This is a genomic window from Pseudolactococcus piscium (assembly GCF_002441695.1).
Taxonomy (GTDB): Bacteria; Bacillota; Bacilli; order Lactobacillales; family Streptococcaceae; genus Pseudolactococcus; species Pseudolactococcus piscium.
In genome coordinates this window covers 1-115,343 of sequence record NZ_JXJW01000005.1, presented here as the reverse complement: position 1 = coordinate 115,343, position 115,343 = coordinate 1, and the positions used below count along the sequence as shown (strand labels likewise).

101 protein-coding genes and 1 pseudogene (1 of these 102 running past the window's edge) are annotated in these 115,343 nt (G+C 39.6%); 84 read left to right on the top strand and 18 right to left on the bottom strand.

Going from position 1 to position 115,343, the window contains the following annotated elements:
- Together RU86_RS03835 and RU86_RS03830 are read left to right on the top strand one after the other, a co-directional pair.
- Nucleotides 1–1,040, top strand: partial view of an ABC transporter permease gene (locus tag RU86_RS03835; protein ID WP_245810472.1) — the 3' portion only. It extends 37 nt beyond the left edge of the window; 1,040 of the gene's 1,077 nt are visible here — the last part of the coding sequence; its start codon lies beyond the left edge, outside the window; the stop codon is at nucleotides 1,038–1,040.
- Complete coding sequence (locus tag RU86_RS03830; RefSeq protein WP_096814135.1) at nucleotides 1,037–1,642, top strand: ATP-binding cassette domain-containing protein; 606 nt, start codon at nucleotides 1,037–1,039, stop codon at nucleotides 1,640–1,642. Before RU86_RS03835 ends, RU86_RS03830 begins: the two co-directional genes overlap by 4 nt.
- Nucleotides 1,643–1,777: 135 nt before the next feature.
- Here RU86_RS03830 and RU86_RS03825 read toward each other — a convergent pair whose 3' ends face one another.
- The 5 genes from RU86_RS03825 to RU86_RS03805 form a co-directional block, all read right to left on the bottom strand.
- Nucleotides 1,778–2,665 (bottom strand): ATP-binding cassette domain-containing protein, encoded by an 888-nt coding sequence (locus RU86_RS03825; protein WP_096814134.1) that lies wholly within the window; start codon nucleotides 2,663–2,665, stop codon nucleotides 1,778–1,780.
- Complete coding sequence (locus tag RU86_RS03820) at nucleotides 2,665–3,540, bottom strand: ABC transporter ATP-binding protein (RefSeq protein WP_096814133.1); 876 nt, start codon at nucleotides 3,538–3,540, stop codon at nucleotides 2,665–2,667. The genes RU86_RS03825 and RU86_RS03820 overlap by 1 nt, the downstream gene beginning before the upstream one ends.
- 6 nt (nucleotides 3,541–3,546) lie before the next feature.
- Nucleotides 3,547–4,380: an ABC transporter permease gene (locus RU86_RS03815; RefSeq protein WP_096814132.1), complete on the bottom strand. Its 834-nt coding sequence runs from the start codon at nucleotides 4,378–4,380 to the stop codon at nucleotides 3,547–3,549.
- Nucleotides 4,377–5,339: an ABC transporter permease gene (locus RU86_RS03810; protein WP_096814131.1), complete on the bottom strand. Its 963-nt coding sequence runs from the start codon at nucleotides 5,337–5,339 to the stop codon at nucleotides 4,377–4,379. Before RU86_RS03810 ends, RU86_RS03815 begins: the two co-directional genes overlap by 4 nt.
- A 62-nt stretch (nucleotides 5,340–5,401) precedes the next feature.
- Nucleotides 5,402–6,985, bottom strand: a complete 1,584-nt coding sequence (locus RU86_RS03805; RefSeq protein ID WP_096814130.1) for an ABC transporter substrate-binding protein — start codon at nucleotides 6,983–6,985, stop codon at nucleotides 5,402–5,404.
- Nucleotides 6,986–7,412: 427 nt separating this feature from the next.
- On the opposite strand from RU86_RS03805, the gene RU86_RS03800 reads away from it, so the two are divergent.
- From RU86_RS03800 to RU86_RS03780, 5 genes are all read left to right on the top strand, one after another.
- Complete coding sequence (locus RU86_RS03800) at nucleotides 7,413–9,623, top strand: RelA/SpoT family protein (RefSeq protein WP_096814129.1); 2,211 nt, start codon at nucleotides 7,413–7,415, stop codon at nucleotides 9,621–9,623.
- A gap of 63 nt (nucleotides 9,624–9,686) precedes the next feature.
- Nucleotides 9,687–10,154 (top strand): D-aminoacyl-tRNA deacylase, encoded by a 468-nt coding sequence (dtd, locus tag RU86_RS03795; RefSeq protein ID WP_096814128.1) that lies wholly within the window; start codon nucleotides 9,687–9,689, stop codon nucleotides 10,152–10,154.
- Nucleotides 10,155–10,339: 185 nt separating this feature from the next.
- On the top strand, nucleotides 10,340–11,524 hold the full coding sequence (locus RU86_RS03790) for an ABC transporter substrate-binding protein (protein WP_096814127.1): 1,185 nt from the start codon (nucleotides 10,340–10,342) through the stop codon (nucleotides 11,522–11,524).
- Nucleotides 11,525–11,597: 73 nt separating this feature from the next.
- Nucleotides 11,598–12,770 (top strand): ABC transporter substrate-binding protein, encoded by a 1,173-nt coding sequence (locus RU86_RS03785; RefSeq protein ID WP_096814126.1) that lies wholly within the window; start codon nucleotides 11,598–11,600, stop codon nucleotides 12,768–12,770.
- A 307-nt stretch (nucleotides 12,771–13,077) separates the two neighbouring features.
- Nucleotides 13,078–14,259, top strand: coding sequence for an ABC transporter substrate-binding protein (locus RU86_RS03780; RefSeq protein ID WP_096814125.1), 1,182 nt, complete (start codon nucleotides 13,078–13,080; stop codon nucleotides 14,257–14,259).
- Between the two features lie 122 nt (nucleotides 14,260–14,381).
- On the opposite strand, the gene RU86_RS03775 is transcribed toward RU86_RS03780, so the two are convergent.
- Nucleotides 14,382–15,794 carry a phage tail tip lysozyme gene (locus RU86_RS03775; protein WP_096814124.1) on the bottom strand — a complete coding sequence of 471 codons (1,413 nt, stop codon included), beginning with the start codon at nucleotides 15,792–15,794 and terminating at the stop codon, nucleotides 14,382–14,384.
- A gap of 303 nt (nucleotides 15,795–16,097) precedes the next feature.
- On the opposite strand from RU86_RS03775, the gene RU86_RS03770 reads away from it, so the two are divergent.
- From RU86_RS03770 to RU86_RS03665, 22 genes are all read left to right on the top strand, one after another.
- Entirely contained in the window at nucleotides 16,098–16,979 is an 882-nt protein-coding gene (locus RU86_RS03770) for a branched-chain amino acid ABC transporter permease (protein ID WP_096814123.1), read from the top strand.
- Nucleotides 16,980–16,983: 4 nt separating this feature from the next.
- Nucleotides 16,984–17,943, top strand: a complete 960-nt coding sequence (locus RU86_RS03765) for a branched-chain amino acid ABC transporter permease (RefSeq protein WP_096814122.1) — start codon at nucleotides 16,984–16,986, stop codon at nucleotides 17,941–17,943.
- On the top strand, nucleotides 17,943–18,707 hold the full coding sequence (locus RU86_RS03760; RefSeq protein ID WP_096814121.1) for an ABC transporter ATP-binding protein: 765 nt from the start codon (nucleotides 17,943–17,945) through the stop codon (nucleotides 18,705–18,707). Before RU86_RS03765 ends, RU86_RS03760 begins: the two co-directional genes overlap by 1 nt.
- Complete coding sequence (locus tag RU86_RS03755) at nucleotides 18,707–19,417, top strand: ABC transporter ATP-binding protein (RefSeq protein WP_047914603.1); 711 nt, start codon at nucleotides 18,707–18,709, stop codon at nucleotides 19,415–19,417. Before RU86_RS03760 ends, RU86_RS03755 begins: the two co-directional genes overlap by 1 nt.
- A gap of 94 nt (nucleotides 19,418–19,511) precedes the next feature.
- Entirely contained in the window at nucleotides 19,512–20,171 is a 660-nt protein-coding gene (locus tag RU86_RS03750) for a CBS and ACT domain-containing protein (RefSeq protein WP_096814120.1), read from the top strand.
- Nucleotides 20,172–20,281: 110 nt separating this feature from the next.
- A complete protein-coding gene (locus RU86_RS03745; protein ID WP_096814119.1) occupies nucleotides 20,282–21,019 on the top strand; it encodes a lysophospholipid acyltransferase family protein in 738 nt (245 codons plus the stop codon).
- A gap of 100 nt (nucleotides 21,020–21,119) precedes the next feature.
- The gene (locus tag RU86_RS03740) at nucleotides 21,120–21,476 is read left to right on the top strand and encodes a GntR family transcriptional regulator (RefSeq protein WP_096814118.1); all 357 of its coding nucleotides are present in this window, start codon (nucleotides 21,120–21,122) and stop codon (nucleotides 21,474–21,476) included.
- Nucleotides 21,460–22,287, top strand: coding sequence for an ATP-binding cassette domain-containing protein (locus tag RU86_RS03735; RefSeq protein ID WP_096814117.1), 828 nt, complete (start codon nucleotides 21,460–21,462; stop codon nucleotides 22,285–22,287). Before RU86_RS03740 ends, RU86_RS03735 begins: the two co-directional genes overlap by 17 nt.
- A 5-nt stretch (nucleotides 22,288–22,292) precedes the next feature.
- Nucleotides 22,293–23,528, top strand: coding sequence for a hypothetical protein (locus RU86_RS03730; protein WP_096814116.1), 1,236 nt, complete (start codon nucleotides 22,293–22,295; stop codon nucleotides 23,526–23,528).
- A 110-nt stretch (nucleotides 23,529–23,638) separates the two neighbouring features.
- Nucleotides 23,639–24,778 carry a molecular chaperone DnaJ gene (dnaJ, locus tag RU86_RS03725; RefSeq protein WP_096814115.1) on the top strand — a complete coding sequence of 380 codons (1,140 nt, stop codon included), beginning with the start codon at nucleotides 23,639–23,641 and terminating at the stop codon, nucleotides 24,776–24,778.
- Between the two features lie 190 nt (nucleotides 24,779–24,968).
- Nucleotides 24,969–25,166, top strand: a complete 198-nt coding sequence (locus RU86_RS03720; protein WP_096814114.1) for a CsbD family protein — start codon at nucleotides 24,969–24,971, stop codon at nucleotides 25,164–25,166.
- Nucleotides 25,167–25,312: 146 nt separating this feature from the next.
- Nucleotides 25,313–25,942: an NAD(P)-dependent oxidoreductase gene (locus RU86_RS03715; protein ID WP_096814113.1), complete on the top strand. Its 630-nt coding sequence runs from the start codon at nucleotides 25,313–25,315 to the stop codon at nucleotides 25,940–25,942.
- A gap of 116 nt (nucleotides 25,943–26,058) precedes the next feature.
- Nucleotides 26,059–26,586 (top strand): YqeG family HAD IIIA-type phosphatase, encoded by a 528-nt coding sequence (locus RU86_RS03710; protein WP_079504525.1) that lies wholly within the window; start codon nucleotides 26,059–26,061, stop codon nucleotides 26,584–26,586.
- Entirely contained in the window at nucleotides 26,568–27,698 is a 1,131-nt protein-coding gene (yqeH, locus tag RU86_RS03705; RefSeq protein ID WP_082095379.1) for a ribosome biogenesis GTPase YqeH, read from the top strand. The genes RU86_RS03710 and yqeH overlap by 19 nt, the downstream gene beginning before the upstream one ends.
- 51 nt (nucleotides 27,699–27,749) lie before the next feature.
- Nucleotides 27,750–28,058, top strand: a complete 309-nt coding sequence (gene yhbY, locus RU86_RS03700) for a ribosome assembly RNA-binding protein YhbY (protein WP_047914626.1) — start codon at nucleotides 27,750–27,752, stop codon at nucleotides 28,056–28,058.
- 122 nt (nucleotides 28,059–28,180) lie between these two features.
- Entirely contained in the window at nucleotides 28,181–28,783 is a 603-nt protein-coding gene (locus RU86_RS03695) for a nicotinate-nucleotide adenylyltransferase (RefSeq protein WP_096814112.1), read from the top strand.
- Nucleotides 28,773–29,369 (top strand): bis(5'-nucleosyl)-tetraphosphatase (symmetrical) YqeK, encoded by a 597-nt coding sequence (gene yqeK / locus RU86_RS03690; protein ID WP_096814111.1) that lies wholly within the window; start codon nucleotides 28,773–28,775, stop codon nucleotides 29,367–29,369. The genes RU86_RS03695 and yqeK overlap by 11 nt, the downstream gene beginning before the upstream one ends.
- A 126-nt stretch (nucleotides 29,370–29,495) precedes the next feature.
- On the top strand, nucleotides 29,496–29,852 hold the full coding sequence (gene rsfS / locus RU86_RS03685; protein WP_096814110.1) for a ribosome silencing factor: 357 nt from the start codon (nucleotides 29,496–29,498) through the stop codon (nucleotides 29,850–29,852).
- 17 nt (nucleotides 29,853–29,869) lie between these two features.
- Nucleotides 29,870–30,622: a class I SAM-dependent DNA methyltransferase gene (locus tag RU86_RS03680; RefSeq protein ID WP_096814109.1), complete on the top strand. Its 753-nt coding sequence runs from the start codon at nucleotides 29,870–29,872 to the stop codon at nucleotides 30,620–30,622.
- Nucleotides 30,623–30,723: 101 nt separating this feature from the next.
- The gene (locus tag RU86_RS03675) at nucleotides 30,724–31,356 is read left to right on the top strand and encodes a phosphatase PAP2 family protein (RefSeq protein WP_096814108.1); all 633 of its coding nucleotides are present in this window, start codon (nucleotides 30,724–30,726) and stop codon (nucleotides 31,354–31,356) included.
- Entirely contained in the window at nucleotides 31,338–32,441 is a 1,104-nt protein-coding gene (locus tag RU86_RS03670) for a nucleotidyltransferase (RefSeq protein ID WP_245810471.1), read from the top strand. The genes RU86_RS03675 and RU86_RS03670 overlap by 19 nt, the downstream gene beginning before the upstream one ends.
- A gap of 192 nt (nucleotides 32,442–32,633) precedes the next feature.
- Nucleotides 32,634–33,350: a YebC/PmpR family DNA-binding transcriptional regulator gene (locus RU86_RS03665; protein ID WP_047914632.1), complete on the top strand. Its 717-nt coding sequence runs from the start codon at nucleotides 32,634–32,636 to the stop codon at nucleotides 33,348–33,350.
- 62 nt (nucleotides 33,351–33,412) lie between these two features.
- Here the strand turns inward: RU86_RS03665 and RU86_RS03660 are convergent, their stop codons facing one another.
- Nucleotides 33,413–33,874, bottom strand: a complete 462-nt coding sequence (locus RU86_RS03660; protein WP_096814107.1) for a GNAT family N-acetyltransferase — start codon at nucleotides 33,872–33,874, stop codon at nucleotides 33,413–33,415.
- 254 nt (nucleotides 33,875–34,128) lie between these two features.
- Here RU86_RS03660 and RU86_RS03655 point away from each other — a divergent pair, with 254 nt between their 5' ends.
- From RU86_RS03655 to RU86_RS03610, 10 genes are all read left to right on the top strand, one after another.
- Nucleotides 34,129–35,361 carry a sugar ABC transporter substrate-binding protein gene (locus RU86_RS03655; protein WP_096814106.1) on the top strand — a complete coding sequence of 411 codons (1,233 nt, stop codon included), beginning with the start codon at nucleotides 34,129–34,131 and terminating at the stop codon, nucleotides 35,359–35,361.
- A gap of 119 nt (nucleotides 35,362–35,480) precedes the next feature.
- Entirely contained in the window at nucleotides 35,481–36,365 is an 885-nt protein-coding gene (locus tag RU86_RS03650; RefSeq protein WP_096814105.1) for a carbohydrate ABC transporter permease, read from the top strand.
- Between the two features lie 17 nt (nucleotides 36,366–36,382).
- Nucleotides 36,383–37,213 carry a carbohydrate ABC transporter permease gene (locus RU86_RS03645; RefSeq protein ID WP_079507817.1) on the top strand — a complete coding sequence of 277 codons (831 nt, stop codon included), beginning with the start codon at nucleotides 36,383–36,385 and terminating at the stop codon, nucleotides 37,211–37,213.
- 72 nt (nucleotides 37,214–37,285) lie between these two features.
- Nucleotides 37,286–39,442 (top strand): beta-glucosidase BglX, encoded by a 2,157-nt coding sequence (gene bglX / locus RU86_RS03640; RefSeq protein WP_096814104.1) that lies wholly within the window; start codon nucleotides 37,286–37,288, stop codon nucleotides 39,440–39,442.
- Nucleotides 39,443–39,452: 10 nt separating this feature from the next.
- Nucleotides 39,453–42,755: a GH36-type glycosyl hydrolase domain-containing protein gene (locus RU86_RS03635; protein WP_096814103.1), complete on the top strand. Its 3,303-nt coding sequence runs from the start codon at nucleotides 39,453–39,455 to the stop codon at nucleotides 42,753–42,755.
- A 46-nt stretch (nucleotides 42,756–42,801) separates the two neighbouring features.
- A complete protein-coding gene (locus RU86_RS03630) occupies nucleotides 42,802–43,752 on the top strand; it encodes a LacI family DNA-binding transcriptional regulator (protein ID WP_096814102.1) in 951 nt (316 codons plus the stop codon).
- Between the two features lie 72 nt (nucleotides 43,753–43,824).
- Entirely contained in the window at nucleotides 43,825–44,571 is a 747-nt protein-coding gene (locus tag RU86_RS03625; RefSeq protein ID WP_096814101.1) for an alpha/beta hydrolase, read from the top strand.
- A 370-nt stretch (nucleotides 44,572–44,941) separates the two neighbouring features.
- Entirely contained in the window at nucleotides 44,942–46,642 is a 1,701-nt protein-coding gene (locus RU86_RS03620) for a bacterial Ig-like domain-containing protein (protein WP_096814100.1), read from the top strand.
- A gap of 192 nt (nucleotides 46,643–46,834) precedes the next feature.
- Nucleotides 46,835–47,011 (top strand): 30S ribosomal protein S21, encoded by a 177-nt coding sequence (gene rpsU, locus RU86_RS03615; protein WP_003137442.1) that lies wholly within the window; start codon nucleotides 46,835–46,837, stop codon nucleotides 47,009–47,011.
- 148 nt (nucleotides 47,012–47,159) lie between these two features.
- Nucleotides 47,160–48,356, top strand: a complete 1,197-nt coding sequence (locus tag RU86_RS03610; protein WP_047914649.1) for a phosphoglycerate kinase — start codon at nucleotides 47,160–47,162, stop codon at nucleotides 48,354–48,356.
- A gap of 105 nt (nucleotides 48,357–48,461) precedes the next feature.
- On the opposite strand, the gene RU86_RS03605 is transcribed toward RU86_RS03610, so the two are convergent.
- From RU86_RS03605 to RU86_RS03595, 3 genes are all read right to left on the bottom strand, one after another.
- Entirely contained in the window at nucleotides 48,462–49,022 is a 561-nt protein-coding gene (locus tag RU86_RS03605; RefSeq protein ID WP_096814099.1) for an ECF transporter S component, read from the bottom strand.
- Between the two features lie 4 nt (nucleotides 49,023–49,026).
- Complete coding sequence (locus RU86_RS03600) at nucleotides 49,027–49,500, bottom strand: S-ribosylhomocysteine lyase (RefSeq protein ID WP_096814098.1); 474 nt, start codon at nucleotides 49,498–49,500, stop codon at nucleotides 49,027–49,029.
- Nucleotides 49,501–49,697: 197 nt separating this feature from the next.
- Nucleotides 49,698–49,907, bottom strand: a complete 210-nt coding sequence (locus RU86_RS03595; RefSeq protein ID WP_096814097.1) for a tyrosine-type recombinase/integrase — start codon at nucleotides 49,905–49,907, stop codon at nucleotides 49,698–49,700.
- Nucleotides 49,908–50,061: 154 nt separating this feature from the next.
- On the opposite strand from RU86_RS03595, the gene RU86_RS03590 reads away from it, so the two are divergent.
- Together RU86_RS03590 and RU86_RS03585 are read left to right on the top strand one after the other, a co-directional pair.
- Nucleotides 50,062–50,400, top strand: coding sequence for a helix-turn-helix domain-containing protein (locus RU86_RS03590; protein WP_096814096.1), 339 nt, complete (start codon nucleotides 50,062–50,064; stop codon nucleotides 50,398–50,400).
- Between the two features lie 217 nt (nucleotides 50,401–50,617).
- Complete coding sequence (locus RU86_RS03585) at nucleotides 50,618–50,857, top strand: hypothetical protein (protein WP_096814095.1); 240 nt, start codon at nucleotides 50,618–50,620, stop codon at nucleotides 50,855–50,857.
- Nucleotides 50,858–50,865: 8 nt separating this feature from the next.
- Here the strand turns inward: RU86_RS03585 and RU86_RS12310 are convergent, their stop codons facing one another.
- The 3 genes from RU86_RS12310 to RU86_RS03575 all read right to left on the bottom strand — a co-directional run bounded on the left by RU86_RS12310 (nucleotide 50,866) and on the right by RU86_RS03575 (nucleotide 52,957).
- A complete protein-coding gene (locus RU86_RS12310) occupies nucleotides 50,866–51,867 on the bottom strand; it encodes a DNA/RNA helicase domain-containing protein (RefSeq protein WP_245810470.1) in 1,002 nt (333 codons plus the stop codon).
- Nucleotides 51,868–51,939: 72 nt separating this feature from the next.
- Complete coding sequence (locus RU86_RS12305) at nucleotides 51,940–52,614, bottom strand: GIY-YIG nuclease family protein (RefSeq protein WP_245810469.1); 675 nt, start codon at nucleotides 52,612–52,614, stop codon at nucleotides 51,940–51,942.
- Nucleotides 52,607–52,957 carry a nucleotide pyrophosphohydrolase gene (locus RU86_RS03575; protein WP_096814094.1) on the bottom strand — a complete coding sequence of 117 codons (351 nt, stop codon included), beginning with the start codon at nucleotides 52,955–52,957 and terminating at the stop codon, nucleotides 52,607–52,609. Before RU86_RS03575 ends, RU86_RS12305 begins: the two co-directional genes overlap by 8 nt.
- 382 nt (nucleotides 52,958–53,339) lie before the next feature.
- Here RU86_RS03575 and RU86_RS03570 point away from each other — a divergent pair, with 382 nt between their 5' ends.
- Nucleotides 53,340–55,508, top strand: a complete 2,169-nt coding sequence (locus RU86_RS03570) for a metallophosphoesterase family protein (protein ID WP_179296190.1) — start codon at nucleotides 53,340–53,342, stop codon at nucleotides 55,506–55,508.
- Between the two features lie 206 nt (nucleotides 55,509–55,714).
- Here RU86_RS03570 and RU86_RS03565 read toward each other — a convergent pair.
- Nucleotides 55,715–55,996, bottom strand: a pseudogene (locus RU86_RS03565) (tyrosine-type recombinase/integrase); the annotation flags it as partial.
- A 59-nt stretch (nucleotides 55,997–56,055) separates the two neighbouring features.
- Nucleotides 56,056–57,111 carry an AraC family transcriptional regulator gene (locus tag RU86_RS03560; protein ID WP_096814092.1) on the bottom strand — a complete coding sequence of 352 codons (1,056 nt, stop codon included), beginning with the start codon at nucleotides 57,109–57,111 and terminating at the stop codon, nucleotides 56,056–56,058.
- A 150-nt stretch (nucleotides 57,112–57,261) separates the two neighbouring features.
- On the opposite strand from RU86_RS03560, the gene RU86_RS03555 reads away from it, so the two are divergent.
- From RU86_RS03555 to RU86_RS03455, 21 genes are all read left to right on the top strand, one after another.
- Complete coding sequence (locus RU86_RS03555; protein WP_245810467.1) at nucleotides 57,262–58,635, top strand: MFS transporter; 1,374 nt, start codon at nucleotides 57,262–57,264, stop codon at nucleotides 58,633–58,635.
- Nucleotides 58,632–59,882, top strand: a complete 1,251-nt coding sequence (locus RU86_RS03550; protein WP_096814091.1) for an MFS transporter — start codon at nucleotides 58,632–58,634, stop codon at nucleotides 59,880–59,882. The genes RU86_RS03555 and RU86_RS03550 overlap by 4 nt, the downstream gene beginning before the upstream one ends.
- Before the next feature lie 15 nt (nucleotides 59,883–59,897).
- The gene (locus RU86_RS03545) at nucleotides 59,898–61,475 is read left to right on the top strand and encodes an alpha-L-rhamnosidase-related protein (RefSeq protein WP_096814090.1); all 1,578 of its coding nucleotides are present in this window, start codon (nucleotides 59,898–59,900) and stop codon (nucleotides 61,473–61,475) included.
- Nucleotides 61,476–62,381 carry an ROK family protein gene (locus tag RU86_RS03540; protein ID WP_096814089.1) on the top strand — a complete coding sequence of 302 codons (906 nt, stop codon included), beginning with the start codon at nucleotides 61,476–61,478 and terminating at the stop codon, nucleotides 62,379–62,381.
- Nucleotides 62,382–62,963: 582 nt separating this feature from the next.
- Nucleotides 62,964–64,610, top strand: a complete 1,647-nt coding sequence (locus RU86_RS03535) for a collagen-binding domain-containing protein (protein WP_096814088.1) — start codon at nucleotides 62,964–62,966, stop codon at nucleotides 64,608–64,610.
- A 221-nt stretch (nucleotides 64,611–64,831) separates the two neighbouring features.
- A complete protein-coding gene (locus RU86_RS03530) occupies nucleotides 64,832–65,596 on the top strand; it encodes a WxL domain-containing protein (protein WP_096814087.1) in 765 nt (254 codons plus the stop codon).
- A gap of 20 nt (nucleotides 65,597–65,616) precedes the next feature.
- Nucleotides 65,617–66,690: a WxLIP family cell surface protein gene (locus RU86_RS03525; protein ID WP_096814086.1), complete on the top strand. Its 1,074-nt coding sequence runs from the start codon at nucleotides 65,617–65,619 to the stop codon at nucleotides 66,688–66,690.
- Nucleotides 66,691–66,947: 257 nt separating this feature from the next.
- Nucleotides 66,948–67,802, top strand: a complete 855-nt coding sequence (locus tag RU86_RS03520; protein WP_096814085.1) for an aldo/keto reductase — start codon at nucleotides 66,948–66,950, stop codon at nucleotides 67,800–67,802.
- Nucleotides 67,803–68,105: 303 nt separating this feature from the next.
- Complete coding sequence (locus RU86_RS03515) at nucleotides 68,106–70,769, top strand: cation-translocating P-type ATPase (RefSeq protein WP_179296189.1); 2,664 nt, start codon at nucleotides 68,106–68,108, stop codon at nucleotides 70,767–70,769.
- A gap of 125 nt (nucleotides 70,770–70,894) precedes the next feature.
- Entirely contained in the window at nucleotides 70,895–71,890 is a 996-nt protein-coding gene (locus RU86_RS03510; protein WP_096814083.1) for an anti sigma factor C-terminal domain-containing protein, read from the top strand.
- Between the two features lie 175 nt (nucleotides 71,891–72,065).
- The gene (gene clpB / locus RU86_RS03505; protein WP_096814082.1) at nucleotides 72,066–74,660 is read left to right on the top strand and encodes an ATP-dependent chaperone ClpB; all 2,595 of its coding nucleotides are present in this window, start codon (nucleotides 72,066–72,068) and stop codon (nucleotides 74,658–74,660) included.
- A gap of 156 nt (nucleotides 74,661–74,816) precedes the next feature.
- On the top strand, nucleotides 74,817–75,185 hold the full coding sequence (locus RU86_RS03500) for a GntR family transcriptional regulator (protein WP_096814081.1): 369 nt from the start codon (nucleotides 74,817–74,819) through the stop codon (nucleotides 75,183–75,185).
- Nucleotides 75,182–76,039: an ATP-binding cassette domain-containing protein gene (locus RU86_RS03495; protein WP_096814080.1), complete on the top strand. Its 858-nt coding sequence runs from the start codon at nucleotides 75,182–75,184 to the stop codon at nucleotides 76,037–76,039. The genes RU86_RS03500 and RU86_RS03495 overlap by 4 nt, the downstream gene beginning before the upstream one ends.
- Nucleotides 76,039–76,767: a hypothetical protein gene (locus RU86_RS03490; RefSeq protein ID WP_096814079.1), complete on the top strand. Its 729-nt coding sequence runs from the start codon at nucleotides 76,039–76,041 to the stop codon at nucleotides 76,765–76,767. Before RU86_RS03495 ends, RU86_RS03490 begins: the two co-directional genes overlap by 1 nt.
- 291 nt (nucleotides 76,768–77,058) lie before the next feature.
- A complete protein-coding gene (gene nrdD, locus RU86_RS03485; protein WP_425435892.1) occupies nucleotides 77,059–79,305 on the top strand; it encodes an anaerobic ribonucleoside-triphosphate reductase in 2,247 nt (748 codons plus the stop codon).
- 222 nt (nucleotides 79,306–79,527) lie between these two features.
- On the top strand, nucleotides 79,528–79,818 hold the full coding sequence (locus RU86_RS03480; protein WP_143468084.1) for a hypothetical protein: 291 nt from the start codon (nucleotides 79,528–79,530) through the stop codon (nucleotides 79,816–79,818).
- 154 nt (nucleotides 79,819–79,972) lie between these two features.
- A complete protein-coding gene (locus RU86_RS03475; protein WP_096814148.1) occupies nucleotides 79,973–80,809 on the top strand; it encodes an energy-coupling factor ABC transporter ATP-binding protein in 837 nt (278 codons plus the stop codon).
- Nucleotides 80,785–81,639, top strand: coding sequence for an energy-coupling factor transporter ATPase (locus tag RU86_RS03470; RefSeq protein ID WP_096814077.1), 855 nt, complete (start codon nucleotides 80,785–80,787; stop codon nucleotides 81,637–81,639). The genes RU86_RS03475 and RU86_RS03470 overlap by 25 nt, the downstream gene beginning before the upstream one ends.
- A complete protein-coding gene (locus tag RU86_RS03465) occupies nucleotides 81,632–82,432 on the top strand; it encodes an energy-coupling factor transporter transmembrane component T family protein (protein ID WP_096814076.1) in 801 nt (266 codons plus the stop codon). Before RU86_RS03470 ends, RU86_RS03465 begins: the two co-directional genes overlap by 8 nt.
- 22 nt (nucleotides 82,433–82,454) lie before the next feature.
- Nucleotides 82,455–83,138, top strand: coding sequence for a 2,3,4,5-tetrahydropyridine-2,6-dicarboxylate N-acetyltransferase (gene dapD / locus RU86_RS03460; protein ID WP_179296192.1), 684 nt, complete (start codon nucleotides 82,455–82,457; stop codon nucleotides 83,136–83,138).
- A gap of 124 nt (nucleotides 83,139–83,262) precedes the next feature.
- Nucleotides 83,263–84,393: an N-acetyldiaminopimelate deacetylase gene (locus tag RU86_RS03455; protein WP_096814075.1), complete on the top strand. Its 1,131-nt coding sequence runs from the start codon at nucleotides 83,263–83,265 to the stop codon at nucleotides 84,391–84,393.
- Between the two features lie 17 nt (nucleotides 84,394–84,410).
- On the opposite strand, the gene rpoN is transcribed toward RU86_RS03455, so the two are convergent.
- Nucleotides 84,411–85,760 carry an RNA polymerase factor sigma-54 gene (rpoN, locus tag RU86_RS03450; RefSeq protein WP_096814074.1) on the bottom strand — a complete coding sequence of 450 codons (1,350 nt, stop codon included), beginning with the start codon at nucleotides 85,758–85,760 and terminating at the stop codon, nucleotides 84,411–84,413.
- A gap of 120 nt (nucleotides 85,761–85,880) precedes the next feature.
- Here rpoN and RU86_RS03445 point away from each other — a divergent pair, with 120 nt between their 5' ends.
- The 6 genes from RU86_RS03445 (at nucleotide 85,881) to RU86_RS03420 (ending at nucleotide 93,787) form a co-directional block, all read left to right on the top strand.
- A complete protein-coding gene (locus tag RU86_RS03445; protein ID WP_096814073.1) occupies nucleotides 85,881–88,682 on the top strand; it encodes a sigma-54-dependent transcriptional regulator in 2,802 nt (933 codons plus the stop codon).
- A gap of 186 nt (nucleotides 88,683–88,868) precedes the next feature.
- Complete coding sequence (locus RU86_RS03440) at nucleotides 88,869–89,312, top strand: mannose/fructose/sorbose PTS transporter subunit IIA (protein ID WP_096814072.1); 444 nt, start codon at nucleotides 88,869–88,871, stop codon at nucleotides 89,310–89,312.
- Nucleotides 89,309–89,800 (top strand): PTS sugar transporter subunit IIB, encoded by a 492-nt coding sequence (locus tag RU86_RS03435; RefSeq protein ID WP_096814071.1) that lies wholly within the window; start codon nucleotides 89,309–89,311, stop codon nucleotides 89,798–89,800. Before RU86_RS03440 ends, RU86_RS03435 begins: the two co-directional genes overlap by 4 nt.
- A gap of 45 nt (nucleotides 89,801–89,845) precedes the next feature.
- On the top strand, nucleotides 89,846–90,640 hold the full coding sequence (locus RU86_RS03430; protein ID WP_096814070.1) for a PTS mannose/fructose/sorbose transporter subunit IIC: 795 nt from the start codon (nucleotides 89,846–89,848) through the stop codon (nucleotides 90,638–90,640).
- Between the two features lie 11 nt (nucleotides 90,641–90,651).
- Nucleotides 90,652–91,476, top strand: coding sequence for a mannose/fructose/sorbose PTS transporter subunit IID (locus RU86_RS03425; RefSeq protein WP_047914677.1), 825 nt, complete (start codon nucleotides 90,652–90,654; stop codon nucleotides 91,474–91,476).
- A gap of 148 nt (nucleotides 91,477–91,624) precedes the next feature.
- Complete coding sequence (locus tag RU86_RS03420) at nucleotides 91,625–93,787, top strand: glycoside hydrolase family 32 protein (protein ID WP_179296188.1); 2,163 nt, start codon at nucleotides 91,625–91,627, stop codon at nucleotides 93,785–93,787.
- Between the two features lie 204 nt (nucleotides 93,788–93,991).
- On the opposite strand, the gene RU86_RS03415 is transcribed toward RU86_RS03420, so the two are convergent.
- Together RU86_RS03415 and RU86_RS03410 are read right to left on the bottom strand one after the other, a co-directional pair.
- A complete protein-coding gene (locus RU86_RS03415) occupies nucleotides 93,992–95,344 on the bottom strand; it encodes an MATE family efflux transporter (RefSeq protein ID WP_096814068.1) in 1,353 nt (450 codons plus the stop codon).
- 288 nt (nucleotides 95,345–95,632) lie between these two features.
- Nucleotides 95,633–95,830, bottom strand: a complete 198-nt coding sequence (locus RU86_RS03410; RefSeq protein WP_047914682.1) for a cold-shock protein — start codon at nucleotides 95,828–95,830, stop codon at nucleotides 95,633–95,635.
- A gap of 131 nt (nucleotides 95,831–95,961) precedes the next feature.
- On the opposite strand from RU86_RS03410, the gene RU86_RS03405 reads away from it, so the two are divergent.
- The 15 genes from RU86_RS03405 to RU86_RS03340 form a co-directional block, all read left to right on the top strand.
- Complete coding sequence (locus RU86_RS03405) at nucleotides 95,962–96,477, top strand: 5-formyltetrahydrofolate cyclo-ligase (RefSeq protein WP_096814147.1); 516 nt, start codon at nucleotides 95,962–95,964, stop codon at nucleotides 96,475–96,477.
- Nucleotides 96,478–96,487: 10 nt separating this feature from the next.
- Complete coding sequence (locus tag RU86_RS03400; RefSeq protein WP_096814067.1) at nucleotides 96,488–97,180, top strand: rhomboid family intramembrane serine protease; 693 nt, start codon at nucleotides 96,488–96,490, stop codon at nucleotides 97,178–97,180.
- 288 nt (nucleotides 97,181–97,468) lie between these two features.
- Nucleotides 97,469–97,786, top strand: a complete 318-nt coding sequence (locus RU86_RS03395; protein WP_096814066.1) for a PTS lactose/cellobiose transporter subunit IIA — start codon at nucleotides 97,469–97,471, stop codon at nucleotides 97,784–97,786.
- A gap of 30 nt (nucleotides 97,787–97,816) precedes the next feature.
- Nucleotides 97,817–99,244, top strand: coding sequence for a PTS sugar transporter subunit IIC (locus RU86_RS03390; RefSeq protein WP_096814065.1), 1,428 nt, complete (start codon nucleotides 97,817–97,819; stop codon nucleotides 99,242–99,244).
- Between the two features lie 134 nt (nucleotides 99,245–99,378).
- Nucleotides 99,379–99,552 carry a hypothetical protein gene (locus tag RU86_RS11900; RefSeq protein ID WP_179296187.1) on the top strand — a complete coding sequence of 58 codons (174 nt, stop codon included), beginning with the start codon at nucleotides 99,379–99,381 and terminating at the stop codon, nucleotides 99,550–99,552.
- Nucleotides 99,530–99,952 (top strand): DUF3284 domain-containing protein, encoded by a 423-nt coding sequence (locus RU86_RS03385; protein ID WP_096814064.1) that lies wholly within the window; start codon nucleotides 99,530–99,532, stop codon nucleotides 99,950–99,952. Before RU86_RS11900 ends, RU86_RS03385 begins: the two co-directional genes overlap by 23 nt.
- Before the next feature lie 95 nt (nucleotides 99,953–100,047).
- Nucleotides 100,048–101,403 (top strand): bifunctional metallophosphatase/5'-nucleotidase, encoded by a 1,356-nt coding sequence (locus tag RU86_RS03380; protein ID WP_096814146.1) that lies wholly within the window; start codon nucleotides 100,048–100,050, stop codon nucleotides 101,401–101,403.
- Between the two features lie 58 nt (nucleotides 101,404–101,461).
- Nucleotides 101,462–102,256, top strand: a complete 795-nt coding sequence (locus tag RU86_RS03375) for a YutD-like domain-containing protein (protein WP_096814063.1) — start codon at nucleotides 101,462–101,464, stop codon at nucleotides 102,254–102,256.
- 105 nt (nucleotides 102,257–102,361) lie between these two features.
- Nucleotides 102,362–103,480, top strand: coding sequence for a dual-specificity RNA methyltransferase RlmN (gene rlmN, locus RU86_RS03370; RefSeq protein ID WP_096814062.1), 1,119 nt, complete (start codon nucleotides 102,362–102,364; stop codon nucleotides 103,478–103,480).
- An 81-nt stretch (nucleotides 103,481–103,561) separates the two neighbouring features.
- Nucleotides 103,562–104,068 (top strand): VanZ family protein, encoded by a 507-nt coding sequence (locus RU86_RS03365; protein WP_096814061.1) that lies wholly within the window; start codon nucleotides 103,562–103,564, stop codon nucleotides 104,066–104,068.
- Nucleotides 104,068–104,676: a nitroreductase family protein gene (locus RU86_RS03360; protein ID WP_096814060.1), complete on the top strand. Its 609-nt coding sequence runs from the start codon at nucleotides 104,068–104,070 to the stop codon at nucleotides 104,674–104,676. Before RU86_RS03365 ends, RU86_RS03360 begins: the two co-directional genes overlap by 1 nt.
- Nucleotides 104,677–104,777: 101 nt before the next feature.
- Nucleotides 104,778–105,227 carry a CoA-binding protein gene (locus tag RU86_RS03355; protein WP_096814059.1) on the top strand — a complete coding sequence of 150 codons (450 nt, stop codon included), beginning with the start codon at nucleotides 104,778–104,780 and terminating at the stop codon, nucleotides 105,225–105,227.
- A 187-nt stretch (nucleotides 105,228–105,414) separates the two neighbouring features.
- A complete protein-coding gene (locus tag RU86_RS03350) occupies nucleotides 105,415–106,110 on the top strand; it encodes a class B sortase (RefSeq protein WP_245810465.1) in 696 nt (231 codons plus the stop codon).
- The gene (locus RU86_RS03345; RefSeq protein WP_096814058.1) at nucleotides 106,058–106,711 is read left to right on the top strand and encodes a hypothetical protein; all 654 of its coding nucleotides are present in this window, start codon (nucleotides 106,058–106,060) and stop codon (nucleotides 106,709–106,711) included. Before RU86_RS03350 ends, RU86_RS03345 begins: the two co-directional genes overlap by 53 nt.
- Before the next feature lies 1 nt (nucleotide 106,712).
- The coding region (locus tag RU86_RS03340; RefSeq protein ID WP_143468082.1) for an RHS repeat-associated core domain-containing protein at nucleotides 106,713–115,343 on the top strand (8,631 nt) is incomplete at its 3' end.

Sequence of the window (115,343 nt, the reverse complement as noted above, 5' to 3'; positions counted from 1 at the left end):
GTTTTAACCAGCTGTTGGTTAATCAACAATCTAAAACCAGGACTCTGGCGGCTACAACGACCAATTTACAGCAGTCCCAACATTCGGTCGCTGCTATTAAAACTCTAGTCGCATCAGCTCCTGAAGATACGATGTTAGCCAAGCAGCTCATACTCGCCCAAGCAGATGAAAAAATGTTCTCAGAGCAACTCAAAGCCCTAACTGCAGATGATCTTGATCGATTTGCTACTTTAGCATATAAAGCAGATCTTGCAGCTATTAAATCAGGTGATATTGCCGGCTCAGATGACGATCAATACAGACTGAATAGCAGCAACTACTATCTAGCTGTCAAAGCAGTTGGTGGTAAAATGGGACTGATGGCAAACGATGCAGCAGATGCTAGTTTTAAGACTGGAAGTGCTATCTTACACTGGCTGTCAGCGACGACGCTTTTTGTTCTCATTACTGTCCTTATCTCAGATGTTGTCAGTGCTGATATCGAGAGTTCTCAAATCAGGTTCTACCAATTAATCGGTGGGCGGAAGTTTAGACAGCTGGTCCTAAAACTACTGATTCCGATAGGGGTAGTTGGTGTGGTAACTGTGCTCACATTTGTGGGCATATATCTCATAAGTGGACTTCTGAACGGTTTTGGTACCTGGCGCTATCCCTATTTACTCAGTGATGGGAGTATTTTCCCAATCTGGCAGTTAAGCTTGAAAAGCCTAGGTTTATTTTTAGTCTCTTTGCTATTTATTGGGAGCCTCGGGCAACTTTTGTCTTTAATATTCAAAAAAAGCTTGGTCGTGATTGGTTTGATTGTTGTCTGCTTAACTGGTTTTTTAACTTTGGAGAAAGAGGTTTGGTTTCAACCATTTAAAAAATTTATCCCTTTTGAGTATTTGGGCTATGGTCGTCTGACAAACGATGTCAAGATACTACCGGATCATTTTTTGCTGATAGGCGTTGTTTATTTAGTGGGTCTCAGCCTCATTTTTCTAAGTATTTCAGCTTATCTCTATCATCAGTATTATTATCGGAAAGTGGGTAAACTATGACAGGCTTACGTGTTAAAAATCTGACAACACCTCTATTTGATAACTTGAGTTTTGACTTGCCAGCGACTGGGTTATACGGCATTATCGGTAGAAACGGGATTGGCAAGAGTAGCTTATTTAGTATGATTAGTGGCGAAATCAAAACGGATGGGACTTGTGTGACAAGTGGAAAAGTGTCTTATGTGCCTAGTCTGGCAATATTTGATCAGCATCTCAGTGCTAATGATTATTTGAAGTTATTAGCTCAGGATGAGCGGGCGATTTTTGAAGACAACCTAAGGGTGATGGGTGGAGCTGACTTCTTTAAGCAAAAGATAGGCAAGTATTCACTTGGTATGAAGGAATTGTTTGCCGTTACCTTTGCGGTCTCTATACCTAGTGATGTCTTAATACTAGATGAACTACTGGATGGCCTTGATGAGAAGCGGCGCTTACAAGCCTTGAGGTTGTTACAACAAGTAAGTAAGGAGAAATTAGTTATTTTTACCTCTCATAATTTGACTGAGGTGTTCACCTATAGTGATCGTGTTTATTTACTAGAAAAAGCTAGTTTATCGCAAATGGCTAGCCTAGCAGAAGCCTCACTTAAGATGTCAATTTGATAGGACGTGGTAAGATAGTCTAACGCATAAAAATCGTAGAAATCAAAATAATAAAAAGGCTGTCAGTGTAAAAAACTGATAGCCTTTCTTTTTTCAAATAGCTTGATTGGTATTACCGCTTAAATTTCAGTCGCGCTATTGCTCTCTTCTTACAAAATGATCTTCATCAATCTGGTGCCAGTCAAACTTATCGGACAAGGTGATGACCTCGTCGATCTCCTCATTTTCTAGTGCAAGTCTTGCTAGATGGGGATCGGCAATCGGTGCAGCAGCTAATAATTTTTTTGTGTAGGCGTGTTGGGGGTTATCAAACAACTGCTCGGTAGGTGCAAGCTCGACGAGTTGTCCTTGATACATGACAGCAATTCGATCTGAGATATGTCTGATTACCGATAAATCATGGGATATAAACAGATAGGATAAGGCTAATTCTTCTTGGAGTTTTTGCAGGAGATGGAGAATTTGTGATTGGATTGAGACGTCTAATGCAGAAGTCGGTTCGTCGCAAAGTATGAATTCGGGTTGGTTGACAACTGCTCTAGCGATGCCGATTCTTTGTCTTTGGCCGCCGCTGAAGGCAGCTGGGAATTTATTTACGGCGTCACCTGTTATGCCAACGATTGCTAAAGTGTCGATTGCTTTTTGTCTTGCCAATTTTTTTGGTATACCTAGTAAGGGTTCCATTACTAATTCTACTGCTGTCAATCTAGGATTTAAAGCTGAATAGGGATCTTGAAAGATGATTTGCATCTTCTGATTCATTTTTTTTCGCTCGGCAGCATTTACGGCTGCCATATCTTTACCAGCATAGAAAATCTTGCCAGAACTCGGGGTTTCCAAGTTTAACACCAGTCGGCCTAGCGTTGTTTTGCCGCTGCCAGATTCACCAACCAAGCCTAGAGTCTCCCCTTTATCTAGTGTTAAATTCACTTCAGAAACGGCCTTAATCGTTGATTTACGACCTCGCCAGTCTTTTGTTGTAAATGTTTTAGAAAGTCTTGAGACGCGTATTAATTCTGACATCACTTCACCCCCTTTTCTAGCCAAACGCTATGTGTCGGTGATAACTGATGCAAAATAAGGTCATCAGCTAGGGTTTCTTGGTAGTTGAAAACTGGCAAGGCATCATGTTTATCACCCAGTTTAGCTGAAGATAAGAGTTGCTTTGTATAGGTATGGGCGGGGTTATAAAATATATCCTCAGCAGATCCTGTTTCGACAATACGGCCTTGATACATGACTTGAATAAAATCACACATGCCTGCCACCACGCCAAAGTCATGCGAGACCAAAATAACGGACAGCTTTTCTTTTTGATTTAAAGCGCGGATTAGTTTTAAAATTTGTGCTTGGATGGTGACATCCAATGCAGTTGTCGGCTCGTCAGCAATTAGTAAGTCGGGTTTGGCTAATAGTGCCATGGCAATCAAAACTCTTTGTCGCATCCCGCCTGAGAGTTCATGTGGAAATTGTCTAAACCGTGTTTGTGGCTTTTCAATCCCCACTTTTTCTAGTTCAGCTATTGCGAGCTGCTTAGCCTGTTTACCTCGGATGTTTTGAAAGCGTTGAATAATTTCAACCAAATGAAAGCCAATCGTTCTAACAGGATCAAGTGCGGTCATCGGGTCCTGAAAAATCATCGAAATAGGTAGTTTCGTCTCTTTATCGACTGGCTTACCATCAAAGGTATAGGTTTTAAATTGACTTGCTAGCCCATCAGGTAGGTGATTCATCATGCTCTTCATGACAAGACTTTTACCGCTACCTGATTCGCCAACAATTCCCATGATAGCGCCTTTTGGAACCGTAAAATTAATATGCTTAACAAGAGACGTCGTGGTATGTTGCTTGCGAAAGTCAATCTCTAGCTCACTGATTTCAATTAGATGTTTAGTCACAGGTTATTAGCCCTCCTTTCGTTGTATGATTAACTTGATGAGATCCCCTAGATTATTAAAGGCATAGATAGTTAGGACAACAAATAAGCCTGGCAAAATGGCCATATAAGGTGCGCTTTGTAAACTACTCTGTGCGTTTTGTAGCAGGCTACCCCAGGATGCCATGGGTTGCTGGATGCCCATACCTAAAAAGCTTAAAGCAGCTTCTGTCATGATGGCACCAGAGAGGCTTTGGGATGCAGCAACAATCAAAGTTGGTAGTGCTGAGGGTAAGATATGCTTGGCGATGATTTTAACCCAGTTTTCTCCTAGAAATTTGGAGTAGATGACGTATTCTCTCTCTTTTGCTGAGAGTGTCTCAGCGCGAATTAACCGCGCAATTCGCATCCAAGAAAAGCCACCAATCACGATAATAATCGTCGTCAAGCCAGGTTTTAAGAAGACACTAAGCACAATGACGAGTATCAGCCAGGGAATTGACGACAAGATATCGACAAATCGCATTAAAAGACTATCAACTAGGCCACCAAAATAACCTGAAATCAACCCAACCAGTGTGCCAATCAGCGTTGCCGTCAGCATTGCTAAAATACCAACGAATAAAGAAATGCGGCCACCATACAGGACTCGGATAAAATAATCACGGCCGATTTCGTCAGTCCCAAATAAGTGTTGCCAACTTGGCGACTGGGATATGTGACTGATATCTGGTGCATTTGGATCAATAGGGATTAATGGTGCAAGTAGTGTTAAAGCAAACAGCAGACTTAAAAAGAGGATTGATCCTATAAATATGGGAGAGGCGCCTATCATCTGTTTGATCTGTTTCGTTTTTTTCATGATGCCTTTCCTCCTCTTCTGATTCTCGGATCAACGATAGCGTAGAGGACATCAGATAATAAATTGCCCAAAATAACCAAGGTTGCTGATAGTAGCAGTAAGGTCATGATGACAGGATAATCTAGACTCTTTGTTGCTGACAAGAGATAGGGTCCTACGCCCGGCCAGCTGAAAATAGATTCTGTGATAATCGCACCCGTTACTAACATAGGTAGCGCTAAGCCAATTTGGGTCACGATAGGAATTAGGATATTTCGACTGATATGTCGGCTGAAAATTTCCCATCTCGTGGCTTGAAAAGCTGATTGGACAGTGACATAGTCCTCGGTAATTTGTTCATTAGCTGATGCGCGAATATATCTGGTTAATTCCGGGAAAAAGGCAACTGTTAAGGTGATATAAGGCAGGGTGAAATGGGCTATAAAATCTGCCAACTCATTTTCTTTACCGATGGTGTGCATCCCAATAATCGGAAAAAGGTTTAACCGGTAACCAAACTGATAAATTAAAATCATGGCAAACCAAAATGTTGGCACTGCAATCCCGATAGAGGCAATGCCGTCGACAGCTCGATCTAAAAATTTGCCTTTATTTGCTGATGCAGTTAAGCCCAAGGTGATTGCCAAAAAGAGTGCCGTGATATAAGCCGGTAAGACTAAGCGGATTGTATTTGGTAACCTAACCGCTAGCTCCGATGTAATACTATGTTGATTGATCAGGGAGTAGCCGAAGTCGCCATGAAGCATTTGGCTTAACCATTTGACATATTGGACAATAAACGTATCATTTAATCCGTATTTTTCTCGAAGCAAGGCCACTTGGTCATTAGACATATTTGGTGTCGTAATCGAATCGATGACATCATATGGTGCAAGGTGTATCAGCGAAAATACGATAAATGATATAATCAGTAATAATGGGATTGCTTGTAGAACCCGTTTTAATATGTAACTAGCCACTATTTTTCCTTTCATATCATCAAATAAAGCTGTGACTATGTTTCCTATCACAGCTTTATTTTTTATTTAATGGTCAATTTAGACAGATCTTCAAATGTATAAATTGGGACTAAATTAGCCTTTTTAACATTGGCAATTCGGTTGTTGACTGCGAGAATCTTTTTATTATCCACGATTGGGTAGATTCGTGCGTCGTCTGCAACCTCTTTTTGTAGTTGGTCATAGAGTGCTTTACGTTTGGTCGGATCTGTTTCAACTGCTGCCTTATCAAATAATTGGTCTGTTTTCGCATTATTGGTTTGGAAATAATTTGAACTCCCACCTGTTTTGAATAATGCAGCATATAAATCAGGATCATTGCCCATGATATAGCCACCTAAGAATAGATTGTATTTAGTTGAACCAGGTTTCTTTAATTCTGAATAGATTGCAGTGCCATCGCCACCCTCTAGCGTCACTGTAATACCTGCTTTTTTGAGTTGTTGTTGAATCAGTGTGGCTTGGACTGTTTGCGCAGGATCAGTTGCTGAGAAACCGATATTGAGTTTCAAATCAGAGACCCCAGCTTCTGCAAGTAATGCTTTACTCTTTTGCGTGTTCGTTTTATATGTGTTAACTGACTCAGTTGCAAAAGGGTTGCTTGGCGGTAGGAATGAGTTAGGCGTACTATAATACTTTTTATTCAAATAAGCTGCTTGATTTAATTCAGACTTATCTAAGGCATAGAGCACTGCTTGACGGACCTTAACATTGGTCAAGGCATCAGATTTGGTATTTAAGCCTAAATAGCCCACTCGGGTTTCAGAATAAGGATAGACGGTTATATCATGGCTGTCTAAGTCCGAAATAGCGCTAGGCAATACTACTGCAGCATCTACTTCCCCTTTTTGCAAGGCAACTTTAGCCGTATCATTATTTTCAATAATGCGTAGGGTCACGTTTTTGATTGCCGGTGTACCACCAAAATAAGTTTTATTTGCTTCAAAAGTGAGATACTCACCAGTCTTATATGTTTTTAATTTGTAAGGACCGGTACCTACGGGTGCTACAGGCAGTTCCTTAACGGAAAAGTCGGTAACATCCTTATAGATATGTTTGGGGATGATAAAGGTTTCTGTAGCGATATTATTAACGGCTGCGGCACTTGGCTCGGGTAAAATAAATTTAACAGTATAGTCGTCGACTTTTTGGATGGTAATCGGTTTACCCCCAATCCAGAGTTTGTCGGCGTTGCCATTTTCTTTCTTAGCTTTCTGCGTATAGGTAAAGACGACATCATCTGCAGTTAACTTTTCGCCATCTGACCACTTGATCGTTTGTTTGAGTTTGACAGTTACCGATAAGCCATCCTTAGCCGCTTCAATCGAGTCTGCTAGTATATTTTTTTGCGTCCCATCTGTTTCGATTGCAACAAGTGGTGAATAAATCATGTTAGTGACGGTAAGTCCCCAACGATCACTCGTGTTAATCGGATTAAGTGATGCTGGATTGCCACTGATTGCATAAGTGAAAGATGACGCGTCTTTAGTCGTTTCTGTTTTGCTCGTCGTTGCTTTATTTGGTGAACTAGTTGTCGAGCAAGCAGCTAAAAATAAACCTGCTGTTGCAAATAATAGCGTGACTGCCCCATATTTTAATTTCTTCATCCCGATACTCCTGATTTCCTATTTTTCAGGCCACGTCCCCCCCTCCAGAGAGGATCATATTCAGAGGTGGCCACCTATTTGTGTTTCTCAACTAATCGATTAGACGTTTAGCATAAAGAAGAAACAACGCGATATCCCTATCGTTAATTTATTGCTAGACCTAAATTCTATCATTGGCATACCCTTATTGGGGATAGCATTTTTTTATATGGGCAATAAAAAAATGTTATCGGGTAAATGCTGTATCCCTGTAGTTGGCATAGAATCTGATGTTTAGATGAAAAAAGAAAAATTAGAGAGGCTATTAGGCCGCAAGTCTTTTTCTTGTGCCTAAAAAGTGATAGAATAAGATTAATTATATTCATTTTAGGAAGGAATTGTCTTTTTGCGCTAGGGTAGCTAGTGTAAAGAGACAAACATAAACAACATGGCAAGTGAACCAAATCTCACCGGAGCAGAGGTAGTCGCCCTAGCAGAAACATATATGGGCGAACGTGATCTTATTCTCGTTAAAAAAGCACTGATATACGCGACAAATGCGCACAAAGAACAGTATCGCCAATCAGGTGAACCTTATATTATCCATCCTATCCAGGTAGCCGGTATACTCGCTAATCTTAAACTGGATGCGGTAACTGTAGCGTGTGGGTTTCTTCATGATGTCGTAGAAGACACAGAAAGTACATTGGATGATTTAGAGGAAGCCTTTGGTCTGGAAGTCCGTGTGATTACAGATGGTGTAACCAAACTTGGTAAGGTCGAGTATAAATCTCACGAAGAACAACTAGCCGAAAATCACAGAAAAATGTTGATGGCCATGTCTAAAGATATGCGCGTGATTCTGGTTAAGTTAGCCGACCGCCTGCATAATATGAGAACCTTGAAGCACTTGCGTCCCGACAAACAAAAACGTATTTCTAGTGAAACGATGGCCATCTATTCACCGCTTGCACATCGTCTCGGGATCTCTCGTATCAAGTGGGAGCTAGAAGATCTGTCATTTCGCTATCTGGATGAGATAGAATTTTACCGCATCCGAGGCTTAATGAAGGAAAAACGGGCTGACCGTGAGAAATTAGTCGAAGAAGTTACGACAAAATTAAGGGATTATATTGAAAAAGTGGGTGTGATTGGGGATATTTATGGTCGTCCCAAGCATATCTATAGTATTTATCGCAAAATGCATGATAAGAAGAAGCGGTTTGATGAGCTTTATGATTTGATTGCGGTGCGTTGTATTTTAGATACAACTAGTGATGTCTATACGACATTAGGCTATATTCATGATCTTTGGAAGCCGATGCCAGGTCGATTTAAGGACTATATCGCAAATCCTAAGGAAAATGGCTATCAGTCAGTTCACACGACGGTTTATGGCCCTAAAGGGCCAATGGAATTTCAAATTCGGACTCGGGAAATGCATGAAATCGCCGAGTATGGTGTGGCGGCACATTGGGCCTACAAGTCTGGTCGTCAAGAAAAAGTGTCGGCAAATGAGATTACACAGAATTTGAACTGGATTCATGAATTAGTAGAATTACAAGATGAGTCAAATGATGCGCAAGATTTTGTTAAGGCTGTACAAGAGGACATTTTATCTGAAAAAATTTATGTCTTTACACCAGATGGTGCTGTACAAGAACTCCCATCAGGATCTGGTCCGATTGACTTTGCCTATGCGATTCACACGCAAGTTGGGGATAAGGCAGTCGGTGCTAAAGTTAATGGTCGGATGACACCGCTCACACATGTCTTGAAGACAGGTGATGTGGTCGAAATCGTCACCAACAAAACATCATTTGGTCCGAGTCGTGACTGGATCAAACTCGTTAAAACCAATAAAGCACGCAATAAAATCAAGCAATTTTTCAAGAATCAGGACAAAGAACTGTCCATTAATAAGGGCCGTGAACTGTTGCAAGACTATCTACTGGATAATGGCTTTGTACCGAATCAGTATTTGGATAAGAAACACTTGGAACCTGTTTGCGATCGGCTGAATTTTAGAGATGCGGATGCTTTGTATGCGTCTATCGGATTTGGCGAGACGGGTGTTGTGACCGTTTTTAACAAGCTGACTGAAGATGAACGTCGTGAAATTGAGCGTGAAAAAGCGCGTAAAGAAGCTGAAGAGCTGATGAGTGGCGAGGTTAAAACGACCGGCGAGGTGATGAAGATTCGCCATGATGGCGGTGTTAATGTTGCGGGTATCGATAGCTTGCTCGTTCGCATGAGTAAGTGCTGTAATCCTGTTCCAGGAGATGATATCGTAGGCTATATCACCAAGGGTCGTGGTGTATCAATCCACAGGAGCGACTGCCAAAATGTCAAAAGTCAAGAAGACTATGAAAATCGGTTAATTGCTGTTGAGTGGGAAGAGCAAAGAGGCAGTAAAGATTATATCGCCAATATCGATATTTTTGGCTTCAACCGGACTGGTATTGCCAATGATGTCATGCAAGTCTTATCGAATACGACCAAAAAGTTGATTTCGATTAACGCACAGCCAACTAAAGACCTCAAAATGGCAAATATTCATGTCAAACTGATGATAAAAAATCTATCAGAATTGACAACTGTGGTGGATAAAATCAAGATGGTACCAGATGTCTATAGTGTTAAACGGACAAATGGTTAATTTCCAGGGATAATCGTCAGTTTATCCTATCTCGATTCTTAAAAAAATGGTAAAATATTAGATATGAGACTTGTTATTCAACGTGTTAAATCTGCTAGCTGTATGATTGATGAGGCTATTTTTTCGGAAATCAAGCAAGGTTTGCTAGTTTTTGTTGGGATAGAGGATGCTGATACAGCGCAAGATATTAGCTATGCTGTCAGAAAAATCGTTAATCTACGGATCTTTTCAGATGCTGATGGCAAGATGAATCTATCTGTTAAAGCGATTGCTGATGGTAGTATTTTGTCTATCTCCCAATTTACTTTATTTGCAGCAACCAAAAAAGGGAATCGGCCCAGTTTTACTAAGGCTGGTCACCCAACCCATGCCAAGGCACTTTATGATCAATTTAATCAAGCATTAGCTGCTGAAATTAAAACGGTCACAGGTGTGTTTGGGGCAGATATGCAAATTACTCTCCAGAATGATGGCCCTGTCACACTCATAATAGATACAAGTGAGGTGCGTCAAAGTGACTCTGACAAGTGAACGAGGCAGATTAGCTCTGCTTAAGCTAGCCTATCGTGCTTGAAACTTGTCTGTTTTCTTCTATTTAGTATGCGTTGCTTACTTTAAATAAAATCGTTGACAATTGTCAGATTATTTTGTATACTATTTAAGAACTGAATTTTCAGAATATTATATAGACTTAGAGACAGTAGGAGAAACAAGTTATGAAATTAAAAGCATTAGGCATAATAGCAGCCGCCGGTTTAGCAGCATTTTCATTAGCAGCATGTAGCGCAGCACCTGGTGGTAAAGCATCAGAATCTAAAGGGACACCGATTGGCGATACCTTTAAATTAGGTTACGACTTGGAACTTTCAGGTGCCGTAGCAGCGTATGGTAATGCGGGTAAAAAAGGTGCGGATCTTGCGGTTGATGAAATCAATAAAGCTGGTGGGATTAATGATAAACAAATAAAAGTTGTCTCAAAAGATAATAAGTCTGATAACGTCGAAGCCAATACAGTTGCGTCAAACCTGATTAACAATGATAAAGTGAATGCGATTATCGGTTCGATGACATCAGGAGCTGTTAAATCAATGACACCAAACGTCACTAAGGGTGCAGTACCATTGGTAACACCTGGTGGAACTGATGATACACTAACCATTACAAATGGTAAAGTCAATCAATACGTTTTCCGGTCGACTTTCCAGGATAGCTATCAAGGTAAAGTGCTTGCTAACTATACAGCAGATAAACTAAATGCTAAAAAAGTTGTCTTGTATTATGATAATTCTTCTGACTATGCTAAAGGTATTGCCAAGTCATTTGAAAAGACGTATAAAGGTAAGATTGTTGATAAAGTGACTTTCCAGTCTGGTGATAAAGACTTCCAAGCAACCTTATCTAAGATTAAGTCTGAGGATTTTGATGCAATCGTCATGCCTGGCTACTATAGTGAAGCTGGCTTGATTACAAAACAAGCACGTGAGCTTGGTCTACAACAGCCAATTCTAGGTGGAGATGGCTTTGCCGATCCTACCTTTATCGCACTTGCTGGTGATGCTGCGGCGACTAATGTTTATTATGTTTCGGGCTATTCAGGTAAAACTCCTGCAAATGAGGTAACGAAGCGATTTATTACTAGCTATAAAGCAAAATATCAGACTGAACCGTCTATGTTTGATGCCCTGTCTTATGACGCTGTTTACATGGTCAAACAAGCAGCAGAGGATACAAAAGCAAAATCGTCTGTGGATGTTAAAGATGGGCTTGCTAAACTTAAAGGATTTAAAGGCGCAACTGGAGATATCTCAGTCGATAAAGACCATAACCCTGTCAAAGATGCGGTTGTAGTCAAACTTGAAAATGGTAAAGAAGCGTCAGAAACGATTGTTAAACCTGACTAACCCAACACATATGCTGGGGCGATGTCACAAAGCCAGATAGGCTTTGTGATTTTTGTCCGTATTAGGAGAATGAATGAAGAAGATAGCGATATTAGGCCTTTCAGTACTGGGTCTTGTACTTTTGGTAGCATGTGGTAGTGCACCAGGTACTAGTCAAAGTGGCTCAGATAAGGGTAATACCATTGGCAAAACGGTTAAGATAGGTGTGAATATGGAATTATCTGGCGCTTATGCTGCACCGGGTAATGCTGAAAAAAATGCCATCCAACTAGCTACTGATGAGATCAATGCCAAAGGTGGCATTGGTGGCAAGCAAATCGAGTTAGTTGTTAAAGATAATAAAACTGACAATGGTGAGGTTGCGACGGTTGTGTCAAATTTGACCAACAATGATAAAGTAGCAGCCATCATTGGGCCGATGTCTTCTGGTGGTACACTTGCAGCGACACCAAATGTGACTAAGGCACAAGTGCCTTTGATTACCCCAACTGGTACAAATGATAGCTTAACCTATAAAAATGATAAGGTGCAACCTTATATTTTTCGGACGATTTTCCCTGATGCCTTTCAAGGAAAAGTCATCGCTAATTACACCGAAAAATCGCTAAATGCTAAAAAAGTGCTGGTTTATTATGATAATTCATCAGACTATGCCCGTGGGATTCTTAAAACATTTAAGGCCAACTATAAAGGGACGATTGTTGATACCTTGAGCTATCAAGCTGGAGACAAGGATTTCCAAGCTGCCTTAACTAAGGTTAAGAATAAATCGTTCGATGCGATTGCCTTGATCGGTTATTATGCTGAGGGTGGGTTAATTACAAAGCAAGCGCGTGAAATGGGCATCACCCAACCGATTGTTGGTGGTGACGGTATTTCTGATCCAACTTATACAGCACTAGCAGGGAATGCGGCAACGAACGTCCACTACGTAGCAGGTTTCTCGACTAAAGCACCATTTAATGAGACAACGAAAAAATTTATTGACGCCTATCAAAAGGCTTACAATGAAGAACCGTCAGCCTTTGCGGCCTGCGCCTACGATGCTGTTTACATGATCAAGCAAGCAGCGGAGTCTGTTAAGGCTGAGAATTCTGTTGCCTTAGCCAAGGCTTTAGGTAATGTCAAAGGATTGGTCGGTGCGACAGGGACGATCGATATCGATAAGCATCATAATCCAGTCAAGTCAGCTGTGATGGTAAAACTTGAAGATGGTAAAGAAGTTGCTGCAGAAATCGTCAAATAATCACGTGTTCTACTTAGTATTAGCCTTAAATAGTCTTTTAAAAACAGTTATAGCAAACTGTTTTTTTTTGAAAAAGTTAGGTATTGATAGGCTGAATTACTAGCAGGTAAAAACCGAACGTTTAAGGTTAGATTACACTATTTTCCTTGTTTTTCAGAGAATTACTTGACAACTTTCAGAAAATTGATACAATAATAATTAAAATTGTTACAGATAGATTAAATAGTGCCTTAAACTGCGGAGGCCAAGCAGTAAGGTACAATATGCTGACGCTTTATCTGACTACTCATCTTATTAGGAGAATACCATGAAAAAAATGTCTAAAGTTTTGGTGGGTGTGATAACTGCAGCAGCAGTCATGACACTGGCCTCTTGTGCACCTCCAGGAGCTGCTAGGAGTGCTAATGGCAATGCTATCGGCAAAACATTTAAGATCGGGTATGATATTGAAATGACGGGCGCCCTAGCCGCTTATGGTAAAGGGAGTGAACGTGGTGCGGACATGGCAGTCGCAGAACTAAATGCTTCTGGCGGCATAAATGGTAAAAAAATTGAAGTTAGCAAGAAGGACAATAAATCTGATAATGCCGAATCAGCAACAGTTGCCGCAAATTTGATGTCAAATGATAAGGTCAATGCTGTTATTGGGACGAATGCCTCTTCCCAAACGAAGGCGATGATTCCTAACGCGACTAAATTTGCAGTGCCCATTGTTGCCCCAACGTCAACCAATGATGAGTTGACACACAAGGGAAATCAAGTTGAGAAATATGTGTTTCGTGCCATTTTCCCGGATTCATTCCAAGGGAAAGTGATCTCTGATTTTGTAACAAATAGCTTAAAGGATGAAGCGGTCGCGGTCTATTATGACAACTCATCGGACTATGCAAAGGGTCTCTTTCAAAACTTTAAAGATAAATATAAGGGTAAAATTGTCGAAGTGGCTACCTATCAAGCTGGTGAAAAAGACTTCCAAGCTCAACTATCTAAATTAGCAAATGAAAAATTTGGGACACTTATCGTATTAGGGTACTACCAAGAGGCGGGTATCCTTGTCAAACAAGCACGTGACTTAGGCATGTCAATGCCAATTGTTGGGGGAGATGTGCTAGCAGATCCTACCTTTGCAGCATTAGCAGGAGAAAAAGCTGCTACGAATGTCTATTTTGTATCAGGTTTTTCAAGTTTAAAACCGGCAAACAATAAGACAGAAGCTTTTATCAAAAAATATAAGGCAAAATATGGGACAGCGCCTTCTACCTATGAAGCCTGTGCTTACGATGCGGTCATGATGGTTAAAGCAGCGGCAACAGCTGAAAATGCTAAAACGTCAGTTGATATCGCTAAAGGCCTTGCCAAACTGCAAGATTTTAAGGGTGTGACTGGTACGATTACCATCAACAAGTTTCATGATCCAGTTAAATCTGCCTATCTTGTCAAGCTTGAAAATGGCAAGGAAGTATCTGCTGAAGTGGTTAACCCGCAATAGGTTTGTCAGGTCTAAGCAATTTTACAACATAAAAAAACCTACTCGATCGGAATTTAATCTCGATTGAGTAGGTTTTTCTTAACTTAATGACATTGGTCCTAAGACAGCTTTTTTTATGTGTATTAATAGGTCATATGAATATAAGTTGCGGCTGACTTAGGAATGACTCTTGTATTTGTTTTACCAATTCCTGCTGTACTGTTCATCTCTTTGATCGTTACGCTATCGCCATTTACACCGATAACAACTGCAACGTGGCCATAGGTTGCATCTGCCCCAGCGCTATCAGGTTGAAAGACAGCAATCGTTTGGTTGGCTATTGGGTTATGGTCAACAGGAAGGCCCTCACGTTTTGCTGAAGCTGCCCAGTCTTTGGCATTTCCCCAGTAATCGCCCATGCGTGCCTTGAATATGTCTTTCACATACCAGGTACATTGGCCAGAAGCATAGGTATTTCCAGTGCTGCTATAAGCGCCTTTGGTGACATCAAATGGGACATCAACAGCATCTGCCTCTGTATCGGTTACATGGTCTTTAAGTAGGTCGTACCATTTTTCGGCATTAGCTAATAGTGCTTTCTCTTTTGTTTGTGGGTCACTTAAGGCAACCCCTTCATAATAAACAGTCCAATCTAAACTTGCCTGTTTAGGATCAGTAGCATTACCTACTAAAGTTTTGACGTTTTTAAAATTACTGTTCAGTTCGGTAGAGACAAGTTCTAGCTGAACGGGCATCGACAATGTTTTTTCACTAGCCCGACCCCAACGATTGCCGTTGATGTTATTTGACCAGCCAGACCATTGGAAGATACCAGCTACACCACCGGAGGGATTAATGGCCTCAGGATTAAATCCTGATTCACGTTCAGCAACGGCTAAGGTACCAGCAGCACCTTGCACAGTAAAGCCTTCTTGTCCCATCAAGTGATTGGCGATATCAATCGCATGTTGTGCAGCTGTTTCAGAAAGTCCTGCTTGTTTGGCTAAATCTGATGCTGTGATACTGAGTGCACCGCCTACATAGATTGTGACAGCAGGCTTGATGAGGAGTGTTTGACCAACATAGATCAGGTTAGCATCCTGAAGTTTAGACTGTTTGATGATCTCTGCAACACTGACGCCTTGCTTGCTTGAGATAGAACCAAGTGTATCACCTGTTTTAACGACATAAGTCACTGCTGGTGTTGATGCGCCAACTGATGTCTGAGGGGCATCAGTTGACTTAGAGTTTACAGTAGCTGCTTGCTCTGCTGGTTTAGGTAGTTCAGCCTGTTCTGCTTGACTCGTTTCTATCTTTTGGTTGATACTAATATGATGAATATTTTGAATATTGTTGAGTTTAGAGAGTGCGCTCACAGATGTATCATGCTTTGCCGCAATGCCTGATAGTGTATCTCCGACTTTTACGATGTAAGTGTCTGCGGCTGCTGTGATAGTCGTCAAGGCGAATGCTCCGGCAATTGTCCCAGTACTTAATGCGAGTTTCACTGCATTTTTTTTAGTATAAATTAGCGATGGTTGATCATGTTTTCCCATGTGATTCCCTTTCTTAATCAAAAATTAAGTAATATAGTTAATATTTTACCACAAATTAGATAAAAAAAGACAAATAATCTAAAATAAAGTGACTTTATTAAAATATTATAAATTTACGCTATAATTATTAGCTGATTTCGCAGTAGGAAGCAATGTTTACTTTATAAATCGTCCCGGTTTATCAAGCAATTTAAATGGCCAATCATCTTGAATTTTCTGAAAATTATGGTAAAATAAATAGACTAATTGTCTACATTTGTTAGATAATATTATCTTATTAAGAATATAAATTGGAGAAAAGCAATGCAAATTATTGTAAACGGCTTGATTCTCGGCAGTGTCTATGCGTTGATAGCGCTTGGCTACACTATGGTTTACGGGATTATCAAACTCATCAACTTTGCGCATGGAGACGTCTATATGATGGGCGCTTTTATGGGTTATTATTTTATTAACTTCCTGCACTTAAATTTTTTCATCGCCTTAATTTTGTCAATGATTGGCTGTGCGATATTGGGGATGGTCATCGAATTTTTGGCCTATCGGCCACTACGTAAGTCAAGTAAGGTGGCAGCCTTGATCACTGCAATCGGTGTATCATTCTTGCTTGAAAACGTGATGATTTATTTCGTCGGCTCTGCCTCACGTCAATTTCCAAGTGCGATTAGCGTAGAAAAGTATTCACTAGGTAGCGTGACCATCACAAATGTGCAACTGATGATTCTAGTAACAGCTATTATTTTGATGATTTTATTGCAGCTCATCGTTAAGAAGACAAAAATGGGTAAAGCCATGCGTGCTGTTTCAGTTGAGGCAGATGCGGCACGTCTGATGGGGATAAATGTCGATCGGACGATTAGTTTTACCTTTGCACTTGGTTCAGCACTTGCTGGTGCGGCTGGTGTCTTAATTGGTCTTTATTATGGCTCGATCGATCCACTTATGGGGATGGCACCAGGGCTTAAAGCCTTTGTTGCAGCAGTTCTCGGTGGGATTGGGATCATTCCTGGTGCTGCGCTTGGCGGTATCGTTATCGGTCTGCTTGAGACAGTTGCTCAGTCGCTTCCAGGTAAATTATCATGGGTAGCAGGCTATAAAGATGCAGTGGTTTATGCTGTCTTGATCATCATTCTTTTAATCCGTCCTGCCGGTATCCTAGGCAAAAACGTGAAAGAGAAGGTGTAAGGTAATGAAAAAAAATCTAAAACTATCGATTATCTGGCTCGTTATTATTGCCGTGATTTATGGTATCTTAATCGGCCTTATCAGTGCTGGTGTAATCAATGAATTTGTTGCCCAAATCATCACGCAAATTGGGATCAACCTGATCGTCGCAGTTGGTCTGAATCTGGTCATCGGCTTTACTGGTCAGTTCTCATTTGGTTCTGCTGGTTTTATGGCAATCGGGGCTTATTCATCTGCGATTATCTCAGCTCGTATGGCACCAACTTGGGGCACGATTTTCTTGTCAATGCTGATTGGGGCAATCGTTGCTGGTATCGTCGCGATTATTGTCGGCTATCCGACTTTGCGTCTGAAAGGTGACTATCTAGCTATCGCAACACTTGGTGTATCGGAAATTATTCGTATCCTGATTATGAATGGTGGGGACCTAACAAATGGTGCTGCTGGTTTATCAGGGATTATTCTCTTCACTGACTGGGGAATGACCTTCATCTTCGCTGTTGTCGTGATTGTCTTGATCTTGAATTTTATCAATTCACCATCAGGTCGTGCCACTTTATCAGTTCGTGAAGACGAGATTGCTTCTGAGTCGATGGGTGTAAACGTGACACGTGTTAAAGTCATTGCCTTTACAATCGGTGCCATGGTGACAGCTGTTGCGGGTAGCCTATATGCTGGTTTTATCGGGACTGTGACACCTAAAGATTTCACATGGATGAAATCAGTAGATGCCTTAATCATCGTTGTATTAGGTGGATTAGGCTCGATTACTGGGACAATCATTGCCGCAATTATCTTGGGCTTACTGAATATGTTCCTACAAGATTTTGGGGCGATTCGGATGATCATCTACTCATTGATCTTGATCTTAGTCATGATTTTCCGCCCAGGTGGCTTACTTGGCACATGGGAGTTCAAGCTCTCACGTTTCTTCAATAAAAAAGAAAATAAGGAGTCTAACTAATGGCACTTCTTGAAGTAAAAAATCTTACAAAAAACTTTGGTGGCTTAACAGCTGTTGGAGATGTCAATCTTGAACTGGGTGAGTCTGAGCTTGTTGGGCTTATCGGGCCAAATGGCGCTGGTAAAACAACGCTGTTCAACTTGTTAACTGGTGTCTATGAACCATCTGAAGGGACAGTGACTCTGGCTGGCGATATATTAAATGGCTTGTCGACTTATAAAATCGCTGCTGCTGGTCTATCTCGTACTTTCCAAAATATTCGCCTGTTTAAAAACTTGACTGTTTTGGATAATGTCTTGATTGCCATGGGTACAAGAAAAAAATCCCGTCTTTTGGCATCATTTTTCCGCTTGCCTGCATATTATAAGCAAGAAGCAGAGATGAAAAAAGAAGCTTTAGAGCTACTCGCTATCTTTGATTTAGACGTCAAGCAAGCTAGCTTGGCCAAAAATTTACCTTACGGTGAACAACGCCGTTTAGAGATTGTGCGCGCGCTTGCGACGAAACCAAAGATTTTGTTTTTGGACGAGCCTGCTGCTGGTATGAATCCGCAAGAAACAGCAGAATTAACGGCACTTATCAAGCAAATTCAACAACAGTTTAATATTACGATTCTATTGATTGAACATGATATGAGTCTTGTTATGAATGTAACTGAACGGATCTATGTTTTAGAATATGGTCGTTTGATTGCACATGGTACGCCAGATGAAATCAAAAACAATAAGCGTGTTATCGAAGCTTATTTGGGAGGAGAAGCATAATGGCGATGTTAACTATTAATAATCTTGATGTCCATTATGGTGTCATTCAAGCTGTTCGTGACGTCTCTTTTGAAGTCAATGAAGGTGAAGTTGTCTCGCTTATTGGGGCAAATGGTGCTGGTAAAACATCTATTTTACGCACGATTTCAGGTCTAGTTCGACCTTCAAATGGGACGATTCAATTTGAGGGAAAAGATATCCATAAAACACCTGCTCAAAAGATCGTAGCCAGTGGCTTATCCCAAGTACCAGAAGGTCGTCATGTCTTTCCTGGCTTGACTGTTATGGAAAACTTAGAGATGGGTGCTTTCTTACGTAAAAATCGCGAAGAGAATGCACAAAATTTGAAGAAAATTTTTGCACGTTTTCCGCGTTTAGAAGAGAGAAAAGGTCAAGATGCAGCGACTTTATCTGGTGGTGAACAACAAATGCTTGCCATGGGTCGTGCCTTGATGAGTCAACCTAAACTCTTGTTATTGGATGAACCTTCAATGGGGCTAGCACCAATCTTTATTCAAGAAATCTTTGAGATCATCAAGGATATTCAAAAACAAGGGACGACTGTTCTTTTGATTGAGCAGAATGCCAATATGGCCTTATCTATCGCTGATCGTGGTTATGTCTTAGAAACAGGTAAGGTGATATTATCTGGTACGGGTAAAGAACTACTAGCTTCTGACGATGTCCGAAAAGCTTATCTTGGCGGTTAATCGTTCATATGATTTAGCGATAGTTTCTGACGTGATTTTATGAGGCTATCATGTTAAAATAAGGTGACGTTAACAGAAATCGGGGGAATTGATTATGGCAGTGAAAGATTTTATGACTAAAAAAGTTATCTATGTCTCACCAACGACTAAGATAGCCAAGGCTGCGGATATCATGAAGGAACAAGGTATCCATAGATTACCAGTTATTGCAGATGACAAGTTAGTTGGACTAGTCACTGCTGGAACGATTGAGAAAGCGAGTCCTTCAGTGGCGACTTCTTTATCGGTTTATGAGATGAATTATTTGCTTAACAAGACAACCGTTGGTGAAGTCATGATTCGTGATGTCCTAACAATCTCAAAATATGCGACGCTAGAGGATGCCGTTTATCAAATGCGGCAACATAATGTCGGTGTCTTACCTGTTGTTGATAATGATCAAATCAGCGGTTTGATTACGGATAAAGATGTTTTTGGTGCCTTTCTCAGAGTAGCAGGCTACGGTGAAGCTGGCGTGCATGTGCGGCTTTTGATGCCAGATACAGTAGGCTCACTGGCTAAAGTAGCAGAACTGTTGGCAGAGCACTTGCTCGATGTGAGAAGTATCATCCAGATTAATACTGAGAATCAAAAATCTGCTGTTGAGTTCCAATTGATTGGTAAGCTTAGTACGGCAGAGATTGAAGCTATTTTTAAAACAGCTGGATTTGAAGTGGACGATATTCATGTCACAGAAAATAAGTTGGTCAGATAAGTATAGGGTCAACCTGAACTAAATATGGTAAAATAGACTTACTAGTCTATTTTTTTTATTACAAATTAGACATCGTAACGCCTAGTCAAACTATCATAAAGGAAAAAAATATGTTTTATACCTACCTTAGAAATTTTGTCACTTTTCTGTTATGGATGTTAAATGGGAATGCCCATTATCATAACACAGAAAAAATCTTGGATAAAACTGAGAATTATATTCTAGTTGCCCCCCACAGGACTTGGTGGGATCCCGTTTATTTGGCTTTTGCTACTAAGCCAAAAGAGTTTATTTTTATGGCTAAAAAAGAGTTGTTTAAAAATCCCTTCTTTGGATATTGGATTGAAAAGTGTGGTGCATTTCCGATTGACCGAGAACATCCTGGCCCAAGTACAATCAAGTATCCAACTAAAATTTTGAAAACATCAAATCGCTCGCTCATCATGTTTCCTTCTGGATCACGCCACTCGAAAGATGTAAAGGGTGGTGTTGCGGTAATTGCAAAAATGGCCAAAGTGCGGATTATGCCTGCTGTCTATCAAGGACCGATGACTTTCAAAGGATTAGCTAAACGAGAACGGGTTGATATGAATTTCGGTAACCCGATTGATATCTCAGATATCAAGAAGTTAGACAGTGAGGGTCTTGCTGAGGTTGCACGTCGTATCGAGTCAGAATTTGATAGACTAGATGCCGAAATCGCAGCAATAAAAGGCCCGCAAAAGCCGATGATATTTGGTTATTTGCCTAGACTTATTTTGTTGATTCCTGCGCTTGTTATCACACTCTTAACCTTCTTGTTTACGGTGGTTGCAGCACCTATCCATAAAAAAATGAAAAAATCATGAGCAATCATGGTTTTTTATTTTATCTAATATTAAGAAACACTTGACAAAAATAAGTGTACTAGTTATAATAGTACAATAGATACGGATTGAAAGGAGAGTCATGAATAAACTCGCAATATATGAACAGTTGGCTAATGAAATTAAAAGTGATATCGCAGCTGGTATTTTAAAACCTGGTGATAAATTACCCAGTGTCCGCAATTTCGCCTTGGAAAAGAAGATTAATCCGAATACGGCTGTCAAAGTTTATAAGACTTTAGAAATTGAAGGGGTGCTTACCTCTATACCGAGTAAGGGTAACTTTATCAGCGATGATGCAGCAAAACTACAGGCCTTTCATGTGGCAGAACTAAAGGCAGCCTATTTGACTTTGGTGAGGGAGATGCGAGATCATCATATTGAAGAATCTAGCATTATAGCGTTAGCAAAAGGAGTTTATCATGACATTACAAGTTAAGGATGTAAGGAAAGCGATTGCAGGTAAAACGATCTTAGAGGCTGTGTCTTTTGAGATGACAGCTGGCAGTGTAATCGGGCTAGTTGGTCGGAATGGTGCTGGTAAGACCACGCTAATGCGACTGATTGCAGGTGAAATGTTAGCAGATAATGGGGAAATTTTACTAGGAGACAAAGGTCGAGCCTCTGTTTTCTATGTAGACACCTTATCAAACTGGATGACTGCCTATCATGCGACGACAGTCATAGACGTGCTGACGATGTTCTACCCCGAATTTGACCAGGACCAGTTTATGATGATTTTATCATCACAGAATTTGCCTGCGGATAAAACGATTTCAACTTTCTCAAAAGGTCAAAAAGCCTTGATCTATCTAGCTGCAGGGATAGCAAGTCAGGCGACCTATCTACTCTTTGATGAGCCCTTAGACGGCTTAGATATCTTCGTAAAAGATTATTTCAAAAAGATGTTACTTGAGTTGGTTGATGCAGGTAGAAGTGCCATGATTGCCACGCATAATTTAGCAGAGCTTGATAGTCTAGCGGATCGCCTTTTATTAATTAAGGGGACGCAGGTTACGGAACAAGTTTGTGAGTCAGACATTGTTAAAATTCAATTTGTTTATGAAGGAGACACCCTTGCTTCCAATCTACTTGATGTTGCTACGATTTTAGAAAAGCGTGGCCGCGTCTATGTTGCCTTGATTTCAGAGTCCTTGATACCAGCTATATTTACCGATACGACAACCTATCGGTTTGTCGAGATTTTACAGGTGACAACAGAGGATGTTTTTAGAAAGGAATTGGGGTAAGGCAGATGAAAAATTTAATGAAAGTATACTTCAAACTACGGAAAAGTTGGCTAATTGGCTTATATGCCTTAATCATCGTAGCTGGTTTAACCAGTATGGCTAACGATAGTGTTCAGTGGCATAGGTGGGAAAAAATCGTTGTACAGTCTACAAGTAAAGCAGCCTATCAGAAGACGAGAACTTATCTCAAAACGCATCCCAAAGCAGATATTTATGCACAGGACTTCCCAAATGACTATCAACGGTATCTCGAAACGATTCGTATGATAAAACCCCTGCCTATTAATAATAATGAACCGATTTCGGCTAAAATGATTTATCAGTTTGCGCCATTGACTTATGATGCCTTAAAAACAGATCTACTGAGTTACTATAGTGAGGATAAACGAACTTATAGGAGCGACCCTTATTTTTCAACCGCTGTACTAAGATATATCCCTTCAGTCGGTGAGAATGGCCAGCATACAGAACAGGTTTCGATCAATAAAATCGGGTTAATGGGACTCAATATCTGTCTGGCCTTTGCTGCGCTATATGGCATCTTACTGATCGTGGATCAGCTGACCAAGGTGACCGCCTTTATCAAAGGGCGAACAGGTGAGGTGAATCGCTTGAATCTTGTTCAGTTTATCTATTGGGCTGGTATTCCGTTAGTGATGATTACTTTCCTGTCCGTGATCACCCATCTTACGCGTAGCCTGTTTATACCAAGTCAATATGTTGCCATCCCTTGGGAAGATTTACTAGTACAAGGCGGCAATAGCCTATCTATCTCACTTGGTATGGTCCTATTAATCAGCTTCGTCAATGTCCTAGTCGGGAAACCGATTTATAAACTCTTAACGCTATTTTTAGGGGTACCAGCTTGCCTACTAGCTGGGAGCAATATAGTCTCTCTGTTAAATATGCCATCTCTAAATGCCTTCCTAAAATCGATAGCTTATCCAGTTTATTTCTTGATTTTACTGGTGATACTTTTGCCGATTATCATGATTTTGCATAAGCACTATTCACTTGAACAAGATACTTTTTATATCAAGTTAGATAAGTTACGACTTCCGTTTTACAGTGGTATTTTAGTATTAGTCATCCTGGATTTTGTTTTAACATTTTTCTTACCTAATAGGTTTATTAGTACACCATTAGATATTGGCTTATTAATCGGCTTGATTGTCGGTATACCAATCATTTTTGCCAAGCTAGTTCTGAATAAGGATATCAGGCGATTGGTTATAAAATAGTAAATTAGCACTCTAAAAAAAGAGTGCTAATTTTTTTGTCAAAATTGGTCAAACATGGTAAAATAGACTTACACTAAAAATTTTAAAAAATAAAAGAGGTTTTTTCTCACATGAATAACACAGAATATTATGAGCGTCTAGGGGTTAGTCAGTCAGCTAGCCAAGATGAAATTAAAAAAGCGTACCGTAAGTTGTCAAAACAATATCATCCAGATATTAATAAAGATGCAAGTGCAGAAGATAAGTATAAGGAAGTACAAGAAGCCTATGAAACACTAGGTGATGCACAAAATCGTGCAGCCTACGATCAGTATGGTGCAGCAGGAGCTAACGGTGGTGGCTTTGGTGGCGGTGCTGGTGGCTTTAGCGGCTTCGGTGGTGGCGGCGGTTTTGGTGGCTTTGACGATATCTTCTCATCATTTTTTGGTGGCGGCGGTGGACAAAGCAATCCGACTGCACCACGTCAAGGTGAAGATTTACAATACCGTGTCAACCTTAAATTTGAAGAGGCGATTTTTGGTGTTGAAAAAGAAGTTAGCTACAATCGGGATCAAGCATGTCACACCTGTCATGGCGATGGTGCCAAACCGGGTACAAAATCTGAAACTTGTCATAAGTGTGGCGGTCATGGTCAGGTGCAAGTCGCGCGTGATACGCCTCTGGGCCGTGTGATGACAACAGCTACCTGTGATGTTTGTCACGGTACTGGTAAAGAAATTAAAGAAAAATGTCCAACTTGTCATGGGTCTGGTCATGAAAAACAACTACACAAAATCAAAGTTAAAGTCCCTGCTGGTGTTGAAACTGGTCAACAAATGCGCATGAATGGTGGTGGAGATGCTGGTAAAAATGGGGGCCCTTATGGCGATCTTTATGTGATCTTTAATGTCGCGGCCTCTAAACAGTTTGAACGTGATGGTGCCGAAATTTTCTATGAAATGCCACTAGAATTTGTTCAGGCAGCACTTGGTGATGAAGTTGAAATTCCAACTGTCCATGGCACTGTCAAACTAAAAGTCCCTGCTGGGACACAAACGGGTCAAAATTTCCGTTTACGCGGTAAAGGGGCACCAAAACTTAGAGGGACAGGTAATGGTGATCAACACGTCATCGTCAATATCGTGACACCTAAGAAATTAAATGATGCACAAAGAGACGCATTACAAGCATTCGCTAAAGCAAGTGGTCATACGGTCACGAGTCAAAAACCAGAAGGCTTCTTCGATAAATTAAAAAAAGAATTTAAATAAGCTAGAAAAGCAAGGGATACATCTGTGATGTACACCTTGCTTTTTTTGATAGGTAACATGGTCATGTTAAAGTTCAAGGATGTATTAAGGCTAAAATGAGATGAAAGATGTAAGCGTAACCCTTTTTACTTGATTATGTTAAACAAATGTGATTAAATGAAGATATCAAAAGGAAAAAGGAGCGCTTACTATGGTAGACAATGGACTAACGGACAAACTCAAAGGCAAAGCAAAAGATGTTGCAGGTACTGTTACTGGTAATGACAAGCAAAAAGCTGAAGGTATGCTAGACCAAGCAATCGGTAAAGTTAAAGAAGTTGCTGCGGATGCCAAAGAGAAAGCTGAAGATGTTATTGAAGATGTCAAAGAAAAATTTGAAAAGAAATAACAGATATGAAAACATTAGGCTTGCCTAGTGTTTTTTTTGTCACCAGTTAAAAGTGCCAGTTTTAGGGTATCAATTACGTTTAAGGACTAATTACTTGGCTTTTTATATCATTAGCTATATCCTAGTAGTATGTAGGAGGAGTTAAGATGAAAATTGCAGTTATCGCAGCAAATGGTAAAACAGGTTCTTTGATTACGCAAGAAGCAGTTGACAAAGGGATGTCAGTCACTGCAGTTGTTCGCAACGAGAATAAAACGCTAGCACAAGCTGTCTTGAAAAAAGATATCTTTGAGTTGACTGCATCAGATTTAGCAGGATTTGATGCGGTAGTTGATGCAGTTGGTTTTTGGTATCCTGAGGATTTAGTGAAGCATGAAACATCTCTCAAACACTTGGCTGATGTGCTAAGTGGTACTGAAACAGCTCTATTTGTCGTTGGCGGTGCGGGTAGCTTATATATGGATGAAACACATACCAGACAGCTACAAGACACGCTCGACTTCCCAGAAGCCTATAAGCCATTAGCAACTAGTATGGCAAAAGGGTTAGCAGTATTAAGACAGAGACAGGATGTGAGGTGGGTTTATGTGAGTCCCGCAGCCCTTTTTGATGCTGAGGGTAAGAAAACAGGAGATTATCAAGTTGCAGGTGAACTATTTGAAACCAATCAAGCTGGTGAGAGTTACATTAGCTATGCAGACTATGCGCTAGGGCTTGTAGACCTAATCGCAAAAGGGACCTATGGTCGAGAACGGATTTCTTTATTATCAAAATAAAAAATAAGTTAGGAAATCATAAGGATTGGGTTTGCGAGTTCACCTAATTTCTCATAAATCGCCATTTTATAAAAGCGCGTCAGACGAAGACGCGCTTTTATGTTATAATATAAAGCATGAGCATTGAAAATTATAGACCAGATTTTTTATTGGCGGCTGCTTATCAGCTGACTGCTGAAAGTTTGAAGCGCCATCAAATTCATGCTGTCCTAGTTGATTTGGATAATACCTTAACTGCCTGGAATAATCCAGATGGTACACAGGAGATGCGTGACTGGCTTGCGGAGATGAAAGCAACCAATATCAAGGTTGTGGTTGTGTCAAATAACAACCATGAACGCGTAAAGCACGCTGTTGAGCGATTTGATGTACCTTTCATTAGTCGTGCTATGAAACCATTTGATTATGGTATAAAAAAAGCAATCAAGCTGGTGGATGAACAACCAGAGCATGTCATCATGGTGGGTGATCAGCTGATGACAGATATTAGAGCGGCAAAAAGAGCGGGGATTCGCAGTGTGTTAGTCAAACCACTAGTCGAGTCAGATGCTTGGAATACGAAATTTAATCGGGCACGCGAGCGTCGTGTGTGGCGGAAATTGATAGAAAAACACGGAGAACCTGAGTGGCAGAACACGATTTAGCAACAGCAGAAGCGTTACGTTGTATTGGCTGTGGTGCAGAAATGCAGACTGAAGATAAAGAAGCGATGGGCTATACCCCAAAATCAGCTTTGGATAAAGGACTTGAAACTGGCGAACTATATTGTCAACGTTGTTTTCGTCTGCGTCATTACAATGAGATTGCTGGTGTCAACATCAGTGATGATGAGTTTTTAAGATTACTGACAGAGGTTGGTAATACCGACGCTTTAGTTGTCAACGTGATTGACATCTTTGACTTTAATGGGTCAGTTATTCCTGGTCTTCATCGGTTTGTATCAGGAAATGATGTCTTATTAGTTGGTAACAAACGTGATATTTTACCAAAATCAGTCAAAGCAAGCAAGGTTAAAAATTGGTTGCGAGAGCGGGCACATGAAGAAGGACTACGTCCGGTTGATGTGGTCTTAACAAGCGCCCATCATGAAGATGATGTGTCGGAGTTGATGGCAGAGATTGAAACATATCGTCATGGTCGTGATGTTTATGTTGTTGGTGTGACAAACGTTGGTAAGTCGACCTTAATCAATGCGATCATTAAAAATGCGACGGGTGATGCTGACGTGATTACGACGAGTCGATTCCCAGGGACAACCTTAGATAAAATCGAAATTCCTTTGGATGATGGTAGTTTTATCGTTGATACGCCAGGGATTATCCACCGGCATCAAATGGCACATTTTGTTGGGCCAAATGATTTGAAGTTGGTTAGTCCTAAAAAAGAGATTAAACCAAAGACCTATCAGCTGAACGCTGGTCAAACCTTATTTATGGGTGGTCTAGCTAGACTTGACTACATTCAAGGAGACAAGCAAGGTATGACAGGTTACTTTGATAATCACTTAATGATTCATCGAACTAAGCTCGAGGGTGCAGATGCCTTTTATGCCAAACATGCGGGCGGCTTACTGACACCACCTCATGCAGATGATATGGCTAATTTCCCTAAACTGGTCCGAAAAGAATTCTCAATCAAAGACAAATCAGATATTGTCTTTTCAGGTCTTGGTTGGGTTCGTGTCATGAACCGTGGGGTTGTTGCAGCATGGGTACCTGAGGGTGTTGATGTCTTGATCCGAAAAGCGCTTGTCTAAGACAAGTGTGACACTAATAATTTAGCGCACAGCGCATACAGAAAGAAAAACATGGAATTAACTGGAAAACAAAAACGCTACCTTCGTGCACAAGCACACCATTTGACACCTATTGTCCAAATCGGTAAGGGTGGATTAACAAATGAAATCAAAACGAGTATCCGTAAAGCTTTGGATGCACGTGAATTAATCAAAGTGGCAATTTTACAAAATTCTGATGCTGATATTAATGATGTGGCAGCAGAAATTGAAGAGATGTCATTTGATGTTGTTCAAAAAATCGGTCGTATTTTGGTTGTCTTTAAAGTCGCTGAAAAACGTGAGAACCGTAAGTTATCACTTGAGGTTAAAGCGATTTAATCTGCTAGTCATCAGGTCAAAATATGTTGTCTGCAGATGTGAATTTGGTAGATGGCAGGACTAGGACTATAGCCTGATTTCCCGATACTAGGTTGGTTACGTAACGCAACAAAGGAGTCTTTATGGGAATTGAACTTCTCACACCTTATACTAAAGTTGAACTCGATATGCAAAAGACAGAAAATCGGCGTCAAATTGGCCTTTTTTTAGGTAAATTTGCGCCGATACATGTCGCGCATTTGGTGATCGCAGATCAAGTCCGTCGGGAGTTAAATCTTGAGCGTGTCCTTTTCATGCCTGAGTATGATGATGAGGCTGGCACGATTATTAGCTTACTGTCTCGTGCTTTAAAAGGGAATGCTGGTTTGGGTATTGACACGGCTCGGCTGAATAACACGTCTCAGACGCTTGTTGAAACCTTAGAAACGCTAATCCTAACGCATAAGGATACTGATTTTTATTTTATCGCTGGAAGTGATATGATTGCGAGTTTATCACAGCGTAAAGATGCCTTAGCATTAGCTGACTTAGTACAACTTGTTGGTGTACAACGACCAGGATTTAGAACAGGTACCTCTTTACCTATTTTGTGGGTGGATGTGCCTCAGATGGCGATTTCATCTACTGGCCTAAGAGAGATGATGCATCAGGGAATAGAGCCAAAGTTTTTGATTCCGGATGGTACACTTGAGTTTATCAAAGAACGAGGGCTATATGGTCTTTGATAATAATGCTGGGCTCGGTATCAGCAGAGATGCTTTACTGGCTAAACTAGCGACTACCTTATCTCCAAAGCGATTTGCACATGTAAAACAGGTGGCTGATGCTGCTAAGCAGTTAGCAGTGCACTGGGGATATGCAGCAGTAGAAAAAGCTGAATTAGCTGGTTTGCTACATGACTATGCTAAAGAAGCATCAGATGATGTTTTTATCTCACTGATTTACAAATACAAGCTTGATCCAGATTTACTTAACTGGCATAATAATGTCTGGCATGGCGTTGTTGGTATCTACAAAATTCAGGAAGACTTTGGTATCACTGATCCTGAATTATTACGCGCGATTGAGATCCATACAGTTGGCAGTAGTCAGATGGGCTTGCTTGATAAAATTTTATATGTCGCTGACTATATAGAAGCTGGTAGACGCTTTGAAGGTGTTGAGGCGGCGCGGGCGCTTGCCTATCAAGATTTAGATGCTGCAGTGGCTTATGAAACAGTCCATACGGTTGCTTTTCTTGCGCAGCAGCAGGTCAGAATTTACCCACAAACGATTTTAACGTATAACGCTTTTGTCGATAAATTGCGTTAAACTAAACGAACAGATATGACTAATCATTTAGTGATTGGCAACTCTAATATCAGGCAACTAGCTGCTATCCAAAGTGATACAATAGAAAAATGATGATATTTGCAAAATAGAAAGATAATAAAAAGCATGACAAACGAACTACTACTACAAACAGTTGTAACAGCTGCTGATGATAAAAAAGCCCTTGATATTGTGGCCCTTGATATGCGTGAAGTGAGCGGTGTCATGGATACTTTGGTCGTGATGGAAGGGATGAATTCACGTCAAATCGATGCGATCGTAGATAATATCACAGAAGCAATCAAAAAAGGTGGCGGAGACATTCATGGTGTTGAGGGTGCTGGTGCAGATGGTTGGGTCTTGATTGACTTGATTGATGTGGTGATCAACGTGATGACACATGATGCACGCTTGACTTACCGTCTTGAAAAATTGTGGCATGATGCACCTGAAATCGATGTTACAGCTTGGTTAACTGACTAAGTTAGAAAAAGAGAAAAATGGATAATTATCAAGAATTTGCGCGCGTTTATGATACCATCATGGACGATACGCTATATGATGCCTGGCATCAATTTTCACGCGATCATTTACCATCACATACTCATGATATTTTAGAGCTTGCTTGTGGTACAGGCAAGCTTTCTGTGCAGTTTGCACGTGATGGCTATGCTGTAACGGGTCTTGACTTATCAGAGGAGATGCTGAGTATTGCCTATAATCGTGCTTTAGACGAGTTGGATGAGACGATTGGTATTGGGTTTATCGAAGGGGATATGCGAGATCTCAGCAATGTTGGGACCTATGACGCAGTGACGTGTTACAGTGATAGTATTTGCTATATGCCTGATCGTGAAGCGGTTCAAGAGGTATTTGATGGGGTTTGGAATTGTCTGAATGCTGATGGCACCTTCATCTTTGATGTACACAGTGTTAACCAAATTGATCAGGTTTTCCCTGGGTATAGCTACCATGAAAATGAAGAAGATTTTGCCTTCATGTGGGATTCTTTCCCAGGTGATAAAGCACACAGTATTACACATGAACTGACCTTTTTTGTTAAGGATGCTGACGGAAAATTTGAGCGTCGAGATGAAGTCCATGAAGAACGGACTTACTCGATTGATAATTATCTGACCATGCTGGATAATGCTGGTTTTGTGGATGTCACCGTTTTATCAGACTTTCAAAATGTAGCGCCTTCTGAAAATGATGATAGCGCCCGTTGGTTTTTTATCGCCCAAAAAGGGTAATAAATCAGGTGTTTAAGCTAGTTATCAAGGTTTCGGATAACTCAGTGACTGGCTATACTTACTTAAACAGGGTAAAGTTGAGATGAAGAGAGGGTAAACTAATGATGTATTTAGGATTAATCGTTATAGTTGGCTTTATAGCCTATTTAACACAAGATAAACAGGACAAAAAGTTTCCTCGCTGGCTCAAGCTTATTTTTTGGCTTCTTGTCTTAAGTATACTGTCGAGAGTATCGGATACCCTAGCTGGTGCCGTCTTTATTGGCTTGATTGCTTGGTGGTTTGTTAAAAAACCTAGTCGTAGGAGAAAACAGCAAGTTGCTGAGGATAGGTTTGATACAGCTGATGTGGTGCCGCATTTCAAATCAGAAGAAGACCCAGTCAAACGCTATGCATCGACGCCTAAAAGACAGGCAGCCTTAGCTGAGCTGCTAAGTACACCAAAAGAGCTTGCGACTTATATCGACCAAGAAATTGATACTTTTTTCATGAATGAATGGACCAAGATGGCTGCTATTTATTCAGATCAAACGGGTCAATTCGATGATGATGTCAGGGATAATGCGGGACATCAGATGCGTGAGATTTTAGATGCGATATTTGCCAAGTTTGCCAAGAAAAAACGGGCAGAATTAGTCGAAAAGCAATCCATCAATGAAGAGTTGAAAGATAAACATAAAGCAGAAATTGATATTGCCATGCAAGTCTATGATAAATGGCAGGACAAGGCATGATTTCTGGTGTCATTGCTGAATTCAATCCCTTTCATAATGGCCATAACTACTTACTATCGCAAGCGTCTGGCTTAAAGATTGTGGTCATGAGTGGTAATTGGATGCAACGTGGCGAACCAGCCATTGTTGACAAGTGGACACGTGCGCAAATGGCTTTAGAAAATGGCGCTGACATTATTGTTGAGCTGCCTTTTTTTGCTAGTGTCCAAAGTGCAGATTATTTTGCTGAGTATGCGATCGGTATACTGTCAGATTTGGGTGTTGAGCAGCTGGTATTTGGGACGGATTCTGATCATGTTGACTATGATAGGTTATGCCATATCTATAAAACGCAATCGGACGACATACAAGCTTTCCTTGATGGCTTACCAGATCAGTTATCATATCCTCAAAAAACACAGAAAATGTGGGAAGTATTTACAGGAATCGATTTTGATGGCAACACGCCTAATCATATTTTAGCACTTGCCTATACTAAGGCAATAGCCAAGCTAGAATCTAACATTAGCTTACAAGCAATCCCTCGTATTGGCTCAGGATTTCATGATGACAAGTTATCAGAATTTGCATCGGCAACAGCAATCCGTGCGCATGCGGATTCTGATTTATCAGCTGTCATGCCAAGTTTTCAAGCTTTTGAATCAGCACCTAAAGTAGGCTGGACCAATTATTTTTCTTTACTTAAATATAAAGTGATGTCAACAAGTTTACTAGACTTGACCCACCTTTTTCAAGTGAATGAGGAGCTAGCTGTTAGACTGAAAAAAGCCATTAAAGTGGCTGGTTCTTTTGATGAATTAGTAGATGAGGTAGCAACCAAGCGCTATACTAAAGCGCGTATCAGACGTTTGTTGACCTACATTTTAATCAATGTCAGTAAGTCACAAACGTTTGAAAAAAGCCCTCCCCATATTTTAGGCTTCTCATCAGCTGGTCAAGCCTATCTAAAAGACTATGATGTCGTGACAAAAGTAGGTAAAGGTTATACAGATAGCTTAACCTTACAGGCTGATGCTGTCTATAGGCTGGGACATGCTGACTTGCCAGAACAAAATTATGGTCGGATACCGATTATGCGCACATAAATCAGGGGATTGGGCTGAGTGTATACAGGTGGTTTACGAGAGGGTGACATATTTGTCAAGATAGGTTGTCAGTAGTTTGACACAAAATGCGCACATGGATCAAACAAATTGTATTCAAATGCGAAACAATCAGAGAAATTATGATAAAATAGTATAGAATAAGCATCAAAGGATAAGAAAGAAGGCATTATAATGGGACGTAAGTGGGCGAATATCGTCGCTAAAAAGACAGCAAAAGACGGTGCAAACTCTAAAGTTTATGCTAAATTCGGTGTAGAAATTTATGCTGCAGCTAAACAAGGTGATCCAGATCCTGAGTCAAACTCAAAACTTAGATTCACGATTGAGCGTGCTAAACAAGCACAAGTACCACGTCATATCATCGATAAAGCGATCGATAAGGCAAAAGGTAGTAGTGAAGAAACCTTTACAGAAGGTCGCTATGAAGGATTTGGTCCAAATGGGTCGATGGTGATTGTCGATACCTTGACAACAAATGTCAACCGGACTGCAGCGAATGTGCGTTCTGCCTATAACAAAAATGGTGGTAATTTTGGCGCATCTGGATCTGTTTCCTATTTATTTGATAATACGGGTGTTATCGGATTTATTGGCGATAATGCTGATGAGATTTTCGAATATTTACTTGATAAAGAAATCGATGTTCGTGATGTTGAGCAACAAGATGACCAAGTGATTGTTTATACAGAGCCAGAAGCACTTCATAAGGCACTAGAAGCACTTCGTGAAAATGGTGTTGCTGAGTTTACAGTATCAGAACTTGAGTTGATTCCTCAAAGCGAAGTTGACTTATCTGGTGATGATGTAGAGATATTTGAAAAGCTGATCGATGCACTTGAAGACGATGAAGATGTGCAAAAAGTCTATCATAATGTGGCTGACTTCTGATAAAAAATACCCATCAAAAAAATCGATGCAAAATGCGTCGTTTTTTTTATTTTGAGGAACCATTACAAGGTTTTACGCATGCTCATATCTGTCACGCCAAATCCCATCTTTTTATAAAGGTGAATCGCAGGTGCGTTACTGCCAAAAACATGAAGTGATAAGGCAGAAAATCCGAGCTGTTTTGCTTCTGATTCAACTAAGGATAGGGCTTTTGTACCAAACCCTCTATTTTGAAAGGCTGGGTAGATTTCAAAATCATAGATGAATGCCGTATCTTGATTTTGGTTAGACTTAGCAAACCAGATATAACCAAGATTTTCGGACTGCTCTTGGATCATGTATAAATAATTATCTGCTGTTAACAGCCCATCTGGCAGTAACTGCTGGTAGGAAGCTTCAGCATTTGAATGGGCATCAGCTTTAGGCCAACTACCATTAGCTTCCTTTTCATTTGCATAGGTGGTTATGGCAGTTGCCATATAGTCGTCAAAATTACCTTGCGTCATTTTAGTAAGGGTTAACATCATATCTCCTGTTTAAAAATTATTTCATAGTGTAATCAGTCACCAGATAGTTCATTATAACACGAGTTTCCTTGATTGAAATGAGTGGCATAAAACAGTGTAATAGAAACGTTTCTAGTGTGAATTTATCTGACTTAAGCTAAAAACTTAATATTAGCCAAAAAAAGGATGATTATTTTAAATAAAGCGCTTGCAAAACGAAAAAAAGTATGTTAATATCATTTTATAGAAACGTTTCACTAAGGAGGAAACAGATGAAAAAATTTATTTTAATAGGTGTCACAGCCTTAGCTGCTCTGGGTATTATGTCTGGTTGTTCAAGTAGCAACAAGAAAGAGGCATCCAGTCCATTAACTTTTTGGTACATGGGTGATGGTGATCAAGGTGTTAAACCGATCATCGACAAATTCACTAAAGAAACTGGTGTTGCAGTGAAAATTCAGAGTATTCCATGGAGTGCTTCTCGAGATAAATTATTGACAGCTGTTGCAGCAAAAAATGGACCGGATGTTGCGCAAATTGGGACTTCTTTCATGAGTGAGTTCGTAGATGCGGGTGCGCTAACTGACATTTCTGATGATGTCAAAAAAACTGATGTTCTGAAACCAACTAACTTTTTTGATGGGTCAGTCGCAACGACTAAGTTTGATAACAAGTACTATGCTGTGCCTTGGTACACAGAAACACGTGCCCTGTATTACAGAACAGACTTACTAAATTCTGTAGGCTATCCACAAGCACCAAAAACATGGGAAGAATTAGCTGATGCTGCTAAAAAACTTGCTAATCGTGGCGATAACATGTATGGTATCAATATTGATGGTGCAGAACCAACTTTTGGCTTCATGTTTGCACGCCAAAATGGGTCAACTTTATTTGATAAGCAGAACAAACCATTGTTCAACCAACCTGAAATGGTAAATGCCCTTAAATATCTAGAAGATATCGTTAAATCAGGGGCATCTCCTAAGACGAATCTTGGACTAGATATCAGCCAAAGTTTTGGTGGAAAAGGGATTGTTCCGATGTTCATTAGTGGCCCATGGATGATTTCTGGCATCAATGAAAATGCAACCGATATCAAAGGTAAATGGGCTGTAGCTGAATTGCCTAAAGGCCCTGTTAATGGTGAATCAGTAACTGGTGGTGCCAATTTAGCTGTCTTTAGCAGTAGTAAGAAAAAAGCTGATTCTATGAAACTGATTGAGTATCTTTCTAAAAAAGAAAATCAAACAGCCTTCTTTAAATCTACTAATTCATTACCAACCAATAAAGCTGCATGGCAATCAGAGACATTTACAAAAGATCCAATTATCTCTGTTTTTGGTAAACAATTAGAACACTCTCAACCAATGCCACTACTTAAAAAATGGGATGAAACAACGCAACTCTATATGAAACAATGGGAGCAGGTTATCTCTAAAGGTAAAGATATCAAAAAAGCAATGACTGAGCTTGATGATGATACGATTAAGTTGAACAAATAAGCGCTTAATTTAAATAGAGAAACTATCGTACTGAGAAGGTAAAAAACTTTTTAGTACGATAGTTTGGTTATTGGCTGATATCTTTCATTATCTGTTCATGACATAAGGAGGTACGATTCATGAAAAAACATAAAGCGCCTTACTTTTTTATAGCGCCTGCAGTGACGTTGCTCGTCATCTTCTCAATTATCCCCATCATGCTTGCCTTATTTATCAGTTTTACTGATATGAGTTTAGCGGGCTTGGCTGATTACTCAAGAATTCATTTTGTTGGCTTAGAGAATTACATCAATATTTTCACAGATAAACTATTTGGACAAGCCGTTTTAAATACAGGGTATTATGTTGTCATCGGGGTACCGCTTGTTATTGGTATTTCATTAGCACTAGCCATTATGATCAATGTCGGTGAAAATAGGTTCTTCCATTTCTTACGGCTGGTCTTCTATAGTCCATCTATCACGAATACCGTTGCGATTGCCGTTGTTTGGATGTATCTCTATAACCCAACCATTGGCCTATTAAATCATTTATTAGCCTATATACATGTTGGGCCGATATTATGGTTGACGGATCCTAGCACATCGAAAATTTCCTTAATCATCATTGCTGTTTGGCGAGCAACGGGATTAAATATGTTGATATTTCTAGCAGCGTTACGTGGGATCCCTGTGGCATATTATGAAGCAGCTGAAATAGATGGTGCGACAAAATGGCAACAAGTTTTTAAAATTACGATTCCCTTACTTAAATTTTCAATCTTCTTTGTCACTGTGACAACCTTAATTGGCTGGTTCCAATTCTTTGAAGAACCTTTCATTATGACCAAGGGTGGTCCGCTAGATAGTACAGTATCGGTTGCGCTATTCATTTATCAAAATGGTTTCCAATATAGTAAATTTGGTTATGCAGCAGCCTGCTCATTTATTCTCTTTATTGGCATTATCCTTGTGACGATGATCCAATTAAAGATTCAAAATAGACAAAAACAAAATGGGATGTAGGAAAGGTAGTGACCATGATAAACTCATATAAAAATAAACAAATGGGATTTAAATTACTCATCAGTATCCTATTAGGGGTGCTTGGTATCGTGACCTTCTTTCCATTCTTGTGGATGATCTTTTCTTCATTTAAAACGAATGCTGAAATCAACCAGATCGTACCGAGTCTGCTTCCTAAGGCAGCGTCACTAGATAATTTCAAAGAGCTATTCGTTCGTATGAACTTTGGCTTGTATCTAAAAAACACATTGATTGTGACAATCTGTTCTTTTGCGGGTCTCTTCTTAAATGCAATGGCAGGGTATGGCTTTGCTAAGTATGACTTTAAAGGCAAAAATAAACTCTTTCTATTGGTGCTTGCAACGATGATGATTCCAGGTCAAGTGACGATGATTCCAGTTTACCTCTTGTTGAATTCAGTTGGGTTGACCAATAGTTTAACGGGGATCATTCTACCAGGGCTTGTCGGTGCATTTGGCGTCTTTCTCTTCCGCCAGTTCATGAGTACGATTTCTGATGAAATGATAGAAGCAGCACGTTTAGATGGCGCTAACGAATGGTATATTTTCTTTAAGATTATTTTACCGTTAACCAAGCCGATATTAGCTGTACAGGGTATTCTTACCTTTATTGGTGGATGGAATTCCTTCCTATGGCCTTTGATTATCGCAAATGATGAAAAATATTATACTTTATCGGTTGGCTTGCAGCTGTTACAAGGACAGCATGGTGGCAATTATGCCTTGCAAATGGCCGGTGCAACCTTTATGGTTGTGCCCATCTTGATTGTCTTTCTCATCTTCCAAAAGTATATTTTGGAAGGGTTCAATGTGTCAGGCATGAAGTGATGCATAAGTCTTATTTAGCCATATAGGTTAGTGACTTATTAATAATAGAAAATGAAGGTTATAGGTGAAAAGATGAATAAAACGAACTTGACGAATTTAGTAGATCAAATGACTTTGACAGAAAAAGTCGATCAGTTACTCCAGTTGGCTGCGGCATTTTACTCGGATAAGGCCGAGGAAAAAACGGGTCCGATGTCAGATTTAGGATTAAATGAGGATAACATCAATAATGCCGGCACAACGCTCGGTATCTCAGGTGCTAAGGAAGCAATTCGTGTTCAAAAAACGTACATGGAAAAGAATCGCTTAAATATCCCAACGTTATTAATGGCTGATATCGTGCATGGATTTAGAACGATTTTCCCCATTCCTTTAGCGTTAGGGAGCTCGTGGGATTTGTCGGTTGCTGAAAAAATGGCAGAAATATCTGCCAAAGAGGCAGCTGTTTCAGGCTTGCATGTGACGTTTTCACCCATGGTAGATTTAGTTCGTGACCCACGTTGGGGGCGCGTGATGGAATCAACAGGTGAGGATTCGTTCTTAAATAGTCGCTTTGCGGCAGCCTTTGTAAAAGGTTATCAAGGAGACGATTTAGCCAATGACTTCTCAAGAGTAGCAGCCTGTGTCAAACACTTTGCAGCTTATGGGGCAGCTATTGGTGGACGTGATTACAATACTGTCAACATGTCAGAGCGGCAACTGCGTGAGAGTTATTTACCAGGTTATAAAGCAGCGCTTGATGCGGGGGCAAAACTTGTGATGACATCATTTAATGTTGTCGATGGCATACCTGCTACAGGAAATGAGTGGTTGTTCCGTGATGTGTTAAGAGATGAATTTGGCTTTGACGGTGTTGTGATCTCGGACTGGGGTGCAGTTAAGGAGATTGTGGCACATGGAGTTGTGGCGGATGAAAAAGGTGCTGCAGAATTAGCCATTAAAGCGGGTGTTGATATCGAAATGATGACAACCTGCTACTCACGTTACTTGGCTGAACTGATAGCAGAAGGTCGTGTTGCAGAAAGTCTTTTAGATGAAGCAGTATTGAGAATCTTACAGCTTAAAAATGAATTGGGTCTTTTTGAAAATCCTTATAGAGGTGCTGATGAGTGGTTGGAAGCTGAGCTTATTCTAAGTGATGAACATCGTCAAATTGCAGAAGAAATCGCTGCTAAATCGATTGTCTTATTGAAGAATGAGCAGATATTACCTTTGAAACGCAGTGAGAAAGTCGCAATCATTGGCCCAGCAGCTCAAACACAAGATATCTTAGGGGCTTGGTCTTGGCAAGGTAAGCAATCAGAAGCAATTTCACTTGTGACGGGTGCACGACGTATGTCTGACAATATAGTCGTTGGACAAGAAGTATTTGATTATTTTGAGCCAAGCCAAGCGGCAATTAATGAGGCATTAGCATTAGCTAAGTCAGCCGATAAAGTCGTATTAGCCTTGGGTGAACAGGAGTGGATGAGCGGGGAAGCTGCTAGTCGTAGTGATATCACACTACCAGAGGCCCAACTTGACTTGGTTAACCTGGTACTTGCGCAAAACGAGCAGGTAGTTGTGACCCTATATAATGGTAGACCCTTAGATTTACGTGGTATCGATGGGGCTAAGGCGATTGTAGAAGCTTGGTTCCCGGGTACCGAAGGTGGCTCCGCACTTGCTAAGATTTTATGGGGAGACTACAATCCAAGTGCACGGTTGAGTATGTCATTTCCAGAGTCTGTCGGTCAGGTGCCAGTTTATTATAACTGCGATAATACGGGGAGACCATACGAATCTGACCCAGATGAAAAATATGTATCTAAATACTTAGATGTCTCAAACTATGCCAAATATCCTTTTGGTTTTGGCTTAAGCTATAGTCAGTTTGACTATGAGTCGCTCATTCTAGAGGATCAGGTCATGACTGAGGATCGTAACTTAAGAGGTTCTGTAACAGTGACAAATCAGTCGGATGTAGCTGGTGTTGAGACCGTACAACTCTATATTTGTGATAAAGTTGGTCAAGTGACAAGACCAGTTAAGGAGTTAAAAGGGTTCTATCGTGTGGCACTAGCAGCCAAAGCTTCACAAGTTGTTGCCTTTGAAATCGACGAATCCATGTTACAGTATGTCCACACAAATCAAAAAATGTCGAGTGATTCGGGAGAATTTGAGCTGCTGGTTGGCCCAAATAGTCGCGACTTACTGAAAGTAACGTTTGCTTTAAAAAAGAATAGATAAGGATAAAGGTATGCTAGATAAAAAATTAAGGTTTCAAGAAAATAAGACGACGATATCTTTCCTAAGTTCAGGTGATTTAGATCAGATCACGCATGATGGTATCATGATCAATCAATTGAATGCTAATTTTTTAGATGGAAATTGTAACCAGATTTATCTGCGAATACATACAGACTCTGGTATTGTATCAACACCGATGATAGGCTCAAATAGCGGGTCGCGATTTTTCGTTGCGCAAGATCAACTCACTTGGCAAGGCGTATTTCATGCTGTTAGCTACCAAGTTGCCTTTAAGCTGGCTAAGGATGGCATTTGGTTTTGGCAAGTGATCCTATCTGGTAATGGACAAGCAGTTGATGTGATTTATGGGCAGGATATAGGTAATGCGGCACAGGGTGCTGTTCAAGCCAATGAAGCCTATATGTCACAGTATGTCGATCATCATGTGACACAAGATGAAACGACTATTGTGATCTCATCAAGACAAAATCAGCCTCAAAATGGCAAGTTTCCTTTAGTTGAGCAGGGGAGTCTTTCACCTCTCATCAGCTATGCAACAGACGGTTATCAGTTTTTTGGCACAGGCTACAAAGAGACCAATCAACCTACTGCCTTGACTGAGGAACAATTAGCAAATGAAGTCTATCAATATGAATTTGCCTATATTGCCTTACAGACTGATAAACTTGTCCTTAAGCCACAAAATGAACCGATTGTATTCTATGGTGTCGCCTGTAGTGATCAGCCGACCGCTGTCAGTCAACCAATAGTCGATCGTGGTCAAATCGTGAGCAGTTATCAGGAGTTAGTATTTGCGCTACCAGCAACTGATTCGATCGTTTTTAATAAAACAATCGGGTCTCCTATTGTTGGCGAGACATTAAGTGATGCGGCATTAGCACAGCTATTTAGTAGCCAAAGTCAAGTTGAGAAGGCGGGCGAGACGACGCTATCTTTCTTCACAACCGACTATCACCATGTTGTACTGAAGGCAAAAGAAGTCGATATGGAGAGGGCACATGGTCATATCCTGTTAAGTGGTATGGATTTGGCAGTAGATAAGCCCTTACTCAGTACCACACTTTATATGTATGGCATCTTTAATTCTCAGGTGGTGCTTGGTAATACGTCGATGAATAAATTGATGAGCAATAGCCGAAATTCATTAAATATCATGAAGCAATCTGGCCAACGTATCTATCTTAAAGAAGCGGATACATGGCGGTTATTGACCATGCCATCTGCTTTTGAGATGGGGCTGAATTCCGCAACTTGGTATTATAAACTGCCAAATGATTTGCTCAAAGTGACGACTTTTACAGTTGCTGATGGCCGAGAGATTCAAACGCAGTTTGAAAGTGAGACTGGAAAGGCCTATACATTAGCCATCACTAATCAGCTGCTAATGAGTGATGATGAACATGCTCCAGCCTATAGTATCAATCGGACTGATAATGTGGTGACAGTCAAAGCAAAAGCTGATTCAGGTATCGGCAGTGCTTATCCTGACCTAACTTACCACTTCAGCCTTGACGTGCCTTACGCGCTTACTGATGAACGGCTATTTCAAGTCGCGGAGTCTGACGTGTTGACGGTGTTTCTTGTTGAAAATATGTCGAGCTTTACGATGACGATTCAAGGGAATCTGACAGGTGCTAGTAACCAAACACAGACCACTTCACTAGCAGTTGAAAATGCGCGCTATACAAAGTTTATAGCCGATTTAACCAATCACTTTCATCTGTCTCATCCTTCTGAATCAGTCAATGACATGAATACCTTGATGCAGTGGTACACACACAATATGCTGGTGCATTACTTATCACCGCATGGCCTGGAACAATATGGCGGTGCTGCTTGGGGAACACGGGATGTATCGCAAGGTCCAACTGAATTTTTCTTAGCTGTCAATCGCGCTGATGTGGTCGCATCTATCATCACGCATGTATTTGAAAACCAATTTGAGGATGATGGCAATTGGCCACAATGGTTTATGTTTGACCGATATGAGAAGCAAAAAGCTGATGAAAGTCATGGAGATGTGATTGTGTGGCCGATGAAAATCGTCGCAGATTATTTAGAGAAAACGGCAGATTTAGCCATACTTTCAAAAGCTATTCCCTATACTGATCGGTCAACTTTTGCCAAAACAGGGCAATCACATCCATTATTGTCACACATCAAAAAAGAAATTGCCTACATAGAAGCTAATTTCTTACCTGGTACTTATTTATCATGTTATGGTGATGGCGATTGGGATGATACCTTGCAGCCTTATGATAGCAGATTAAAACAAAATATGGCCAGTAGTTGGACGGTCGCTTTGACTTATCAAGTATTAAACAAGCTTGGTCGGATTTTATTACAGGTTGATGCGGCCTATGGGCATCATTTAATTGATCTAGCTGATCATATCAAACAAGATTTTGACAAGTATATGCTAGGCGACGAGACGATTCCTGGATTTGTCTACATAAATCAGGATGGCTCATCAGAGTTGATGATCCATCCTAAGGATCAAAAAACAGGCATTCAGTATCGCTTATTACCCATGACACGCAGCATGATCGCAGAACTATTGACTCCTGAGCAAGTCTCACATCACTTATCTGTGATTAAAACCCACTTGCAGTTTCCAGATGGTGTCCGTCTGATGAATCGACCAGCAGCCTATCACGGTGGTGTAAGTACTAACTTTAAGCGGGCAGAACAAGCAGCGAACTTTGGCCGAGAAGTCGGCTTACAGTATGTGCATGCACATATTCGGTTTACTGAGGCCATGGCGAAAATTGGTCAGGCTGATGAAACCTGGCGGGCCTTATCTATCATCAATCCAGTACAGATTCAAAAGCGCGTGGCAAATGCCGGACGTCGGCAGTCAAACGCCTATTTTAGTAGTTCTGACGGCGCTTTTAAGACAAGGTACCAATCACAAGCAGAATTTGATACAATGAAGAGTGGTAGTAGGCAAGTTAAGGGTGGTTGGCGCATCTATTCTAGTGGCCCAGGCATCTATATTAATCAGTTGCTAACGAGTGTCTTAGGCATTCGCCAAACGGCAGATCAGATCGTATTTGATCCGATTTTACCGGAGACACTAGATGGGCTAGAGATGCAGTATCGATTACTCGAAAAAGCGGTTATCATCAGGTTTCATTTGCGTACTCAGCAACAAGAACTTGAGATTAACGGTCGTAAAGTAAGCGTATCCATAGCGTCAAATCCCTATCGACAAGGTGGCCTAGTCGCGAGTATTGATGAGATTGACAAGCATTTGACTCAAGAGATTAATAAGATTGACATCTACTGTTAGGTCGTTTTATAGACGAAAAAAGTTGGATGAATGGGGGTAAACGCTTATGACTAGTATCAAAGATATTGCTAAGATTGCTGGCGTATCAATTTCAACGGTCTCTTATGCGTTGAATGGCAGTAATAAGGTGACGGAGGAGACTAGGCAGCGAATTAAGAAAATCGCTGATGACTTAAAATACGTCCCTAATATGGCAGCGCGTACTTTGAAACGGCAACGCACGAATATTATTGGTGTTTACGTGACGGATTATCGTGGGAGTTTTTATGGGGAATTATTAGATGGCATCAAACGGGGTCTAGGCTATTATGATTATGACATGATCGTTTGTAGTGGCAGTCGATCACACTTGTTTATTCCTGAAAAAATGATTGATGGTGCCATTATTTTAGACTCGACTTTTTCGACAGAAGAAATCACACAATTTGCCGATGAAGACTATAATTTAGTGGTGTTAGATAGAGAACTTGACTATTCAAGTGTACCGCAAGTGTTACTCGATAATAAAGGTGGTGCAACACTTGCCATTAATCAACTCGTTGAACTTGGCAGTCAAAAAGTCTTTTTAATCACTGGTCCTAATGGGTCCTATGATAATCGACAACGGCTTGAAGCCAGTGTCAAAGAATTAGAACGCTTTAATATGAGCTATGATGTGATCAATGGTAATTTTACAGAAGCGTCGGGCCATCAAGCAGCTGAGTTTATTTTCTCAAAATCACCACAAGTACCAGTTGATATTTTTGCCTTCAATGACGAAATGGCAATCGGAATTTATCGCTATTTGAAAGATAAGCCTTATGTGATTGGTCGTGATGTGAGAATCGTCGGCTTTGATAATATCGAGATTGGTGAATTTTTAGAGCCTAAGTTGACGACTATTTCTTATTCCAAACATCGATGGGGTATCATTGCTGCTGAAAAAATGATCCGATTGGTTAGTAATGAACAGGCCGAAGATGAGCTGATCTATACAAGCTTAGTTGAGCGGGAGTAAAGTATATTTACCTCAAACTAAATAGCACGTAATAAAACAGATTAAGTGTTAAGACAAAAGGAGAAGACCCGCATGGCAATTAGTCATCTGCATTTTCGTTCTGATGTGTTAGGGAAAGCGACATCGGCGACAGTTTATTTACCCGACAAGCACCTGACAGACTATCCCGTTCTTTATTTGCTCCATGGGTTATCAGATGATTGTAATAGTTGGTTAGATGCAACCTCTTTGGCACGTTATGCAAGTGCATATGAGTTTGTCATTGTCATGCCACAAGTCGATTTGAGTTTCTATACAAATATGGCCTCTGGTGAGGCTTATTGGGATTTTTTAACGCTAGAGTTACCCCGAAAAATGGCCCAATGGTTGCCAATCAGTCAACTGCCCAGTCGTACATTTGTGGCGGGACAGTCGATGGGGGGGTATGGTGCCTTTAAATGGGGCATGCAATATCCTGAGAAATTTAAGGGTGTCATCTCGATGTCTGGTGCTTTAGATCTCGTTTCATTGTGGTCAAGAGATAAAGATAGAGACGGCTTGTTTAATCGGATTTTTGGTGATAAGGCACACTTAGAGGCAAGTGATGATCATCTCATGCGCTTATTCTCATCTGCCCTTAATGAAGAGACGGCACCACATTTTTTACAAATTTGTGGCACAGAAGACTACTTGTATGTAGATAATCAGACCTTTAAGCATCAGGCGGATAAAGCAATCAAACAGTATACCTATGAAGCCTATCCCGGGGATCATTCTTGGGGATTTTGGGACCAGCAAATTCAGCGGGTATTAGCGTTTTGTGATGAATTATGTTCATAGGTTAGAGAATCGCTTACATACTTTAGAAAATGTATAGAAAAACTTGGATATTATGGATATTCAAGTTTTTCTATTGTAATAATCAGCCAATTTAGGACAAATTCTTAGTATTTGTCAAGCACATAATGATTAAGTTAATGCTTACAAATATTGGTTTCGTTTCTGACGCTATCTCTATTCAACTATCTATTAATTTCAATGGTTTACTTGAGTGCAGAGCATATTAGTACATCGTATGACTACTCTCTCAAGTAGTCATCTATAAATCATGTTTCTCTCGTTTATTAATAATTATATATAATTAGTGTTGTGGTAACGCGCGTTATATGTTATAATATATCTATGTTTATTAGAATGATAAGGAGATAATATGAAAAAAAGAAATTTATTATTATTAATGATAATATTGCTAAGTGTTTGCAGCCCAATAATTGCCTTAGCTAACACGGATATAGGTATGGAGAAACTGCAGACTGATGAACTCCCAGTAAGTCTTGAAGAAACTGCGCCTACTGTCATTGATGAAAAAAATGTAGATGATGTCAAGGTTCCTGCAATCAGTGAACAAAAAGCAATAGGTGAAGCAAAAGATGCAGCTGTTGATAGTCAATCAGTAGCAGAGGCGGCACAAATTTCTGATGATAAAGCGATTAAGTTAGCAGATGTATCGTTGCATGATACGACTAAATTAGGGACGACTGCTAAAGAAATTGTGTTTCCAGACCAAGTTGTCGCACAACAAATTCGAAAAGAATTAGGGCTCCCAAGCGATTCTCCCATAACAGAAGAGGACATGAGCCACTTAATAGATATTTACCTCAGTGGCGTAAGTAATATAGAGGGTTTACAATATGCAGTTAATCTAACAGGTATTGGGATTCAAAAATCTGGCACCGTCTCTCTTGAACCACTACGAAATTTGACGAAAATGACGTCGATTGGTTTATATAAGACGGAGATTAGTGACATTAGTCCGCTTGAGAACTTGATTAATTTGAAGACCTTACGTTTATCACGTAACAAAATTAAAGATGTCACGTCTTTAAAAAACTTATCTGCAATCTCTACGAGTTTTTTCGAATTAAATCATAATGAAATTGCAGATTTCAGTCCACTGAAAGTTTTGGTAGATAGGGGTATTATGTTTACCAAACAAAATCAAACGATCAGGTTAGCAGAACAAGTACTTGGTAAAAATGACATAAATAGGATACCTAATCCCTTACGTGATGAGAAAGGAAATTCTGTCAAACCTCCCCTTGCATCTCTTGTAGGTGGATTAGGCTATGATGAGGAAACCAATGAGTTGCTACTTGACGGGAGTCAGTTGGTGGAGGGAAGTGGAGAAGTAAGCTTTGATTTTGTTACTGGAAAATTGAAGACTGATATGAGTGGTACGGTGACAATACCCTACCAGAGAATCACTGCTCAGCCAGTAACTGTGACTTATGTAAACCAAGAAGGGCTAGCAATTCATGATAGTAAAGTAATCACTGGTAATGTCAGTGATACTTATGATACGACCACCGATGTGTACAAGTTAGTGATTCCCGGATATGTTTTAGATGAAAGTGACTTACCAAGTAATGCAATAGGTACGATTAGTGGTATGCCACAGACAGTAACTTATCGTTACAAAGAGAGTCAAGCTCAAATAGATGCTAAAGATTCGACCTTATTTGTTGGTGATAACTGGCGTCCTGCTGATAACTTTATTTCAGCAACTGATAAGCTCGGAAAATCAGTAGATTTTTCGGATATCGTTGTATCCGGTGTCGCAGACATAAGCAAAGTTGGAACTTATGAAATTAGTTATACTATTCCAGGTGCTAGTAAGACGATTACTGTCACAGTAAAGGAAAAGGATACCCCATCTTCAGATACAGTTACACCGGGTTCATCGTCAGATGACAGTGTACAATCAGAAAGCAGTAAAACGCCGGCTGGTAATTCACAAAATAAGCTACCGTCGACTGGGGAATATAATGTGAAAGCATTATCTCTATTAGGTTTAGTATTGCTAGTATCAGTAGCAATTGTTTGTTTCGTTAGAAAAAGAAGACTGGATTAAGTGTACAACCTGTACTTCAGTAGTGACGTGCTGACTATCAAGTTAGCGATATCTGTATTAGATCTATAGGATAAACGATTTAAGAAAATACCTTTATTTTCATTCGAAATGACTTGACATTTATTAAAAACATGGTAGAATAGGTGAGTATGCTTTTGGCATAACTACGAAACGGAAAAGAGGTGAAATCCTATGTCACAAACAATCGTACGCAAAAACGAATCGCTTGACGACGCGCTTCGCCGCTTTAAACGTTCAGTTACAAAAGCTGGAACACTTCAAGAAGCCCGTAAACGCGAGCATTACGAAAAACCTTCTGTTAAACGTAAACGTAAATCAGAAGCAGCACGTAAACGTAAAAAATTCTAGTTACTAGAAGAAAGAGCAACCCAATGGGTTGTTTTTTTATTTTAAACGATCGTAAAACTTTACTAAATTTTGTCACCACTCTTGATTTTGTGATATAATGAACCATGTAGATTTATATAATAAAAATTTAATGGAGGCAACACCCAAAATGGCTAAACTTACAGTAAAAGACGTTGAGTTAACAGGAAAAAAAGTACTCGTACGTGTGGACTTTAATGTTCCTTTGAAAGACGGCGTGATTACAAATGACAACCGTATTTCTGCGGCTCTTCCAACAATTAACTACATCCTTGAACAAGGCGGACGCGCAATTCTTTTCTCTCACCTTGGTCGTGTAAAAGAAGAAGCTGACAAAGCTGGTAAATCACTTGCACCAGTTGCAAAAGCATTGTCTGAAAAACTTGGTAAACCAGTTGTATTTACTGGTACTACACGTGGAGCTGAACTTGAAACTGCAATTGCAGCGCTTAAAGACGGCGAAATTTTACTAGTTGAAAACACACGTTTTGAAGATATCGATGGTAAAAAAGAGTCTAAAAACGATGCTGAGCTTGGTAAATACTGGGCTGGCCTTGGCGATGGTATCTTCGTCAATGACGCGTTTGGTACTGCTCACCGTGCGCATGCTTCTAACGTTGGTATCTCTGCAAACGTTGAAAAAGCAGTTGCTGGTTTCTTACTTGAAAACGAAATTGCTTACATCCAAGAAGCAGTTGAAGCGCCAGTTCGTCCGTTTGTTGCTATCCTTGGTGGATCAAAAGTATCAGATAAAATCGGCGTAATCGAAAATCTTTTGTCAAAAGCTGACAAAGTAATCATCGGCGGCGGTATGACTTACACATTCCTTAAAGCACAAGGCATCGAGATTGGTGATTCACTTGTTGAAGCTGATAAACTTGAAGTGGCTAAAGAATTACTTGCTAAATCAAACGGCAAACTTATCTTACCAGTTGACTCAAAAGAAGCTAACGCTTTTGCTGGTTACACTGAACTTAAAGATACTGAAGGCGATGCAATCGATGCTGGCTTCCTTGGTCTTGACATCGGACCTAAATCAATCAAACAATTTGACGCTGAATTAACAGGCGCTAAAACAGTTGTTTGGAATGGTCCTATGGGCGTATTTGAAAACCCTGACTTCCAAGCTGGTACAGTTGGCGTAATGGATTCAATCGTTAAACAACCAGGCGTTAAATCAATCATCGGTGGTGGTGATTCTGCAGCAGCAGCAATCAACCTTGGCTATGCTGATAAATTCTCATGGATTTCTACTGGTGGCGGTGCCTCTATGGAACTTCTTGAAGGTAAAGTATTACCAGGTTTAGCTTCACTTACTGAAAAATAAGCTAAAACATGAATAAGTAAAAAACTGTCTATGTCCTAATCATTAGGATACAGACAGTTTTTTTATATCTAATAAGTCGTATATAGAAAAAATAGGCCTGTTAGCCTACTTTTTTAGGTCGTCTTTAAAAATATCTAGCGGATAGACTTTGTTGATGGCACGTGCCAAAAATAGGGCAATATTGAAATCAATTAGTGAGTGAACAAAACCGCCAATACTCAAAATCAAGAGAAGTGAGCCTAAATTTCGTCCTGCAAGGTGGCTAAAGCCAACTGTGAGTAACAAGTAGACGATGGCTACCTCAGCTAGTGTGTGAATTAGGGCAATCACGACATTAAAAACCTGAAATTTGACACCGTGCGTGTAGGACTTATGTCGCCAAAGGAAGGTTGACCCAATCAAGGCGAAGATGACATGTGTTGCTGCACGAAACGTGATTTCGATAGGTAGACCAGAAATCAAGAAACCGAGTGCTGATCCTAGTGATACGACAACAGCGGCGAGTGGGGAAATCAACATGGCGATCATGATCGGCACATGGCTTGCGAGCGTAAAACTAGCAGGTGGGATGACGATTTTAGGCATGACTTGTGGGATGAGGATTGCAAGTGCTGTAAGTAGTGCAGTGGTAGTCAGGAGGGTCAGTCGTTTTCTTGTTTTATTCATCTCCTTAAACTACCTTCCTGACAAAAGCATCTGATGAAATACCACGCTCAAGAATTAGTTTAGACCATTCTTTGGCAGTCCATAGAGAGTGATCACGGTAGTTACCACAAGATTCGATGGTCGTCCCTGGTACATCTGCCCATTCGATGACGTTAACAATCGCTTCAAGAGAAGATTTGATGACTTTAGCAATCGCTTCAGGCGTGTGCTCTCCCCACATGATCATATGAAAGCCCGTACGACAGCCAAATGGTGAGAAATCGATTAGACCGTCGACGCGGTCACGGATGAGACTTGCCATCAAGTGCTCGATCGTGTGCAAGCCTGCTGTTGGGATTTCTTGTTCGTTTGGTTGGACCAAACGTACATCAAAGTTTGTGATGATATCGCCCTTTGGTCCGCTCTCTGAGCCGATGAGTCGAACATAGGGTGCAAGCACCTTAGTGTGGTCAAGTTGGAATGATTCTACTTCTGCCATAATTTTTTTCTCCAATTCTTTTTGTTTCATTATACTTCATGAAGCCAATAATATCAAGGGTTTTAAGCGTTTTTTGTCGTTTTTCTGTTTCACTAAAAATCATCATTTTTCACTGGAAAGTTGTGCTTTTCGTTGTGCCTAAAATTTCAGGTCAATGATGTCAAGCATCGCGAAACTATCAATGCGAAAATGCACTTTCATGCAATTCTCGGCAAATCGTTTAGGACTTTTACAGCCTGCTGTCTTTGAGATGATACCAGATGTGTGTAAATTTCACTTGTCGTACGAGGGTTAGCATGTCCTACTCTATCCATAATTACTTTTTGGGATACACCAGCTAGAACAAGCAATGTGATGTGAGAGTGTCTTAACATATGCGTTGAAAAGTATTTAGGGTTCTTGCTCATCCATTTTATAGATCATCCTTTCGAAATACAGTTAAAACTAATATTACATATATGTAATATTATCAAAAAAAGCTAAAAATACCAATATTACACGTACTTTATATAATCAAAACTTGCATTTGTTTTTGATAATCTAAAAATGAGGTGAAAGTATATGACTATTAACTATTTTGGTGAAAAATTAAAAGCGGTTCGTAAATTGAAACGCTTAACACAGTTAGACTTATCAATAAAATTAGGTGTTAGTAAAGGGACAATATCAGCCTATGAACAAAGCTTATCATATCCTTCCCTAGAAACACTGGTGAAAATTTGTGATATCTTAGATACATCATCGGATTATCTATTAGGTATATCTGATGTTTTACCCTTTAAAATGGGTGGCTTGACTGATGAACAGATTAGTAGTGTTCTACAATTTGTCTCTCTTATTGAGCGGGCTAATGAGGTAGTTGATAGAAAAGAATATCAACACAAAGAAACTAGTAGATAACAGTACTGAATTAATCTAGTTGAAAATAGATTAAAAGGAAATTTTAATATTTTTACTGACATTAGTGAAGTATGTATTATTTTAACCAAAAAGGAGAAGTATTTTTATGCCATATGAAAAGGGTGGAAGAGCAGACAAGGATGGGAACAGATTCGAAATAAGATGGGTAGTATATCAACTTTTGCAAGTTTTAGAGTAGAAGGTTGAATATATTTCTTTGGAATGTCTTGGAGACGATGAAAAAGGCATAGATGTATGGATTGGTAGAAGTAATGGTGTTAAGGAAGCTCAACAATGTAAAGGTAGAAATGGCAGCGAAGAGGTTTGGAGTTATGCTAGTATCAATGCTAAAGGTATATTTGAGAACTGGAAGTATCATTTAGATAGAGATGTATCAAATACAGTTTCACTTGTCTCTCCCCTAGCTTTTACTTTTATTGACATCTTTAAATATTGATATACAAACTAAAAGTCAAATGTTTTCTTGAAGTATTCTTTGAAAGCATCATTGTGCCAAAAAGCGATTCGGATACCATCAATTCCTCTGGTTAATAAGACATAGTATATGTTTAATACAAAAATTGTAAACTCTTTTTGAGTATCAGGGAGTAAAAGTTCTGCTTTAGTATGTTTTCCATTAACATTTTTAAAGTTACTTGGTTCCCCATATAGTTTGCCATTCTTGTCAACTAATAGATCGTTCCCAATTAGAACCCCGACTTTATTTAAATCGATTCCTTGTACTGCAAATACTGATCCGATTTGATCTTCCGCGTCATCATCTGTTGAGTTAATCCAGTTTTCTTGTGTTGAATTCCAACGGCGGGAGATCATACTTTCATGAAAATGAGTAATCGATGGATTTTTACCTTCTGCTTGTTTCCATTCCTCAACAAGACCAGATAGTACCCGATTAATATGCTCGGGATGATAATTTTTATCTTCTTCAACCCAGTCTATTAAATTTTCAAGTGGTGCCTCGTTAAAGTATCCAAAATAAGCATCAGGATCAGTATCATGGAAAAGTGAGCGATCAAATTTGAGATCAAAGTTTGTATATTGAAGCAGGTCAGTGTCTTTATACAGCAGGTATTTTATACCGTTCACATAGTCCTCTGAAGAATAGTCTTTTCCTTCAGGAGCTTGAATTCTAAATTGTGTAGTCAAATAGCATTTTTCAAAACCAGTTGTTAATTCCTTAAATTTCTCTCTCGAAATATTGGCTGGTCGAATAGCTTGTAGAATATCATACATTAAAATCACTTGATTGCTAAGTGTAATGAGAGGTTCCAAGTGATTTTCACAATTAGCAAATTCAGTATGCTTATAGATAGTATTAAAGGCGCTGTGCTGTTTAGACCCTCTTCGTGATAAACGATGTGACTCATCAACGATGATTGTATCGTAGTGTTCTTTTTGATTTATCAATTTAATAGCTGTTGAAACTGTAAGATTGCTACTATTCATACCGAAAACTTTAAAGATTTCTTTAGCTGTTTTTTCCCAGTTAGGCTGAACGACTATTGCGATGCGTTTTTGTTAAGTCTCAGATAAGAATCTAGCAACAATATGTGTTAGTAACACAGTTTTTCCTGTTCCAGCATCTCCATTAATCAGGTAATTTTTTGAAGGATTTTCTAGAACTTCTGTAATCAGATTATTTTGTTCTGCTGTTAGTTGCTTTATAGGGCTATATTTCACTAAGGAACGTGTTCTAAGCTCATTTAATGTAGGGGTAGTAACCCATCCCTCAAGAGAGAGCACGTCCTCCCAGAATGGCAAAATAACCTCAGACGCTACTCGTTCTCTATCTCTATAATCATTTACGGAATTACCGCCATTACCATTGATAATTTCATTATTTTCGAAAAAAACTTTTGCTGAGTTTGGTTTAGGGTTATCAGCAATAAAATAGGTAATAAGTTGATTTTCTACATCATCCAAAGCAGAACCATTAAAATATTGAGAAATCAGTATTTTAACTTGATCAAAATTGGCACTATTAAATTTTTCTTCATGACTATTGTAATGCTGCTTATGTCTATCTAAAAAGTGTCTCGTTTGTCCAATATATATTTTTTTATTTTTGGAACTACGATAAATATAGATAACATTTCCATTAAATAATGAATTTGCTTGAACAGGTCTTAGTTTGTCTAAACTCAGTATCTCTCCATTTTTTAAGTTTAGGGTAAATTGTTCAAATTTAGCCATTTTTATCCTCGTTATCCCATTCTGTGTATTTTTTATTTGATCCAAAACTTTTAGAAACTGGATATTTTTTTGCGTTCAAGTCTAATTTCTCTTGAATGATTTTATCAGCATCTAAATTTAAATTGTCAGCTAACATAAGACAATAGATAAACACATCTGCCAATTCTTCTTTAATATCGGGAAGTTTATTTGCAACAGCTTCTTCGGAAGTTTTCCATTGGAAGAGTTCAAGTAGCTCGCTAGCTTCTAATGAGATTGATATCGCTAAATCTTTTTCATTATGGAACTGCCTCCAGTTACGCTCATCACGAAATTGGTTTATTTTTTCTATGGTTGATTTCATCTTGTCCACCTCTCAAATATTATAACATTTTCATGTTGCATTATAATAGTATGGATGATATACAGCTACTTATCCACATTAAAAAATAACCTTCCCTCATCACGTTTGTTTTTCGTTACCTGTTTCGCCAAAAGTTCTGATTTTTAAGATAGAAAATTATGAAAGTAGTAGTACCAAAAGCTGATCGTCATATGAGTCTACTTATGTGATGAGAAATTACTTTAAGAATTCAATCGCTAATTAATTTATTGCCTGATAAATATTCAGGATTTTAAAGAGAACTAGATAATTGTAACTACTATCTAGTTCTCTCGGTAAAGTAACCCAGCTCACGTGGTATAATGTTGATAACAATAATGTTTGGGAAGGAGAATGATGCAAATTGAATGATTTAAGAAAACTTGAAAGACTAGAAGAAGAAATTGATTACTTGGAAAATAGATTAAAAGAAACTAATTCTGAAAAAATTTTGTATGAAATGTCAAAAACTAGGTTACAAGAAGCCAAAAAACAAGTTAAGAAACTTAGAAGTTCTCTTGGTATTTCCCTCGTTCAAAATACAATAACAACTTTTGATGGACTTAATGAATTATTTGAATTATTTCCTGAAAATAGAAGACGTCCAGTTAATAAAATTATTCAGAGAGGAGATTACTTTAATCTTGTTTATAACATTAATGAGCAGAAGATATCAATTCAAAAAAAGGATGAGATAGTGTACTCAACGATTCCTTACGATACTGGAAGAAATTATATCCAAAGAGCTGCCATTTTAACCTTGCTTTATCCAGAATCGACAAAAGAGTATCTTGAAATTCACAATCCTAACTTAATGATTTATATTGAAGAGTCATTGCGACAAGTGGGGAAATCACATACCTTGGCAGAAAAATATTATCAAGAGATTTTTAATCAACCGTTATTTATGATGCAAGTCTTGGGAAGAATGCTACAACATGATGAAAGAGGACCTTTATCTGCAAATCTTCCTGGGAAATTTCTATATGATGTTAATTTAAAAACTGGAATAACGGGATACTTAGTTGAGTTTTTAAAGTTTGTTATAGCAGCTACTAGAGAATTACCAATAGCAACTGATGGTAAAAGAGTTACCTTGATAGAGAATTTCAAAAATAACGAACTTACAAATTCAATATATGGTCAAGTTTATCTTTCGAATTACTCGAATTTAGATTTGAATTTACTGCCAGAAAAAATACAAAATGAAATTAATATGGAGTTGATGACCGTAGACAATTATATGATGGATGTTTCAGCTCCGATGCTACGTTCAGAAGTTGGTTCAGCATTACAAAATGTAAGAAAAAATTATATTGCACATAGTATTGATCCACGATTATTAGAACCAATATTTGAAAATGTACTGCCAACTCATAATAATAATTTGATTAATGTCGTTTCGGATATTCATTCGGTAGATGGGCATTTGCCTTTTCAAAATGACAACTTTAATATTCTTGCAGGTGATATTTCTGATTCGTTTGTTAAAGATAAAAATATTAAAGGTCTGATAGCAATTGGTAATCATGAACTATCAGATGTTGTTACTTTAAGAAATAATGAAAAGTTTTTACAATTTCGAATTGAATTTCGGAGAAAAGTTAAAGATTCTATCATGGGGGGGAAATTAATTGAAGGAGTAGTAAAAAAACTTCTTGATTCTAACAAACATGAAATCAATGAATTTCTTTATAATAAGCAGTTGAATGAGTTTGATGAGTATAGGGAATTATTTTGGTTTAAACTATTGTTTCTTTTACCAGATGCGTCTTGGGCTTATCTTCCAATAGGTAGCAGTTCATTTTATGAAGTAATTAAAAATAAACTTTCTAATCGCTTCCCAAATATGACCGTCCTTAACAACGAAGTCATATATTATCAAGGGATTAGATATATTGGTTTGACAGTACCTGTGGCTTTAGTTAAAAGAAAACTAGAAGCTCAACAGTTTATGTTAGACTACCTTGGAAAACAACTTGATAAAGATTTTCTAACACCCACAGTCATAGTTTCTCATGCACCATTATTTAATGAATTAAGTATGCTCTCTCCCAAGAGCAAATCATACAATCCTGAAAACAATTGTTCTTTGAATGGTTTTTATGAATTATTTGGAAAGCATAATATTATTGGGGTAGTTCATGGTCACCATCACATACCAGCTTCAAAAGGAAGAGAAAAACACGTTGAATTTGCAGGTAAAAGAATTTTTGTAGTGTGTTCTATTTATTCCAAGATTAACACAGGATTAGATTTGAATAATTTGATAAAACACAGTAATAAATCGAATCAAGTTAAGCAACCAAAATTAATTCAAAAATCATCCCCAAAAATCAAAAAGCCAGATATACCATTTTATGATGGCAATACTCCTATTGGTCAAATTCAAAATATGTACAGAGAGAAAAAGGGTAACAAAATAAAATTTACAGTTGAGAAAACTATTCAAGGAAAACGTCATAAAAAAAGATTCGATGAAATTAATGAAGCTATTGATTATCTTAACGAATTGAACAAGTCTTCATCTTAAAAAAATCTATTATTGATGTTAACTTTATCCAAATCAATGGATTTTTATCATCAAGTAAATATGTTTAAATTTTATAAATATTGATATTCATCTAAAATTAAAAAACAATCCCTTCTCATCGGGATTGTTTTTCGTTACCTGTTTCGCCAAAAGTTGTGATTTCACTAAAAATCATGATATTTCACTTAAAAGTTGTGCCTTTTAAGTCACACAAGCAGTGGTAAATCATTTAGGATTTTAACTGCTTGCTGTTTTTGAGATGATACCAGATGTGTGTAAATCTCACTTGTTGTACGCGGGTTAGCATGTCCTACTCTATCCATAATTACTTTTTGGGATACACCAGCTAGAACAAGCAAGGTAATGTGAGAATGTCTTAACATATGCGTTGAGAAATTTTTGGGGTTCTTTTTCATTCCCTCATAGTCTCCTACTTTTTTCATAAATTTATTTAGCAGACCATTTGAAAAAGGTTGTTTATGTGTTGTGGCAAATGCAAGGTTGCATTGTAGGAAGTAAAGAACTCAGAAAAGTTTCTTTCTAAACCTTATTGTTTAATATCAGTAATCTCAATCATTTTATACTCACTTGGCGTTAATTTGAAGCGTTTCTTAAATAATCTATTAAAGTGCTCAATATTGTTAAATCCATTTTCTTCAGCAATTCTGTATATGGGTTTATGACTCGTTCTAATCAAGTTTTTTATTTTCGTAAATTTAATGTTTAGTACCAGATCTGTGAATGATAAATTTGTAGATTTTTTAATCATTCTTGAACAATGTTTAGGAGAAAAATTGAAGTGTTTTGCCAAATCTATTAATGAAATGTTTTTGAAGTTATGCTCAATATATGAAATCATATAAATCATGATTAGATTATTTTCTATTGCTTTATTTGAAAATGAAATATTATTCTCGTAATTTTGAATAATTATAGAAAAAAGGTAGAGTATTTGGGCATTATTAACAATATTATAAAAGTTCTTTTGTTCAAGGAATTGTCCATACATTTCCAACACTAAGTCTTTTATACGATTATCATTCTGGGTATCTATTAACATATAGTTATTGAAATCATCTAAATATAACGCACCATTAAGGAAATTAGAAACGATATTAGTTTGTCGCAATAGGTTATAGAATATATCCTCAAAATTTTTTTTCCAAATAATGATATTAATGATAATTGAATCATCGAAAACGCAAATATTATGCCTTGTTTTTGGAGGTATTAGGCAAAACTGGCCTGCGTTCATTTGAATTTTTTCTCCTTCTATAGTTTGTGTACAAGAACCGGATATACAGTAAGTTAATTCAAAGAAAGAATGTATGTGATCGAATATAGGCGTATACCTATAGTGTTTCAATAAAACAATTTCTTTTCGAACATCCTCTGAGTCTAAAATGCTTTCCGATATTTCTATAGGATTCCAACTTCCGTTGATTTCGGGAACTATCAATTTATCTGAATATAGTTTATCGGGATTAAGACTTGATAAAAATAAAGGGAAAGATTTTTTCTGTTTATTTAAATAATAATTTTTATAGAATATTTCATGCTCTTCATAATACATCAACTTATCTAGCACATCTTGTTTATCCATAATTACTCCTTTTCTATAAGTTATCAAAAATGTCACCAAAAATCAATAAAAAAAGCGCTTACAAATCATATGTTTAAGGACTTGTTTGGTTTAGAATAGAGTTTGTAATTAAATAAGAAAGGGATTTCTGAAAGTGCCATATACGACTGAATGAAATTAAAAAGTATTATGGATACAAGATCTAAATTATTTATTTGGAGGCAACGGATAGGCTATGGTTCGGCAGACTTCGCATGTAATTTAATATGGCAGATGATTTCACTATATCTGCTTTATTACTATATAAGTGTTGCTAAATTGGATGGCATGAAAATCGCATCAATGTTTGTCATATGTAGACTTATTGATGCGATTACTGATTTATTTTTTGGTTATTTAATTGATAAGACTTCAACAAGATGGGGGAAATCGCGACCGTATTTCTTATGGGGATCAGTTCCTTTTGCAGTCTTTGCATTTTTGACTTTTTCAGTTCCAACCACACTGTCTGAAGGTGCAACATTGATCTATTGTTACCTTACTTATACTGGATTGTCTATTATGTATACTATTGTAAATATTCCAATGGCTTCAATACTTCCAGCATTAACAGATGATCCTCAAGAGCGAACAAATTTGGCAACGACTAGGCAATTCTTTGCATTTTTAGGAAGTACATTGATATCTCTATTAGGGTTAAAAATGGTTTCATTTTTTGGCCATGGTAATGATGCGGTAGGATTCAAATATACGATGCTTATATTTGGGATAGTTGGGGCAGGAATATTCATCTTTACTTTTTTTAATGTTCGAGAAATTCCTAACCGTGGAAAAGTTGATCATAAAATAAATTTGAGGAGTGCACTGGTATCTCTTAAGGATAACGGACCGTGGAAAATATTTGCCGTCAATATATTATTTATGTGGGTTGGGTATTTTTTACAAGCAGGCGCATTGATATTTTATTACACTGCTGTAGTTGGGAGCCGAAATCTTTCAGTAGTAGTTGCTACAATTATGTCATTAGTTCCGGTTGTTTCAAATTTAACAGTTCCCTTTTTAGCACGTTTATATACTAAGAAGAATCTGTTCATAACTGCTTCTATGATACAAATCTTAGGGTGCATTGTGATAGGGTTAGCCCATGCTAATTATATTATGATAATTATTGGTGCCATTGTATCTGCCTTGGGATACGGTGTAAAAACATCTATCTATTTTTCAATGCAGGCCGACCCTGTAGATTACGGAATATGGAAAACAGGAGTTGATACAGCAGGGATACAATCTGCAATAAATGGATTCTTAGGAAAAATTTCTCAAGCTGTTGCTGGTGGAATCTCAGGAGTCTTAATTGCTTGGGGAGGATACAAAGGGGAGGGAGTTCAATCGGATAAAGCACTAAATTCAATTACTTTGATGTATTTACTTCTGCCTATTATGCTTAATCTTATTTCAGTAGTTATTATGTTGTTTTACAAGTTAGATAAGATATACCCTCAAATCCAAAAGGATTTAAATGAAAGGAAACATATAATCAAATGATAAATCAAAAAAAGGTCTCAGAATTTAGACCACTATTAATCGGTGCCGGTCTTGGTTCAGTATTAGGCTCAGGCGTTATTGTGGCTTTAGCTACGACTATTTCTATTTGGCAAAACTATTTATCCCTTAGTATGGCACAGGTTGGCATAATTTCAAGTGTATTAACCTTGTCTATTGCAATAGGATCGCTGTCAGCAGGGAAAATAGCCAAACAAATTGGGCTGGTTAGAGCATTCAACCTATTAAACTTATTTTTCGTTGTTGGCGGCTTATTAATAGTTTGCACAATTAATTTTCCAATGCTTGTTATCGGTGCTTTAATCTCGGGATTTGTTACAGGAGCTGATTTACCAATCTCATTGACCGTTATTTCAAAGGATGTTGCGGATGAGAAAATAAGAGCAGAATTGGTTTCGTCTACACAGGTATATTGGACCATTGGTATTTTATTAGCTGCTATCACTTCTTTTGTGACATCAAAGTTACCAGGAGAACTATCAGCAAGACTAGTTATGGGACTAATTGTACTTGTCGGAATACTCACGTTGTTAATCCGCAATAGTAGTAAGAAGCTTCAGTCAATACATAGGAGTGCACCTGATCCTATCAACTCTGAACTTGTAGCGAAAAAGGGTTCTGTACTAAAATTATTATTTGGCAAAGATAAAAAATACTTGAAATTTTTCATTTGCATACTGGTATTTTATTGTGGGTGGAATTTATTGGCAAATACTTTTGGTCAATTTCAAACGTTTATGTTAGTAAAGGCCAATGCAACTCAATCTTTTGCCACAGGGGCAGGGTTGCTATTAACGATCGTAGTTCTCGCAATTGCAGTGATTTTTGCCAAGATTGCCGGAGGTAAAAATAGAAATGTCGTTTTTGTTATAGGTATTGGTATTATAATCTTTGCTTTAGTAGCATTAGCTTTCAGTAGCAATAACCTATTTTTGATTGTTGCATTTCTGGCTCTTCAAAATGTAGGATCAACTTTTGCGGGTGAGGCGATGTATAAAGTATGGACGCAAGAATCATTTCCTATGAGCTACCGGTCAAGCATACAAGGTTTCATAAATGGTTTTTCAAGACTATGCTGTGCAGCATTTGCTCTGATAACACCATTGTTAGTTTTACCAGAAAATATAAAAACAACAATGCTTGGATTTGCAGTACTTCTTTTTGTAGCCGGAGTATTTGGGGTAATCCAAATTAGACTTCAAAAAAAATATAATGTGGGAAGTAATTAGAGAGGAATAAATTTAATGTCATTTCAATTTCAAATAAACCAGGAAGTCAAGTTTAACTACGATAAAGCACTTTTGGATAAGTCTAAAAAATATATACCTGATACGATAAGTCGAGAGATTCATTTTAAAAATTTAGGACAATTAGTAGAAGATCGTACTAAATTAGAAAATATAACAATTGAGCCAATTACTGATCTTCTTGAAGAACAAAAATACCATAAAGATGATACTTTTATTTTAGATTTTGGGAATCATTATGTGGGACATTTTTCAATCGCTATTAATTCTGTCGGTTCACCAATGGATGCTCCGCTTTATATTAGACTAAGATTTGCGGAGGTCGCTGCAGAACTAAGTCATGAGTCGGAAGAATATGATGGCTGGTTATCAAAAGGGTGGATCCAAGAGGAGTTTGTACATCTAGATGAATTGCCAACAATTTTATCGCTGCCACGTCGCTATGCGTTTAGATATGTAGAAATAAAAATTATGGATACATCGCCTAAATGGTATGCAACATTTTCGGATGCAAAATTGAAAACTGCGCTTAGTGTTGATGAGGAAAATGTAAAACTACCTAAAATAGATGATCAAGAGTTAGAAAGAATCTATCAAGTTGCAATTAAAACCCTTGCTGATTGTATGTCTGATGTGTTTGAAGATGGTCCAAAAAGGGATCGCCGCCTATGGTTGGGTGATTTGAGGTTGCAAGCCTTATCTAATTATAAAAGTTTTCAGCAGAACGATTTAGTTAAGAGATGTCTTTATTTGTTTGCTGGAATGACAAGCGTTGATGGTCGGATATCAGCAAATGTTTTTACGAAACCTAAAGCTAATCCAGATGATACCTTTTTGTTTGATTATTCACTATTCTTTATTTCAGTTTTACATGATTTTATTGAAAATGAAAACGAAAGTGAAGTATTAGCAGAGTTATACCCAATAGCTAAAAAACAGATGGATTATAGTTTAAACTTTATTAAGCCGGACGGTCATATCGACTGTCCTGACGACTATCCTGTATTCGTTGATTGGTCGAATGAGTTCTCGAAAGATGTATGCGCACAAGCGGTTATAATTTATACTTTGAAACAATTTATACAGTTAACAAATAGATTGGGTCAAGATACAAGAAAGTATCAACTTATGCTTGATAATCTTGAAACTTATGCTAAAGATGTGCTTTTTAATAGCGATAAAAATATGTTTCAATGTGTAAATGGAGAATTTAATATAGCAAGTCAGGTTTGGATGGTGCTAGCTCAAGTTTTTCCAAAAGAGATTAACAAGTCTATTATGGGGACTGCATATAAGGAGTTTTTCCCAATTAGAGGAATTGCGACACCTTATATGTATCACCATATTACAGAAGCGCTATTCATGTCGGATCATTATGAAAAAGCCGTATCATTAATGAAAAACTATTGGGGAAAGATGATAGATCTAGGTGCGGATACTTTCTGGGAAGCTTTTGATCCAAATCAACCAGATTATTCGCCATATGGTAGCCCAATTATATCAAGTTACTGTCACGCATGGAGTTGTACGCCAATTTATTTAATTCATAAATATGTATTAGAGAGTAATGAATAAATGGATTATTTTAGCATTGATATAGGTGGCACCTTCATAAAATACGGGGTAGTTGATCACTCTGGAGTTTTGCTAAGTTCAAATAAAATTAAAACACCTGCTACATTATCTGAATTTATTGAAGGTGTGTTTCAGCTGATTATGCCTGTAAAAGATAGGATAAAAGGCATAGGTGTTAGTGTACCAGGAAAAGTTGATACGCGTACAGGGGTTATCTATTTTGGTGGTGCTTTAAATTATCTTCATAAATGTCCATTAAAAAAAATAATTGAAGAAAAATTTAATATACGCTGTGAACTTTCTAATGATGGGAAAGCTGCAGCTTTAGCAGAACTATGGCTAGGGAATTTAAAAGGAGTTAAGCATGGCGCTGCAATTGTTTTAGGAACAGGTGTAGGGGGTGGCTTGATAATCAATGGGGAGCTATTTCAAGGAAGTGACTACCAGGCAGGTGAACTGAGTTTTATGATTCCATCCTCAAAGTTTGTTAATGAGAACGATATGCTTGGGATGTCGCATTCAGCTATCAATTTTATAAAAAAGGCAACTGAAATGTTAGGCATTTCTGATGCAACAGATGGCATGTCAGTGTTTAAATATATCAAAAATAAACAAAATACTAAAGTAAATAAATTATTTGATAGTTATTGTGAAAAAATAGCAATTTTAATCATTAATTTACAAGCTGTATTAGACATTTCTACTGTTGTTATTGGTGGTGGAATTAGTCAAGACCCCATTCTAATAGATAATATAATAATTCACTATAAGAATATTAGGAAAAAATCAAAAATAATTGAGCTATCTTTGAAGTTAATGACAATAAAGTCATGTCGATTTTTGAGTGATGCTAATTTATTAGGAGCTGTCTATCAGTTGTTATCAGTAATTGATCAAGAAAATTAATATTGTCCAAAAGGAGGGATTACGACTAAAAAGAATAGGATTATAAAATTTAAAAAACAATTCCAATGTATTGTGCACCCATAAACTGAACAAAACCTCGAATGTATAGATTCGAGGTTTTTGTTGATACATTTAGTATCGTAATAATGAATCTAAGTTATGATTGTTTGTTTAAGCTCATCAAATGACGGATATTCATTTTGCTAGACCTCCTTTTCCTTTTTTACTTATCTTACCAAATGTTGTGAATTGTGTGAGATGAATGTTAAACAAGTATTACTACATAAATGATTGTCACGATAGAATGCTATTTCTATAATGATTATTTTATCTATTCCTCATATTAATAGGGGAAATAGTGTTTGATTTCCTTTCTAATCCTATATATTGAGGATAGATCACTATCTATATTTATGATAAAAAAATGATAAAAATAATACAATTACAGATCGCTTTTACTAATATTTTTTTTACAAGTTGCTCATTTGTAGCTGATAATGCTGAGTTCAAACTGTTTACAATTAAAAAGAAATATAATATAATGTAATTAAATTTACTAAAAATAGATAAAAGAGGATAGGTTTGTTTTGGAAATATAAGCATGTCATGTTAGTCGTGCTGTTTATGATTTTGAGTGTTCAGATTGGTAGCATCATTGCTAGTGCGACAACAAATGATCATCAGACAACTAGTTTAGCAGCTACGGACTCGGATAACAAGAATGGGTCTGAAAGTAAGTCAGCTGCTTCAAAAAATGTGACGCAATCTGATGCAGAGACGTCTCCTCAAAAAGAGACGACATCTAGTCAATCTGATGAAGCAGAATCACATGAGACATTGCCGACAGCTGTTAGAGACACCTTACCAGCTGCGGGGACTTGGCAGAGTGATTTTAAGACGGTTGATAACACGAATGTCTTGGGGATTGCTGGACAGTTTACCATTTTCTCAAGGGAGATTGATGCAAATGCCAATCACCCAATTAAAGGAAATTTTGCGACACAGCTACTGGTGACGAGTGACCAAAATCAAAATGGTAGTGATGGCATATCCTATATACAAAAATTATCTGTGATACCGGGCGTCTATACAAATTTTGGCGGGGATAAACTGATACTTGGACAGGGGCTAACATATACCAAAAATTTTAAAGATGGCAAACCAGGGATTAATCAGATTAAACTAGAAAGTAGTCCTAAAAATGGCTTTCGTCAAGACAAATCAGGCAGTCGTTACATTGATATTGATTCGGAATTCGGTAGATTAACCGGTAATTCAAAAAAAATAGCTGACTATTCGAAAAATAATCGGCCAATAGTCACAAACTATTATGGGTCAATAACGCTAGATACGAGTAAAATTACGGCGACTCAACATGTCAAATATATTGTCTTAAAGCCATCCGATATACATGATAACGAGAGGATTTCCATAACAGGATTAGCATCTGATGAGTCAGTTGTCATCACATTTGATACGTCAGGTATTAGCCGTGTAGCCTTTCAGAATTTGAGTTTTTATAATGGCACAGAGAATAGATCTATTTTATTTAACTATTATAATTTGGCCAATGAAACAGCCTATCAAGGCGATATTGCATGGGGAACACAACAGTCAAGTGGTCCTAAATATGCAATATTGGCACCACAAGCGACAGTCACCTTGGCACAGATATCATTTCAGGGCAATATCATTGCAAAGAAATTTGTTAGCCAATATATGGGTAACCAAAATGGAGATTTCTCGGATATCCCAGTGCCAACGGATAAGCCACCTGTTAAGCCTAAATCTTTATTGTCTGTTCCAAATCTCACATTTGGCAAGGCGATTTTGCACAGTAAAGATGCACCGATGGGGGATTGGGATGGTAGGTTTACCCTTCAGGCAAGCAAGGGTGATAATGTTCGAATCAATGTCGCCCTAGTAGATCCTTTTACTAATGCTGCTGGTGTTAAGGCTGACCAAGTTAGTTGGCAATTACTGCATAGTAATTACCAAAATGGTCAGGTCATAACAACTGCCCAAAACATGACAAATTCGTCAGCTCAGATAAGTTACTGGGTTTGGCAAGATGATGGGCAAGGAAATTTACTACAAGATTGGCAATACAATGAAGGAAATCAAGTCAATGATTTTTATAAGATTAATATTGGCAATTTAGCCAGTGTCACGGATACGGGTGATTATACAGCTAAATTAAGGTGGACGATAGTAGATGGCCCGTCATAGTAGGTTCTCCAGAACAGACATGACTGTAGGCCATGGATTATATATAGTTATAAAGCGCAGGCGATTTGATACTAGGTTTGAGCCATCAGACCTAGTAGCCGCATTGCCGAGAAAAGACGAAAATAGCCAGAAAAATTTAATAGGTTAACAAATAGGCCAATTGATTAGCTGACCTATTAAACTTATCAATGATATTTTGAGTAAAGAAAGGTAACAATAACATGATGAACAAGAAATTAGTGACACTTACAGGAGCAGCAGCTTTAGGCTTATCAATGATCTCCGCTGGTATCGTCTCTGCCGCAGAAAAGAGTTTAGATTCAAATGCCAAAATCACGTTCACGGAAGATAACAGTTCAAAGTCACCATTAGATCCAACGACACCGACAAATAATGATAACACGCAAAATGCGATCAGTCCGATCGATACGGTTACTGGTGATACACCAAATAAAGGGACTACAGGACCATTATCGATTGATTTTGCGTCGTCATTTAATTTCGGCTCACATGAGATGGCCTCAGTTAGTAAGACATATTACGCTTTGCCACAAACGTATTCACAGAAAACGGAAAGTAAAGCCACCGATACAACAGGTCCTAACTTTGTTCAGGTAACTGACGTACGTGGGGGAGATTTCAAAGGGTGGTCGTTGAAAGTCAAACAGAATGGTGACTTAAAGACACAAAGTGGATCCGTACTAAAAGGGGCTACAGTGAGCATCAAAAATGGTAATGTCCTAAATGGTAACGGTGGGTCAAGTACAATTTCCGGCGCCAGCCAAACAATCACTGTAACAACAGCAGATTCAGATGTTATGGGTGCTAAAGCTGGTGAAGGATATGGCTCATGGTTATACCGTATGGGGACGAAAGATACGGCTGGAACAAGTGTATCATTAACTGTTCCAGGCGATACACCTAGAGTAGCAGAAGCCTATACAACGACGCTGACTTGGACTTTATCTGACACAGCTGTTAAATAATCGTGAAAGTATCAGTTTATATGACTTCAAAAAAAATACAAGCACGTTTACTACTTGCAATCCTGTTATGCTTATCTTTTTTTATAGGTATTGGTCAGGTAAGTGCTTCAGCAGCTAACTTTTCGGTTAATACGATTATTCCCGAGAATCAAATTGACAAATCTAAGACCTATTTCAATCTTAAAATGGGGCCAGATCAAAGACAATTTATTACGACAACACTAAAGAATGAAACAGAAAAGGCAGTAACGGTAGAGGTTAGTCTTAACTCCGCTAAGACTAACGCCAATGGTCTGATTGAGTATGGCAACAATACCATCAAAAAAGATGCATCATTAGCCTATCCCTTAGATACCTTAATGACAGGTCCCACAAGTGTGGTGATACCTGCTCATGAATCAAAAGATGCCATATTTCAGATTACCATGCCAAGTCAATCCTTTGACGGGATTATTTTGGGCGGCTTGACCTTCCAGCAAAAATCAAGTGAAGTCACACAAGATGCAAGTAAAGCAGGCACAAGTGTTCAAAATGAATATGCCTATGCTGTTGCGGTCGTCTTACGTGAAACAGACACGCCTGTCTTTCCTAATTTAAACTTGCTGACTGTCAAACCTGGTCAAGAAAATTATCGGAATGTTATCATTACGACGATTCAAAATGATCAGGCAGCCATCTTGTCTGATGTCAAAGTCGATGCGGCAATCTATGCAAAAAATGGTAAAAAACCTGTTTATAGTTCTACCAAGAATGACTTACAGGTGGCGCCTAATTCGTCATGGGTGTATCCGATTTCTTTAGAGAATACTAAGATGGAAGCGGGGACCTACACCTTACGCATGACAGTTTCTGGGACATCTGCTAATAAAAGCAAGACCTGGACCTTTAGTAAGACCTTTAAGATTGCTGAAAAAGAAGCGCGTGAGCTCAACAAATCAGCTGTCGATGTCAAGGCCAATACCAATGCCAAGTCGATCAACTGGCTACTAATCGCTGTTATCTGCTTAATCATTTTGGTTGTGATTTTGATTCTCCTGTTTTTATTAAAAAATAAGCGAGAAAAGCAATCAGTCGACACTAATAGTCACGATTAAAAATGGCTAAGCTTTAGGGAGACCTAATGCTTAGTTTTTTATCGTCTTGTGATAACAGGACTGATTAAAAGTAGGCTAGAAAAGGTTTGACAAGATGCTCTTGAATTCCCATTTTAATTAATTGCCAAAGGTTTATCAGTAGTTTATAATTTAAATGAGAGTTGTTCAGCCTTCATCTGAGTTAATGCTCATACTAAAAAGAAGATGACCTTAGGCTGCTTTTTTAGGTTTTCTTAAGGTCACAAAGGAGAAACAAGATGGCTTTAGCAGATACATATACCTTAAATAATGGTGAAAAAATTCCTGTTGTTGGGTTTGGCACTTGGCAAACACCAGATGGTGAGGTGGCAGAAGCTTCCGTAATCTCAGCGATTGAAGCAGGTTACCGCCATATTGATACAGCGGCTATCTATGGCAATGAAACGTCGATTGGTCATGGCATTGCTAAATCTGGCATCACGCGTGAAGACCTATATGTGACAACTAAATTATGGAATGATAATGTTACCTATGAGGCGGCAGCAGCGGCGATCGATGAAAGTTTGTCAAAACTTGGTCTTGACTATCTGGATCTTTACTTGATTCACTGGCCAAATCCTTCGGCAATTCGTGAAACGATCGGGTTTGAAAAACGTAATGCTGATGTGTGGCGTGCCATGGAAGATGCGGTTCGCGCTGGCAAAATCAAATCAATCGGTATCTCGAATTTCCGTGAGCATCACATCGAAGCCTTGCTTAAAACAGCTGAGATATTACCAGTTGTGAATCAGCTTTATATCAATCCAAGTGATCAACAAGAAGCCGTTGTTGCCTATAACACAGCACATAGTATCTTGACACAAGCCTACTCACCTTTAGGACGAGGTGAACTTTTGGCAGTGCCAGCCTTGGTTGAGATTGCTGAAAAACATGGTAAGTCGACTGCACAAGTGATCCTAAAATGGTCACTACAAAAAGGCTTTCTACCATTGCCTAAATCAGTGACACCATCACGGATTATTGAGAATGGCAATTTGTTTGATTTTGAGCTATCAGACCAAGAAATTACTTTGATAGATGGCCTTCATGGGGCAGGTAGCTTGACAAGTAATCCTGACGAAGTCGGACATTAAGCAGTCTTATGAGCGCAATCACTTGAAAAACTTAAGATATTTGGTATAATAAAGAAGAACTCAAGGGAGTAGCAAGCAGTTTATCTGCGTTTCTATCGTCATTACAGCCATAATTGGCTCGGTAGTTACTTAATTTGCGAGACTTGTAGCTGATGCTACAGGTCTCTTTTTTGATAATGTCATGTCGTTTTGTAGAAAGCACGATGTGGGCTTGTCAAAAATGTCTTGCTACCTATTTGACCGGAGTTGACAACGAATAGGCAGTTAAGCTGTCTATAGCACTTATTACATAAGGAGAGTATTTTGTCGGAGAAAAAAGTCTACATACAGAGCCCAGATGAGGTCTTATCAGATTTGACGACCACTAAAAAAGGGTTGACGTCGAGCGAAGCTGCAGCACGCCTTGCCAAATATGGTAAAAACGAGCTAGATGCTGGTGAGAAAAAGACATTGTTGATGAAGTTCTTGGAGCAATTCAAGGATTTGATGATCATCATTTTGATCGCAGCAGCTGTCTTATCAGTCGTAACCAGTGGTGGTAAGGATATCAGTGATGCCATCATTATCATGGCGGTCGTTATAATTAATGCGATTTTTGGTGTTTACCAAGAAGGTAAAGCAGAAGCTGCTATTGACGCGCTCAAGTCGATGTCAACACCATCAGCACGCGTGCGTCGTGATGGCCATGTCGAAGAGATCTTATCTGATTTACTCGTTCCTGGTGATATTGTCTCACTTGAAGCAGGTGATGTTGTGCCAGCTGACATGCGTTTACTAGAAGTTAACTCGCTTAAAATTGAAGAAGCAGCTTTGACAGGTGAGTCAGTACCAGTCGAGAAAGATTTAGCAGTAGCAGTAGCTGCTGATGCTGGTATCGGTGACCGTGTGAATATGGCCTACCAAAACTCTAACGTGACCTATGGTCGTGGCTTAGCAGTCGTTGTGGCGACAGGTATGTCAACAGAAGTTGGTAAAATCGCCTCTATGCTCCAAAATGCTGAGGAAACGGATACACCACTTAAGCAAAATCTGAATAATTTATCCAAAATTTTGACCTATGCGATTTTACTGATTGCGGCGTTGACATTTGTGATTGGTGTCTTCTTACAAGGGCATCCACCGCTTGAAGAATTAATGACTTCCGTTGCACTTGCTGTTGCAGCGATTCCAGAAGGCTTGCCTGCGATTGTTACCATTGTACTTGCCCTAGGCACACAAGTCTTATCTAAGAAGCATGCGATTGTCCGTAAATTACCAGCTGTTGAAACCTTAGGGTCTACTGAGATTATCGCATCTGATAAGACAGGTACCTTAACGATGAACCAGATGACTGTCGAAAAAATATATACTAACGGCATCTTGCAAGATGCAACAGATGACATCTCTTTTGATGATATGACTTTACGTGTCATGAACTTTGCTAATGATACTAAGCTATCACGTGAAGGTAAACTGATCGGTGATCCTACTGAAACGGCACTTGTTCAATATGGTATTGATCATAATTATGTCTTACGTGATGTCTTAAAAGTCGAACCACGTGTTGCTGAGTTGCCATTTGATAGTGATCGTAAACTCATGAGTACGGTGCACAAGATTACAGATAATGAGTTCTTAGTCGCTGTTAAAGGGGCACCAGATCAGCTCTTAAAACGGATTACTAAAAAAATGGTTGGTGATCAAGTTGTTGAGATGACACAAGCTGACCGGGATGACATTTTAGCACTAAACCAATCTCTTGCTAAACAAGCACTTCGTGTCCTGATGATGGCTTATAAATATGAAAGTCAAGTGCCTGAACTTGAGAGTGAGACACTAGAAAATGACTTAATCTTTGCTGGCTTAATCGGGATGATTGACCCTGAACGTAAAGAAGCTGCTGAAGCGGTTCGGGTTGCCAAAGAAGCGGGTATCCGCCCCATCATGATTACAGGTGACCACCAAGATACAGCTGAAGCGATTGCTAAACGTCTGGGGATTATTGATGAAGGTGATACAGAAGATCATGTCTTTACTGGTGCAGAGCTTAATGAATTGTCTGACGAAGAATTCCAGAAAGTCGTGTCACAATACTCGGTCTATGCCCGTGTTTCACCAGAACATAAAGTCCGTATCGTAAAAGCGTGGCAAAATGAAGGTAAAGTCGTTGCCATGACTGGTGATGGTGTCAATGATGCACCTGCACTTAAAACGGCAGATATCGGTATCGGTATGGGGATCACAGGTACGGAAGTATCTAAGGGTGCCTCTGATATGGTGCTTGCAGATGATAACTTTGCGACGATCATCGTGGCTGTTGAAGAAGGGCGTAAAGTCTTCTCAAATATCCAAAAAACGATCCAATACTTGCTTTCAGCCAACACTGCTGAGGTCTTGACGATTTTCCTAGCAACCTTGTTTGGTTGGGATGTTTTAGAACCAGTTCACTTACTTTGGATTAACTTAGTAACGGATACCTTCCCAGCGATTGCTTTGGGTGTTGAACCTGCTGAACCAGGTGTGATGACGCATAAACCGCGTGGTCGTAAGGCTAGCTTCTTTAGTGGTGGCGTCTTGTTTGCAACAATCTACCAAGGCTTATTACAAGCAGCACTTGTTTTAGGTGTTTATGGTGCAGCCATTACTTGGCCTGTCCATTCTGGAGATGCCATGCATGCGGATGCCTTAACGATGGCCTTTGCAACACTTGGCTTAATCCAACTCTTCCATGCCTTTAATGCCAAGTCGGTCTACCAGTCTATCTTGACTGTCGGTGCCTTCCGAAGCAAGACCTTTAATATCTCGATAGTTGTATCCTTCATTTTACTTGGTGTGACGATCGTCGTGCCAGGATTTAACCAGATTTTCCATGTGACGCATTTAGATAGTTACCAGTGGGCAATGGTGATTGGTGGGTCATTCTCTATGATTATCATTGTAGAAATTATCAAAGCCATCCAACGTGGATTAGGACTAGATAAAAAATAAACCAGCTTTAATGGAGAATCCTTTGTCAGATTGACGAGGATTTTTCGCCATTTTATTGGCAAGAAGCCTTATTTTATTAAAGAAGTCCCGATGATAAGTGGCAGAAGAGAAAGGGAGTGTAAGGTATGACGGTAGACTTTGATCATGTTATCAAAAGAGAAAAGCGAAAGCAGCGACTGGTTACAAGTGGCATTTTGTTAGTCGCTGTGGTCCTGATATTAGGTGTAGGGGTTACGGCGGTAAAGCAACGGATGGTAAGTCAATATCGTGCTGCACAAAAGGTAGCAATGATTACGGATATGATTGAATCACCTAATGTGACGTCAACTTCTCATTATTTGGCGGAGTCAGGCCTTTTCAACAGGCGACTAAAAAGCGACCGCTTTAAAAATATAGATGGCTATCTGGTTAAGACAGCCCCTCTAGAAATTAATTTTAGCCTATTCAGTGTCGGCTATGGTGGTGGGACGCAGCTGCCAATCACTGTACCGATTTCAAAGACAAAAACAATTGGGGCCTTTAACCGGGAAAATGGGGAGAAGCTCCCGCTATTTTTCAACCCAAAACATGAGGCAATCAAAAAAGCAACTGAAGCTGATACAACACATGAGTCCCAGACCTTAACAGACTTACAAAAGCACGTGGCAGAGGTTGCCATCTCTTTCAAGGAACCGATGACCTATGCGGAGATACAGGCTAAGATTCCGGATAATTTACTGATTAATTGGTATTGGCTGGGGATGGCAAGCGACAAATTATCTGTGACCGACACGATAGGTAAAGTGATTGGTATCAATGCAAATGAAATGGGTCAATTAACCGATACCCTAGGAAAATCGAGTCGAGCGACTGACTGGACCAGACATAACTATCCAGATTTTGTTGCTGCTGTACAAGCAGCAGCGGCTACACGAAAATTCAACAGTAGCGGTATTGATATCTATCAAGATGCGCTACGACAGATTAAGACTTATCCGACTTTAAAGCAGGCGAAATTTTCTGGTATTATCGTCAGTGGTCGAACAGAGAATCTAGCACAGTTAGATAGTCAAGCCTATATTTATGCGACAAACGTTGGTCTTGATGCTGAAATTTTACCTTATATAGCGCCAACAAAATAAGTCTAAAAAATCGCCCAGGAGGCGATTTTTTGACTAGTATGGGCTATCTGAATGTCATTTTGACACGATCAAGGTAATTTGTTTGACCTTTACTGACCAAAGCTGTATAATAGGCTTTAGAGATAAAAAATCTCTAGAAATAAGACAATTATCTTCTTATGAGGAGGAATCAAACATGCAAATAGAAAAAATGACAACAACGCTACAAGAAGCCTTGGCTGAAGCACAAAAAATAGCTCAGGTTCGACAACATCAATCGATCGAAATCGCCCATCTCTGGAAAGTCTTAATTCAACCAGGCCAATTTTCGCGTGACTTTTATCAGGAATTAGGTCTCGATCTAGCTGCTTTTGAAGCGATTATTGATCAGGAACTAGACAAAATATCAGTCATAACAGGTAGTAACATCGCTTATGGTCAAAACCTGAGTCAAAACTTGTTTCATCTGTTTAGTCAGTCAGAACATATCGCGACAGGATTCAAGGACGAGTTTCTTTCAACTGAAACTGTCTTGCTAGGCTTATATGCACAGCAGCATAACCCATTAGCTCAGTACCTCAAGTCACAAGGGATCACTGAAAAACTGGTCAAGGAAAAAATAACAAGTATGAGAGGAGGTAGTTCAGTGACAAGCCAAAATCAGGAAGCGCAGTATGATGCCTTAAAAAAATATGGTGAGGATTTGGTCGCAAAAGTCCGTACTGGTAAAATGGATCCAGTTATCGGTCGTGATGAAGAGGTTCGTGATGTGGTCCGTATCCTATCACGTAAGACGAAAAATAATCCAATCCTTATCGGTGAACCGGGTGTTGGTAAAACAGCCATCATAGAAGGACTCGCACAACGGATCGTTAAGAAAGATGTGCCGACAAACTTGCAGGATAAAACGATTTTTAGCTTGGACATGGGTGCCCTGATCGCCGGGGCCAAATTCCGTGGTGAATTTGAAGAACGGTTGAAATCTGTTTTGAATGAGGTCAAAAAGTCGGATGGACAAATCATCCTCTTTATAGATGAGATTCATACCATCGTTGGTGCGGGTAAAACAGAAGGGTCCATGGATGCGGGGAATCTCCTTAAGCCAATGCTGGCAAGAGGTGAGTTACATCTCATCGGTGCGACAACCCTAGATGAATACCGTCAAAATTTTGAAAAAGATAAGGCCTTGGAACGGCGTTTCCAAAAGGTTTTGGTTAAAGAACCGACGGTTGAAGATACGATTTCAATCCTTCGTGGGTTAAAGGACCGGTTTGAGGTCCATCATGGTGTCAAGATTCATGATAACGCCTTGATTGCAGCGGCAACCCTATCTAATCGCTATATTACAGATCGTTTCTTACCGGATAAGGCCATCGATCTAGTGGATGAGGCCAGTGCAACGATTCGTGTTGAGATGAATTCATCGCCAACTGAGTTAGACCAAATCACGCGTAAGCTGATGCAGCTTGAAATTGAAGAGGAAGCCCTTAAAAAAGAGACAGATGATGCCTCTAAAAAACGCCTTCTCTTACTACAAGAAGACCTTGCCAATACACGAGAAAAGGCAAATAGTCTGAAGATGCGTTGGGAAACCGAGAAAGAAGCAGTTGAAGGGATTCATGTTAAGCGTGCCGAATTAGAACAAGCTCGGATTGATCTAGAGACAGCAGAAAATGACTATAACTTAGAGCAAGCGGCGATCTTACGACATGGGACGATTCCTAAACTTGAGAAAGAAGTGCTGGCATTAGAAACAGCTCAAGCTGCAGATACGAGCAATCATCTAGTGCAGGAGTCTGTTACAGCTCAAGAAATAGCGGAAGTGATTGGTCGTTTGACAGGTATTCCTGTGACCAAGCTTGTCGAAGGTGAAAAAGAGAAACTCTTGCATCTAGCTGATACGCTACACCAACGGGTCGTCGGACAAGATGAAGCCGTTGATGCAGTAGCTGACGCCATTATCCGTAGTCGTGCGGGCTTACAAGACCCAAATCAACCACTTGGCAGTTTTCTATTTCTGGGACCAACAGGTGTTGGTAAAACAGAACTAGCAAAAAGTCTGGCCGAAGAATTGTTTGACTCGGAAAGTCATATGGTTCGCATCGACATGAGTGAATACATGGAAAAACACAGTATCTCACGCTTAGTTGGTGCACCTCCAGGCTATGTTGGCTATGATGAAGGCGGACAGTTGACAGAGGCTGTGCGTCGGAATCCATATACGATTGTCCTTTTGGATGAAATCGAAAAAGCACATCCGGATGTCTTTAATATCCTCCTGCAAGTTTTGGATGATGGTCGCTTGACGGACTCAAAAGGTGTCGTGGTTGACTTTAAAAACACAGTATTGATTATGACGTCAAACATCGGCTCAAGAACCATGCTAGATGGGATTACAGATGACGGTGTGCTAGAAAATACGACCAAAGAAGCTGTCCTGGATGAGCTAAGACAACACTTCAAACCTGAGTTTTTAAATCGGATTGATGATACGATTCTCTTTACGCCACTGACACTCGCTGTGGTCAAACAAATCATTGATAAGATTGTCCATCAGTTATCTGAGCGTCTGGCACAACAAGATATCAAGCTTGAACTCACTCAAGATGCAATTGACTGGATTGCTAAAAATGCTTATGAGCCTGAGTATGGGGCTAGACCTATCAAACGCTTCATGACCAAGCATTTGGAAACACCACTGGCAAAAGCATTAGTAGGTGGTCAAGTTACACCAAACACCCTCGTTCTTGTTGGTATGAAGGATGACATGCTCATATTTGATACAAAATAAGATTCAAACATCCTGCTGGAAGTAGGGTGTTTTTTTATAAAAAAAATTTACTTAGGTGTTGACAGCAGATCATTTTAGTTATATACTTAGTTAGTCAAGTGATTAACCAACTAAGCTGAATATGCTTAAATAATCATAAGTGAACAGGAGGTAATTATGAATTTTGATGAGTCCAATCATCTGCCCTTATTTGAGCAGGTGGCCGAACAGATAGAGGCTGCTATCTTAAGTGGTGCGTTTCCAGAGTTAAGTCAGATTCCATCAACGACTGAAATTTCTAAGCAGTTTCAAATTAATCCGGCGACTGTCTTGAAGGGCATGAACCTATTAGTAGATAAGCAGATTATTGAGAAAAAAAGAGGGATAGGTGTATTTGTGAAACAAGGTGCTAAACAAATCATTCAGGAAGAAAAAAGAACGTATTTCTTTACTCAAGAAATTAGTCAACTGGTGCTGGAAGCCAAGCGGCTAGATATTTCTCTAGCTGAGTTAATCGAGCAAATAGAAAGTGGGTATCAAGCATGAGTCTAACAGTAGCAAACATCCAAAAATCGTATCGCAAACAGGCCGTTTTAACAGATGTGAGTATTGACTTTAAAGAGGATACGATTTACGGTTTACTTGGTCGAAATGGTGCGGGTAAGAGTACCTTACTAAACATTATTAGTGCCCGAATTTTTGCTGATTCAGGTAAGGTGATGCTGGATTCACAACGTTTAATTGGTAATGAAGTCCTACAAAATCGTCTATTTCTAATGAGTGAGGATAATCTCTATCCAAAAGCAATGAAGGTGAATAAAATCTTCAAATTAACGGAAGCCTTCTACGGTGGATTTGACTGGGAACTAGCCAATCACTTAACGCAGGCCTTCAATCTCAATCCTAAATTAGCTTTCAAAAAGTTATCAACAGGTTACAGAAGTATTTTGAAATTAATCGTCGCACTTTCGGTACCAGCTGACTACATTTTCTTAGATGAACCAATCTTAGGACTGGATGCCAGCCATCGTGATTTATTTTACCGGACTTTAATTCAGACTTATAGCGATAGACCCAGAACAATCGTGATTTCGACACATTTGATCGAAGAGATTGCAAATATTATCGAAGAATTTATTATTGTCGATAATGGTCAAGTCATCGAGCAAAAATCTGGTGAAGCCATTAAGCAGTCTGGCGCGACAATTTCAGGATCACAAGCCTTGGTCGCATCATTTACTGAAGGGATGGACGTGATTGGTAAGGATGGTTTGGGCGGTTTGGTTAGTTATTATGTACGTGACTATCAAGCACAAGTTGTTCCGGAAGGCATCAGTGTATCGCCACTGAATTTACAAGCTTATTTCGTGCAAGTGACACAAAGAGAGGGAGAAGCATAATGAAACTTAAAACAGCCATGACCTATCGGTTCATCTATCAATTAAAATCATTGGGTATTTTCTATCTCTACTTTGTACTCTTTACGCTTATCTTTCCAGCTATGGCGATTTTCGTTGCTGGCGGTACCTTGTCTTCCCAATCAGATCTCATGTTCCCGGCTATTATTTTTGCCTTCGTCGTTGCACTCATTGGGATACAAACAGACTTTAAATTTTTTATTCAAAATGGTATGAATCGCTTGCATATCTTGTTGACGAATATCCTGACAAATTTTGTGATTAGTAATATCATTGCGCTTACCATGTTGTTATTTTATCAAGTATTTAAATCAATCGCTTTAGCAAATTTTCACTATATGTTTCTCCTGATTGATCAATATAATCCCAAACACCCCCTCTTATATTACGGATTTCTACTTTCCTTTATCTTTTTTGCAACGACACTAGGCGCACTTTGTGGTCTATTCTTTGATCGATTTTCAACAGTTGTTCGGCTAATTATTGGTGCTGGTGTGATCCTGCTACCCTTTCTCTTTGGGACGATTTTCACTTCATTAAGCCATGCTGCTAGACAAGAAGTTGCGACTGCACTTGGTCACTTGATTGGTATATCAGATAAAGGATTAAATGCTACACCACTCTTAATGACGATCCTTGTATTGACTGTGATTAACATCATCATTATTTACTTAATGAACCACCGTCGAGAACTCAGACGTATTTCTTGAGTTTGAAAGTTAAGCTTGTAAAAATGCCAATGGCCTTTTAGCATGAGAATTATATCAGGAAAGACAAGTCGCTTAGCGTTAATAACGGCTTTACAATTAGCATCAAGAGATGTAGCAAACGAATATGTTTAAAACATCACAAAAAATACAAAACAACTTGACAATCCATATATGGTGTGTTAAGTTGTTTTGTTTTGTATAAAAACACTATATATTGTGTTGTCTCTTTACAAGTCATTGAATCAGTGGTAGAATAAAACTAAAGAATTTTTTAGAAATTAGGTAAATGAGATGATGGTTGAGGAAAAAACGCAGACAGTTGCTAGCACGATAGATGTGGTCAAACGCGATGGTCGTCATTTAAGTTTTGAACCAGAAAAAATTTATGAGGCGTTAAGAAAAGCGTCTGATGAATTATCACATATCTCACCAGTTCAAGATGTCAAACTAGCACATTTGACAGAAAAAATCGTTGCGACGATTTTTGATCGATTTAACAAAAATGTACAAATTTATGAAATCCAAAATATTGTGGAACATGTCTTGCTAGATGCTAATGAATATCAACTAGCTGAAGTCTATATTAATTATCGGACAAGACGTGATTTTGCGCGCGCGCAAGCAACAGATATTAACTTTACGATCGATAAATTGATTAATAAAGATCAGTCAGTTGTCAATGAAAATGCAAATAAAGACAGTGATGTCTTTAATACACAACGTGACTTAACAGCGGGGATCGTTGGCAAGTCAATTGGCCTAAAAATGCTCCCATCACATGTCGCCAATGCCCATCAAAAAGGGGATATTCATTTTCATGACTTGGATTATCAACCTTATGCTCCGATGACAAACTGTTGTTTGGTTGATGTCAAAGGCATGCTTCGAGATGGCTTTAAACTGGGGAATGCGATCATCGACAGTCCCAAATCTATCCAGACAGCAGCCGCACAAATTTCACAAATTATCGCAAATGTTGCCTCTAGTCAGTATGGTGGGACATCGGTCAACCGGATAGATGAAGTATTGGCACCCTATGCAGCCTTAAATTTTGCCAAGCATATGGCTGATGCAAAGGAATGGGTAGACCCTGACAAACATGAAGCCTATGCGCGTGCTAAAACCAAGAAAGATATCTATGATGCCATGCAAAGTTTGGAGTACGAGATCAATACGCTCTTTACGTCAAATGGACAAACACCCTTTACCACTTTTGGTTTTGGACTAGGAGAAGATTGGTATGCCTGTGAAATTCAAAAGGCAATTCTTCAAAATCGGATCAAAGGACTAGGTAAAGAAGGCCGGACTGCAATCTTCCCTAAACTGGTGTTCACCATCAAGCGTGGGTTAAATCTAGATAAAGCAGATCCTAATTATGCGATTAAAGTACTAGCTGCAGAATGTGCAACGAAACGGATGTATCCAGATATCGTCAGCTATGATAAAATCGTTGAACTGACTGGCTCTTTCAAAGCACCGATGGGCTGTCGTAGTTTCTTACAAGGCTGGCAGGATGAAGCCGGTCAGGATGTTGTAGATGGTCGGATGAACCTAGGTGTTGTGACACTTAACCTTCCCCGCATCGCACTGGAAGCTAAAGGGGATAAGGCACGATTCTGGCAGATTTTTTCTGATCGCATGAAGGTTATAAAGGACGCCCTAGTTTACAGAGTTGAACGGGTTAAAGAGGCAACGCCAGCTAATGCCCCGATTTTATATGAAAATGGTGCCTTTGGTAAACGCCTCAGCAGAACAGATTCAGTAGATGAGTTGTTCAAAAATAGACGTGCAACAGTTTCTGCAGGCTATATTGGCTTATACGAAGTCGCGACAGCATTTTACGGAGGAGAGTGGGAGTCAAATCCTGAGGCGAAAGCCTTCACACTGGATATCTTACGTGAAATGAAAAAAGCTGCAGATATCTGGTCTGCCGAATTTGATTACCATTTTTCAATCTACTCGACACCTTCTGAAAGCTTAACCGACCGTTTCTGCCAGCTAGATACAGAAAAATTTGGTCAGGTCAAAGATATTACAGATAAGGAATACTATACAAATTCCTTCCACTATGATGTCCGTAAAAATCCGACTCCATTTGAAAAACTTGCTTTTGAAAAAGATTATCCAGTCTACGCCAGTGGTGGCTTCATTCACTACTGTGAATATCCCATGCTCCAACAAAATCCCAAAGCACTAGAAGCTGTATGGGATTATGCCTACGATTTAGTTGGTTATTTGGGGACAAACACACCGATCGACCACTGTTATGCATGTCACTTTGAAGGCGACTTCAAGGCGACAGAACGTGGCTTCCAATGTCCAAACTGCGGCAACACAGACCCTAAGACAGTCGATGTTGTCAAACGGACGTGTGGCTACCTAGGGAATCCACAAGCTCGTCCAATGGTAAATGGCCGTCACAAAGAAATCACGTCTCGTGTCAAACACATGAATGGTTCTATCGGGCATTTATCAAATGGCGATGAGTTAGAGAGCGTCACAGTTGATGCTGCTAAGTCCAAGTTCTTCAAAAAATAAGCAATAAAACAGCAAACTCTGATTTGCTGTTTTTTGCTTTGCAGGATATTTGAATATAATATGTAAAGTAATGGTGCACAACTACAAACACAACTTCCCACTTTTAGGAAAATACTTAATCATGAGCGCTTGCAAATTAGCAACGTATGGATTTTATAGCATTACTTATGATAGAATAAGTTATAAAGATAGTTTTTTTTATAAATGGAGAAGAGGATGGTTATGCGAAACAAAATGATGATAGGGTTAAGGACAATGGGGACTGTAGTGGGGTTAACGATTATAACGTTGTTAGTGACCTATCTAGCAAGTTTTTGTTATACGTTTATGGGAAAAGTAGACATTCGATTACCGTATGGGTTGTTTGAGTCAGTCTATCAAACAACAGCTTCAGGAGGATTTGGCATTAAGATTGCCCATAACCATTCTTTTACAGTGGTTATCATGGTCACGATGTTTTGTTTCACCTTGTTAGTGTCAGGGATAAAAAAGATAAAGCATACACTTCGTTGATGCTATCATGTAAAAACCGTATGGGAAAATATAGTAAACTAGAGTTGCTTGGCTAACTTGTCACTCGCTGTGGTAAGTGGTGCCAAAAAAAATCAACGATAAGGTCCAGTCCTGTCTATTGAGACTTTTAGCGACGTTGTGGTATAATATGGTCATGCAGAAAATTCTGGAAATAAAAAATTTAAGCTATAAATATGATGGAGAAAGCGACATTTACGCGGTAAATGACGTCTCTTTTGATATCTTGCGTGGGGAGTGGGTGTCGATTATCGGGCGTAATGGTTCTGGTAAGTCAACCACAGCACGTTTGATTGATGGCTTGATGGCCGCATCGTCTGGTCAAATCATCATAGATGGCAAGCAATTGACAGAAGAAAATGTGTGGGAACTCCGCCAAAAAATCGGCATGGTTTTCCAAAATCCAGATAATCAGTTTGTCGGCTCAACAGTTGAAGATGATGTTGCTTTTGGTATGGAAAATCAGGGTGTCCCCCGTGTTGAGATGTTGTCACGTGTTGAGGCTGCCTTAGCGCGAGTTGATATGTCTGAGTTTAAAACGAAGGAGCCGGCACGCTTGTCTGGTGGTCAAAAGCAGCGTGTTGCTATTGCAGGTATCGTTGCCTTACGACCAGATATCATCATCCTAGATGAAGCGACGTCGATGCTAGATCCCAAAGGAAGATTAGCGATTGTAGATGTTGTGCGAGAAATCAAGGAGCAGTTTAACTTGACGGTAATCTCGATTACACATGATTTGGATGAAGCCAGTCTATCTGATAAGATTATCGTGATGAAAGATGGTCAGATAGAACAGATTGCGGAGCCCAGTCAACTTTTTCTTAACAATAATTTGGTAGAAATTGGTCTTGATGTGCCATTTTCCGCGAATGTCGCAAATGATTTACGACAAGCTGGCCTAGATATTCCCGAAACATATTTTACAGAAAGCGAGTTAGCTGACTTTTTATGCCAATCAATTTTGACAAAGTAACCTATACCTATCAGCCTAACACTCCTTTCGAAAGTCGGGCCTTGTTTGACATTGACCTAGATATTATCGACGGGAGTTTTACTGCACTTGTTGGGCATACTGGCTCTGGAAAATCGACCTTGCTGCAACAGCTGAATGCTTTATTATTACCGACCTCTGGTACTGTTACGGTCGATGATACCATCATCAAATCAACCAGCAAGGGCAAAGAAGTCAAACCTGTTCGGAAAAAAGTCGGGGTTGTGTTTCAATTTCCCGAAACCCAGTTATTTGATGAAACAGTGCTTAAAGATGTTGCCTTTGGGCCACAAAATTTTGGTGTGTCTAAGGCTGATGCTGAGGCGACTGCGCGTGAAAAATTACGCTTAGTTGGGATTTCTGATGACTTATTTGATCGCTCGCCATTTGAATTATCTGGCGGTCAGATGCGACGTGTTGCCATTGCAGGTATTCTCGCTATGAATCCGAGCGTACTGGTCCTAGATGAGCCAACAGCAGGGCTAGATCCCAAGTCTAGAATTAACATGATGCGCTTGTTTGATAGCATTCATGCGTCAGGGGTTACGTTGATTTTAGTCACGCATCTCATGGATGATGTGGCTGACTATGCCGACATGATGTACGTCTTAGAAAAAGGTCGTATCATCAAATCTGGTCAACCACGTGAGCTGTTTCAAGATGTTAACTTTATGACAGCACACCAATTAGGTGTGCCGAAAGCAACACAGTTTGCCATGCTTTTACAAGCCCGTGGACAGCACTTTGAACAGTTGCCTATCACGCGGACTGAGCTAGTTCACTTACTAACGGAGGCTGCGGCTCATGGATAAATTGATTATTGGGCGTTATATCCCAGGAGATTCGGTGATTCATCGCATGGACCCTCGCAGTAAGCTAGTGGCCATGTTTGCCTTTGTCTTTATCATCTTTTTGGCACACGATGTCGTGGGTTACGGCATTTTGGCCTTGTTCAGTCTACTGGGTGTTCTGATGAGTCGGATTAAACTCTCTTATTTTCTTAAGGGGTTGCGGCCGATGCTAGGCTTGATTTTATTTACGGTCGTCTTTCAGATGTTATTTACGACAGGAGGAGAAGTTCTCTTTCAAATCTGGATTTTAAAAATCACAACTTATTCCTTGCAAAATGCCTTTTTCATTTTTATGCGGTTTGTCTTGATTATCTTTATGTCGACTTTATTGACTTTGACAACACCGCCATTAACCTTAGCTGACGGGATAGAAACGGGTCTAGCACCCTTAAAAAAAATTAAGGTACCTGTTCATGAGATCGGTTTGATGTTATCTATTTCTCTTCGGTTCATCCCGACTTTGATGGATGATACGACCATGATTATGAATGCCCAAAAATCGCGTGGTATGGATTTCGGTGAAGGTAACTTAGTGCAAAAAGTCAAATCGGTTATTCCGATTTTGATTCCGCTTTTTGTCTCTAGTTTCAGACGGGCAGATGATTTAGCTGTTGCCATGGAAAGTCGTGGTTATCAAGGTGGTGACGGTCGCAGTAAATATCGTGTCCTGAAATGGCAAATCTATGATACACTATTACTTATCAGCTTGATTGCTGTCATGGCGATCTTGATTGGCTGGAATACGATTAACTAGAGGAGACTATATGTCTAATACGATGAGCGCACAGGAAATTATTCAATTTATCGCTAATGCTGAGAAAAAAACGACTGTTAAAGTGACTTTTTCAGGTGAGTTGGCAGCCGCTATTCCACAATCAGTTATCCAACTCGGCAATGTCCTTTTTGGTGACTGGGCTGTTATTGCCCCACTACTCAGTAAGTTGACAGAAAATCAAGATTACGTTGTCGAACAAGACGGCCGTAACTCAGCTGTTCCTTTACTGGATAAACGAGACATTAATGCACGTATTGAACCAGGAGCTGTCATCCGAGATCAAGTGACGATCGGTGATAATGCGGTGATCATGATGGGCGCTGTGATTAATATCGGTGCTGAAATCGGTGCGGGTACGATGATTGATATGGGGGCTATTTTAGGTGGTCGTGCGACAGTTGGTACAAACTCACATATTGGTGCGGGTGCTGTTCTAGCTGGCGTTATCGAGCCTGCAAGTGCGGAACCAGTACGTATCGGTAATGACGTCTTAGTCGGTGCCAATGCTGTCGTGATTGAGGGTGTTCAAGTTGGGAATGGATCAGTTGTTGCAGCTGGTGCCATCGTGACACAAGACGTACCTGAAAATGTCGTAGTAGCTGGTGTGCCAGCACGTATCATCAAAGCAATAGACGATAGAACAAAACAAAAAACTGCCCTTGAAGAAGCACTTCGTACGCTTTAAGCCACGCAGCTTATAACTGAAATAGAGAAGTTGGCTAGCTGTTAGTTAGTCGGTTTCATTCGCAGGAAAAGGCAAAAGAAACTTTGCCTTTTTCGCTATCAGAACATCATATAAGGAGACAGCCATGCTTGATTTAATCGCGACGCGCAGAGACTTACATCAAATTCCAGAAATCGGGTTAGAAGAGTTTGAAACGCATGCCTATCTTATGGCAAAAATAGCCGAGTTAACTAAAGGAAAATCGTTTGTTTCCATCAAAACCTGGCAAACAGGCATTGTCGTCAAGTTAACGGGTACTGCACCAGAGAAAACGATCGGCTGGCGGACAGATATTGACGGCCTACCGATTATCGAAGATACTGGTCTAGATTTCAAGTCACGTCATGAGGGTCGCATGCATGCCTGTGGCCATGATATGCACATGACCTTGGCGCTAGGCGTCTTAGAGCAGCTGTTAGTCACGCAACCCAAGCAAAATCTAATCTTTCTATTTCAGCCTGCTGAGGAAAATGAAGCAGGTGGTATGCTAATGTATGAGGCAGGTATGCTCGATGGTGCCTTTCGACCGGATGAATTTTACGGCCTGCATGTTCGACCGGATCTAAAAGTTGGTGACATCGCGACAAATACCTCGACCCTATTTGCAGGTACCTGTGAAGTTAAGGTCTCCTTTAAGGGCACTGGTGGTCATGCAGCTTTTCCACACCATGCTAATGATGCCTTGGTCGCGGCAAGTTATTTTATCACCCAAGTTCAGACAATCGTCAGTCGAAATGTTGACCCGATAGAGGGTGCTGTTGTCACCTTTGGTAGTATGCATGCTGGGACGACTAATAATGTCATTTCTGAAACTGCCTATCTACACGGGACGATTCGCACCTTGACTCAGGAAATGAATGACCTGACACAAAAACGGATTCGTGAGATTGCGCAAGGAATTGCCACTAGTTTTGATTTGGCTGTTGAGATTGATCTCAGACAAGGTGGCTATCTGCCAGTTGAAAATAATCCTGCCTTAGCTGAGGAGCTGATGACCTTCTTTGATCAAGCAGAAGGTGTTAACTTGATTGATATCGCGCCTGCTATGACAGGAGAAGACTTTGGCTATCTGCTATCTAAAATCCCAGGGGTCATGTTCTGGTTAGGCATAGATACGCCTTATGCCTTGCATCATCCTAAGATGTCACCAGATGAAGCGGCACTAGCATTTGGTGTCAAACAGATTTCAAATTTTATCAAGACAAAAGCAGGCTAATCAAGCGCCTGCTTTTTTCAATACCGTTTTCTTTTACTAGATGATGGGATACCTAAGCTGTCTCTGTATTTGACGACTGTGCGACGTGAAATACTAACCTCTGATTTAGCGAGCAAGTCCACGATTTTTTGATCAGAGAGTGGTTGCTGCTTATTTTCAGTTTCAATAATGGCTTGTAGTTTCATTTTTACTGCTTGGTTTGAGATCGGGTTACTATCGCCATCTGCCTGATGCTGTGAGATACCTTGGGTGAAAAATGATTTCAGCTCATAAATGCCGAATGGCGTTCTCATATATTTTTGGTTGACTGCTCGACTGATTGTCGATTCGTGTAAACCCAAGGCTGTTGCAATCTCTTTTAAGGTCATCGGCGTCAGAGGGTGCGTCTGTTGATAAAAAAAGTCGGCTTGTCGATGCAGAATCTCAGTTCCCACACGCAGGATGGTATCCCCACGTTTTGCAACGGTTTCTTTTAGCCAGTCAAACTCGGCTTTACGTGCGGTTAAATAGTCTTGTAATTCGGTATCGGCTACTTGTTTGTAGCGGTCATAGTATTTTTGTTGAAAATTAACTTGCGGTTGCCAGTCTCTGGTTGACCCAAGGGTCAGCTTACCATCTATCAGGGTTACCTCTAAATCAGGTTTGATGAACTGGGCCAAGGGGAGGCTATAGGCAGTGCCCGGTCGAGGCGTTAAACTCTGGATATAGTCAAAAATAACTTGTATATCACTTAAACTGATCTGGTAACGCTGACTGATGGGATCCCATTGGTGATTGACGAGTTGGTCAAAGCTTTCTTCAAGCAGTAGATAGGCAATATCAGGTGCATGGTTATCACGCTCTGTCTGTAACATGAGACATTCCTGTAAAGTTCTAGCGCCGATGCCAGCAGGTTCTAACTGCTGTAACAGTGTGAGGGCATCAAGCATCTCAACCTCTGTTGCGCCCGCTTGACTAGCAGCAGTCTCGAGTGAAATTGTCAGATAGCCATTCGCATCGATGTAACCCACTAAATAGAGCAGGAGGGTACGTAAAAAAGTATCTCGGTAGTTTAAATGAATTTGCTCTATCAAGTGATCAAATAAAGAGGTTTTTTCAGCAGGTAATTGTGCTAAAAAGGCTTGATGCTTATCTTCGGATAGCTGATTGGCATGGGTTGATAGGCTTGAGCCATCAGCATGATCAGCTGACAACTTAATCGTGATGAGTGGATTATCCAGTGCTTGCTCACGCAAAAAATCAACTAAATCAGTCGAGTTGAACTGTAAGACACGAAGTGATTGCTGCATCTTTTGGGTCATAGCAAGTTTCTGGATTTGGGCTTGTGCTTGCTGCTGGGTTAACTGGTTAGTGGGTTTGACTATCATATGTAACGATCTTTCTATTTGGTCTTATTATTTCATTATACACTATCCCTGATTGATAGTTCATAAAAATTAGAATTTTATGTATAATAGGAGTATCATGCTTGGAATAAAAGGAGAGTTATGCTCAGAATCGACCGTGTCTACCAAGCCTTAAGTCAGCTATGGTTTGATAAGACGATAAATGATCTAGAGGAAATGCAAGGTACACCTGCGCTTGAACTAGCTAAGGCATTAGCAATTAGTCGAGCTAATACAAGCCTAGAACTGAATAAATTAGTGCGAGATGGACGGGTGATCAAGGTGACCACCTATCCGGTGCGTTTTCTACCTAAGGAAGGTATGGAGGCACTATTAGATAAAACGTTACACGATGTAACGGAGGTTCAAACAGTAGCTGACATCATCGGTTCTGATCAGGATCAGTCAGAAGTCAATGCTGATGTGACACTTGCACACTCAAAAAATCCGTTTGATCAAATCATTGGCTATCAGTCAAGCTTAAAAAAAGTGATCTCCCAGGCTAAGGCGGCTGTTTATTATCCACCATCGGGCTTACACATGCTCTTACTGGGTCAGACTGGTACAGGTAAGACTTTCTTTGCGGAAAAAACCTATGAGTACTCCCAATATGAGGGATTACTAGCAGAAGATGCCCCATTTAAGAGTTTTAACTGTGCAGACTACTATAATAATCCGCAGTTGCTGATGAGTCAATTGTTTGGCTATGCCAAAGGGGCATTTACTGGGGCAGAAAGTGATCGTGAGGGCTTAGTTGAAAAGGCAGATGGTGGTATTTTACTACTAGATGAGGTACATCGACTCCCACCAGAAGGCCAAGAGATGCTCTTTTACTTTATAGATAATGGGACATTTAACCGATTGGGAGAGAGTGGGGTTAAACGACATAGTAAAGTCCTCATCATCTGTGCGACGACGGAAAATCCAGAGTCAGCCTTACTAAAAACTTTTGTCAGACGGATTCCGATGACGATTCAAATTCCTTCCTTGAGCGAGCGCTCAATCGAGGAACGTGTTGAATTGACAACCTTTTTATTTGGTCAGGAAGCTAAGCGCATCAAGAAAACAATCCGCATTTCGATCGATGTGATTAATGCGCTTGTGCATGTGACGACTTCTGGGAATGTCGGTCAGTTAAAATCAATGATTCAGCTCGTCTGTGCCCAAGCTTTTTTGAAAAGTATTCATCGCTTTGAGGAAGTAGATATCGACATTCGTAGTCTGCCAGAGGAAATTCGGGAAGACTGGATGAGTAGTCGTGAAAATTTAGCGCGCGCCATGACGATTTCAAAGTATGTTGATGTCGTGACAGTGATTCATCCTGAAAAGATAACTGTAGCACCTGCGGCATCTACGGATTATAACATCTATGATGCGCTTGATAAAAAGATAGCCGTCCTAGAAGATGAGGGACTATCTCATATGCGGATCAAACAGACCATGCTTGATGAGTTGCAGTTATATCTGAAAAAGTATGTTAAAAATTATGATAGTACCCTAAATCTGCTAAACTTTGTTGACAAATCGATTGTCGACTTTGTTACTGACTTAAAGGGGATTGCTGAAGCAGAAATGGGCGTCAAATTTGATAGACGGTTTGTTTATTTTTTTGCCATGCATATCGATGCTTATTTTGCGCGTGGTGAAAAAGTCAATTTATTAGTTGAGCAGGAGATTGACCACTTTAAAAAAGACCATGGGTTGGCTTATCAAGTGGCTGAACGTTTTAAAGTCGAGGTGTTTAACACCTTCCATCATAGTCTACCGGATATAGAAGTTGCTTATTTGGCCATGCTCCTTGTCAATATGGAAACAGAAAGTACGGATCAAAAAATAGGTATTCTGGTCGCTGCTCATGGTAATAGTACAGCAACCTCGATGGTTAACGTCGTCACAGAATTGTTAGGCGTGGCCCAAATAGACTCACTTGATATGTCACTAGCTATGACGCCTCAAGAGATGTTCGAAGCAGTTGTCGACAAGGTTAAAAAGTTGAATATGGGGAAAGGTGTCTTATTATTAGTCGATATGGGATCCTTGTCCATGATTGAGCCCAAACTAGTCAAAGCAAGTGGCATAGAGGTCAGAATTATCCAAAATGTCACGACAGTGATGGTCTTAGATACCGTCCGAAAAGCAGCCTATACGGATAGAACGCTGATGAATGTCTATGATTCAGTTAAACGCGACTTTTTAGCAGCAGTTCGTGCGCAAAAGACCTCTAAAGGTCGGCCAAAAGCAATCGTATCGATTTGTATGACGGGTTCTGGTACTGCTAAGAAAGTGGAGACCTTGCTAAATGATATTGTTGAGCGGACGACAGATGAGGATGTTCGTATCTTGACCTTATCGGCTTTGAAAATCAAGGAAGAGATGCCCAAAATTTTAGCCAACTATCAGGTGTTGGCAAGTGTTGGCACCAAAAATCCGAAAATTGAAGCACCCTACATCTCACTTGAAAAGTTAATCGAAGGTAGTGGCACGAATATGCTCAACCAAATCTTAACAAAGGGAGAGATGCGTGAGGTCGACAATAAAAGCCAAAACTATGTGATCAGAGATTTATGTGCAGATATGCTTGAGACCCATCTTGTCTATTTGAATCCGAGATTGATGTTAGATTTCTTATTAAAATGGACAGATCAAGTTCAGCAGGAATGCCAGATGAATTTTCAGAATGCAACGCTGATTAAATTGATCATTCACAGTGCCTTTGCCTTTGAGCGTGTGATTAAGGAAGACGCCCTAGCCTATGAGGATATCGCAAGTGAGGACACCCTTGCCTTGCTACCGATCGTATCAAAAACACTATTAACGATGGAGGATGGCCTCAACCTGCGTTTATCTCAAGGAGAAAAACTCTTTATCTGTGAAATCCTTGCTGAGGCAACAAGTGTTTCATAAGTGAAAAAAGTGTTTTAAATGCTTGTCAACTGTTTTAAAGAGTGTTTCTTTTGAAAGATTCCCTCTTTTTTTGTTTCTGAAACCCCTTACAAACTGGCGGTTTAAAAATAATGTTGTTAAAAAACACTGTTTGGCACACTTCTTGCTCTTATATAAGTGTAAAGAAAAAGAAGAGGAGAAAAAAGTATGACAGCAATTATTGTCAGTGGACATGGTCAATTGTCAACAGGCTTACTAGATGCTTTTGAAATGATTTTTGGTCATGACGATAAAATTATCGCTGTACCGTTTTTGAAAGGTGAAGGGATTCCGCAACTTCAAGACAAGTATCAAACTGTAATGGATCAGTTTCCAGGCGAACCCATTTTATTTTTAGTAGACGTGTTTGGCGGCACACCTTATAACTCAGCAGTGCAACTGGTGTTCAATAACCCACGTGCAGATGTCGTGACAGGTGTTAACTTGCCAATGCTACTCGAAATCGCAGCAATTAAAGAATTCAGTGACTTAGATGCGCTTAAGCAACAGTTAAAACTAATCAACCAAGAAGGTTTCAAAATCTTCTCGGAAGTCATTAGCGCAGCTAAGACCACAGACCCTATAGATGATGAAGAGGATGATTTATTATGAAAATTGAACTAGCAAGAATTGATGACCGTTTTATCCATGGACAAGTCCTAACAAAATGGGTAAAACTTCGCCCAATCGACCGCATTATCATTGTCAGTGATTCAGTTGCTGCAGATGAAATGCGTAAGACATTAGTCTTATCCGTTGCACCAGCCAATGTTGCGGCAAGTGCAGTGTCAGTAGACAAGATGATTCGTGCCTATAAGTCACCTAGATATGCAACGACGACAGCCATGCTGTTATTTGAGAATCCAGCAGACATCGTTCGACTTGTCGAAGGTGGTGTGGATTTGAAAGAAGTCAATGTTGGTGGCATGCGCTTTGATGTTGAACGCAAACAAATTACCAAATCTGTTTCTGTTACGCAAGCAGACATTGCAGCCTTTAGAAAATTAAAAGAACTGGGACTGAAAAACGAGTTGCGTCAGTTACCAGGCGATACATCACAGGACTTCAATGACATTCTAGAGGGTGCTTTGAAAGACTGAGATCATCACTAGTTGTCAATGTTTTCCATTTGAAGGAGGAAAAAAATGAGTGTCATTCAAATTGTATTATTACTAATTGTTGCGGCAATTACTGGTATTGGATCAGTAGTTGATGAAGCACAAACACATCGCCCATTGGTTGCCTGTACATTAGTCGGGATTGTTTTAGGAGATATTCCAACTGGGATTATCCTCGGTGGGACACTAGAGATGATGGCTTTGGGCTGGATGAACGTTGGGCTTGCTATGGCACCTGATACAGCAATTGCCTCAGTTATCTCCACTATTCTTGTTATTAATTCACACCAAGGGATTGGTCAAGGGATTGCGATTGCAGTTCCCCTTGCGGCAGCTGGTCAAGCTTTGACAATTTTTGTTAGAACGATTACTGTATTTTTTATTCATAAAGCTGATGATATGGCCAAAAAAGGTAACTACAAAGGGATTGAACGTGCCCACTTGCTAGCCATGAGCTTGCAGGCCTTACGTGTCATGATTCCAACCTTGATTATTTGCTTAATCTCTGCAACTGCTGTACAACATTTCCTAAGTTCTATTCCAGAAGTCATCACAAGAGGTCTTCAAATCGGTGGAGGTATCATCGTTGTTGTTGGGTATGCCATGGTGATTAACATGATGGATGTCCCTTACTTGAAACCGTTCATGTACGCTGGTTTCCTATTTGCAGCCTTTACCAACTTCAACCTTGTTGGCTTTGGTGCTCTAGGCTTAATCGCAGCATTGATCTACCTACAATTAAAATACAATAATCAACCACAAGCGGCTGTCACACCAGCAGGTGTCGTGTTTGATGATGACGATGACGACTTAGACGCATAGGGGGAAATAAAATGAGTGAAAAATTATTAACTAAAAAAGAATTAACAAGTATGTTTCTCCGTTCAAATTTCCTACTCGGGTCTTTCAACTTTGAACGTGTACAATCGCTAGGGTTCTGTTATGTCATGATTCCAGCCTTGAAAAAAATCTACCCACCAGGTCCAGAACGTGATGATGCCTTGGCGCGTCACTTGGAATGGTTTAATACACAACCTTGGTTGACAGCACCGATTTTCGGTGTGACAGCTGCCATGGAAGAAGAAAAGTCAAAAGGTAGAGATATCGACGGTTCAGCAATTCAAGCCATGAAAATTGGCTTGATGGGACCGATGGCCGGTGTTGGGGATCCTATTTTCTGGGGGACAGCACGTCCGGTATTTGCAGCGTTAGGTGCTTCTCTAGCCTTGACAGGATCACTAGCAGGACCGCTCCTCTTCTTCTTCTTGATTAATGCTTTACGCCTGACAGTCAAATATTTCGGTCTCTTCTATGGCTATGAAAAAGGCTTAGAAATTATCAAAGACATGGCTGGCGGCCGGATCAAGAAATTGACAGAAGGTGCCTCAATCGTTGGGTTGTTTGTCATGGGTGCTTTGATTAGCAAATGGACAAACATCAATATCGTCTTACAAGCAACTAAAATGAAGGATGCTGCTGGTAAAGTGAAAATCCAATCCGTTCAAAATGTATTAGACAGTATCATGCCTGGTATGTTAGCACTTGGCTTGACCTTGTTTGTCGCTTGGTTACTCAAAAAAGGTGTGAATCCACTCTTGATTATCATCGTGATCTTTGCCGTTGGTATCCTAGGGTATGCCGGTGGCGTATTAGGATAAGAGACTATCCAAATCTTATATAGCTATTAATGGCGTTGCTGACTACTATGGTCGCAACGCTATTTTTAAAACCTGTAATCGGCGTTAGGTCAGCTAGCGTCTATTATATAAGCATAAAATGAAAGCGCTTTATAAAAAGGAGAATGGCATGAAAGTAGACTTATTGCGTAAGGGATGTAAGGTATTAATGGCGGGTCTTGTGGTTGGGACAGGACTTGCATTAGTCAAACCAGCTGCTGCTGAGGCAGCTAGTTCTGCCAATCAAGTCGGTTGGCAATACAACGAATTATTTAGGAATCAATATCACTATTCAGCTGCAAAGAACTGGTTGAATGATCCGAATGGCTTAGTCTATGATGATACGACGAATACCTACCACATGTATTATCAATATAATCCCAACGGTAATAGTTGGGGAGATATGTCCTGGGGCCATGCCATAAGTCATGATTTAATTAACTGGCAAGAACAAGCTGTTGCAATCCCCATGCTTGATAAGCAAGCCGACATGGATTTTACCTTTAAAAATACGACAGGTCAGTTTACAAAAGAGGGTAAAAATGGACAAGTTCATTATTTAGGTCAACCTCGTACAGATTGGGATGGTGGCAATGGTAAGAAATATATTTTCAGTGGTTCAACTGTATTAGATAAGGAAAATAAGAGTGGTTTAGGGAAAAATACACTACTTGCTTATTATACGAGTTGTTTTCAAATGCCGACACGCTGGGATGACGGAGGTGAAGGCGGCATGGGATCATGGTTTGGTATGAGTGAGGTGCAAGAGCAACACCTTGCGTATAGCACGGATGGGGGACAAACATTTAAGCAATTTGATGGGGCAAAGTCTGTAGCAGATAATATGGCAGGGCTAGCTAATCAGAAGTCTCCAAAAGCTATTATCCCAGTCACAGCTATTTCAAGTTTGGCTGGTATTGATGCCAAAGACTTCCGTGATCCAAAGGTTGTCTATGATCAAGCGCATGGCCAGTGGCTGATGGTTGTCGTAGCAGGTCAACAAGCACTGATTTTTAAATCAGATAACCTGATAGATTGGACCTACACCTCTGCCATACAACGACAACATGATAGTGGTATTGGGGTATGGGAATGTCCAGAGTTGATTCCGATGACAGTTAAAGATAGTACTGAGACTAAATGGGTGCTTACGATGAGCGTTCAAGATCATGCCTACGCTTCGGGGTCCGGTATGCAATATATGATCGGTGATATGAATGCCAAAGGTACCTGGACACCCGCGACAGAAAAGACTTTATCAAAGCCGAATTGGTTAGATTATGGGGAGGACTTTTATGCAGGCGTGACATTTGGTAATACTGGAGATAGACGTATCATGATGAGCTGGGAGAGTAATTGGAAGTGGACTGATTTACAGAAAACGACACCTTGGTATAGCCACATGACGATACCTAGAGAGCTAACATTAGTTGCAGATAGTAAATACGACGGTGGCTATAAATTGATGCAAGCCCCAATCCCCGAACTAGATCAAGCAAATGGAGAAAAAACAGTTATTCCAGCCTTAAACAAGGGCACAGTGACACCAGATAAAGGAACTGTCTTAACAGGGGATATGCATGATGCTAACGCAGCACTAGTGACCAATTATAAGGGAACAACGTATAAGATTGAATCAGAATTTACTTGGGATGAGGCAACAAAACCGACTGCCTTAGGGATGTATGTCAGAGGAACAGATGGATTTGATCGTAAATTATTTGTCGGCTATGATTTTGGCCCCCAACTTGCTTATGTCAATAGTTTGCAAACAGGTGATAAAGATAGTTTAGCCGCAGGTCGGGACCACACAAATACCTTTATCCCAAATACAGGTAAACTTAAATTGACGGCATTAGTTGATGAATCCTCAATAGAAGTCTTTGTTAATGATGGTGAAAAAACGATCACTCAAGTCTTTTATTACCGACCAGATAACCTTGGTGGGCCTACTGTAAAGACAGATCAACTTGGCTTTTATGTTGAGGGAGGTGCTGATAAAAAAGCAACTGTACAGCATATGGTGATTACGCCATATCGCAGTATGTTTGGGAACATCCAAAATCAAACAGCAGACATTGAAATTGCACAAGGCACAAACTTCAACCCCTTAACCTATCTACAGTTTACTGATACTTTAGGTGATGGCACGACGACTATACCTTTAGTTACGGTGAAAGATAATCAGGTCAATACAGCAGTTACGGGAGCGTATTCCATAACCGTGGCGGTAACAAATAGTGCAGGCAAGTATCAAGAGTTTACAATTCCGGTTAAGGTCGTTAACAAGTGAGAGATAGTTGATGAACCAGACTTAAAACTTGTGACTGCAAGTCTTTCTGAACAAAACCTTGATCCCCGCTTTTTAATTAGGGATCCCGATATGAGCAGCAGTGATGAATAAAAATAAGCCATCGTCGTCAAGGACAATGGCTTATTTTGGTTATGTATCATCTATGGTGGCGGACATAATGGCGGCATCGTTTTTTTGCAACAACTAGATGACGGGTAGTTCTTTTTCACTTTTCTTTCTCAAGTCCTTGGTAATTTGAAAATAACTTGGGACAAGGATGATCACACTGCCTATCCAGGCGGCTGGGCTTGAGAATAGGACGCCGATTAGGCCGACTGTGACGAGACTGAGTACAGAGACCCCAGCACGCATGAGGAGCTCAGCTACACCAGCTAAGGTAGGAACTAAGCTGTTACCATAGCCTTGGATAAAGGAGCGCACCACGAATAGGATGGCTAGAAGCCAATAGAAGGCCCCGTTTACTAGATAGTAGTCAAAGGCTAGGTGAATAATGTTTGTTTCCTTGGCGCTGATAAATAATCCGGAGAAAAATTGGTTAAAGATAAGGAGGATAACCGTAAACAAAATCCCCCAGATGACATTGATGATGACCGAGTGCTTGAGACCAACAAGCATGCGCTTATACTGTCTAGCACCGAAGTTTTGAGCGGTAAAGGTCGTCACGGCAAGTCCTAGACTAATCATCGGTAGCATGGCAAGCTGATCGATTTGTCGGCCGATGGCTTGCATGGCCACGACATCTGTACCCAATTTATTCAGGACAATCTGTAAGGTTAAACTGCCCAAGGCGATGATGCTAGACTGGAATCCCATGGGATAGCCTAGGGCTGAGTGTTTTTTAATCTCTGCTTTATCTAAGCTTAAATGCCGCTTCTTAACATGTAAGAGTGGCATTTTAAGCTTGATAAAGATGATCAGATAAATCACAGAAAATGCTTGGGCGATAATCGTTGCGATACCAGCCCCGAAAACACCTGCGTGTAGGCCAAGTATGAAGACAAACTCTAAAATAATATTAAGGATAGTAGAGATGATCAGGGCGATTAAGGGTGTTTTAGAATCCCCTATGGCACGCAGCACGTTTGATAGGTAATTAAATAAGACGGTGAAAATCAGACCACCAAAAATAGCTTTCAAAAAGTCATGCGCATCATAGATTAAGGCTTGGGGGGTCTGCATCCATTGAAGCAAAGGAAATGAAAACAGATAGGCTATGATGGTTAGACCAATGGAGGTGACTAAAGTCAAGAAGAGGCCAATAATAAATGATTTTTTAACGCCTTCAGTATCGTTGGCACCAAATCGTTGTGAGATAATGATCGAAAAGCCACTGGTAATCCCAATCGCAAATCCCATCACTAAAAAGTTTAAGGCACTTGTCGCGCCAACAGCTGCAAAGGCATCTTTCCCAAGTGTATGCCCTACGATTATAGCATCAATAAAGTTATAAAAAAGCTGAAATAAATTACCTAAGAGTAGTGGGAAAGTAAATAATAAAATGACTTTGATAGGTGTTCCTTTTGTTAAATCTATCATGATAAATGTGACTGTGAATCAGCTAGCGTAATCAGCTATCCACAGCCAGGGTATCCTTTCTATATCATTATGATCGTATGTCAGTTAATCAACACACATTGAAAATGAAATCGTTTTCTTTGATGAATATCTATAGTTTAACACAAAAAAAGTGATCGTGGCAGGCGATATTAGGAAAAAAAGACGTCATTTGAACAAAAAAAACAAAACAGACTTAACAAGTTTGCTTTGTTTTTTAGCTAAGAACAATCAAATGAACGTACTTAGGTTTATATTTGAAACTAGGAATTAACGAGTAACGTTAACAGCTTGTAATCCACGAGCGCCATCTTCAACGTCGTAGTTTACTGCTTGACCTTCTTCAAGAGTTTTGAATCCGTCTGTTTGGATTGCTGAGAAATGTACGAAAACATCTTTTCCGTCTTGACCAGTGATGAAACCGAAGCCTTTTTCAGCGTTAAACCATTTAACTGTACCTTGTGCCATTTTGAATCTCCTTCGCCCATGAGGGCATTTTAATTTTGTGTAAATCTGAAACCGCTTAGAAAGGATGAAACAAAATGAACCAAACTTTTTAAATCGTGAACAAACTACCCTTTTATGTTATCATAAAACATATGAAAAAGAAAGCAGAAATACGAAAAAAGATGAAATTTTTCTTAAAAAACTTTAATTTGGCTGAAAAACAAGCGCAAACAAGGCAGATTTTCGATCAATTTTTCGCATCAGATAGCTATAAACAAGCAAAAGTGATTGCTGTTTTTCTACCCATGGCCTTTGAATTTGATATGACTAGCATTTTGACGGATAAAACCAAACGGATTGTCATTCCTAAAACGCTAGCAAATTATCAGATGATTTTCACCGATTATGAACCAGATAAACTGGTCATGACATCTTTTGGGGTTCAAGAGTCTCGGGATGCGATCAGTGTTACCCCAGATTTAATCATCGTTCCGGGCCTAGCTTGGTCAAATGCGGGCTATCGCATTGGCTTTGGTGGTGGCTATTATGACCGATATCTTGCTAACTTTAAAGGTGACACGGTAAGCCTTGTCTATGACTTTCAAATCGTACCTGATTTCCAACCAGAACCGTTTGATATTGCCATCTCAAGACTATTTAAGGTATAATGAAAGTAATATGAAAAATTTAAATAGCTATCGAAATGAATTTAATAAATATCGTGCAACTTATATTTTAGCGGGTCTTACACTAGGCGTTTGGCTGTCACAGTTTTTGGCGAATGGTGCCCAAGCGGTTAAACCCATTAATTTATTCCGCTTTGGTGCCTTGTTTGGTCCAGACATTATTTATAATCCGACGCATCTATGGCGATTAGTGACCCCTATTTTTGTCCATATCGGCTGGGAACATTTTCTACTCAATTTCTTTACCTTAATTTTTATTGGTAGACAAATTGAAGGCATATTTGGTAGTCAACGCTTCTTCGCCATTTACCTATTTTCAGGAATCTATGGCAATATTACCAGCTTCTTTTTCGAACCGTATAGTTTAGCGGCAGGTGCGTCAACCTCACTGTTTGGTATTTTTTCTGCCATGGCCATGCTGGGTTATCTGACAAAGAATCCCTCTTTTCAAGTGGTTGGTAAACAATTCGCCATTTTGATTTTAGCAAATTTAGTGATCAATTTATTTCAAACTGATGTTGGGATTACAGGTCATATTGGTGGTGCACTAGGTGGTATTTTACTTGCGGCACCTTTTTCACCCAAGCTACTAGCACATAATATTTCCAGAAATAAAAAATTAGCTTTTTTAGCCATCTTTATCCTTACAGCTGTATGGATGGTGTTTATGGCTTTTAGAGCATAAGGGATTAACTTGAAAAGTAACAAAGTCTCAGATTATTTGAGGCTTTTTTTGATCCCTTATTTTTAGTCATTCATTTTAAACTGTTCAATCGTGCTTTGGTTTTTAAATAAAGCAATTAACAGTTTTATTAATGTAAGGGGTTGCATTTTTTTTAGATACATGATATGCTATTGGTATAGACCATTAATTAGTTTGGTCTATACCGATATGTAGGCATTCTGGCTTGTTTGGGTTAGGCTAAACTTGACTAAGTCAATGCACAGGTGTTTTAGGATTGAGAGGAGACATATGGACGACGCACAAATGGCAGTTATCATGCCCCTGATTATGTACGGAGGGGAAGCAAAATCCTCAGCGATTGAAGCGATTCAGGCAGCGAAAGCAGGGGATTTTGAGACCGCTGATGAACGGATTAAAGCTGCGGGCTCAGCAATCGTTGCAGCGCATCATGGTCAAACTGACTTGCTAACCAAGGCGGCTAACGGTGAAGATGTACCTGTCTCGATCTACATGGTACATGCCCAAGATCATTTGATGACAGGAATTGCATTTGTTGATTTAGCAAAAGAAATTATTGAGCTCTATCGGGTAATTCAAAAAGATTAAGACAGATTAAATGAAAAAAGGAGAATTTTTATGAATGCAATTACAGCGTGGATGGAGAGATACTTCGTCCCACTAGCAGCAAAAATTGGCGCACAAAAGCACCTCGTTGCCTTACGTGATGCCTTTATTGGTACGATGCCAGCAACTATGGCGGGTGCGATTGCAGTAATGATTAACGCCATTGTTCGAGATTTACCTGCCAAGTTTTTCCCAGGTTATGATGGCAGTACGGTTCCAGTTGTTAAAGAAATTATTAGTGTCAATGGATTTGTTTGGAATGGTACACTTGCAATTGTTGGTATTATCTTTGCCTTTTCATGGGGGTATAACCTGGCAAAAGCCTATAAAGTGAACGAATTAGCTGGTGGGATTGTCTCACTTGCAGCTCTTATTCAGGGTGTTGGGTTCTCATTTTCATCAACAACAGCAGTCAAATTATCGGCTGCAGCTGCTAAGGCGATTAACGGCACGACTGCAACCAGTGGCATGTCCTATGCTGATGGCACATTAAGCGCAGGTGGCTGGGGTTGGCTTAAACTCGGATTTCTAGATGGGAATGCCTACTTTGTCATCATGGTCATGGGTGCCCTAGCAACGATTATCTATGCAAAATTGATGCTAAAAGAAATTACAATCAAGATGCCTGACACTGTTCCTCCAGCAGTAGCTAAGGCCTTTACAGCGATTATTCCTGCAGCTGTTGCACTCTATGTAACAGCGATTATCTATTACCTCTTTAGTATCACACTTGGTAAAAATGGCGATGTCATGATTACCTGGGTACAAAAAACCATTGCAGAGCCGTTTATGAACATCGGTCAAAGTCTAGGCGCTATCTTATTGGTTACCTTCTTAGTCTCATTGATGTGGTTGTTTGGCCTTCATGGGTCAAATGTTATGGCACCAGTACTTGAAGGTATTTGGGGTGTTGGCTTACTTAAAAATAGTAACGTCTATCAAGCTGGCGGTATGAAAGCTGTTAAGAAAGCGATCGAAGCTGGTAATGGTGATGCCTACATGTGGGTAAGAAATTCATTTGATAGCTATGCCTGGTTTGGCGGTGTCGGTGGGACAATCACCCTCCTGATTATGATCCTTGCACTGTCTAAACGTGAAGATTACCGTGTTGTCGCTAAACTCGGCATTGGCCCATCAGTGTTCAACATTAATGAACCTGTTATGTTTGGTTTGCCAATCGTCTTAAATCCAATCTTCTTCATTCCGTTTATTCTTGCACCACTAGCAGGTGTAACGATTGGGTATGCAGCAACTGCTTGGCATTTAGTAGATCCAATTGTGACAACAGTACCGTGGGTTGTACCACCATTCCTGATGAGTTTGATGGCAACAGCCTACGACTGGCGTGCACCAATCGTGACGTTAGTTTCATTTATTGCAGCACTTGCAATTTGGGCACCTTTTGTTATCGCAGCAAATGGGACAAAAGATGCTGACTAATTTAGTCTGACTTAAACTTCCTTTTGACAAGTTAAAAGGAAGTTTTTTTTAATCAATGGTAGTTTTAAAAATGGGATGAATCTTGTCACATAATGGCTGATAGGATACAACGCGTATCTGATAAAGGAGAAAGTATGCAACAATGGGGATGGGGTGTGGTGAGTATCGCTTTACTCATATTTGTCAGCACCTATCAAAATAACAAGGGATTAGTCGCTTTTAGTATCGTTTTAGGTATACTTGGTATCATGATGGTAAGGGTTAGCGCAAAAAAGGAGAGAAATAGTGAAAATCATAAAGACACTTGATGTACCAAGGCAGTTCATCTTTGACCAAATTTCGGCATCTAGCTTGTATGATATCCATCAGCATACTGGTCGAACACCAAAAATTGCCAGCCTGACTGGCTTCGAGTATAAGAAGACCTTCGGTAAGCATCAATCAGGTCGCATTAAATTTGATGACGTGGTAGAACCATCTGTTTACGCCTTTACAACCTCAACAAATAAAAATATCTTTCAGACACGTTGGGAACTTCATAAGCTTGATGACAAGATAACAGATGTCATTATTACTGAAACAAGTCAGTCACTTGGTATGATACAAAATATAAATGATACGGTCATGTCATTTATATTCGGTAAGATTAAGAAACGTCAGATGCTTGCTATTTTAGATGCTATTACAACCTCATATCATGGTAGATAGTCCCAAAGCTTGATTTTATGATAAGTTGGCATGATCATAAACGGATAATGATTGAAAAGGCGACACAAGATCGCCTTTTTTGCTATAATGAAGCTATGATTAATCAAGAAAATGTGCTAAAAATCTTACATTTGAATGATTTACACTCTCATTTCGAAAACTATCCAAAAATTAAGCGATTTTTTAAGGAAAAATCAGTTGGTTTTTCAGATGTCTTACGATTTGATATTGGCGATAATGTCGATCGGTCTCATCCGCTCACAGAGGCAACACTTGGCAAGGGCAATATCGCTTTGATGAATGACTTGCAGCTGACAGCAGCAACGATTGGTAACAATGAAGGATTGGGCCTGCAAAAGTCAATGCTAGATGTGCTTTATGCCTCAGCCAATTTCCCCATCATCCTGGCCAACATCAAAGACAAGGGCCTGCAACCTAGCTGGGCTGTTGAGAAAAAAACGGTTATGACATCTTTTGGCATGACCATCGATATTTTTGGGTTGACAGCACCCTATCCACTCGCTTATCCAGACATGGGATGGGATATTTTAGACCCACAAGCTGTGTTAGCCAAGCAATTAGCAGATTCAGAAGCTGATTTCACCATATTATTAAGCCATCTTGGTTGGCGTTTTGATGAACTAGCAGCACAAACATTTGATAATCTAGATCTTATTTTGGGAGCCCATACCCATCATGTCTATGAATTTGGAAAATATATTGATGGGACAATGCTAGCTGCTGCAGGCCGCTATGGCGAATATGTGGGTGAGGTGACCTTGCGGTTTGACGATCAGTTCCAATGTATTCAATCTGAGATTATTGCAGAAGATAAGCATCATTTGGCGTCTAAAGCGGAAGATAAAGCAGTGATAGCTGAATTGGCCAGTCGTGGGCATGACCTATTAAAAGCGGATCAAGTTGCTTGTCTACCAAATGGGTATGCAAACCACTATCCGACTTACCAGGCATCACACTTTGTTGCAGCTATTTTGGCTGCGGAAAATCAGGTGCCAGCTGTCATCATGAATAGTGGGATGATTGTTGATGCGATACCACAACTCCTAACCTTGGATGACTTACATGACATCTTACCCCACAGTATTCGCATGGTAAAATGGACAGTGAGTGGATCAGAGCTTAAGGCGATCATGGCTGAGCTATATGATGTTGGTAATTACCTGAAAACACAAAAAATCGTTGGCATGGGCTTTAGAGGAAAAGTATTTGGAGACATCATTTTATCAGGCATGACCTATGAAAATGACCAGATTTTGTATCAGGGGTCTCCAGTTATTGATGACGCGGATTATCGGATATTAGTGCCTGATCAGTATTTATTTGCTGCTTATTTTCCAATATTGAAAGCATCGGGAACAGCAGAAATTCAGTTTCCAAGATTCATGAGAGAAATCGTAGCAGATTATTTAAAACAAGGTGTTTCCGACTGATAGCGTAGTGGATAAACAACTTGATCGTAACTAAGTATAAGGAAAGAAATGATAGGATATGGCAAAAGTAATTCCAGAAGAAGAAAAAAATTATAACAAGTTTCCAGGCGAGCACGTGATTGTCCTAGATGATGTGGTCACAATCGGAGATAAAGTCTTTCATCTCGTACATAATTACCAAGATGGCTTTGATAAAGAAAAATTGGAGCAACGTTATTCTGATATTTTTGCAAAGCATGATTATGTCGTCGGCGATTGGGGACATGAACAGCTACGACTAAAAGGATTTTTCTCAGCATCACGTAAAAAAATGCCAGATGACTTGAAAATTTCGCATCTCGAAGACTACATCAAAGAATATATGAATTATGGGGCAGCATTTTTTGTCCTGAAACGGATGCGTAGTAAAGATATCAAACGGGAAGCACCATTTTTAGCAGAAAAAGTCTATGAGGTAAAACCTATGGTTTCATCTGAGATAAGACCAAAAAAAGTGGTCGCAAAATCACAAAAACGGGATGTGGCTCAAGGCACATCTCAAGCAAGACAGTCTCAGCCCAAAAAAACTCAGTCAAAACAAACTCAGTTAAAACAAACTCAGTTAAAACAAACTCAGTTAAAACAAACTCAGTCAAACCATGCGCAAGCCAAACCTGTTCAAACCAAGCAAGCACAGGCCAGGACAACTAGTGCGACTAAAAAGCGTCGACCAACGACTCAACCAACATTTGTCCAAAAAGACAAGTCAGAAAAGGCGCGTACGCCGTTTGTCAAAACAGAAGATACACATGTTTCACATGAAACCAAAGCGACTAAGCGACCTGCTTTTGTTGTTAGAACACGTCAAAAATGACGAATTATGTTAAGGCTAACCCAACAGCGTTTAGCCTTATTTTTATTGCTTACCTAAGGAAAAAAGCCTGATGACAAGTTGCACTTTTAGTGGTAAACTATTAACATGACTAAAACTATCCAAACTAATGGAACAAAACCATCCATATATGGCTTAACACGCGATCAGTTGATCGACTGGTCAATTGATAATGGTGCAAAAAAATTCCGTGCCACCCAAATTTGGGACTGGCTTTATAAAAAACGTGTAGAGACTTTTGAGGATATGACCAATATTCCTAAAGACTTTATCGAGAAATTGACCGCGGCTTTCGTGATTAACCCGCTAATCCAACGCTTGGTACAAGAATCTAAGGACGGTACAGTTAAGTACCTATTTGAATTACCTGACAAAATGTTGGTTGAGACGGTACTCATGCGTCAGAAATATGGCTTTTCAGTCTGTGTGACAACCCAAGTGGGTTGTAATATTGGCTGTACATTTTGTGCCTCAGGCCTCATTAAAAAGCAACGTGATTTGACGGCAGGTGAAATTACAGCGCAAATCATGCTCGTTCAAAAGTATTTTGACGAAAGAGGGCTTGATGAACGTGTCAGCCACGTCGTTGTCATGGGGATTGGTGAACCATTTGATAACTATGAAAACCTCATCAAGTTTATTAAAACGATTAATGATGACCATGGCTTAGCGATTGGCGCCCGTCATATTACGGTCTCAACATCTGGCCTAGCAAATAAAATCAAGGAATTTGCAGGCACTGGTTTGCAAATTAACCTAGCGATTTCATTACATGCCCCAAATAATGATGTTAGAACAAGCATCATGCGAATTAATCGTCAATTCCCGATCGAAACGCTTTTTGAAGCGATTAACTACTATCTGGATAAAACAAATAGACGGGTAACTTTTGAGTATATCATGTTACGTGGTGTCAATGACAAACCTGAGCATGCGCGTGAATTAGTCGCGCTATTAAAGGACATGAGAAAGCTAGCTTACGTTAACTTGATTCCTTATAATCCAGTAAGTGAGCATGATCAATATAGTCGTTCTACAAAAGAAGACGTCCTCAAATTTTATGATGTCCTGAAAAAAGGCGGCGTCAACTGTGTCATTCGTCAAGAACATGGGACAGATATTGATGCAGCGTGTGGTCAGCTCAGAAGTAATACGATGAAAAAAGATAAGGCTGCTGCTAGAGTAACTAAACCCGTAACAGTCTAAGCTGAAAAGCTGAGCTGATAGCACTATAAAAAACACTAGTTGACTGGCTATGACAGCTAGTGTTTTATGTTACAATGAATTATGAGATTATTTGATAAACAAGACAAGTTGCAGCAGCCATATCAAAAGATTATAAAAGGTTTGGCCATAGCCTATGTTATCGCGATTTGCCTCATGTGTTTTTTACCACAGAGTGTCTATCCTAGCGTTAAAAATGTGGAGACACCTGGTATTCAGCACTTTGGTAGGGTGACAACGATTTTAATGCCTTTTAACACACTCGTTCATTTTGGTAAAATTCCGAATCCACAGGATATGTTAATCATCATCTTGCAGAATGTTGCTAACATCTTTTTATTGTTTCCACTGGTTTTTGCACTTTGCTTGCTCAGGCCAAATATACGCCAGTTCAAAAAAGTCTTACTCATCAGTTTTTGCATAAGCCTTTCGATTGAGACGACGCAGGCTATTTTAGATTTACTATTTAACTTCGATCGTGTCTTTGAGATTGATGATTTGATTACAAACACAGTTGGTGGGATACTTGCCTACCTAGCCTATAAATTATTAAGGAGAGTTACCCGATAATGGAATTTTCAAAAGTGAATCATGGTCGTCATAAAGTAACAGAATTTGATGGCAGTAGACTACCTATCGCAGAGGTCAAGGCGATTTTAGCAGAAGCGATTCTGGCACCATCAGCCCATAACATCCAACCCTGGCATTTTGCCATCGTCGCATCTGATGAAAAGAGAGCCGCATTATCGACAGCCATGCATGGTAAAAATGCTGCACAACATGAAGCAGCTGGTGCAACACTAGTCGTCTACTCAGATACGGATTTAACCGCGCGTGTGCATGATTTAGTTGAGATCGGTGCAGATTTCTTACCAGAAGCATCTAAAGAGATGTTGCTCACGAGATTACCAGGGATGTTTGATAAATTTTCTCCGGAGGAACTATCAGATTATTTAGCCTTAAATATTGGTCTTGTCGCACAAAACATCGTCCTTGTGGCGACTGATAAAGGCCTGAAAACAAACATGATTCTTGGTTTTGATAAAGCGAAAGCCAAGGAAGTGTTAGCTATAGAGGCGCGTTTTCGTCCAGAATTAATTATTACCATGGGCTATTCAGATACTGAGGGTACGGCGTCGTATCGCCTGCCAGTTAACGATATTACTGACGTGATATAAAGTCCTGTGACGATACATACGTCTCGAATGTGCTAGCTAAATGCTAAAAAGAGATAGGCAATTAAGCAATTCTTTTAAAAGTCAAAGATAAAGGAGTTAGGATGACTGATACATTTGAAAACAAGCCCAAAGAGGTGATTGTAGATTATCTACGTCAGGCCAAGACCGTTGCTGTGGTCGGTTTGTCTGATCGGGAAGAAACGACGAGTTTTATGATTGGTCAAGCCCTTCAGGCTGACGGCTATAAGATCATTCCAGTGAATCCAAGACTTGCTGGTCAAGAGATACTGGGCGAAAAAGTTTATGCCAATATCAAGGATATTCCCCAACATATCGATATTGTTGATATTTTCCGACGTTCTGAGTTTCTGCCTGATGTGGCACGTGACTTTATCCAAACTGATGCAGACGTTTTTTGGGCACAGCTGGGACTAAAAAATGAGGAAGCTGCTCAGATTTTACGTGAAAACGGGCGTGATAAGGTCGTCATGGACAAGTGTATCAAGGTTGAATACGCCTCTAGCGGCTTGAGAGAAGAAAAGTTAAGCTAAATAAAGCCAATGGGGCTTTTATTACAGTAGACAAAATATGAGAATTTCTCGTATTTTGTCTTTTTTTATTTTCTCCCAATTAAATAAACTAACAATGTTATTTACATTCAATCTTAAATAGCTTACAATAGAAGTAAGAAAAATAACTAATGTAATTTAAATCTAATATAATTAAAAAGAGGTTAGAGTGAAAAAAATAAGCTATTTTATCATTTTTCTCGTGATTTTAGCAGTGTCTTGTCTTAAGCTGACAGAACTTAATCCTAAGCTATTGCCTTTAATTGATGGTGAGCAAGAGAGGTTGACCTATAAAAACAAGGATGTCTATGCCCAGATCAAGGTTGCAGGGACAAATATCAACTATCCGATCGTCCAACATCCGTCAGATGATAGCTATTATCTAAGGCATGATGTGAATCAGTCAGAGACGATATATGGTGCGATATTCACTGAAAAAATGAATAGAAAAGACTTTAAAGATTTAGTCACGATTGTTTATGGTCATTCTACTAATGATGGGTCGATGTTTGGTAGCTTAGAGAGATTTGCAGATAGCGCATTTTTTCAAAAAAATAAAAGTATTGAAATTGATAGTAAGGATGAAACAATTACCTACGACATCTTTTCAGCCTATAGCTATACAGATGACCATTTATTTCAGACATTTGATTTAGGAAATCTCCTAGCTGTTCCTAACTACTTTGAAACGATCAAACAGATTTCTGAGAATTTGACAGGTAACTATCGGGATATAGGCTATACCCCAACTGACAGATTGCTGATTTTGTCTACTTGTGACACAAAAGATAACGGAAGAAGGTTTATTGTTCATGCAAAAGAAACAAACAGGATTAAAGTTAATCAGGATACTAGAACGCACTAAAGCAACCCAATACTTCATCTTGTATACGATAGGGTTATTAAGTTATGGCATTGGGAGTAGCTTGTTTTTAAATAAGGTATTTCTTGAAACATTAGTTATCAAGTCAGATCGGGTCACACTAAAATTTGTGGGTGTTTTATGCGTTTTGATAGGTATAGGCATCCTACTATTTATCGTTTATCAGTACTATCAAAAAGTCTCTTTAAAACAAAAAATGATCAAAGCTATCCAAAATTACATCCTACTAGTCTTTGTAATAGGGCTAATCGTAGGCGGAATAGGGAAATTAATCCTTGCATTTACAAATCGCGATTACGATTGGGTCAAACAATTTATTTGGATACTGACAACATTCATTCAAGGTGAGTTACGTTTTATCTTGATTTATTATTGTTTAACACTTTATAAAGATCAAAAATTTGACTGGAAAAGTCAGGGTTTCTTTAAGCTATTACTAAGTGTTTGCTTGCTATTAGGGCTATCTATTTTATGTCGTCTCTTATATCCGTTACTGGGTACTTTAGTTATGTTTATAACAGATATGATCATGATGACTGGTATTGTTTATTTTGAGCTATTTAATCAGAAAAAGGAGAATTAATATGGGGATTAGGTTAAGGAAATTAGGGATAAAAATCAGTAAATATCTAGCTTTAACGCTACTTATTTTAACAAATACACCTATTGCTTATGCGAATGATATAAAAAATGCGATCGAACAAAGTAAGTCTGAATCATATTATAAAGCAACTGTAAATGAGCTTAAAGATGCGGTCATTCCAGAGACACCCAATCGTGATACAAAAAAAGAAAATAAAGCATCTGGTGACCAGGTAAATACTGAGGAAAAACAAGACGCCAAACACGCTATTCGATTACCAGAAGTCTCAGAAACAAAAACGAATCAAGAAGCAGCAGCATTAAAAAAGACATACGGCGAGCCAATTCTAGTCAATGGCCAAGAACAGATATTTAAAAAAGATGAGACAAACTTTATCACGTATATTAGTGGCGATGTCAAGACTTATCAAGATGAAAAAGGGAACCAATTCCCTGTCAACTTAGATCTCATTAGTGACCAAGCAGATGGAAAAGCCATATTCAAACCAAGTGGTAGCCCGGTAGATGTCATATTGCCTGAGAAAGTGACTGACAAACAAGGGATTAAAGTCTCAAAAGGAAAAGATACGTTAGAATTATTTCCCAAAGATAAAACATATGAAAACGCGACAATCAAAGATAATGCGATTTTATATAATAATGTCGATGAAGCAGACGATGTGCAATACACGGTCACAGATAATGGTGTTAAAGAAGAAATCATTTTAAACAAATGGCGTGACAAGCATGAGTTTAAGTATCAATTTTCATCTCAGGCATATGATGCCAATCTACAAAACAACCAAGTCGTGGTGACAAAAAAAGGTAAAAAAGATGTCCTATTTGTCCTTTCGGCACCGGTTATGATTGATAAAAAGGGTGAAAAAAGCGACGCAATAAAGATGCGCTTGAAAAAAGATAAAAATGAGTATGAGTTAACAATCGATGCAAATAAGGCATGGCTTGCAGATGCAAAAAGAAGCTATCCTGTCAGAATCGACCCGACCATTACTGTTCCGACAGAAAATCTGATTGATACCGTAACGAGCTCTGTGCATGGGACTTATCAAGGCAGAGGCTATGGCTATGTCGGCTATATCACACAAGAGATGACGGGTGTTTGGAATGCTAAAGATGTCGGTAGAACAAGGATCTATACAAAAGTTAACTATGATTTTTCAAAGATCCCTAAAGAGGCAAAAATTAATAGCGCATCTTATAATCTCTATCAGTATGTGCAATACCCGCAAACAAATGCCACTTTTTCAAGTTATAAACTGACGCAAGATTTCAACATCAACTCACTTACATGGGATAATTCAGTTGGCTTAACACAAGAACCTACTGGAGAAAACGCCATCAGTTCTGCCAAGTATGGGCTGCATCAATTTGATATTCGAGATACCGTCAATAGTTGGGTACAGGGTCTTAGTCCGAATTATGGACTGGTTGTTCAGGCTACAAATGAAAGCGATTACGGTGGCGCTTTTTATACGACATATTCGACAGGTGATGCGGGTCAAGTTGACTTCTCCCCTGACAAGCGACCAAGTTTAACCATTAATTGGTCAGTACCTGATCCAGTTGACGTGAACTACCCGATTGGCAACACAACACTTAACCTGAGATCGATGATTTCCTCGGATAAGAAGGGTAAGCTCCAATTTCAAGGGGTCTTCGCAGATGGCATCACGACACCAGGATCAATTATTGACTATCAGTTGAGTGACCCTTTAAAAGGCTATAGTGGTCAATCCTATGCGAGTTACTCCTATAAGTTCCCTGATTCAAGTCTTTTTGAGTCAGCCTTTGAAAAAGGGACGACCAGATACAAAGATAAGTTAGCCAACTGGCAAACAGGACTACCTTTTACGACACCAGATCATAATAAGGTATATACGATCGATGCCGAAAGTAAAAAAGAGGGTGCATCTAGTGGGAAGAAGAACAGTGAGAAGTTTGTTATCTATAAGGTCACACAATATGATACCCTGCCTAAGATAGCAGCCTATTACGGTGTGCCATTATCCCAAATTGTTTTCGATAACCGCGTGCAAGATATGTTACTAGTTAAGAACAATACCTTGTTTATTCGAAATCCAAAGAAAAATGCTGAAAAACCCTATAATCCGCCTAGTCTATCAGATGGTAGCAAAGAAGCGATTGATAGTTTGCTGATGGGTCGTGGCTTGCACTGTGAGTTTGGGTTTGAACCGATCAACCTCAATACGGGTAATTTCTATCTCAATAGAACAGATGTCTCGATTCCTAGTTTAACTCAAGATTTTGAAATTACAAGACATTACAATTCAAAAGGTGCAAGTCAAAATAGTCTTTTTGGTCGCGGTTGGGCATTTGAGTTTAATGAGCAAGTGACAAGCGATGAAGCAGGTAATCTCTACTATACTCGAAGTGACGGTAGCATTTTAACCTTTAAAAAAGACGGAGAGACCTACACTTCTCCTGAAGGCTATGATTTATCCTTGAAAGTTAAGGAAAAAGAGAAGAAAAAAGCTGACTTTGGGGATGGGGAAGAGGCATACAGCGTCAAAGAATATGTGATTACTGACAAGCAGAATCAAGAAAAAACCTTTAACTATTTTGGCCTATTAAGCAGTCAAAAAGATGAACAAGGCAATCTCACCACCCTTGAATATAATGAAAATGCGCAAATGACTGCCATTCACGATCCTAGTGGCCTCACCTACAACATCTCCATGAATGATGCAGGATATATCGCCCATATTGGCTTACCTAATGGCTCAAGTCTAAAATATGACTATGATGACTCAGGTCATTTAATGAATTATACGGATGCGAGTGGGGCTGTGACACGTTATGACTATGATAACAATGACTTAATGACGGCTTGGTATGATGGTAATGGCACTAAAATCATAGAGAATAGCTATGATGACAAAGCGCGTGTTACCAAACAAGTTGACGGGACAGGTGCTGTCTCAACATTAGCTTATAGTGATGGTCAAACACAAACAACAGATGCAAATGGCGATAAGACAAGGTATCATTATGATGCCCAGTATAGAACTACAAAGATTGAGTATCCCGATCAAACCAACACGTCAAAAGTATACGATAAAGCCAATCATTTGATAGAAGAAGTAAATGAGTTGGGTCAAAAAACAGCAATTAGGTATAACAAAAGCGGGAATGCCTTAACTAAAACGAGGTTTGATGGTGCTGTACAGACCAATACCTATGATGATAAAAACCATCTGACCAGTGAGATAGATTATGACGGTAAAAAGACCAGCTATAGCTATGATACGTCTGGAAATATCAACAAAATAACAGGAAATGACGGCTCAAAAACAAGGTTAAAAACAAATAAACAAGGGCTAATCACAAGCTCAGAAGACGCGTTAGGTCAGGTGACCTCCTATGAATATTCTGGCGCCTTGCTAACAAAAATCACATCGCCTTTAAAGGGGATAACAAGGATTAGCTATAATGCACACGGGTTGCCAGTTAGTGTCACGAATCCTCTAGGGGGAGTATCAACGACCGCCTATGATAATGAAGGTCGCAAAACAAGTGAAACAACACCAGACGGTCAAACAACACGTTATGTTTTTGATGGTGCTGGTCAAGTCACTGCTTTAACAGACGGAAATGGCTTTACGTCTCAGTTCACTTATGATGCAGTGGGGAATAAGACCTCTATGACCAATGGTGCAGGAGGTGTCTACGCTTATACCTATGATGGTGTCGGAAACAAACTCAAAATGACCGACCCTGAAGGTCAGAACACAAGCTATACCTATGATAAAAGAAGTCGATTATCAAGTGAGGTTGATGTTGCTAACTCTAAAATATCTCACGAAAGAGACGCTTTAGGTAGAGTAACCCGTTTTATTAATGCAGCAGGCCAAAAAACGGACTATTCCTACCAAGCGTCAGTTAATAAAGTCGCAACGCAATCTGATGCCTTAGGACAAGTCACAAGCTATACCTATGATAAAAGCGGGAATGTCCTTGAAACACGTAACCCAGATGGGACAAAAATCACAAATGAATATGATGCGTTAAATCGCTTAACTAAAACGACGGATGCTTTAGGACTTGTTGCTTCCTACGTCTATGATTTGAATGGACACAAACTATCTGAGACAGTTGATGGTAAAGTCACATCTTATGTCTATGATGCCCTAGGCAATGTGCTAAGCGTTACCTATCCCAACAAAGAAAAGGGAATCTACACCTATGATAAGATGGGGAACGTGCTTACCTTCAAGGATGCGCGTGGGAAAAAGACAAGTTACAGCTACTCTAAAGGTGGCGCTTTAGAGACCATTACAGACGCTTTAGGTAATCAGACAAAAGTTGCTTATGATGGTAACGGCAACCAATCAAGTCTGACAGACGCGGCAGGTTACACAGCTTCTACAACCTATAATGCGCATAACCTACCAGAAACGGTTACAGATGGGCTAGGTAACCAAACAACTTATGCTTATAGCCAAATAGAACAAGTCACGTCTATAGTTGACGCCTTAGGACATAAGAAAACATATGACTACAACGAATTGGGTTACCCTATTTCGATAACAGATGAAAATGGGAATGTATCAAAACTTACTTATACAGCAACAGGTAAAACACAGTCAGTAGTCAACCCAGATGGGTCAACCCTCGCCTATCAGTATGATGCCTTAGATCGGTTGACAGAAGAGAAAAGGTCAAATGGGTTAGTCACAACATATGCCTATGATTCGGATAACCGTGTGAGTAACATGCGAGATAATCAAGGGGTTAACGAAAGCTATACCTATAATGCCCACGGTCAAAGGCTAACCGAGACAAATAGTTTAGGTGAAAAAACAACTTACACCTATGATAATCAGGATCATGTCATCAAAATAAGGCATGCGGATCAGACTAGCGAAAGCTTTACCTATGATGCTGTTGGGAAGTTATTAACATCGACAGATGTAGCAGGCAAGACGACATCCTACAACTATGATAAAAATGGCAATTTAAAAGAGAAAAAAGATGCCAAGGGGCATTTGACCAGCTACACGTATGATGCCATCAATCAAATCGCAACAGAGACAAATCCAGCTGGTGGCACCATCACCTATACCTATGACGTTTTAGGAAATGTCTCTAGCATCAGGGATGAAAATGGTGAAAAAACCAGCTATGGCTATGATGCCAACAAGAATTTAATTCTCTATACAGATGCCAAAGGTAGCCAAACTGCTTTGAAGTATGACCCATTATCACGATTGAGCGAAAAAGTCAGTCCTACTGGTGCCGTTCAACAGTTTAGGTATGATAATCTAGGCAATAAAACAAGTGAGACCAGTGGGGAAGGCAATAAAACGGCTTATACTTACGATAGTATGAACCAGATTGCAAGTATCACGAAGCCAACAGGCGGCGTACAACAGTTTACCTATGACCAATCTGGTGCCCTGCTTTCTGAGACAGATGAAAATAAGCATCAAACAAGGTACGAAAATGACTTACATGGGCAAACGACGTCTAGAACACTAGCAAATGGTGCAAGGTATGGCTATGCTTATGATAAGCTAGGTCGATTAAGCAAGCAAGCTGCTCCTAAGGGCTTATCTCAAACCTATACCTATGATGTGTCTGGTCAACTGATACGACAAGAAGATCAAGCGAAACGCCAAACCACTTATACCTATGATCAATCAGGTAAGCTGTTATCAACAACCAATCCAGCTAAGTTAACCACAAAGTTTTCTTATGATGAAACGGGTAACTTAAGACAAGCGACGACACCAAGTGGCACCAAAACAAGCTATAGTTATGATGCGATGGATCGGATTAAGACGGTAACGCAGCCAACCGGCAGACAAACCAGTTATGATTATGATCCAGTTGGCCAATTAACAACAAGAACGATCAATGGGGAACGCAAAGAAACGTATCAGTATGATCCAAATGGTAATTTGACTCAAAAAGTCAACGCCAAGGGTCAAAAAGAAACAAAGCGCTATGATGCCAGTAATCGACTAACGTCAGAAACGAATACAGCTGGTCGGACCACGGGCTATCAGTATGATAAGGATGACCGGTTAACTCAAGTCACATCAAGTACTGGTGCCAGTAATACCTTTACCTATGATGGCAATAATAATCTAACACAGGTTGCATCAGGTGGACAAAGGATTAATACCTATGCCTATGACAAGGCAGACCAGTTGATTGAAGCAAAAGTAGGCTTAGATAAGGTAGCATCTAAAACAAGCTATGCCTATGATAGTGTTGGCAATATAACAGAAATCACAAATGGCAATGGTAAAAAGACAAGATATAGCTATGATGAACTGTCAAATGTTGTAGAAAAAGTATCTGCCTTGGGAGATAAGACAGCCTATACCTATGATGCGGATAATCGGCTTAAGGAAGTGAAGCAGCCAAATACTAAGACCATCAAATATGACTATAATAAGTTAGATCAGCTCTTAAAGGTTGACTACTCTGAGAAATCTGATGGCAGTGTTTTATATACCTATGATGCGGATGGTCGTCGCATTGCCATGAATGATTTGACAGGTAAGACAGATTATACTTATAATGACGCAGGTGAAATCACTGGTGTTCGGCAGGGCGATGGTAGCATTATCAAGTATGCCTACGATAATTATGGTAATATCAAGCAACTCACCTATCCAGATGGGTCTAAAGTTACCTATCAATATGATGCGCTTGATCAGTTAACAGCAGTCATCGATAAGGATAAGCATCAAACAACCTACACCTATGACGATGCAGGCAATATGACGGAAATCAAACGCGCGGATGGTACCAGCTCAATCATGAGCTATCGCTTGGATGATCGGATTGAAAAAATCAGGCACCTCGATAAAAAAGGTAAGACGATCTCGTCATATGGGTATGCCTATGATGCCGATAATCAAATCTCTGAGGAGGTCATCACACAAGCAGGTGAGACGGTGGTGCAAACCTATGCCTATGACAGTCTAGGTCAAATCACTGAGATGACTGTCTATGATAAGGCTAAGAAGCAAGCACTATCGCGTTTCTCCTATGGCTATGATCAGGCGGGGAATAAAGTCAGTAGCACATGGCAAGCTGGTGATAAAAAAGAAAATACAGACCTGACTTATGACGATAATAATCGCTTGATCAGCCAAACTAAAGCTGGCAAAACGATCACTTATCGCTATGATAAAAATGGTAATCGGATCAAGCAAAGCGACGGGGACAGCACGCTCGACTATATCTACGATACAGAAAATCGCTTGCTTGCGGTTAAAGATAAAGCAGGTTTATTACAAGCATCACTTTATGATGGTGACAGTAATCGTGTCTTTACAGCCAGTCGCACAACTGGCAAAACGGCTTACCAGCTGTTTAGTAGAAAAGAGCAGAAAAAATCGCCTAAAACAAGTACACAAGGCGATGGGAATTCACTTTTCTGGTATGGCTTCTCGGAAAATGTTGTGCAAGGGTTTAGCAGTTTATCAGAGACGATGGGTAACTTCTGGATCGAGACATTTGAGACACTTTCTCAAGTCTATCACCAAAAAGTTGCCAAGGACCGTGCTAATAAAGAAGGCATCGTCGTTAATCCACCTGAACTTGGTAATCGACCAGGCGAGGGGGATGTCACCTACGCGTCGCAAGTACAAGATGTCCTCATCCCCTATACGACACGAGAAGATAGCTATCAGTACTATGAAAGCCGAAACTATGTCAATGATGTGAATCAGGACCATACACAGGTGCTTCAAACCTATGATGAGGAGCTCAAACCTAGGGAACGCTATACCTATGGCAATGACCGGATTAGCTATGAGACGAGTCAATCCAAAGAAGCGTATCAATACTTGACTGATGCCAGAGGCAGTGTGACAGGCTTAACGCAAAACGGGGAGGCTGTTAACGCTAGAACATACGAGGTCTATGGTCAAACACAAGATAAGGATGACACAGGGAACCCCTATGGTTACACAGGCGAGGCGCAAGACATCACAGGGCTTACCTACTTAAGAGCCCGGTACTATGATAGCCAATCAGGTACTTTCTTAAGCCAAGATAGCTATGAAGGAGAGCAAGATAATTCACTCAGTCAAAACGGCTATAGCTATGTCGAGAATAACCCGATCAACTATACCGATCCAAGTGGTCATAAGAAAAATATCTTCCAACAAGCTTTAGATTGGGGCAAGAAGAAAGTAAGTCAGACATGGAACAGCGGCAAAAAAGTTGTGAGCACCATCTGGAACGGGGGAAAAAATGTTGTTAACAATGTGGTAAACTGGGTAGGTAACCGGGTTAACGATGTGGTCAACTCTGTCGGTAATGTGGTCAATACTGCCAAGCGTTACTTGTCAGGCGGTGGTAACTCACGACAAGCAAGCGGGTCATCTAGCAATTGGAACGGCGGCTCTAGTGGCTATAATCCGATTTCCAGGGGATATGGCGGTAGTGCTATCTATGTGAGCGCAGCCCAGCAGCAAGCCATCCGAACAGCTCAGAGACAGCTGCGAATTAGTAATGAATATACCAAAGCAACAGGTAATAAAGGTAAGCCTAAGACTAAAGAGGGCAAGAACCTCGATAGAAACTGGTGGAGTGGGTTAAAAGAGACCATAACCAAGTTTTGTACGACA

Bases quoted from the DNA above. Each gene is read 5' to 3' on its own strand.
- RU86_RS03620 (WP_096814100.1), top strand. From the start codon at position 44,942: ATGAAAAAAAGAAATTTATTATTATTAATGATAATATTGCTAAGTGTT.
- RU86_RS03390 (WP_096814065.1), top strand. From the start codon at position 97,817: ATGAATGCAATTACAGCGTGGATGGAGAGATACTTCGTCCCACTAGCA.
- RU86_RS03695 (WP_096814112.1), top strand. From the start codon at position 28,181: ATGGGAATTGAACTTCTCACACCTTATACTAAAGTTGAACTCGATATG.
- RU86_RS03750 (WP_096814120.1), top strand. From the start codon at position 19,512: ATGGCAGTGAAAGATTTTATGACTAAAAAAGTTATCTATGTCTCACCA.
- RU86_RS03430 (WP_096814070.1), top strand. From the start codon at position 89,846: ATGAGTGTCATTCAAATTGTATTATTACTAATTGTTGCGGCAATTACT.
- rpsU (WP_003137442.1), top strand. From the start codon at position 46,835: ATGTCACAAACAATCGTACGCAAAAACGAATCGCTTGACGACGCGCTT.
- RU86_RS03445 (WP_096814073.1), top strand. From the start codon at position 85,881: ATGCTCAGAATCGACCGTGTCTACCAAGCCTTAAGTCAGCTATGGTTT.
- RU86_RS03590 (WP_096814096.1), top strand. From the start codon at position 50,062: ATGACTATTAACTATTTTGGTGAAAAATTAAAAGCGGTTCGTAAATTG.
- RU86_RS03600 (WP_096814098.1), bottom strand. From the start codon at position 49,500: ATGGCAGAAGTAGAATCATTCCAACTTGACCACACTAAGGTGCTTGCA.
- RU86_RS03730 (WP_096814116.1), top strand. From the start codon at position 22,293: ATGAAAAATTTAATGAAAGTATACTTCAAACTACGGAAAAGTTGGCTA.
- RU86_RS03595 (WP_096814097.1), bottom strand. From the start codon at position 49,907: ATGAGCAAGAACCCTAAATACTTTTCAACGCATATGTTAAGACACTCT.
- RU86_RS03375 (WP_096814063.1), top strand. From the start codon at position 101,462: ATGGCAAAAGTAATTCCAGAAGAAGAAAAAAATTATAACAAGTTTCCA.
- RU86_RS03650 (WP_096814105.1), top strand. From the start codon at position 35,481: ATGAAAAAACATAAAGCGCCTTACTTTTTTATAGCGCCTGCAGTGACG.
- RU86_RS03610 (WP_047914649.1), top strand. From the start codon at position 47,160: ATGGCTAAACTTACAGTAAAAGACGTTGAGTTAACAGGAAAAAAAGTA.
- RU86_RS03760 (WP_096814121.1), top strand. From the start codon at position 17,943: ATGGCACTTCTTGAAGTAAAAAATCTTACAAAAAACTTTGGTGGCTTA.
- RU86_RS03530 (WP_096814087.1), top strand. From the start codon at position 64,832: ATGATGAACAAGAAATTAGTGACACTTACAGGAGCAGCAGCTTTAGGC.
- RU86_RS03575 (WP_096814094.1), bottom strand. From the start codon at position 52,957: ATGAAATCAACCATAGAAAAAATAAACCAATTTCGTGATGAGCGTAAC.
- RU86_RS11900 (WP_179296187.1), top strand. From the start codon at position 99,379: ATGCAACAATGGGGATGGGGTGTGGTGAGTATCGCTTTACTCATATTT.
- RU86_RS03710 (WP_079504525.1), top strand. From the start codon at position 26,059: ATGAGCATTGAAAATTATAGACCAGATTTTTTATTGGCGGCTGCTTAT.
- RU86_RS03365 (WP_096814061.1), top strand. From the start codon at position 103,562: ATGAGATTATTTGATAAACAAGACAAGTTGCAGCAGCCATATCAAAAG.
- RU86_RS03770 (WP_096814123.1), top strand. From the start codon at position 16,098: ATGCAAATTATTGTAAACGGCTTGATTCTCGGCAGTGTCTATGCGTTG.
- RU86_RS03500 (WP_096814081.1), top strand. From the start codon at position 74,817: ATGAATTTTGATGAGTCCAATCATCTGCCCTTATTTGAGCAGGTGGCC.
- dapD (WP_179296192.1), top strand. From the start codon at position 82,455: ATGAGCGCACAGGAAATTATTCAATTTATCGCTAATGCTGAGAAAAAA.
- rlmN (WP_096814062.1), top strand. From the start codon at position 102,362: ATGACTAAAACTATCCAAACTAATGGAACAAAACCATCCATATATGGC.
- RU86_RS03440 (WP_096814072.1), top strand. From the start codon at position 88,869: ATGACAGCAATTATTGTCAGTGGACATGGTCAATTGTCAACAGGCTTA.
- RU86_RS03545 (WP_096814090.1), top strand. From the start codon at position 59,898: ATGTCATTTCAATTTCAAATAAACCAGGAAGTCAAGTTTAACTACGAT.
- RU86_RS03605 (WP_096814099.1), bottom strand. From the start codon at position 49,022: ATGAATAAAACAAGAAAACGACTGACCCTCCTGACTACCACTGCACTA.
- RU86_RS03715 (WP_096814113.1), top strand. From the start codon at position 25,313: ATGAAAATTGCAGTTATCGCAGCAAATGGTAAAACAGGTTCTTTGATT.
- yhbY (WP_047914626.1), top strand. From the start codon at position 27,750: ATGGAATTAACTGGAAAACAAAAACGCTACCTTCGTGCACAAGCACAC.
- RU86_RS03395 (WP_096814066.1), top strand. From the start codon at position 97,469: ATGGACGACGCACAAATGGCAGTTATCATGCCCCTGATTATGTACGGA.
- rpoN (WP_096814074.1), bottom strand. From the start codon at position 85,760: ATGATAGTCAAACCCACTAACCAGTTAACCCAGCAGCAAGCACAAGCC.
- RU86_RS03660 (WP_096814107.1), bottom strand. From the start codon at position 33,874: ATGTTAACCCTTACTAAAATGACGCAAGGTAATTTTGACGACTATATG.
- dtd (WP_096814128.1), top strand. From the start codon at position 9,687: ATGAGACTTGTTATTCAACGTGTTAAATCTGCTAGCTGTATGATTGAT.
- RU86_RS03435 (WP_096814071.1), top strand. From the start codon at position 89,309: ATGAAAATTGAACTAGCAAGAATTGATGACCGTTTTATCCATGGACAA.
- RU86_RS03400 (WP_096814067.1), top strand. From the start codon at position 96,488: ATGAAAAATTTAAATAGCTATCGAAATGAATTTAATAAATATCGTGCA.
- RU86_RS03745 (WP_096814119.1), top strand. From the start codon at position 20,282: ATGTTTTATACCTACCTTAGAAATTTTGTCACTTTTCTGTTATGGATG.
- RU86_RS03410 (WP_047914682.1), bottom strand. From the start codon at position 95,830: ATGGCACAAGGTACAGTTAAATGGTTTAACGCTGAAAAAGGCTTCGGT.
- RU86_RS03380 (WP_096814146.1), top strand. From the start codon at position 100,048: ATGATTAATCAAGAAAATGTGCTAAAAATCTTACATTTGAATGATTTA.
- RU86_RS03680 (WP_096814109.1), top strand. From the start codon at position 29,870: ATGGATAATTATCAAGAATTTGCGCGCGTTTATGATACCATCATGGAC.
- RU86_RS03405 (WP_096814147.1), top strand. From the start codon at position 95,962: ATGAAAAAGAAAGCAGAAATACGAAAAAAGATGAAATTTTTCTTAAAA.
- rsfS (WP_096814110.1), top strand. From the start codon at position 29,496: ATGACAAACGAACTACTACTACAAACAGTTGTAACAGCTGCTGATGAT.
- RU86_RS03420 (WP_179296188.1), top strand. From the start codon at position 91,625: ATGAAAGTAGACTTATTGCGTAAGGGATGTAAGGTATTAATGGCGGGT.
- clpB (WP_096814082.1), top strand. From the start codon at position 72,066: ATGCAAATAGAAAAAATGACAACAACGCTACAAGAAGCCTTGGCTGAA.
- RU86_RS03675 (WP_096814108.1), top strand. From the start codon at position 30,724: ATGATGTATTTAGGATTAATCGTTATAGTTGGCTTTATAGCCTATTTA.
- RU86_RS03720 (WP_096814114.1), top strand. From the start codon at position 24,969: ATGGTAGACAATGGACTAACGGACAAACTCAAAGGCAAAGCAAAAGAT.
- dnaJ (WP_096814115.1), top strand. From the start codon at position 23,639: ATGAATAACACAGAATATTATGAGCGTCTAGGGGTTAGTCAGTCAGCT.
- bglX (WP_096814104.1), top strand. From the start codon at position 37,286: ATGAATAAAACGAACTTGACGAATTTAGTAGATCAAATGACTTTGACA.
- yqeK (WP_096814111.1), top strand. From the start codon at position 28,773: ATGGTCTTTGATAATAATGCTGGGCTCGGTATCAGCAGAGATGCTTTA.
- RU86_RS03360 (WP_096814060.1), top strand. From the start codon at position 104,068: ATGGAATTTTCAAAAGTGAATCATGGTCGTCATAAAGTAACAGAATTT.
- RU86_RS03755 (WP_047914603.1), top strand. From the start codon at position 18,707: ATGGCGATGTTAACTATTAATAATCTTGATGTCCATTATGGTGTCATT.
- RU86_RS03780 (WP_096814125.1), top strand. From the start codon at position 13,078: ATGAAAAAAATGTCTAAAGTTTTGGTGGGTGTGATAACTGCAGCAGCA.
- RU86_RS03740 (WP_096814118.1), top strand. From the start codon at position 21,120: ATGAATAAACTCGCAATATATGAACAGTTGGCTAATGAAATTAAAAGT.
- RU86_RS03825 (WP_096814134.1), bottom strand. From the start codon at position 2,665: ATGTCAGAATTAATACGCGTCTCAAGACTTTCTAAAACATTTACAACA.
- RU86_RS03550 (WP_096814091.1), top strand. From the start codon at position 58,632: ATGATAAATCAAAAAAAGGTCTCAGAATTTAGACCACTATTAATCGGT.
- RU86_RS03790 (WP_096814127.1), top strand. From the start codon at position 10,340: ATGAAATTAAAAGCATTAGGCATAATAGCAGCCGCCGGTTTAGCAGCA.
- RU86_RS03655 (WP_096814106.1), top strand. From the start codon at position 34,129: ATGAAAAAATTTATTTTAATAGGTGTCACAGCCTTAGCTGCTCTGGGT.
- RU86_RS03525 (WP_096814086.1), top strand. From the start codon at position 65,617: ATGACTTCAAAAAAAATACAAGCACGTTTACTACTTGCAATCCTGTTA.
- RU86_RS03555 (WP_245810467.1), top strand. From the start codon at position 57,262: ATGAAATTAAAAAGTATTATGGATACAAGATCTAAATTATTTATTTGG.
- RU86_RS03830 (WP_096814135.1), top strand. From the start codon at position 1,037: ATGACAGGCTTACGTGTTAAAAATCTGACAACACCTCTATTTGATAAC.
- RU86_RS03470 (WP_096814077.1), top strand. From the start codon at position 80,785: ATGCCAATCAATTTTGACAAAGTAACCTATACCTATCAGCCTAACACT.
- RU86_RS03775 (WP_096814124.1), bottom strand. From the start codon at position 15,794: ATGGGAAAACATGATCAACCATCGCTAATTTATACTAAAAAAAATGCA.
- RU86_RS03670 (WP_245810471.1), top strand. From the start codon at position 31,338: ATGGCAGGACAAGGCATGATTTCTGGTGTCATTGCTGAATTCAATCCC.
- RU86_RS03540 (WP_096814089.1), top strand. From the start codon at position 61,476: ATGGATTATTTTAGCATTGATATAGGTGGCACCTTCATAAAATACGGG.
- RU86_RS03815 (WP_096814132.1), bottom strand. From the start codon at position 4,380: ATGAAAAAAACGAAACAGATCAAACAGATGATAGGCGCCTCTCCCATA.
- RU86_RS03785 (WP_096814126.1), top strand. From the start codon at position 11,598: ATGAAGAAGATAGCGATATTAGGCCTTTCAGTACTGGGTCTTGTACTT.
- RU86_RS03345 (WP_096814058.1), top strand. From the start codon at position 106,058: ATGCAAAAGAAACAAACAGGATTAAAGTTAATCAGGATACTAGAACGC.
- RU86_RS03805 (WP_096814130.1), bottom strand. From the start codon at position 6,985: ATGAAGAAATTAAAATATGGGGCAGTCACGCTATTATTTGCAACAGCA.
- RU86_RS03475 (WP_096814148.1), top strand. From the start codon at position 79,973: ATGCAGAAAATTCTGGAAATAAAAAATTTAAGCTATAAATATGATGGA.
- RU86_RS03800 (WP_096814129.1), top strand. From the start codon at position 7,413: ATGGCAAGTGAACCAAATCTCACCGGAGCAGAGGTAGTCGCCCTAGCA.
- RU86_RS12310 (WP_245810470.1), bottom strand. From the start codon at position 51,867: ATGAATAGTAGCAATCTTACAGTTTCAACAGCTATTAAATTGATAAAT.
- RU86_RS03490 (WP_096814079.1), top strand. From the start codon at position 76,039: ATGAAACTTAAAACAGCCATGACCTATCGGTTCATCTATCAATTAAAA.
- RU86_RS03455 (WP_096814075.1), top strand. From the start codon at position 83,263: ATGCTTGATTTAATCGCGACGCGCAGAGACTTACATCAAATTCCAGAA.
- RU86_RS03510 (WP_096814083.1), top strand. From the start codon at position 70,895: ATGACGGTAGACTTTGATCATGTTATCAAAAGAGAAAAGCGAAAGCAG.
- RU86_RS03480 (WP_143468084.1), top strand. From the start codon at position 79,528: ATGCGAAACAAAATGATGATAGGGTTAAGGACAATGGGGACTGTAGTG.
- RU86_RS03495 (WP_096814080.1), top strand. From the start codon at position 75,182: ATGAGTCTAACAGTAGCAAACATCCAAAAATCGTATCGCAAACAGGCC.
- RU86_RS12305 (WP_245810469.1), bottom strand. From the start codon at position 52,614: ATGGCTAAATTTGAACAATTTACCCTAAACTTAAAAAATGGAGAGATA.
- nrdD (WP_425435892.1), top strand. From the start codon at position 77,059: ATGATGGTTGAGGAAAAAACGCAGACAGTTGCTAGCACGATAGATGTG.
- RU86_RS03355 (WP_096814059.1), top strand. From the start codon at position 104,778: ATGACTGATACATTTGAAAACAAGCCCAAAGAGGTGATTGTAGATTAT.
- RU86_RS03635 (WP_096814103.1), top strand. From the start codon at position 39,453: ATGCTAGATAAAAAATTAAGGTTTCAAGAAAATAAGACGACGATATCT.
- RU86_RS03520 (WP_096814085.1), top strand. From the start codon at position 66,948: ATGGCTTTAGCAGATACATATACCTTAAATAATGGTGAAAAAATTCCT.
- RU86_RS03765 (WP_096814122.1), top strand. From the start codon at position 16,984: ATGAAAAAAAATCTAAAACTATCGATTATCTGGCTCGTTATTATTGCC.
- RU86_RS03665 (WP_047914632.1), top strand. From the start codon at position 32,634: ATGGGACGTAAGTGGGCGAATATCGTCGCTAAAAAGACAGCAAAAGAC.
- RU86_RS03425 (WP_047914677.1), top strand. From the start codon at position 90,652: ATGAGTGAAAAATTATTAACTAAAAAAGAATTAACAAGTATGTTTCTC.
- RU86_RS03630 (WP_096814102.1), top strand. From the start codon at position 42,802: ATGACTAGTATCAAAGATATTGCTAAGATTGCTGGCGTATCAATTTCA.
- RU86_RS03625 (WP_096814101.1), top strand. From the start codon at position 43,825: ATGGCAATTAGTCATCTGCATTTTCGTTCTGATGTGTTAGGGAAAGCG.
- RU86_RS03465 (WP_096814076.1), top strand. From the start codon at position 81,632: ATGGATAAATTGATTATTGGGCGTTATATCCCAGGAGATTCGGTGATT.
- RU86_RS03560 (WP_096814092.1), bottom strand. From the start codon at position 57,111: ATGGATAAACAAGATGTGCTAGATAAGTTGATGTATTATGAAGAGCAT.
- RU86_RS03735 (WP_096814117.1), top strand. From the start codon at position 21,460: ATGACATTACAAGTTAAGGATGTAAGGAAAGCGATTGCAGGTAAAACG.
- RU86_RS03415 (WP_096814068.1), bottom strand. From the start codon at position 95,344: ATGATAGATTTAACAAAAGGAACACCTATCAAAGTCATTTTATTATTT.